The 115,343-nt window shown below is 71.3% G+C and carries 98 protein-coding genes and 2 pseudogenes (2 of these 100 cut by a window edge); 52 read left to right on the top strand and 48 right to left on the bottom strand.

Annotated features, from left to right (window positions below; translation table 11 throughout):
* From MTQ01_RS06530 to MTQ01_RS06520, 3 genes are all read right to left on the bottom strand, one after another.
* On the bottom strand, window positions 1-1,689 hold the 5' portion of the coding sequence (locus MTQ01_RS06530; RefSeq protein WP_247487346.1) for a non-ribosomal peptide synthetase. It extends 16,752 nt beyond the left edge of the window; 1,689 of the gene's 18,441 nt are visible here — the first part of the coding sequence; its start codon is at window positions 1,687-1,689; the stop codon falls past the left edge of the window.
* A gap of 478 nt (window positions 1,690-2,167) precedes the next feature.
* On the bottom strand, window positions 2,168-3,130 hold the full coding sequence (locus tag MTQ01_RS06525; RefSeq protein WP_247487344.1) for a beta-ketoacyl synthase N-terminal-like domain-containing protein: 963 nt from the start codon (window positions 3,128-3,130) through the stop codon (window positions 2,168-2,170).
* Window positions 3,127-4,272 (bottom strand): beta-ketoacyl synthase N-terminal-like domain-containing protein, encoded by a 1,146-nt coding sequence (locus MTQ01_RS06520; RefSeq protein ID WP_247487342.1) that lies wholly within the window; start codon window positions 4,270-4,272, stop codon window positions 3,127-3,129. Before MTQ01_RS06520 ends, MTQ01_RS06525 begins: the two co-directional genes overlap by 4 nt.
* Window positions 4,273-4,572: 300 nt before the next feature.
* Between MTQ01_RS06520 and MTQ01_RS06515 the strand changes: the two genes are divergently transcribed.
* Window positions 4,573-5,178: a hypothetical protein gene (locus MTQ01_RS06515; RefSeq protein WP_247487340.1), complete on the top strand. Its 606-nt coding sequence runs from the start codon at window positions 4,573-4,575 to the stop codon at window positions 5,176-5,178.
* Between the two features lie 42 nt (window positions 5,179-5,220).
* Here the strand turns inward: MTQ01_RS06515 and MTQ01_RS06510 are convergent, their stop codons facing one another.
* The 3 genes from MTQ01_RS06510 to MTQ01_RS06500 all read right to left on the bottom strand — a co-directional run bounded on the left by MTQ01_RS06510 (window position 5,221) and on the right by MTQ01_RS06500 (window position 8,059).
* Window positions 5,221-5,583, bottom strand: a complete 363-nt coding sequence (locus tag MTQ01_RS06510) for a VOC family protein (RefSeq protein ID WP_247487338.1) — start codon at window positions 5,581-5,583, stop codon at window positions 5,221-5,223.
* 485 nt (window positions 5,584-6,068) lie between these two features.
* A complete protein-coding gene (locus tag MTQ01_RS06505; RefSeq protein WP_247487336.1) occupies window positions 6,069-7,346 on the bottom strand; it encodes an Ig-like domain-containing protein in 1,278 nt (425 codons plus the stop codon).
* 272 nt (window positions 7,347-7,618) lie between these two features.
* Window positions 7,619-8,059, bottom strand: coding sequence for a hypothetical protein (locus MTQ01_RS06500; RefSeq protein ID WP_247487334.1), 441 nt, complete (start codon window positions 8,057-8,059; stop codon window positions 7,619-7,621).
* Window positions 8,060-8,173: 114 nt separating this feature from the next.
* On the opposite strand from MTQ01_RS06500, the gene MTQ01_RS06495 reads away from it, so the two are divergent.
* The gene (locus MTQ01_RS06495; RefSeq protein ID WP_247487333.1) at window positions 8,174-8,536 is read left to right on the top strand and encodes a hypothetical protein; all 363 of its coding nucleotides are present in this window, start codon (window positions 8,174-8,176) and stop codon (window positions 8,534-8,536) included.
* A gap of 127 nt (window positions 8,537-8,663) precedes the next feature.
* On the opposite strand, the gene hutH is transcribed toward MTQ01_RS06495, so the two are convergent.
* The 4 genes from hutH to MTQ01_RS06475 form a co-directional block, all read right to left on the bottom strand.
* Window positions 8,664-10,235, bottom strand: coding sequence for a histidine ammonia-lyase (gene hutH / locus MTQ01_RS06490; protein ID WP_247487330.1), 1,572 nt, complete (start codon window positions 10,233-10,235; stop codon window positions 8,664-8,666).
* A gap of 357 nt (window positions 10,236-10,592) precedes the next feature.
* Window positions 10,593-10,784 carry a DUF397 domain-containing protein gene (locus tag MTQ01_RS06485; RefSeq protein WP_247487328.1) on the bottom strand — a complete coding sequence of 64 codons (192 nt, stop codon included), beginning with the start codon at window positions 10,782-10,784 and terminating at the stop codon, window positions 10,593-10,595.
* Between the two features lie 107 nt (window positions 10,785-10,891).
* Entirely contained in the window at window positions 10,892-11,083 is a 192-nt protein-coding gene (locus MTQ01_RS06480; protein WP_247487325.1) for a DUF397 domain-containing protein, read from the bottom strand.
* A complete protein-coding gene (locus MTQ01_RS06475; RefSeq protein ID WP_247487323.1) occupies window positions 11,080-11,958 on the bottom strand; it encodes a helix-turn-helix transcriptional regulator in 879 nt (292 codons plus the stop codon). Before MTQ01_RS06475 ends, MTQ01_RS06480 begins: the two co-directional genes overlap by 4 nt.
* A 171-nt stretch (window positions 11,959-12,129) precedes the next feature.
* Here MTQ01_RS06475 and MTQ01_RS06470 point away from each other — a divergent pair, with 171 nt between their 5' ends.
* Window positions 12,130-12,573 (top strand): ATP-binding protein, encoded by a 444-nt coding sequence (locus MTQ01_RS06470; protein WP_247487320.1) that lies wholly within the window; start codon window positions 12,130-12,132, stop codon window positions 12,571-12,573.
* 162 nt (window positions 12,574-12,735) lie between these two features.
* Window positions 12,736-13,368: a hypothetical protein gene (locus MTQ01_RS06465; protein WP_247487318.1), complete on the top strand. Its 633-nt coding sequence runs from the start codon at window positions 12,736-12,738 to the stop codon at window positions 13,366-13,368.
* A gap of 188 nt (window positions 13,369-13,556) precedes the next feature.
* Here MTQ01_RS06465 and MTQ01_RS06460 read toward each other — a convergent pair whose 3' ends face one another.
* The 4 genes from MTQ01_RS06460 to MTQ01_RS06445 form a co-directional block, all read right to left on the bottom strand.
* A complete protein-coding gene (locus MTQ01_RS06460) occupies window positions 13,557-14,675 on the bottom strand; it encodes a diguanylate cyclase domain-containing protein (RefSeq protein WP_247487316.1) in 1,119 nt (372 codons plus the stop codon).
* A gap of 277 nt (window positions 14,676-14,952) precedes the next feature.
* On the bottom strand, window positions 14,953-15,759 hold the full coding sequence (locus MTQ01_RS06455) for an enoyl-CoA hydratase/isomerase family protein (RefSeq protein ID WP_247487314.1): 807 nt from the start codon (window positions 15,757-15,759) through the stop codon (window positions 14,953-14,955).
* Window positions 15,760-15,974: 215 nt separating this feature from the next.
* Window positions 15,975-17,309, bottom strand: a complete 1,335-nt coding sequence (locus MTQ01_RS06450) for an adenylate/guanylate cyclase domain-containing protein (RefSeq protein WP_374207615.1) — start codon at window positions 17,307-17,309, stop codon at window positions 15,975-15,977.
* Between the two features lie 180 nt (window positions 17,310-17,489).
* Window positions 17,490-18,446, bottom strand: coding sequence for a biotin--[acetyl-CoA-carboxylase] ligase (locus MTQ01_RS06445; RefSeq protein ID WP_247487312.1), 957 nt, complete (start codon window positions 18,444-18,446; stop codon window positions 17,490-17,492).
* 110 nt (window positions 18,447-18,556) lie between these two features.
* On the opposite strand from MTQ01_RS06445, the gene MTQ01_RS06440 reads away from it, so the two are divergent.
* The 4 genes from MTQ01_RS06440 to MTQ01_RS06430 all read left to right on the top strand — a co-directional run bounded on the left by MTQ01_RS06440 (window position 18,557) and on the right by MTQ01_RS06430 (window position 21,725).
* Window positions 18,557-20,152 carry an acyl-CoA carboxylase subunit beta gene (locus MTQ01_RS06440; RefSeq protein WP_247487310.1) on the top strand — a complete coding sequence of 532 codons (1,596 nt, stop codon included), beginning with the start codon at window positions 18,557-18,559 and terminating at the stop codon, window positions 20,150-20,152.
* A 255-nt stretch (window positions 20,153-20,407) separates the two neighbouring features.
* Window positions 20,408-20,611, top strand: a complete 204-nt coding sequence (locus MTQ01_RS06435; protein ID WP_247487308.1) for an acyl-CoA carboxylase subunit epsilon — start codon at window positions 20,408-20,410, stop codon at window positions 20,609-20,611.
* 203 nt (window positions 20,612-20,814) lie between these two features.
* Window positions 20,815-20,946 (top strand): morphogenic membrane protein MmpB, encoded by a 132-nt coding sequence (mmpB, locus tag MTQ01_RS24915; protein WP_268980881.1) that lies wholly within the window; start codon window positions 20,815-20,817, stop codon window positions 20,944-20,946.
* Between the two features lie 170 nt (window positions 20,947-21,116).
* The gene (locus MTQ01_RS06430; RefSeq protein WP_247487306.1) at window positions 21,117-21,725 is read left to right on the top strand and encodes a nucleoside triphosphate pyrophosphatase; all 609 of its coding nucleotides are present in this window, start codon (window positions 21,117-21,119) and stop codon (window positions 21,723-21,725) included.
* 142 nt (window positions 21,726-21,867) lie between these two features.
* Here MTQ01_RS06430 and MTQ01_RS06425 read toward each other — a convergent pair whose 3' ends face one another.
* Window positions 21,868-22,404: a hypothetical protein gene (locus MTQ01_RS06425; RefSeq protein ID WP_247487304.1), complete on the bottom strand. Its 537-nt coding sequence runs from the start codon at window positions 22,402-22,404 to the stop codon at window positions 21,868-21,870.
* Window positions 22,405-22,937: 533 nt separating this feature from the next.
* Between MTQ01_RS06425 and MTQ01_RS06420 the strand changes: the two genes are divergently transcribed.
* Entirely contained in the window at window positions 22,938-24,716 is a 1,779-nt protein-coding gene (locus MTQ01_RS06420) for a biotin carboxylase N-terminal domain-containing protein (protein ID WP_247487303.1), read from the top strand.
* A gap of 376 nt (window positions 24,717-25,092) precedes the next feature.
* Here MTQ01_RS06420 and MTQ01_RS06415 read toward each other — a convergent pair whose 3' ends face one another.
* Both MTQ01_RS06415 and MTQ01_RS06410 read right to left on the bottom strand, forming a co-directional pair.
* Window positions 25,093-26,013, bottom strand: coding sequence for a DeoR/GlpR family DNA-binding transcription regulator (locus tag MTQ01_RS06415; protein ID WP_247487301.1), 921 nt, complete (start codon window positions 26,011-26,013; stop codon window positions 25,093-25,095).
* A 206-nt stretch (window positions 26,014-26,219) separates the two neighbouring features.
* Window positions 26,220-27,650, bottom strand: a complete 1,431-nt coding sequence (locus MTQ01_RS06410) for an NAD(P)H-quinone dehydrogenase (protein WP_247487790.1) — start codon at window positions 27,648-27,650, stop codon at window positions 26,220-26,222.
* 174 nt (window positions 27,651-27,824) lie between these two features.
* Between MTQ01_RS06410 and MTQ01_RS06405 the strand changes: the two genes are divergently transcribed.
* The 3 genes from MTQ01_RS06405 (at window position 27,825) to MTQ01_RS06395 (ending at window position 31,333) form a co-directional block, all read left to right on the top strand.
* Window positions 27,825-28,262, top strand: coding sequence for a gamma-glutamylcyclotransferase (locus tag MTQ01_RS06405; protein WP_211039112.1), 438 nt, complete (start codon window positions 27,825-27,827; stop codon window positions 28,260-28,262).
* A gap of 292 nt (window positions 28,263-28,554) precedes the next feature.
* Window positions 28,555-29,367, top strand: a complete 813-nt coding sequence (locus MTQ01_RS06400) for a purine-nucleoside phosphorylase (protein ID WP_247487299.1) — start codon at window positions 28,555-28,557, stop codon at window positions 29,365-29,367.
* Between the two features lie 247 nt (window positions 29,368-29,614).
* A complete protein-coding gene (locus MTQ01_RS06395) occupies window positions 29,615-31,333 on the top strand; it encodes a phospho-sugar mutase (RefSeq protein ID WP_247487297.1) in 1,719 nt (572 codons plus the stop codon).
* A gap of 90 nt (window positions 31,334-31,423) precedes the next feature.
* Here the strand turns inward: MTQ01_RS06395 and MTQ01_RS06390 are convergent, their stop codons facing one another.
* A complete protein-coding gene (locus MTQ01_RS06390; protein ID WP_247487295.1) occupies window positions 31,424-32,044 on the bottom strand; it encodes a PH domain-containing protein in 621 nt (206 codons plus the stop codon).
* 124 nt (window positions 32,045-32,168) lie between these two features.
* Between MTQ01_RS06390 and MTQ01_RS06385 the strand changes: the two genes are divergently transcribed.
* From MTQ01_RS06385 to MTQ01_RS06365, 5 genes are all read left to right on the top strand, one after another.
* On the top strand, window positions 32,169-33,569 hold the full coding sequence (locus MTQ01_RS06385) for a histidine kinase (RefSeq protein WP_247487294.1): 1,401 nt from the start codon (window positions 32,169-32,171) through the stop codon (window positions 33,567-33,569).
* An 80-nt stretch (window positions 33,570-33,649) separates the two neighbouring features.
* Window positions 33,650-34,633, top strand: coding sequence for a deoxyribose-phosphate aldolase (gene deoC, locus MTQ01_RS06380; RefSeq protein WP_247487788.1), 984 nt, complete (start codon window positions 33,650-33,652; stop codon window positions 34,631-34,633).
* 8 nt (window positions 34,634-34,641) lie between these two features.
* Window positions 34,642-36,072 carry an aldehyde dehydrogenase family protein gene (locus MTQ01_RS06375; protein WP_247487292.1) on the top strand — a complete coding sequence of 477 codons (1,431 nt, stop codon included), beginning with the start codon at window positions 34,642-34,644 and terminating at the stop codon, window positions 36,070-36,072.
* On the top strand, window positions 36,065-37,144 hold the full coding sequence (locus tag MTQ01_RS06370; RefSeq protein ID WP_247487289.1) for an aldehyde dehydrogenase family protein: 1,080 nt from the start codon (window positions 36,065-36,067) through the stop codon (window positions 37,142-37,144). Before MTQ01_RS06375 ends, MTQ01_RS06370 begins: the two co-directional genes overlap by 8 nt.
* 368 nt (window positions 37,145-37,512) lie before the next feature.
* Window positions 37,513-39,846 (top strand): ATP-binding protein, encoded by a 2,334-nt coding sequence (locus MTQ01_RS06365; protein WP_247487287.1) that lies wholly within the window; start codon window positions 37,513-37,515, stop codon window positions 39,844-39,846.
* Here the strand turns inward: MTQ01_RS06365 and MTQ01_RS06360 are convergent.
* The 3 genes from MTQ01_RS06360 to MTQ01_RS06350 form a co-directional block, all read right to left on the bottom strand.
* Complete coding sequence (locus MTQ01_RS06360) at window positions 39,804-40,277, bottom strand: response regulator (protein ID WP_247487285.1); 474 nt, start codon at window positions 40,275-40,277, stop codon at window positions 39,804-39,806. The two genes, MTQ01_RS06365 and MTQ01_RS06360, sit on opposite strands and share 43 nt — an antisense overlap.
* A 64-nt stretch (window positions 40,278-40,341) precedes the next feature.
* Window positions 40,342-42,120, bottom strand: coding sequence for a GAF domain-containing SpoIIE family protein phosphatase (locus tag MTQ01_RS25150; protein ID WP_247487283.1), 1,779 nt, complete (start codon window positions 42,118-42,120; stop codon window positions 40,342-40,344).
* A 168-nt stretch (window positions 42,121-42,288) separates the two neighbouring features.
* Window positions 42,289-42,648 carry a hypothetical protein gene (locus tag MTQ01_RS06350; protein WP_247487281.1) on the bottom strand — a complete coding sequence of 120 codons (360 nt, stop codon included), beginning with the start codon at window positions 42,646-42,648 and terminating at the stop codon, window positions 42,289-42,291.
* Window positions 42,649-42,786: 138 nt separating this feature from the next.
* Between MTQ01_RS06350 and MTQ01_RS06345 the strand changes: the two genes are divergently transcribed.
* Window positions 42,787-43,392 carry an ATP-binding protein gene (locus MTQ01_RS06345; protein WP_247487278.1) on the top strand — a complete coding sequence of 202 codons (606 nt, stop codon included), beginning with the start codon at window positions 42,787-42,789 and terminating at the stop codon, window positions 43,390-43,392.
* 276 nt (window positions 43,393-43,668) lie between these two features.
* Here the strand turns inward: MTQ01_RS06345 and MTQ01_RS06340 are convergent, their stop codons facing one another.
* Window positions 43,669-44,529, bottom strand: a complete 861-nt coding sequence (locus MTQ01_RS06340; RefSeq protein ID WP_247487277.1) for a SigE family RNA polymerase sigma factor — start codon at window positions 44,527-44,529, stop codon at window positions 43,669-43,671.
* A 202-nt stretch (window positions 44,530-44,731) separates the two neighbouring features.
* On the opposite strand from MTQ01_RS06340, the gene MTQ01_RS06335 reads away from it, so the two are divergent.
* From MTQ01_RS06335 to MTQ01_RS06315, 5 genes are all read left to right on the top strand, one after another.
* On the top strand, window positions 44,732-45,409 hold the full coding sequence (locus MTQ01_RS06335) for a response regulator transcription factor (protein ID WP_247487275.1): 678 nt from the start codon (window positions 44,732-44,734) through the stop codon (window positions 45,407-45,409).
* Window positions 45,410-45,419: 10 nt separating this feature from the next.
* The gene (locus MTQ01_RS06330) at window positions 45,420-47,000 is read left to right on the top strand and encodes a HAMP domain-containing sensor histidine kinase (protein WP_247487273.1); all 1,581 of its coding nucleotides are present in this window, start codon (window positions 45,420-45,422) and stop codon (window positions 46,998-47,000) included.
* Entirely contained in the window at window positions 46,997-47,704 is a 708-nt protein-coding gene (locus MTQ01_RS06325) for a hypothetical protein (RefSeq protein ID WP_247487272.1), read from the top strand. The genes MTQ01_RS06330 and MTQ01_RS06325 overlap by 4 nt, the downstream gene beginning before the upstream one ends.
* A gap of 107 nt (window positions 47,705-47,811) precedes the next feature.
* Window positions 47,812-48,426: a VanZ family protein gene (locus MTQ01_RS06320; RefSeq protein ID WP_247487270.1), complete on the top strand. Its 615-nt coding sequence runs from the start codon at window positions 47,812-47,814 to the stop codon at window positions 48,424-48,426.
* Window positions 48,427-48,495: 69 nt separating this feature from the next.
* Window positions 48,496-48,699 carry a PspC domain-containing protein gene (locus MTQ01_RS06315; RefSeq protein WP_247487269.1) on the top strand — a complete coding sequence of 68 codons (204 nt, stop codon included), beginning with the start codon at window positions 48,496-48,498 and terminating at the stop codon, window positions 48,697-48,699.
* Between the two features lie 90 nt (window positions 48,700-48,789).
* On the opposite strand, the gene MTQ01_RS06310 is transcribed toward MTQ01_RS06315, so the two are convergent.
* Together MTQ01_RS06310 and MTQ01_RS06305 are read right to left on the bottom strand one after the other, a co-directional pair.
* A complete protein-coding gene (locus MTQ01_RS06310) occupies window positions 48,790-49,140 on the bottom strand; it encodes an ATP-binding protein (RefSeq protein ID WP_247487267.1) in 351 nt (116 codons plus the stop codon).
* Window positions 49,141-49,296: 156 nt separating this feature from the next.
* Window positions 49,297-50,466 carry an adenosine deaminase gene (locus tag MTQ01_RS06305; RefSeq protein ID WP_247487265.1) on the bottom strand — a complete coding sequence of 390 codons (1,170 nt, stop codon included), beginning with the start codon at window positions 50,464-50,466 and terminating at the stop codon, window positions 49,297-49,299.
* A 251-nt stretch (window positions 50,467-50,717) separates the two neighbouring features.
* Between MTQ01_RS06305 and MTQ01_RS06300 the strand changes: the two genes are divergently transcribed.
* Window positions 50,718-51,458, top strand: a complete 741-nt coding sequence (locus tag MTQ01_RS06300) for an alpha/beta hydrolase (protein WP_247487263.1) — start codon at window positions 50,718-50,720, stop codon at window positions 51,456-51,458.
* An 84-nt stretch (window positions 51,459-51,542) separates the two neighbouring features.
* On the opposite strand, the gene MTQ01_RS06295 is transcribed toward MTQ01_RS06300, so the two are convergent.
* The gene (locus tag MTQ01_RS06295) at window positions 51,543-52,427 is read right to left on the bottom strand and encodes a LysR family transcriptional regulator (RefSeq protein WP_374207641.1); all 885 of its coding nucleotides are present in this window, start codon (window positions 52,425-52,427) and stop codon (window positions 51,543-51,545) included.
* 204 nt (window positions 52,428-52,631) lie between these two features.
* On the opposite strand from MTQ01_RS06295, the gene MTQ01_RS06290 reads away from it, so the two are divergent.
* Complete coding sequence (locus MTQ01_RS06290; RefSeq protein ID WP_247487259.1) at window positions 52,632-53,942, top strand: MFS transporter; 1,311 nt, start codon at window positions 52,632-52,634, stop codon at window positions 53,940-53,942.
* Window positions 53,943-54,065: 123 nt separating this feature from the next.
* A complete protein-coding gene (locus tag MTQ01_RS06285; RefSeq protein ID WP_247487257.1) occupies window positions 54,066-54,491 on the top strand; it encodes a VOC family protein in 426 nt (141 codons plus the stop codon).
* Window positions 54,492-54,564: 73 nt separating this feature from the next.
* On the opposite strand, the gene MTQ01_RS06280 is transcribed toward MTQ01_RS06285, so the two are convergent.
* The 12 genes from MTQ01_RS06280 to MTQ01_RS06225 form a co-directional block, all read right to left on the bottom strand.
* Window positions 54,565-56,067: a SulP family inorganic anion transporter gene (locus tag MTQ01_RS06280; RefSeq protein WP_247487255.1), complete on the bottom strand. Its 1,503-nt coding sequence runs from the start codon at window positions 56,065-56,067 to the stop codon at window positions 54,565-54,567.
* A gap of 261 nt (window positions 56,068-56,328) precedes the next feature.
* The gene (locus MTQ01_RS06275; protein WP_247487253.1) at window positions 56,329-57,618 is read right to left on the bottom strand and encodes a thymidine phosphorylase; all 1,290 of its coding nucleotides are present in this window, start codon (window positions 57,616-57,618) and stop codon (window positions 56,329-56,331) included.
* A gap of 136 nt (window positions 57,619-57,754) precedes the next feature.
* The gene (locus tag MTQ01_RS06270) at window positions 57,755-58,168 is read right to left on the bottom strand and encodes a cytidine deaminase (RefSeq protein WP_308294363.1); all 414 of its coding nucleotides are present in this window, start codon (window positions 58,166-58,168) and stop codon (window positions 57,755-57,757) included.
* Window positions 58,165-59,460: an ABC transporter permease gene (locus MTQ01_RS06265; protein ID WP_247487250.1), complete on the bottom strand. Its 1,296-nt coding sequence runs from the start codon at window positions 59,458-59,460 to the stop codon at window positions 58,165-58,167. Before MTQ01_RS06265 ends, MTQ01_RS06270 begins: the two co-directional genes overlap by 4 nt.
* Window positions 59,457-60,578 (bottom strand): ABC transporter permease, encoded by a 1,122-nt coding sequence (locus tag MTQ01_RS06260; RefSeq protein WP_247487248.1) that lies wholly within the window; start codon window positions 60,576-60,578, stop codon window positions 59,457-59,459. The genes MTQ01_RS06265 and MTQ01_RS06260 overlap by 4 nt, the downstream gene beginning before the upstream one ends.
* Window positions 60,575-62,251 (bottom strand): ABC transporter ATP-binding protein, encoded by a 1,677-nt coding sequence (locus MTQ01_RS06255; RefSeq protein WP_247487786.1) that lies wholly within the window; start codon window positions 62,249-62,251, stop codon window positions 60,575-60,577. The genes MTQ01_RS06260 and MTQ01_RS06255 overlap by 4 nt, the downstream gene beginning before the upstream one ends.
* A gap of 203 nt (window positions 62,252-62,454) precedes the next feature.
* Window positions 62,455-63,486 (bottom strand): BMP family protein, encoded by a 1,032-nt coding sequence (locus MTQ01_RS06250; protein WP_247487246.1) that lies wholly within the window; start codon window positions 63,484-63,486, stop codon window positions 62,455-62,457.
* Between the two features lie 415 nt (window positions 63,487-63,901).
* Complete coding sequence (locus MTQ01_RS06245) at window positions 63,902-65,152, bottom strand: amidohydrolase (protein ID WP_247487244.1); 1,251 nt, start codon at window positions 65,150-65,152, stop codon at window positions 63,902-63,904.
* Between the two features lie 151 nt (window positions 65,153-65,303).
* Window positions 65,304-66,425 carry a hypothetical protein gene (locus MTQ01_RS06240; protein ID WP_247487242.1) on the bottom strand — a complete coding sequence of 374 codons (1,122 nt, stop codon included), beginning with the start codon at window positions 66,423-66,425 and terminating at the stop codon, window positions 65,304-65,306.
* Window position 66,426: 1 nt separating this feature from the next.
* Window positions 66,427-67,365 carry an N-acetylneuraminate synthase family protein gene (locus MTQ01_RS06235; RefSeq protein ID WP_247487240.1) on the bottom strand — a complete coding sequence of 313 codons (939 nt, stop codon included), beginning with the start codon at window positions 67,363-67,365 and terminating at the stop codon, window positions 66,427-66,429.
* A 77-nt stretch (window positions 67,366-67,442) separates the two neighbouring features.
* Window positions 67,443-68,777, bottom strand: coding sequence for an acylneuraminate cytidylyltransferase (locus MTQ01_RS06230; protein WP_247487784.1), 1,335 nt, complete (start codon window positions 68,775-68,777; stop codon window positions 67,443-67,445).
* A 149-nt stretch (window positions 68,778-68,926) separates the two neighbouring features.
* Window positions 68,927-70,291, bottom strand: a complete 1,365-nt coding sequence (locus tag MTQ01_RS06225) for a DUF6716 putative glycosyltransferase (RefSeq protein ID WP_374207614.1) — start codon at window positions 70,289-70,291, stop codon at window positions 68,927-68,929.
* 710 nt (window positions 70,292-71,001) lie between these two features.
* On the opposite strand from MTQ01_RS06225, the gene MTQ01_RS24905 reads away from it, so the two are divergent.
* Both MTQ01_RS24905 and MTQ01_RS06205 read left to right on the top strand, forming a co-directional pair.
* Complete coding sequence (locus tag MTQ01_RS24905) at window positions 71,002-77,793, top strand: RHS repeat-associated core domain-containing protein (RefSeq protein WP_282613364.1); 6,792 nt, start codon at window positions 71,002-71,004, stop codon at window positions 77,791-77,793.
* Window positions 77,790-78,155 carry a hypothetical protein gene (locus MTQ01_RS06205; protein WP_247487236.1) on the top strand — a complete coding sequence of 122 codons (366 nt, stop codon included), beginning with the start codon at window positions 77,790-77,792 and terminating at the stop codon, window positions 78,153-78,155. Before MTQ01_RS24905 ends, MTQ01_RS06205 begins: the two co-directional genes overlap by 4 nt.
* Window positions 78,156-78,839: 684 nt before the next feature.
* Here the strand turns inward: MTQ01_RS06205 and MTQ01_RS06200 are convergent.
* A pseudogene (locus MTQ01_RS06200) lies at window positions 78,840-79,025 on the bottom strand (transposase family protein); the annotation flags it as partial.
* Window positions 79,026-79,226: 201 nt separating this feature from the next.
* Window positions 79,227-79,421 (bottom strand): hypothetical protein, encoded by a 195-nt coding sequence (locus MTQ01_RS06195; RefSeq protein ID WP_247487234.1) that lies wholly within the window; start codon window positions 79,419-79,421, stop codon window positions 79,227-79,229.
* A gap of 228 nt (window positions 79,422-79,649) precedes the next feature.
* Here MTQ01_RS06195 and MTQ01_RS25255 point away from each other — a divergent pair.
* From MTQ01_RS25255 to MTQ01_RS06165, 6 genes and pseudogenes are all read left to right on the top strand, one after another.
* Window positions 79,650-80,294 (top strand): annotated as a pseudogene (locus MTQ01_RS25255) (RHS repeat-associated core domain-containing protein); the annotation flags it as partial.
* Between the two features lie 1,436 nt (window positions 80,295-81,730).
* Window positions 81,731-82,234, top strand: coding sequence for a hypothetical protein (locus MTQ01_RS06185; RefSeq protein ID WP_247487232.1), 504 nt, complete (start codon window positions 81,731-81,733; stop codon window positions 82,232-82,234).
* Between the two features lie 174 nt (window positions 82,235-82,408).
* Window positions 82,409-83,428 (top strand): hypothetical protein, encoded by a 1,020-nt coding sequence (locus MTQ01_RS06180; protein WP_247487230.1) that lies wholly within the window; start codon window positions 82,409-82,411, stop codon window positions 83,426-83,428.
* 332 nt (window positions 83,429-83,760) lie between these two features.
* Entirely contained in the window at window positions 83,761-83,925 is a 165-nt protein-coding gene (locus MTQ01_RS06175) for a hypothetical protein (RefSeq protein WP_247487228.1), read from the top strand.
* A 265-nt stretch (window positions 83,926-84,190) separates the two neighbouring features.
* Window positions 84,191-84,502 (top strand): hypothetical protein, encoded by a 312-nt coding sequence (locus MTQ01_RS06170; protein WP_247487226.1) that lies wholly within the window; start codon window positions 84,191-84,193, stop codon window positions 84,500-84,502.
* A 411-nt stretch (window positions 84,503-84,913) separates the two neighbouring features.
* A complete protein-coding gene (locus MTQ01_RS06165) occupies window positions 84,914-85,636 on the top strand; it encodes a histone-like nucleoid-structuring protein Lsr2 (protein WP_247487224.1) in 723 nt (240 codons plus the stop codon).
* 33 nt (window positions 85,637-85,669) lie between these two features.
* Here the strand turns inward: MTQ01_RS06165 and MTQ01_RS06160 are convergent, their stop codons facing one another.
* Window positions 85,670-85,948 (bottom strand): hypothetical protein, encoded by a 279-nt coding sequence (locus MTQ01_RS06160; protein WP_247487222.1) that lies wholly within the window; start codon window positions 85,946-85,948, stop codon window positions 85,670-85,672.
* Window positions 85,949-86,289: 341 nt separating this feature from the next.
* On the opposite strand from MTQ01_RS06160, the gene MTQ01_RS06155 reads away from it, so the two are divergent.
* Both MTQ01_RS06155 and MTQ01_RS06150 read left to right on the top strand, forming a co-directional pair.
* Complete coding sequence (locus MTQ01_RS06155; protein ID WP_247487220.1) at window positions 86,290-87,126, top strand: helix-turn-helix transcriptional regulator; 837 nt, start codon at window positions 86,290-86,292, stop codon at window positions 87,124-87,126.
* A complete protein-coding gene (locus MTQ01_RS06150; RefSeq protein WP_247487219.1) occupies window positions 87,123-87,341 on the top strand; it encodes a DUF397 domain-containing protein in 219 nt (72 codons plus the stop codon). The genes MTQ01_RS06155 and MTQ01_RS06150 overlap by 4 nt, the downstream gene beginning before the upstream one ends.
* 88 nt (window positions 87,342-87,429) lie before the next feature.
* Here MTQ01_RS06150 and MTQ01_RS06145 read toward each other — a convergent pair whose 3' ends face one another.
* Together MTQ01_RS06145 and MTQ01_RS06140 are read right to left on the bottom strand one after the other, a co-directional pair.
* A complete protein-coding gene (locus MTQ01_RS06145) occupies window positions 87,430-88,827 on the bottom strand; it encodes a gluconate:H+ symporter (protein ID WP_247487218.1) in 1,398 nt (465 codons plus the stop codon).
* Between the two features lie 296 nt (window positions 88,828-89,123).
* The gene (locus MTQ01_RS06140) at window positions 89,124-89,612 is read right to left on the bottom strand and encodes a gluconokinase (protein WP_247487779.1); all 489 of its coding nucleotides are present in this window, start codon (window positions 89,610-89,612) and stop codon (window positions 89,124-89,126) included.
* Window positions 89,613-90,001: 389 nt separating this feature from the next.
* Here MTQ01_RS06140 and MTQ01_RS06135 point away from each other — a divergent pair, with 389 nt between their 5' ends.
* Window positions 90,002-90,721 carry a FadR/GntR family transcriptional regulator gene (locus MTQ01_RS06135; protein WP_247487777.1) on the top strand — a complete coding sequence of 240 codons (720 nt, stop codon included), beginning with the start codon at window positions 90,002-90,004 and terminating at the stop codon, window positions 90,719-90,721.
* Between the two features lie 82 nt (window positions 90,722-90,803).
* On the opposite strand, the gene MTQ01_RS06130 is transcribed toward MTQ01_RS06135, so the two are convergent.
* Entirely contained in the window at window positions 90,804-91,733 is a 930-nt protein-coding gene (locus tag MTQ01_RS06130; protein WP_247487217.1) for a phosphotransferase family protein, read from the bottom strand.
* A gap of 120 nt (window positions 91,734-91,853) precedes the next feature.
* Between MTQ01_RS06130 and MTQ01_RS25250 the strand changes: the two genes are divergently transcribed.
* Both MTQ01_RS25250 and MTQ01_RS06120 read left to right on the top strand, forming a co-directional pair.
* Window positions 91,854-92,741, top strand: a complete 888-nt coding sequence (locus MTQ01_RS25250) for an ArsR/SmtB family transcription factor (RefSeq protein WP_374207613.1) — start codon at window positions 91,854-91,856, stop codon at window positions 92,739-92,741.
* On the top strand, window positions 92,738-94,144 hold the full coding sequence (locus MTQ01_RS06120; protein ID WP_247487216.1) for an MFS transporter: 1,407 nt from the start codon (window positions 92,738-92,740) through the stop codon (window positions 94,142-94,144). Before MTQ01_RS25250 ends, MTQ01_RS06120 begins: the two co-directional genes overlap by 4 nt.
* Before the next feature lie 200 nt (window positions 94,145-94,344).
* Here the strand turns inward: MTQ01_RS06120 and MTQ01_RS06115 are convergent, their stop codons facing one another.
* The gene (locus tag MTQ01_RS06115) at window positions 94,345-95,706 is read right to left on the bottom strand and encodes an amidase (protein ID WP_247487776.1); all 1,362 of its coding nucleotides are present in this window, start codon (window positions 95,704-95,706) and stop codon (window positions 94,345-94,347) included.
* Window positions 95,707-96,302: 596 nt separating this feature from the next.
* Here MTQ01_RS06115 and MTQ01_RS06110 point away from each other — a divergent pair.
* Window positions 96,303-97,232 carry a L,D-transpeptidase family protein gene (locus MTQ01_RS06110; RefSeq protein ID WP_247487215.1) on the top strand — a complete coding sequence of 310 codons (930 nt, stop codon included), beginning with the start codon at window positions 96,303-96,305 and terminating at the stop codon, window positions 97,230-97,232.
* Between the two features lie 696 nt (window positions 97,233-97,928).
* Here MTQ01_RS06110 and MTQ01_RS06105 read toward each other — a convergent pair.
* The 3 genes from MTQ01_RS06105 to MTQ01_RS06095 all read right to left on the bottom strand — a co-directional run bounded on the left by MTQ01_RS06105 (window position 97,929) and on the right by MTQ01_RS06095 (window position 101,872).
* Window positions 97,929-99,149, bottom strand: coding sequence for a hypothetical protein (locus tag MTQ01_RS06105; RefSeq protein WP_247487214.1), 1,221 nt, complete (start codon window positions 99,147-99,149; stop codon window positions 97,929-97,931).
* 23 nt (window positions 99,150-99,172) lie between these two features.
* Window positions 99,173-99,820, bottom strand: a complete 648-nt coding sequence (locus MTQ01_RS06100; protein ID WP_247487213.1) for an RNA polymerase sigma factor — start codon at window positions 99,818-99,820, stop codon at window positions 99,173-99,175.
* Between the two features lie 417 nt (window positions 99,821-100,237).
* Window positions 100,238-101,872: a family 20 glycosylhydrolase gene (locus tag MTQ01_RS06095; RefSeq protein ID WP_247487212.1), complete on the bottom strand. Its 1,635-nt coding sequence runs from the start codon at window positions 101,870-101,872 to the stop codon at window positions 100,238-100,240.
* Window positions 101,873-102,184: 312 nt separating this feature from the next.
* Here MTQ01_RS06095 and MTQ01_RS06090 point away from each other — a divergent pair, with 312 nt between their 5' ends.
* The 10 genes from MTQ01_RS06090 to MTQ01_RS06045 all read left to right on the top strand — a co-directional run bounded on the left by MTQ01_RS06090 (window position 102,185) and on the right by MTQ01_RS06045 (window position 111,151).
* Complete coding sequence (locus tag MTQ01_RS06090) at window positions 102,185-102,727, top strand: 2-oxo-4-hydroxy-4-carboxy-5-ureidoimidazoline decarboxylase (protein WP_247487211.1); 543 nt, start codon at window positions 102,185-102,187, stop codon at window positions 102,725-102,727.
* Window positions 102,728-102,862: 135 nt separating this feature from the next.
* A complete protein-coding gene (gene sdhC / locus MTQ01_RS06085) occupies window positions 102,863-103,243 on the top strand; it encodes a succinate dehydrogenase, cytochrome b556 subunit (RefSeq protein WP_211042007.1) in 381 nt (126 codons plus the stop codon).
* A 6-nt stretch (window positions 103,244-103,249) separates the two neighbouring features.
* The gene (locus tag MTQ01_RS06080) at window positions 103,250-103,702 is read left to right on the top strand and encodes a succinate dehydrogenase hydrophobic membrane anchor subunit (protein ID WP_247487210.1); all 453 of its coding nucleotides are present in this window, start codon (window positions 103,250-103,252) and stop codon (window positions 103,700-103,702) included.
* A gap of 20 nt (window positions 103,703-103,722) precedes the next feature.
* Window positions 103,723-105,477 (top strand): succinate dehydrogenase flavoprotein subunit, encoded by a 1,755-nt coding sequence (gene sdhA / locus MTQ01_RS06075; RefSeq protein ID WP_247487209.1) that lies wholly within the window; start codon window positions 103,723-103,725, stop codon window positions 105,475-105,477.
* Window positions 105,477-106,247, top strand: a complete 771-nt coding sequence (locus MTQ01_RS06070) for a succinate dehydrogenase iron-sulfur subunit (RefSeq protein WP_247487208.1) — start codon at window positions 105,477-105,479, stop codon at window positions 106,245-106,247. The genes sdhA and MTQ01_RS06070 overlap by 1 nt, the downstream gene beginning before the upstream one ends.
* A gap of 433 nt (window positions 106,248-106,680) precedes the next feature.
* Window positions 106,681-107,133, top strand: a complete 453-nt coding sequence (locus tag MTQ01_RS06065; protein WP_247487207.1) for a phospholipase — start codon at window positions 106,681-106,683, stop codon at window positions 107,131-107,133.
* A gap of 336 nt (window positions 107,134-107,469) precedes the next feature.
* Entirely contained in the window at window positions 107,470-108,522 is a 1,053-nt protein-coding gene (locus tag MTQ01_RS06060) for a peptidase (protein WP_247487206.1), read from the top strand.
* Between the two features lie 187 nt (window positions 108,523-108,709).
* Entirely contained in the window at window positions 108,710-109,339 is a 630-nt protein-coding gene (locus MTQ01_RS06055) for an MOSC domain-containing protein (protein ID WP_247487205.1), read from the top strand.
* 192 nt (window positions 109,340-109,531) lie between these two features.
* Window positions 109,532-110,335, top strand: a complete 804-nt coding sequence (locus MTQ01_RS06050) for an alpha/beta fold hydrolase (protein ID WP_247487204.1) — start codon at window positions 109,532-109,534, stop codon at window positions 110,333-110,335.
* A 213-nt stretch (window positions 110,336-110,548) separates the two neighbouring features.
* Window positions 110,549-111,151 (top strand): hypothetical protein, encoded by a 603-nt coding sequence (locus MTQ01_RS06045; protein ID WP_247487203.1) that lies wholly within the window; start codon window positions 110,549-110,551, stop codon window positions 111,149-111,151.
* A 111-nt stretch (window positions 111,152-111,262) separates the two neighbouring features.
* Here the strand turns inward: MTQ01_RS06045 and MTQ01_RS06040 are convergent, their stop codons facing one another.
* Window positions 111,263-112,276, bottom strand: a complete 1,014-nt coding sequence (locus tag MTQ01_RS06040; protein WP_247487202.1) for a DMT family transporter — start codon at window positions 112,274-112,276, stop codon at window positions 111,263-111,265.
* Window positions 112,277-112,350: 74 nt separating this feature from the next.
* Between MTQ01_RS06040 and MTQ01_RS06035 the strand changes: the two genes are divergently transcribed.
* Together MTQ01_RS06035 and MTQ01_RS06030 are read left to right on the top strand one after the other, a co-directional pair.
* Entirely contained in the window at window positions 112,351-113,304 is a 954-nt protein-coding gene (locus tag MTQ01_RS06035) for a LysR family transcriptional regulator (RefSeq protein ID WP_247487201.1), read from the top strand.
* Window positions 113,305-113,421: 117 nt separating this feature from the next.
* Window positions 113,422-115,343 carry the 5' portion of a SpoIIE family protein phosphatase/ATP-binding protein gene (locus MTQ01_RS06030; protein ID WP_247487200.1) on the top strand. 829 nt of this gene lie beyond the right edge of the window, so 1,922 of the gene's 2,751 nt are visible here — the first part of the coding sequence; its start codon is at window positions 113,422-113,424; its stop codon lies off the right edge, out of view.

Here is a 115,343-nt window from a genome sequence, read left to right as displayed (position 1 = left end):
CAGCACCGAGGGGCGGCAGTCGCCGAGCATGAACTCGATGCGGTCGGCCGGGAGTTCGGGGTCGATCGGCACATAGGCGGCACCCGCCCGGTGGGTCGCGTACAGCGCGGTGACCAGTTCCGGGGAACGCGGCAGCGCCACCGCCACCCGGTCGCCGCGACCGATGCCGCGCGCCAGCAGCAGATGTGTCCAGCGGGCGACCTGCTTGTTGAACTCGGCGTAGCTCAGGGACTGTTCGCCGAAGACCACGGCCTCGGCGTGCGGACGCACCTGCACCTGACGCTCGAAGAGCGCGGGCAGCGTGGTGTCCGGCACGTCCCGTTCCGTGTCGTTCAACTCCCCGAGCAGCGAACGGAGTTCGTCCGCGGTCGCGGTGTCGATGCCGGCCACCGGCAGGTCCGGGCCGGCCTCCACCAGCACGTCCACGATCGCGTCCAGCCGAGTGCGCAGCAGGGCGAACTCCCGCTCGTCGAAGACGCCGGCGTGCACGTCGTAGACGAGGTCGAGCCCGCCGTCGTCCGGCCTGCGGTCCAGGCCGAGGGAGAGGTCGTCGGTCGGCACGGTGGAGGCGTTGCGGCTGATCCCCGGATGCCCGGCGAAATCCAGTACGGTCCGGCCGAGCGCGAGGTTGATCTGCGGGCCGTAGAGCCGCCGGCTGCCTCCCAGCAGTCCGAGGTCGTGCCGCAGGTCCTCCTGGCGGTAGCGCTGGTGCCGGACGGTCGCGCGCAGTTCGGTGGAGACCGCGCGCACCAGTTCGCCCACCGTCGCCGAGGCACCGGGAGCCAGGCGCAGCGGCAGCACGTTGGAGGTCATTCCGGGGACCTTGTCGCAGACTCCGCCCCTGGCCGCGACCGGCAGTCCGAGCACGACCTGCCGCTCCCCGCGCCTGCGGTCGAGGTAGAGCGCCAGCGCGGCCACCACCAACACCGGCCAGGCGACACCCAGTTCGGCACCGGCGGCACGTACGGCCTCGACCCGTTCGGGCGACCAGGAGACCACCGCGCGGCGCTGCTCGCGCGGCACGTGCGGGGTGTCGGTGCCGAGCGTCACCGGTTCCGGCAGATCCGCGAGCCGCTCGGTCCAGTACGCCCGGTCCTTGCTGTGGCGTTCGCCGGCGCGGTAGTCGGACTCGGCGTCGGCGAGGGTGCGCACCAGCGGGAACTGGGCCCGGGGCACCATCCGGCCGGCGCACAGCGCGCTGTAGACCTCCGCGCAGCGCTGCTGCACCAGGAACTCGCCGACTCCGTCCAGCAGCAGGTGGTGGTACTGCTGGAACCAGACGTACGAGTCGTCCGCCAGCTTCAGCAGGGCGAAGTCGAACGCGGCCGGGCTGCCCACGTCCAGCGGGATCTCCAGCCGTTCGCGCTGCCACTCCTCCGCGGCGTGCAGCGGGTCCTCCGCGTCGGAGAGGTCCACGACGGTGAGCGGCGGCTCCACCGCGCGCTCGTCGACCACCAGCACCGGCTCGTTGTTCGCGCCCGACGCGACCACCCGGCCGCGCAGCACCTCGGCGTCGGTGACGGTTCTGGCGAGCGCCTGACGGAACGCCGCGAGGTCCACCGGTCCGGAGATCAGGGTGCGCTCGGCGACCCGGTAGCGCGGATTGTCCGGGTCGATGAGCTGCGCGAACCACAGGCCGCGCTGCCCGGCGGTCAGCGGTACTTCGATGGTCGCGGTGGCGTCCGGCATCGGGAGTTCTCCAGGATGGTCGGCTGCCGGCGGAGCCCTCGGTGCGGGCACCCGGCGTTCGGTGGGTTCGTGGCCCTCGGCGTCGAGCGGGCGGTGTCCGCCGTCGGCGGGAGTGGAGTCGTCGGTCGGCGGGTGTCGGGGGGCCGGTCGGCCGGTGTCGGTCGGCCGGTTCAGTCGGCGGGTGTCGGTCGGCCGGTGTCGGTCGGCCGGTTCAGTCGGCCGGTGTCGGTCGGCGGGTGTCGGTCGGCGGGTGTCGGTCGGGATCGGGGGCCGGCGGGGTGCCGGACGCGGCTCTCGGGCGCCGGGCGCGGCCTGTTCGGCAGCGACGCGGTGGCCGCCCGTTCGTCGAGCGGTGCGGGCGGGTGGTGCGGGCGGGTGGTGCGGGCAGTGCGCTCTGCGGAGCCGCTCGCGCGGGCCCGGTGCGGCCCCGTACGGGCCCGCACCCCCGCGGAGCCCGAACCGGTCGGCCCGGGCCGGGTCAACCGGCCGGCGTCAGCACCAGTCCTGCCGTGGCGTCGCGGGCGTCGTCACCCGCCGTCGTGTACACGGCGCCGGTCGCGCCCCCGTCGAACGCGCCGACGGCGGCGACGCACTGGAGCACCCCGAGCGCACCCGAGGACGGGCCCCAGGCCGAAGTGAGGTCGTACCGGGGCACGCCCGGCAGCACCCCGTCGGGCGCCGCGGGGCCGGGCACGTGCCACGCCGCGGGCTCCCTCGGCTCCAGTTCCGCGAGCGCCGCGAGGCAGTCGGCGATCCCGGCTCCGCGCGCGTGGCCGCCGATACGGGCGCGCACCCGGGCCCCGCGCGCGGCAGCCGCGGAGGCGTCCTCGACGACCAGCGCCACCGCGCCGTCCAGCGGAGCCGCACCGTCGGCGAGCGTCCGGGTCGGCTCGGTGTCCGGTTCGACGCCGATGATCAGCGCGCGCCGCAGTCTGCCGGTGCGCAGCATCGTCGCGGCCCAACGCACCGTGTCCGCACCGGAGGTGGAACCGTTGCAGATCATCAGGTTGGGCCCGCGCAGTCCGTGCCGGATGGCGACGGAGGAGGCGACGACGTTGCAGGAGACCCGGGGCAGGTCCATCGGGCTCAGATCGTCGGTGGTGCCGCTGCGCAGGGTGTCGACGACGCGCACCACGGTGTCCAGGTTGCCGGTGTTGGAGCTGGCGAGCACCCCGACGCTCTCCGCCGGGACGGTGAGCGTGCCATCGGCGAGAAGCCCGCTGTCGGTGAGGGCGAACTCGGTGGCGCAGTAGGCGAGTTGAGTGGCCCGGTCCTTGTAGCGCAGTCCGCGGTAGCCGCCGATGCCGCGCAGCAGTTGCACGGTGTCGACGGGGCCGGCGTCCTTCGGCCGTCCCTGGGGCACCGCCTCGGGCCGGTCGGCCCCGGGGAGTACGACACCGGCGCCGGTGATCACGACCGACCGGTACGCGTGACTTCTCATCGGTTTGCCGCCTCCAGTACCGCCACGGTGTTCATTCCCCCGAAGCCCAGCGCGTTCACCTGGGCCACGGCGACCTCACGACGTGCCGCACCACCGGTGACGATCCGGAAGCCGGCCGCCTCCTCCACCGGTTCGTCCAGCCCCACCACCGGTGGCACCACCGCGTCCCGCATCGACAGCACGGCGCTGACCACTCCCATCACGCCCGAGGCGCCCCCGGTGTGACCGGTCATCGACTTGATCGCGGTCATCAGCGGCACTCCGGCGTCGATGCCGAACACCGACCGGGTGGCGAGCGCCTCGGTCTCGTCGTTGAGCAGGGTCGCGGTGCCGTGCAGCATCACCAGATCGATGTCCGAGGGCACCACCCCGGCCGCACTGTGGGCCCGTCTCATCACCTCCGCGAACCCGTCCGGACTCGGCGCGGTGTCGTGCTGCGCGTCGCAGCCCACCTCCACCGACCGCAGTCGGCACAGCGGCGCACGGTCGACGCGGTCGTCGCGGGTGAGCACCACAGCGGCGGCGCCCTCGCCCATCATCACCCCGGCCCGGTTGCGGTCGAAGGGCTGCATGCGCTCCGGCGCGACGGGGTGGACCCGCTCCATGACGCCGGACATGCTCTCCGTCAGCACGTCCACCCCCGCGACCACGACCGAGTCGGCCTGGTCGGTGGCGAGCAGATCGGCGGCGAGGGCGAGCGCGTAGACGGAGGCCGCGCAGGCGTTGGCGACGGTGTGGGTGTCGGTGGCGCCGAAGCGTTCCCGCATGGCGATGCCGAAGTGCAGGTCGTCCGCGGTGAGTTCACCGAGACCGTGCCGGTCGCGCCAGTGCAGCTCCGCGGTGCGCGACTCGCGCAGTCCGCTGCCGATGAGGATCGGCACCTCGCTCAGGTCGCTCCCGAGCCCCGCCTGCGTCGCGGCCTGTTCGACCACGTCGGCGACGAAGGCGCCGGCCCGGCCCGGCACGTCCTCGCCGTTGGGATGGTCGTGGATCTGGTACGCGTACTGCCCCCGGTACGGCTTGGGGCTGATGCCGGACAGCTCGCGCAGTCCGCTGCGTCCCGCGCACAACCCGGCGAACATCTCGTCCGCGTCCGCCCCCACCGCGGAAGTCGCACCGATCCCGGACACTGCCCAATTCATGAAGCCCCCCGTCAGCCTTCAGCACTGGCCACTGCTGAGTTCGCCATGCTCGTCGCCGAAAGGAGGGCGGTCCAACGGTTGTTGCAGAAAGATGCACGGCTTGTGACAGATGTCTGTCCGCGTCCACAGCCGGGTGGACACATGGCGTGCGGGACCCACCTGAGCTGGGGAGATCCCGTCCCGTCGCCCGCCGGGCGCAAGCTCGCGGTCCCGTACCGCACCGGCCGGGGGGCCGACCGGCGCCGGCCCGCCCGACAGCCCGGCAGCGCCCTCGCTCGGGCCGGCTGCCAGCATGGCGCCATGCTCTCTCTCAAAGCGCTGCCGGAGGTGCCGCGCTGGGTGGTGCTGACGGCGCACGCGGTGCCGCTGGTCTGCCTGCCGTCGGCGCTGTGGCGGCTCGCGTTCGCCGCGGGGCTGCCGGTGACCCGGCTTCAACTGACCGACGCCGCACAGGTTCTGTACGTGCTGCTGCTGGCGGTGGTCTCGGAGGGGCTCGCGCTGCTGACCCTGGGCCTGGTGCAGCGGTGGGGCGAGGTCTTCCCGCGCTGGATGCCGCTGCTGGGCGGACGCCGGGTGCCGCCGCTGCCCGCGACGGCCGCGGCACTGCTCGGAGCCGCGGCGCTGGCCGTGCTGCTCGCCCGCGTCTTCCACAGCAATCTCACCGAGGTCGGCCAGGACGGCATCGGCACACCGGCGCAGTTCGCGCTCATGCTGGTCTGCTACATCCCGATGCTGGCCTGGCCACCGCTGCTGGCCGTGGTCGCCGTCGCCTACCACCGGCGCCGGGTAGGCCCCCGCGCCGGAACCGGGCCCCGGCGGACGGACGGTCCGCCGCCCGGCACACCGACCGCGTCGGCCGACTCACCCAGCGGGCCGGCCGACTCCCCCGGCCCGTCCGGGAGTTGAACGTCGCCGGCGCACCGGGCGCCGGCGACGGGCGCTCCCGCCCTACCACTCCGCCAGAGCGAACGGGTGCCCCTCGGGGTCGGCGAAGGTGCGCGTCGAGTCCTCGGACTCGATGTCGAGCGGCTGCCCGCCGAGACTGACGATCTCGCGCTCCGCGGCGTCCACATCGGCGACGGCGAGACGGATCTCGGGGCCGGTGGCGCCGGCCTGCGGCCAGACGGGCGGCACCATCTGCTCGTTGCGCCGGATCAGCAACTGAACGCCCTGCGGCTGGACGACGCGCAGATGGGCGAGGTCGGGCTGCACCTGTATCTCGGCACCGCCGAGCAACGCGGCGTAGAACTGCGCGAGTTGCTCCGGCTCCCTGGAGTCCAGCACCAGCAAGAGTGCCCTGCTGTCGGTCATGGTGTCACTCGCCTCCGGTTCTGCTGCGGTGGCACGGAACCCGGCCCGCCGCCGTCGCGAGAGGTGGCGACCGGGCGCCGCATGTCCTCCCTGCGACCTACCCCTGCCGACCCGCCGTACGCCTGCCGGCGGCGACTGCCGGCCCTCGCCCCCGGGACACCGGGCGCGGACCGAACTCTCCTCCCGCGAAAGCGCGTTGACGGCCGGTCACGCCCACCGCCCGGGCGCGTTCCGCGGGGCCGTACGGGCACACGCACGCGACCGCGGGCGGTACGGGCCGGGCGCACACGCCGTACAGGCCGGGCGGCGCCCACGACGACGAGGCAGCGCACGACGCACCCGAGGCCGTCACGACGACGTCACCCCGCCGACGGCCTTCCGGCCGAACGACGGGGTGACGGATGCGGAGCCGGACGCGCGCCCCGGCGGGGCGTCGCGGAGCGCGGACGGCCGCCTCTCCAGGAGAGGGCCGCGCCTGCGGAGGGTCAGACGGCGGAGCCGGCCTTCCACTTGTCCCAGGACATGTTCCAGCCGTTCAGGCCGTTGTCGGGGGCGATGGTCTTGTCGGCGGAGTTCTTGACGGTGACGACGTCGCCGAGCATGGACTCCTTGTAGAACCAGTAGCCGTCGGCGCCCTTGTCGTTGCCGCCCTTGACGTCCTTGAGGCCGACGCAGCCGTGGCTGGCGTTGCCCGAACCGAAGGGCGCGCCCCAGTAGTTGCCGTGGATGAAGGTGCCGGAGGTGGACAGGCGCATCGCGTGCGGCACGTCCGGGATGTCGTACTCGCCCTCGCCGTCGTCATCGGTGAAGCCGACGGTGGCGCCGTTCATCCGGGTCTTCTTGAACCGCTCGGAGATGACCATCTGGCCGTTCCAGGTGGGGCTCTCGTCGGAACCGGCGGAGATCGGGATCTTCTTGATCGTCTTGCCGTCGCGGACCACGGTCATCTGGTGGCTCTTGGCGTCGACGGTGCTGACCTGCGAGCGGCCGACGGTGAAGCTGAAGCTGCGGTCCTGGACACCGGTGACGTTCTCGGAGCCCTTGACGCCGTCGAGCGCCATCTTGACGTCGACCTTGGAGCCGCTCTTCCAGTACTCCTGCGGGCGGAAGTCCAGACGCCGCTCGTTGAACCAGTGGCCGACGATCTCCTGCCCGCCGGAGCTGCTGACCTGGATCGCGGTCTGCACTTCCTTGCGGTTGGTGATCGGCTTGTCGAAGTTGATGGAGACCGGCATGCCCACGCCGACCGTGGAGCCGTCCTCGGGGGTGAAGTGGCCGATGAAGCTGTTGGCCTGCGAGACGGTGGTGAAGGTGGAGTTGTTGGTGGTCTCCCGGCCCTTGCCGTCCTCGGCGACGGCCTCGATGCGGTACTCGGTGGCGCGCTGGAGCGCACCGGAGGGAGCCCAGCTGGCACCGTCGGCGGATATCTCGCCCTCGACGGCGGTGCCGTCCTTGACGGCGGTCATGGTGACCTTGTCGAGCTTGCCCCCCTTGACGCTGACCTTGGCGTCGCTGTTGATGCCGACGTTGTCCGCGCCGTTCTTCGGGGCGATGGCGATCTCGGCGGCGGAGCTTTCCTTGTCCCCGCCCTGCTTGCCGGCCTCCGTCTCCGAGGAGTCCCCCTTGGAGCCGTTCTTCTTGTCGTCGTCACTGCCGCTGTCGCCGCCTCCGCACGCGGTGAGCACGAGTGCTCCACCCAGCAGTGCGGCGGTCACCGCGAGCGCGTTGCGGTGCTTGCTGGCAGTCTTCACACGCTTCTCCATCACTCCGAGCCCCTGAGTCCCCTGGGTCGCGCTCCCGCTCGAAACGGGCAGGCGACATCACAGTTCTACGTAAGAGAACGCGATGCAGCTGTGGTGCGTTCCACCCCGAATTGCACTGTGGGCCAAAACACTAGCGGCCACCGGCTTCACCGAGCGACCCTCACGACGGAAACCGACAGGCCGGAACAGATTTGAGGCCTGTTCGAGACCGGATGCGACAGAACTGCTTCGCGCACACGGCAGTTCACGATCGACGACATATCAGTTTCGCGCTAGATGTCTTCATTGTCTGATTTGCCCTTATGTCCCTCGGAGGCATTTCGCGCTTCAGTCGGACCCCCGTCCGAGCCACCCCCGAAGTCCTCGTCGAACCGGTCGGCGAAGCCGTCCGCGTCCTCGAACCAGGCGCTGCCGGCGAGGTCGCGAGCGGCCGACCCGTCCAGCATCTCGCTGCTCCAGGACGCCTGCGCCAGCTCGACGCCCGGGGCGCCGTCGACCAGCCTGATCGGATCGACGAGCTGTGCGACCGCCTCCGCAGCGCCTTCGAGCCCGTCACCGACCGCACCGAGGGTCGCGCCGCGCTGCTCACCGGGGAGCACGTCCTCCTGCTCCACGTGCTCGGCTGCCGCACCCATCAGGGCGTCGACGTCGGACACTTCGAGCACCATTTCCACCTGAAGTCGTACATAGCTGGACACACCTTGGCTCGTCATGCCACGGAGGCTAGGGGGCGGCGGAATCCCGACTTCCGCACGACCCGCCGCGATCGTTAACATCGGCCTGCGCAACGCCGATTCGCCGTCTGACCACTCGAAGGGTTGCCCCTCGTGGCCGCACACCACCGCCCTCTGACGACCGCCGTGATAGCAGGGGGCGTCCTCTGCGCGCTGTGGTTCGTCCCCACGGCGAACGCCTCGTACGACAGGGTCGAAACCGCCCCCCAGTCGACGGTGCGCACCGCACAGCACGCGGAGGCGGACGAGGCGGACGGCTCCTACGTCACCGTCGAGCCGGCCGACGGCGAAGCGGGCGGCGCCGGCACCGCCCCGCAGCCCGAACACGACCCGCGACTGGCCGACACCGGCGGCGTCGACACCACCCCCTACCTGACCGGCGGCCTGGCGTTCCTGGCCGTGGGTGCGGGTCTGGTGGCGCACTCGGTCCGCCACCAGACCCGCACCGCCGCCTGATCCACGGGCCGGTCCGGCCGTGCGCGAAGGCGCCGGTCACCGGCCCACCGCGGGTCACCGGCGGCGACAGCGGCCGGGGCGGAGAGCCGGCGGGGCCCGGTCGCCTCGGCCCAGGTGCCCGGTCGCCTCAGCCCAGGGGCCCGGTCACCGACTCCGCCGCCGCGACGAGACCGCCACCGCGTACGAACGCCTCGGCCGCCGCGAGGTCCGGCGCCAGGAAACGGTCCCCGCCGGCCCCGCCCACGCCCGCGGCGCGAGCGGCGTCCACCACCGCCCGTCCGGCCGGCGAGACCGCATCCGCGCCCCCGCCCGCGCCGGCGGCCTCCGCGCGCAGCTCCAACGCCCTTGCGGCGGCGTACAGTTCGACCGCCACCACCCGGGTCAGGCCGTCCACAGCGGTACGCAGCTTGCGGGCCGCGGACCAGCCCATCGAGACGTGGTCCTCCTGCATCGCGGAGGACGGGATGGAGTCCACCGAGGCCGGCGCGGCGAGGCGCTTGAGCTCGCTGACGAGCGCGGCCTGCGTGTACTGGGCGATCATCAGCCCCGAGTCGACACCCGCGTCCTGCGCGAGGAACGGCGGCAGCCCGTGCGAACGGTTGCGGTCCAGCAGCCGGTCCGTGCGGCGCTCGGCGATGGAGGCCAGGTCCGCGGCGGCGATGGCGAGGAAGTCGAGCACATAGGCGACCGGGGCGCCGTGGAAGTTGCCGTTGGACTCGACGCGGCCGTCCGCCAGCACGACCGGGTTGTCCACGGAGGCGGCCAGCTCGCGTTCGGCGACCTGCCGCGCATGCGCGAGGGTGTCCCGCCCGGCACCCGCGACCTGCGGCGCACACCGCACCGAGTAGGCGTCCTGGACCCGCGGGGCGTCGTCCTGGTGGTGCCCGGTGAGCCCCGAACCCGCAAGCACCTTCAGCATGTTGGCCGCACTGGTCGCCTGCCCCGGATGCGGGCGCACGGCGTGCAGTTCGGGCGCCAGTACGCGCTCGGTGCCGAGCAGCGCCTCCAGACTGAGCGCCGCGGTGATGTCGGCGGCGGTGTGCAGGGCGGCGAGGTCGGCACAGGCCATCACCAGCATGCCGAGCATGCCGTCGGTGCCGTTGAGCAGCGCCAGCCCCTCCTTCTCGCGCAGCTCCACCGGGGCGATGCCGTGCTCGGCGAGCAACTCTCCCGCGGGACGCACCCGGCCGTCCGGGCCCTCGGCGTCGCCCTCGCCGAGGAGGGTCATGGCGCAGTGCGAGAGCGGCGCGAGGTCGCCGGAGCAGCCGAGCGACCCGTACTCGTGCACCACCGGGGTGATCCCGGCGTTCAGCACCTCGGCCATGGTCCGCAGCACCTCGGGACGCACTCCGGTGTGGCCCGAGGCGACGGTCTTCAGCCGCAGGAACATCAGCGCCCGCACCACCTCGCGCTCCACCCGCGGGCCCATGCCGGCGGCGTGCGAGCGCACGATGTTGCGCTGGAGCCGCGCCCGCAGCTCGGGGCTGATGTGCCGGACGGCGAGCGCGCCGAAACCGGTGGAGACGCCGTACACGGGCTCGGGCCGGGCCGCGAGGTCCTCGATGAACCGGCGCGCGGCGCCCACGCGCTCCAGCGCCTGCTCGGACAGCTCGATCCGGGCGCCGCCACGGGCGACGGCGAGTACGTCCTCGGCGGTCACGCCGTCCGATCCGACGACGACGGTGCTCTGCATATCCATATTCAGGCACCCTAGAGAGTGAATCCCGGTCTGTCACGAGGTGGCTCGCAGACGGGCTCGCGGCAACGCACACGGCGGGGACGGCGCAGGCGGGTGGGCAGTGCACCGGACCTCAGAGCCGGCCGACGTCGTACCGACCCGCGACGGTGCCGCGACGGTGCTTGGCTGCGGCCCGGAGTCGATCGCCGACGATCGACGAGCACGGCAGCAGCCGACGAGCACGGGCGCGAACGTGGACACGGTCGCTGGTTTCGACGCCCGAGCAGCCGGGCGAGCGGCCTCGCCGGGTGAGCGCGCGAAGGGGTGGCCGCGTGGGCGGCCACCCCTTGGGAGAACTCGTATATGGCGTCCGGCAGTTCAGCTCGCGGACGCGAACCGGACGAAGTCGTCCCAGCCATCGCGACCGACAGCAAACGACGGACGAGTCAGACCCTTGGAATCCCGCACATGGACAACCAGTTGAGCCACCGCGACCTCCACACAGCTGTCGCCCTGGCTGCCGCTGTAACTGGACTTGAACCAGGCAAGTTCGTTCGTGCCGCTTGTCATAGCTCTCCTCGCAACCGCTCCAGCAGGACCCGGGGCTCCCCAGGCTTCAGGGGCGGCTGTGCAGGCGGCCACCCTGGTAGAGCAACTTGCAGGTGCTGCCCGGCAGTTCAGCTCGTGGACGCGAACCGGATGAACTCGTCCCAGCCATCACGACCGACAGCGAACGCCGGACGAGTCAGATCCTTCGAGTCCCGTACATGGACGGCCAGTTGAGCCATCGCAACCTCTACGCAGCTGTCGCCCTGACTGCCGCTGTAACTGGACTTGAACCAGGCAAGTTCGTTCGTGTCGCTTGTCATAGCTCTCCTCGCAATCGCTCCAGCAGGACCCGGGAGTCCACTGGATTGAGGGCCTGCGAGCGCAGTGTTTCATAACGCTGACAGACGAGGCTGACCTCTTTTCGGTCGGAAATCAGACGGCCGTTCTGCTGCCCTTCGGAGTATCCGAGTCGGCGCCCCTCCGGCGTCTCCAGCACCTGCACCGGCCCGTCCAGGCAGGCGTGCAACCCAGCTGCCAGGGGCACCACTTGGAGTGTCACGTTGCGTGGGGCGCTGCGTTCCAGGACATGGTCGTACAGCTCCCGCATCGCCGCCACGTCGCCGAAGCGCCGCCGGAAGACGTGCTCCTCCACGATGAAGCTGAACGGCACGGTCGGCCGGTCCCGCAATATCGTCTGCCGCTCCATCCGGACGCTGAGCTGCGCCTCCAGATGTTCGTCCGTGTGCAGCGGAATGGTGCCCTCGAACACTGCCCTCGCGTATGCCTCGGACTGCAACAGCCCCGGGACCAGCCGACATTCGTACGTGCACAGGCTCAGTGCCTCCCGCTCCAGCCGGGCCCAGCGGCGGAACCAGGCGGCCAGGCCCGCCTCACCGCGCGTGAGGTGGCGGGCGGCCTTGCGCAGCGCTCCCGTGTTGCCGGTCGCCTCCTCGCCGCGTTCGACGAACGCCTCGTCCGGCATACGGCGTCCCAACTCCACCGATTCCACAGTGTGTTTGGAGTAGCGGACACGGTCGCCGAACTCGGTCCGGCTGAGGCCGGAGTGCTCCCGCAGCGCCTGCACGACCGCCCCGAACGTGCGCAGACTGTCCGACGGCCCCGGTTCTCGTTCCCACTCCCCCGCGTCCGTCCGCACACCGCCGACTCCGGTTGCGTCCCCATCGACACTGACCATTCGCCGCCCCTTTCCCTGCCGTGCCGCGACGAGCGCGCCATGCGCTCCGCACCCACAGCTCACGGTGAACGACTTAGACGCGTACTGTCCACCCAGCGTGCCCGTACGCTGACTCCGCGTACGGGGCGCGGCGCTCGATTCCGTCCGCTCACGGGCGCCAGGCTGACGCCCATGCACCACACCCGCGTACAACTCGACGCCCACACCCGCACGTTCAGCCAGCTGCTGTCCTCCACCCGGCGCGGCGCCCGCCTCGCCCGCCTGATCGGAACAGCCGAACTGCGTTCCTGGGACGTCCCGTTCGAGCTGTACGCCCGCGCGGAGTCGGTGATCGCCGAACTCGCCGCCAACGCCGCCTTCCACGGCCGGGTACCCGGCCGCAGCTTCCGCCTCACCCTCCGCTTCACGCCGCCGGCCGGCCCTCTCCGGATCGAAGTCACCGACGCCCGCGGCGACTTGCAACCCCGACCGCGCCCCACCCCGGCCGACACCGACGAACCGGCCTCGACCGGCCGCGGACTCGCCCTCGTCACCGCCCTCACCGACCACTGGGACACCGTCCCCCACCCACCAGGCGGCAAGACCGTACGGGCCACCCTCACCCTCCTCACCTGACCCCTGGGCGGCACCAGCGTCCGCCCTCTCTCATGCGGAGGGATCAGACCGACGTGGCCGACGCTGCACTCCGCCGTTTCGGGAGGAGCAGGGGAAGCGGCTGTCGAGCGAATCGCGCGCATCAGACTGTCTGTACATCCATGGCACCAAAGGGAGTTGAGCGTGAGCGAGCGGGACTTGGCGCTGACCGAGCGGGTGACGGCGGCGCTGGCGCACGGCGAGACGCTGGTCGCCCGGCACCAGGCCGGGCCGGGCAATCTGAAGCCCGGACCGCGTTTCTGGCAGCGTCCCCGGGTCTTCCCCGGACAGCGCATGCCGGGCGACCGACTGGCCAACCTCGGCCTCGGACTGCTTCGGGTCGTGGGAGCTCCCCTGAACGTCCTCGAAGCGATCATGGAGCGGCTGATGTGGAACGACGAGCCCAGAAAGGGCGCGGTGTCGGGCGGCTGGGAGAGCGAGGCGGGCCGACTGGCTCTCGCGATGCGCCCGCGCTCCCGCACCGGGGTGAGCCTGAACCTGGTCGTGACCAACTCCCACTACCGCCTGGCGTACGTGCAGACCGCGCAGATCGGCAGCCGGGTCGGTTCCGCGACGGAGTGCGGATGGGCGGCCGACCTCAGCCGGATCAGCTGGGTGCGCGACCGCAGCGACATCAGGGGCGGGATGCACGAGATCGGTTTCCCGGACGGCTCCTGGATGACGCTCACCCTCGCCGCACCCGGCTGGAGCGGGTTCGTCAAGGCCCTGCCCGCACCCAAACTGGGTCACCGCGACCCGCTGCCGGCCGGCAGGTAGCCGGGCCCCGACGGACACGGTCACGGCCCCCACGCACCTGACCCGCGTCGTCGACCCGGTACGTCGGTTGAGTCGGGCGCCGGGTGAGACGCCGGCGTACGACCTGCGGTCCGTTCCGGCCGGGGGTCGCACGGGCCTCGCGGGCCCTGTGGGCCGTCCCGGCCGGGGCCGTACGGCCCCGAACGGCGTCAGCGGCGGCGGAAGCGGCGGCGGTCGCCGGAGGGCGGGCGGGGCGCGTCGGCCAGTGCCGCGATCTCCCGGCCGGCCACCACGGGCCCCGCCGCCCGGGCGGCCTTGGCGCGGTACTGCGCCGCGTCGGCCAACCGCAGCAGCCGGCGGCCGGACCGCACCCGCCCGATCGGGTCGCCGGTGGACGCCACCCCGCAGGCGACGCCCTCTCCGATCGTCAACTCGACCGCGCGGGCGCACAGTTCGGCGGCGGCCCGGACCACCTCGTCGGCCGGCGGGCCGACCGCGAGGAGACAGAACTCGTCGCCGCCCAGGCGCGCCGCCAGCGAACCGGGCAGCGCGGCGCCGCAGCGGGAGAGCAGCGAGCCGAAGCGCTCCAGCAGGCGGTCGCCGGCGGCGTGGCCGTACCGGTCGTTGACCCCCTTGAGCCCGTTGACGTCGCAGACGACGAGGCTCACCACCACCGACTCGTCCCGGGGTCCGCCGAGCACTTCCGCCAGCCGCTCGTCGACCGCCCTGCGGTTGCCGAGGCCGGTCAGCGGGTCGGTGAACGCCAGCCTGCGCACCTCGGCGAGCCGCTCGTGCTGGGCGATTCCGGCCGCCGCCACCCCGGCCAGCACTGTCGCGAACTCCGCGTCCGCGTGGGCGAACTCGGCCCCGCCGGCACCCCGCGCGACGTACAACTCGCCCCAGGCGCGCCCGTCCAGCACCAGTGGGGCGACGACGCAGCTGGTACGGCCGCGCCGGTGCAGCGCCGCCGAACGGTCGGAGGCCGCCCCGCCCGCGTGCTCCACCCAGGCGGGCGGCGCACTGACGACGGAGGTGGACGAATCGCACCCGGAACCGGGTTGTGAAGATTCGGTGATCTCGGGGAAGTCGTGGACGGGATAGGACTCGTCGACCGGGAACGGGACCTCGCCGGGCGCGAGATCACCGTCGTTGACCAACACCCGGAGCCGACCGCCGGCCCGGTCCCAGCGCGAGACGGCGGCGAAGTCCCCGCCCAGCGCACGACGCGCACCCGCGGCAGCCCGTGCGGCTGCCGCGGGAAGCGTGGGGGCGACGGCCATGGCCTGAGCGAGGGCCACGACGGCGTCGAGGTGCAACTCGTCCGACATCCTGTCCAGAATATGGCGATTTGCGCCTTCGTGCTCCGAGAGGTACGCGACGCGGCGCCGGGGTACGCCGTACGCCGACACCGGCCCCCACGGCCCCGGGCCCCGCGCGGGGCCCGGGCTCCGCACCCGCACACGCACCTCTACCCGGACGCGCACCTCCGCAGGCACTCGCCGCCACGCACCTCCGCCGGACACGCGCGACCGCAGGCCACCCGCCACCGCCAGACACGCGCCGCCACGCGCACGGGGTGCGGCGCGGGACGGCGCGACGGCGGGGTCACCTGCCGGGCCAGTCCGGCTTCCGCTTCTCGTTGAACGCCGCGACGCCCTCCGCCCGGTCGCCGGAGAAGGCAACCGAGCGCCAGGCGGCGTCCTCGACCTCCAGGCCGGTCCGCAGGTCCATGCCCCAGCCGAGCCGGAGGGCACGCTTGGCCGCACGCAGCCCGACCGGCGAGTTCGAGGCGATCCGCCGTCCGAGCGCGAGGGCGGCCGAGCGGTCCTGCCCCTCGTCGACCAACTCGTCGACCAGGCCGAGCCGTTGCGCCTCCGCCGCCTCAACCCGGCGGGCGGTGAAGACGAGTTCGGCGGCGCGCGCGGCGCCGACGCGACGCGGCAGCAGCTGCGTACCGCCGCCGCCGGGGATGACGCCGACCGAGACCTCCGGGAGCCCGACCACCGCGGTGGCGTCGGCGACGATCACATCGCAGGACAGCGCCAGCTCGAACCCGCCGCCGAGCGCGTACCCGTGCACCGCGGCAACGGTGGGCACGGGCAGCTCCAGCACACCGGTGTACGCGGCGCGCGCCACCGGGCGCTGCTGCCCCAACTCGGCGTCGCTGAAGGAGTTGCGCTCCTTGAGGTCGGCGCCGACGCAGAAGGCGCGCTCGCTGCTGGAGGTCACCACGACGGCCCGTACGTTCTCGTCCGCGCCCAGCTCGGCGCAGGCGTCGGCGATCGAGCGGGCCATCCCGGTGGACACGGCGTTCATCGCGCGGGGACGGTCGAGCACCAGCTCCGCCACATGTGTGCGCTCGCCCTGCTCCTCGTCGTACCTGACCTCGACGTACTCACCAAAGCGCGTCATCGCACCCTCCCAGTTAACGGTCGCTCACACCCTAGCCTTCGGCGACTCGCGGGGGTACGGAGCACACGTCCGACTCCGCCCGGGGGCCGGACCCGCTCCGACGAACTCACAGATTCCGTACGGGACTTGACCAGCTCTCCGAAAACGAAGAGCTGGTTCGGGACAGACAGGGAGGCGGACGGGGGTCGTCGGAGCCCGCCGAAGAGACGACCGGGTTACGGGCGTCGGGAGAGCAGCCAGGGCTCGACGACGCCCAGGCCGCGGACGGGACGCTGGTAGAGCGGGCGCATCGCGAAGCGGTACGCCTTGGACTCCTCCTCGCCGACCCACTGCGACTCGACCTCGGACTCCGGTGCCTCACCGGTCTCGGTGAGCTTCTCCCGCACCACACCGTCCACCAGAACGGTGTCCTTGGGCGCCATGGAGGTCAGCCGGCTGGCGAGGTTGACGGTCGTGCCGAAGACGTCGCCCATCCGCGTCGTGACGGTGCCGAAGGCGAGTCCGACGCGCAGCTCGGGCATGGTCTCGTCGCCCGCCAGGGTCTCGATCATCCGCAGCCCGATCTCCGCGGCGGTGCCGGCGTCGTCCGCCACGTAGAGGACCTCGTCGCCCAGGGTCTTGATGAGCCGGCCGCCGTTGGCCGCGACCAGATCGGCCGCCGTGGTCTCGAACGCCTCGACCAGCTCGCCCAGTTCCTCCTCCTCCAGGCGGCGGGTGAGCCGGGTGAAGCCGACCAGGTCCGCGAAGCCCACGGCCAGCCTCCGGTCGACCATCTCCTCGTCGTCGGCGGCCTGGACCACACGTCCGGTGGCGGCGGCGAGCTGGCGGCGCCAGACGTAGACGAGGAACTCCTCCAGCTCCGGCAGGAGCAACTCGACCAGCGGGTAGGTGACTTCCATCCGGCTCATGCCCGGTTCCGGCTGGACGGTGAGCCCGGCGAGGAAGGAGTCGACCTGCCACTCGGCGAGCCGTGCGGTGGTCTGGCCGGTGGAGCGCGCGACCTGGATGGCCATCGCCTCGTTCAGCAGGCCCGCCTCGACGAGGCCGGCGAGGCGGCGCAGCGCGAGGACATCGGCCTCGGTGAGCGCGCGGGCCTGGCCGATGTCGGGGAAGCCCATCGCCCGCCAGAAGCGGGACGCCAGCTCCATCGGCACCCCGGCGGCCCTGGCGGCCTGGAAGGCGGTGTACTTGCGCTCGGCGTCGAGGATGAGCTCCTCGATCTTCAGGGCGTTGGGGTTGTCGCCGGGCATCAGCTCCCGGTCCGGAGCCTCGGCGGAGGCGGCCGGGCCGGGCCCGGCGACGGTGGAACCCGCGGGCTCGGAGCCGCGGTCCGGGGCCGCTTCGGCGGAGGAGGCCCCGCGCGGCTCTGCCTGCGGGTCGTCGCGACGGTCCGTGCGGGGGTGGGGAGCGTCGTCCGGGGTCGGTCCGGTGGCGCCGGGTGCCGACACCCGTCGAGCGCCGGAGGCGCCGTCTCCCGATTCGCCCCCTCGTCCGCCGCCCGATTCCGGGTCCGCGGCGTGCGGGGAGTTCTCCGGTTCGTTCGCGGTCACTGCCCGCCCCTTACCAGGTCCGTGCGCACTGCCCTTCCGTTCTCACTCCCACCGCGCCCGTCGCGCCGCGTACGGCCCCACGATACGGCAGCTGTGCCAAACCTCACCTGGCACGGTGCTGGACGCGTCGGCCGTTCCCCGGGCCCGGCCGCACGGCTGCGCTCCGGGGAACGGCGCCGGTCAGCCGCCCGGACGCAGATGGACGATGTCGCCCGCGTCGAGCGATTCCAGCACCCCGTCGCCGAGGTTGAGCACCAGACGACCGTCACCGTCGACGGCCACCGCCTCACCGACCAGATGGTTGCCGCCCGGCAGCTCCGCGCGGACCTGGCGGCCCAGGGTGGCGCAGCCCGCGGAGTACGTCTCCAGCAGACCGCAGGCCGCGGCGTCGCCCTCGGCGTCCCGCCACTTGCCGTACCACTCCTCGACCGAACGCAGCACCGCGCGCAGCAGCGGGTCGCGGTCGGTGTTCAGCGCGCCCGCGAGCCGGAGCGAACCGGCCTGCGGCACGGGGAGTTCGTCCGCGCGCAGGGTGACGTTGAGCCCGATGCCGAGGACGACGGCGCCGGTGTGCCGGTCGCCGATGCGCTCGGCGAGGATGCCGCCGATCTTGCGCTCCTCGCCGTCGACCGCGGCCAGCAGATCGTTCGGCCACTTCAGCGCGGTGTCCACGCCTGCGGTGCGCGCCAGCGCGGTGGCGGTGGCGACACCCGCCAGCAGCGGCATCCACCCGAGCCGGTGCGGTTCGATCTCGGGGCCCGGCCGCAGCACGACCGAGACGAAGATCCCGCTGCGGGCGGGCGCGTTCCAGCCCCGGTCGAGCCGGCCGCGTCCGGCGACCTGGCGCTCGGCGACCAGGACGGTGCCCTCCGCCACCCGCTCGTGCGCGAGGCGGCGTACGAGATCGGAGTTGGTGGAGCCGGTCTCCTCGACGATCTCCAGATCGCTCCACAGCCCTCCCGTTCGCGGGCCCTCACCGGCGGCGCCCGCGCGGGTGCCGCCGGAGAGCAGCGCACGGCGCAGGGCGGCGGCGTTCAGCGGGGGACGGTCGAGGTCCGTCCAGGGGCCCGGCGCGGTCGCTTCGGTCGGTTTGGCGGGCCCGGGACGCGGCCCATTCCCCGACGAGTTCGGCTTCATGCCTCAAGCCTAGGGTCCGCGGGTGTGGCCAACGCCGCATCAGCGAGACCTGCACACCGCCGTTACTGTTACGGGCCGGTAGTTCTCAAGGACGAGTAGGAGCCGCTCCCGTGTCCGAGCAGGAAACAACGCCCGACATCCACACGACGGCCGGCAAGATCGCCGACTTCCGGCGTCGTTCGGAGGAGGCCGTCCACGCGGGCTCGCAGCGCGCGGTGGAGAAGCAGCACGCCAAGGGCAAGCTGACGGCCCGCGAGCGGGTGGAACTCCTGCTGGACGAGGGCTCGTTCACCGAGCTGGACGAGTTCGCCCGGCACCGCTCGACCAACTTCGGCCTGGAGCAGAACCGCCCGTACGGGGACGGGGTCGTCACCGGCTACGGCACGGTGGACGGCCGCCCGGTGGCGGTCTACTCCCAGGACTTCACCATTTTCGGCGGTTCGCTCGGCGAGGTCTACGGCGAGAAGATCGTCAAGGTGATGGACTTCGCGCTGCGCACCGGCTGTCCGATCATCGGCATCAACGACGGCGGCGGCGCACGCATCCAGGAGGGCGTCGCGGCGCTCGGCCTCTTCGCGGAGATCTTCCGGCGAAACGTTCACGCCTCTGGCGTCGTCCCGCAGATCTCGCTGGTCGTCGGTCCCTGCGCGGGTGGCGCGGTCTACTCGCCCGCGATCACCGACTTCACGGTGATGGTCGACCAGACCTCGCACATGTTCATCACCGGCCCGGACGTCATCAAGACCGTCACCGGTGAGGACGTTGGCTTCGAGGAGCTCGGCGGCGCGCGCACGCACAACACCACCTCCGGTGTGGCGCACCACATGGCGGGCGACGAGAAGGACGCGATCGAGTACGTCAAGACCCTGCTGTCCTACCTGCCGTCCAACAACCTCTCCGAGCCGCCCGCCTTCCCCGACGAGGCGGACCTGGATACCTCCGAGCGCGATCTGGAGCTGGACGTCCTCATCCCGGACTCCGCGAACCAGCCGTACGACATGCACTCCGTCATCGAACACGTCCTGGACGACGGGGAGTTCCTGGAGACGCAGGCTCTCTTCGCGCCCAACATCGTCACCGGCTTCGGGCGGGTCGAGGGCCGGTCGGTGGGCGTCGTCGCCAACCAGCCGATGCAGTTCGCCGGCTGCCTGGACATCGACGCCAGCGAGAAGGCGGCGCGGTTCGTACGGACCTGCGACGCCTTCAACGTGCCGGTGCTGACCTTCGTGGACGTGCCCGGCTTCCTGCCCGGCACGGAGCAGGAGTTCCAGGGCATCATCCGGCGCGGCGCCAAGCTGATCTTCGCCTACGCCGAGGCGACCGTGCCGCTGATCACCGTCATCACCCGCAAGGCGTTCGGCGGCGCTTACGACGTGATGGGCTCCAAGCACCTGGGCGCGGACCTCAACTTCGCCTGGCCGACGGCCCAGATCGCGGTCATGGGCGCCCAGGGCGCGGTCAACATCCTGCACCGCCGCCGGCTCGCCGCCGTCGAGGACGAGACCGAGCGCGAGCAGCTGCGGGCCCAGCTGACCCAGGAGTACGAGGAGTACCTCCTCAACCCGTACGTCGCCGCCGAGCGCGGTTACGTCGATGCCGTGGTGATGCCCTCCGAAACCAGGCGGCACATCACCCGCGGACTGCGCTCGCTCAGCAACAAGCGGGAGCAGCTGCCGCCCAAGAAGCACGGCAACATCCCGCTGTAGCGGGCGCAGCCGGGCGGGCGGCGGGCGCGGGCGCGGCGGTCGGCGGGCAGTGGCCGGGCGGCGGGCGCGGCGCGGCGGGGGCGGGCAGCAAACGGGCGGGCGCGCGGGCGTACCCGGGCGTCCGGCGGGTAGGTCTCGTACACCCGGGAGCCCTGGCGCCCCCGGGAAGCGGTGTCGCAGCTCGCAGGCGGCGCCGCGCGGCCGGTACCGGACACGCAGAACCGAGGACGACGAGCCGAACGCAGGGAGACCGCGATGATCAAGGTCGTACGGGGCAACCCGACACCCGAGGAGCTGGCCGCCGCGCTGGCAGTGGTCCAGGCGCGCGCCGCAGCAGCGGCGGCGGTCGAGGAGGGTGCGGACGACCCCTCCGAGTGGTCGGATCCGGCGCGGCTGGTCCCGCGGCGCGTACCCGAGCCCGGGCCGCGCGCCTGGCGCACCACGTACTGGCCCGCGTAACCGCCACCGGCGAACCGGGCCGTCCCGCGGACGTCACGGCCCGGTTCGCCGCTCGCAGCACCGGATTTCGCTGCGTGCACCGGGCAACCACGTCGTCCGTCCCGTTACGGGCGGTTGAGCCGCCCCTGCCGGGCGGGATCCGGGCCCGCGCCTGAGTACGCGTACTCAGGCGCGGCGGCTCGCCGAGGGGCACGCTGGTGCACATGCTCTGGTCCGACCCCCCACCCGAGGGCCCCTCGAAGCGACTGCTCGCCGTGCAGCAGCGTCTCCACCGGGCGGCCTGGCTGCTCGCCGCGGTGATCTTCACCGTGATGCTGGTGCTCGGCGTCCGCTGACCGCTCGCTCCCGCACGCCCGCACAGCCCACGCAGCCCACGCAGCCCGCACAGCCCACGCAGTCCACGCAGCCCGGCACCTCACCGTCGCGGCGTCACCGCCCCGCGGGGTTGCCGGGGCGGCACCGGGCCGTGGGTCGGGGCGCGTACGGCCGGTTCTACGATGGCGGCATGAGCGCTGCCGCCCGACGTCTCGTCCTGGCCTCCAAGTCCCCCGCCCGCCTCGGCCTGTTGCGGCAGGCCGGCTTCGCGCCCGAGGTCATCGTCAGCGGGGTCGACGAGGACGCGCTGGACGCACCCACCCCGGGCGAGCTCGCACTGGTGCTCGCCGAGGCGAAGGCCGAGGCGGTGGCCGCACGCGAGGCCGCGGCCGGAGCGCTGGTGGTCGGCTGCGATTCGGTGCTGGAGCTGGACGGTCGCGCGCTGGGCAAGCCGGACGACGCCGAGGACGCCGTCGCACGCTGGAAGTCCATGCGCGGTCGCAGCGGGGTGCTCCGGACCGGTCACTGCGTGATCGACACCGCGGACGGCCGCCGCGCCGCGGCCACCGCGTCCACGACGGTGCGCTTCGGTGAACCGAGCGACGCGGAGATCGCGGCGTACGTGGCGACGGGCGAACCGCTGCACGTGGCGGGGGCCTTCACCCTCGACGGCCGTTCCGCCCCCTTCGTGGACGGGATCGACGGGGACCACGGCAACGTCATCGGGCTCTCGCTGCCGCTGCTGCGACGGCTCCTGACCGAGCTGGACCTCTCGGTCACCGATCTCTGGGCCCACTGAGCCGCACGGCTCCCCCGCAGGGCGCCGCCCGCCGCGCCGTACGCTCCGGCCCGGCCCGGCCCCGTTCACCGCGGCGCAAGGCCCGTACCTCGGCCGGGAGTTCGACTCGGCGAGTCAACGACTCCCGACTCCCGGCTGCGATTCAGGCGACCGGGCTCGGCCCCGCCGGGCGCGACGGCACACCGGAACCGGAGACCTCCGGGCCGGACGCCTCCGGGCCGGAGGACACCGACCCGGACGAGTCCGGGTCGGTCGGGCCCGAAGCGGAGGCGGGCGCTCGGGGCCCGGGCGGGGAGTGCTCCAGCAGCGTCCAGACCAGCAGACCGAGCACCGTCGCCGGCACCAGGAACGTTCCCCAGCCGACGAGGGCGACGGCGAGGACCGCGAGGACACCGTGAGTGACCGCGCAGGCGATCAGTGCGATCCGCACGGCAGAGCCGAGGGGGCGGTCCCGCAACCCGGCGCGCAGCACCAGCAGCGCGCAGAGGGCCAGACCGAGGCCGAGCAGCGCCCCCGCACCACGGGTCACGAGCGCGAGCGTTCCCGGGCCGATCCCGTCCAGGGACATCTCCTGCCGCTGGAGGAAGACGGCCAACACCCAGAGCAGGGTGGCGAGTACGACGCCCTCCACCAGCAGGGCGACTGCTGTCACGATCGCTGTCGCGCGCCTCTGACTCATCCGGAACCTGCCCAACTTCCGTACTGTTACCGCGAGTACGCCCGCTGCGACCGGCACGCTACTAGCGGGTAGTGCGGGCGGCAAGACCACAAGCCGCACCTTCCGGCCGGCAGAGCATCCCCCGGACCGCGCCCGGCGCCGGCGGTACCGCGCGCCGCACCCCACCGCGCCCGACCGTCGGCCGACCTCTCGCCCGAACCTCGCCAAGCCCTCTCCCCGACCCGCGCCGAACCCCCACCAAACCCCTCGTCCACACCCTCGGCCGAATCGCGCGACCGCAAAGAACCGGCTTCCTCTTCGTGGGAATTCCACAAAAAGCACCGCTCTTCGCCAACGCCAATCTGCCGGAAGTCCCACCCGGCCTCGACAGCGGGCGGCGAACACTGAAGGGCGGCGTACCTTGGTACACAAGGGATTTGAGTCCCGCTCTGGCCCGTTGCCACCGCTCGTGTGGGCAAGCTCACGCCCTGGGGTGGCTCTGCGCGCGGTGTTGCCAGTACCTAAACTCAGCTTGTTTCACGGAGGGAGCCATCGTGCGCAAGGTGCTCATCGCCAACCGAGGCGAAATTGCTGTCCGCGTAGCCCGTGCCTGCCGGGACGCCGGGATCGCGAGCGTAGCCGTCTACGCGGAGCCGGACCGGGACGCACTGCACGTGCGCGCGGCCGACGAGGCATTCGCCCTGGGCGGTGACACCCCCGCGGCCAGCTACCTGGACATCTCCAAGGTGCTCAAGGCGGCGAAGGACTCCGGCGCCGACGCCATCCACCCCGGCTACGGCTTCCTCTCCGAGAACGCCGACTTCGCCCAGGCCGTGCTCGACGCCGGCCTCACCTGGATCGGCCCGCCCCCGCAGGCGATCCGCGACCTCGGCGACAAGGTCGCAGCGCGGCACATCGCCCAGCGGGCCGGCGCGCCTCTGGTCGCCGGCACCAAGGACCCGGTCGCCGGTGCGGACGAGGTCGTGGCCTTCGCCGAGGAGCACGGCCTGCCGATCGCCATCAAGGCCGCCTTCGGCGGCGGTGGCCGCGGTCTGAAGGTCGCCCGCGAACTCACCGAGGTCGCCGAGCTGTACGACTCCGCGGTGCGCGAGGCGGTGTCGGCCTTCGGGCGCGGCGAGTGCTTCGTCGAGCGCTACCTCGACCGGCCGCGCCACGTGGAGACCCAGTGCCTGGCGGACACCCACGGCAACGTCGTGGTCGTCTCCACCCGTGACTGCTCCCTCCAGCGCCGCCACCAGAAGCTGGTCGAGGAGGCCCCCGCGCCGTTCCTGACCGAGGAGCAGAACGCCGAGCTGTACCGGGCGTCCAAGGCCATCCTGCGCGAGGCCGGCTACGTCGGCGCCGGCACCTGCGAGTTCCTCGTCGGCCAGGACGGGACGATCTCCTTCCTGGAGGTCAACACCCGTCTCCAGGTGGAGCACCCGGTCACCGAGGAGGTCACCGGCATCGACCTGGTGCGCGAGATGTTCCGCATCGCCGACGGCGAGGAGCTCGGCTACGACGACCCGCCGCTGCGCGGTCACTCCTTCGAGTTCCGGATCAACGGCGAGGACCCGGGCCGCAACTTCCTGCCCGCCCCCGGCACCGTCACGACCTTCGCCCCGCCCTCCGGCCCGGGCGTGCGCCTGGACGCGGGCGTGGAGTCGGGCAGCGTCATCGGCCCGGCCTGGGACTCCCTGCTCGCCAAGCTCGTCGTCACCGGCGCCACCCGCCGCCAGGCGCTCCAGCGCGCTGCCCGTGCGCTGGCCGAGTTCCAGGTCGAGGGCATGGCGACCGCCATCCCCTTCCACCGCAAGGTCGTGGCCGACGCCGCCTTCGCCCCCGAACTGACCGGCAGCGAGAAGGCGTTCACCGTCCACACCCGGTGGATCGAGACCGAGTTCGTCAACGACATTCCGCCGTTCGCCGCCCCGGGCGGCGAGGACGAGGACGGCGAGTTCAGCCGCGAGACCGTGGTGGTGGAGGTCGGCGGCAAGCGGCTGGAGGTCTCGCTCCCGTCCTCGCTCGGCATGCCCCTCGCCCGCGCCGCGGTCGCAGGCGGCGCCAAGCCCGCACGCCGCAAGGCCGGCAAGAAGTCCGGCGGTTCGGCCGCCTCCGGCGACGCGCTCGCCTCACCCATGCAGGGCACCATCGTCAAGGTGGCGGTCGAGGAGGGCCAGCAGGTCGAGGAGGGCGAGCTGATCGTCGTCCTGGAGGCCATGAAGATGGAGCAGCCGCTGAACGCGCACCGCGCCGGCACCGTCAAGGGGCTCGCGGCGGAGGTCGGCGGTTCCCTCTCCTCCGGCACGGTCATCTGCGAGATCAAGGACTGACGCTTCCGTAAGCCGTCCGCCGTACGGAAGTTGCCCAGGCGCAGCCGTACGGCGAGCCGGTGTCGGGCGACCGCCGTACGGCGATCCGCGTATCTCGGGCACACCAGGCGTCCCGCCGTAGGGCAATCGACCTACGGCGGGGCGCCTGCGCTGTTGCGGGCGCCGTCCCGAGTACGGCAGTTGCCGGAGCACACCCGTCCCGCGGCTCCGGGCCCGGCTCCGGCCCAACTCCCGCCCACGCCGTGCGAACCGCGCTTCCCGCCCACCGACCGGCTCACGACGTACGGCTCGCGACGAACGGCTCACGACGTACGGCGGCGCGGGCGAATCGCCCGCGCCGCACCGGCAGTTGTGTCTCCGCGGTCCGCGCTCGCGGTCAGCGTCTGCGGTGGCCCAGATCCGCGACCTGGGCCGCGGCCCCCGCCACCCGGAGCGCCGAACCGCCGCCGCCCCCCAGGGGGTTGCGGCGCTGCTCCGGCAGCGCCTCCCGGCGCGCGCTGCCGCCCTCCGGGGCCGAGGGGCCGGCGATGGCGATCTGCACGCCCTGGTCCGCCAGTGCCTGGAGCTCCGCGCCGGCGCGGTCCTCGCCGCTCTGCGGGTCGTCCGTGACCAGATGGGTGATGAGATCGGTCGGCACCGTCTGGAACATCGTGTCCGTGCCCAGCTTCGAGTGGTCGGCCAGTACGACCACCTCCGCCGCCGCCTGGACCAGCGCACGATCGACGCTGGCGGAGAGCATGTTGGAGGTGGACAGACCGCGCTCGGCCGTCAGTCCGCTGCCGGAGAGGAAGGCGCGCGAGACCCGCAGCCCCTGGAGCGACTGCTCGGCGCCGCTGCCCACGAGTGCGTAGTTGGAGCCGCGCAGCGTGCCCCCGGTCATCACCACCTCGACGCGGTTGGCGTGCGCCAGTGCCTGCGCGACGAGCAGGGAGTTGGTGACCACGGTCAGGCCGGGCACCCGGGCGAGTCTGCGGGCGAGCTCCTGGGTGGTCGTACCCGCGCCCACCACCACGGCCTCGCCCTCGCGCACGAGACCGGCCGCCACCTCGGCGATGGCGGTCTTCTCCGCGGTCGCGAGATGCGATTTGTGCGGGAAACCGGACTCCCTGGTGAACCCACCGGGCAGGACCGCACCGCCGTGACGGCGGTCCAGCAGCCCTTCCGCCTCCAGCGCGCGGACATCCCGGCGCACGGTGACTTCTGAGGTCTGGACGACTCGGGCAAGCTCACGGAGCGACACGGCCCCGTTCGCCCGCACCATTTCGAGGATCAATTGACGACGTTCTGCTGCGAACACAGAACAGACCGTAACGCGAACGACCGTCTGCTTTCAGCGGATTGCCGCGATTTACCGAAGTTGTTCGCCTCTGCTTCGACTGCGTGGTATACGCCCGGTCCGGCGTTGTACAACTACCCACCGCCGCTGCCCGTTCACCGTCGAAAAACGCCCCGACCCGGGCCCGGAACGGGCGGGTCGGGGCGCCTGACGGGCGCTGAACGGGCTCAGCCCTGGGCGGCCTTGGTGGTGTGCAGCTGCCGGGCGACCTCACCGATCGAACCCGAGAGCGAGGGGTACACGGTGAAGGTGTTGGCCATCTGCTCGACCGTCAGATTGTTGTCCACCGCGATCGCCAGCGAGTGGATCAGCTCGCTCGCACGCGGCGAGACGACCACACCGCCGACCACGATGCCGGTGCCGGGACGGCAGAAGAGCTTCACGAACCCGTCCCGCACGCCCTGCATCTTCGCCCGCGGATTGCGCAGCAGCGGCAGCTTGACCGCACGCGCCACGATCAGCCCGGAGTCGATGTCGGCCTGGCTGTAGCCGACGGTGGCGATCTCGGGGTCGGTGAAGATGTTCGCCGAGACCGTGCGCAGGTTCAGCGGCGCGACCGTCTCGCCGAGGATGTGGTACATCGCGATGCGGCCCTGCATCGCGGCCACCGAGGCGAGCGCGAAGATGCCGGTGCAGTCGCCGGCCGCGTAGACCCCGGGCGCGCTGGTGCGCGAGACCTTGTCCGTCCAGATGTGCCCGGAGTCCTTCAGCCGGACCCCGGCCTCCTCCAGGCCGATCCCCTCGGTGTTGGGGATCGCTCCGACCGCCATGAGGCAGTGCGTGCCGGTGATCACCCGGCCGTCGGAGAGCGTGACCTCGACCCGGTCGCCGACCCGCTTGGCGGAGGCGGCGCGCGAGCGGCTCATCACGTTCATCCCGCGGCGGCGGAAGACGTCCTCCAGCACGGCCGCGGCGTCTGGGTCCTCGCCCGGCAGCACCCGGTCGCGCGAGGAGACCAGCGTGACCCGCGAACCCAGCGCCTGGTACGCCCCCGCGAACTCGGCGCCGGTGACGCCCGAGCCGACGACGATCAGCTCCTCCGGAAGCGTGTCGAGGTCGTAGACCTGGGTCCAGTTGAGGATGCGCTCCCCGTCGGGCTGGGCGTCCGGGATCTCCCGGGGGTGGCCACCGGTGGCGATCAGCACGGCGTCGGCGGTCAGCCGCTGCTCGGTGCCGTCGGCGGCGGTGACGACGACCTCGCGGGAGCCGTCCGGCGCCTGAGTGGGCTCCAGCCGCCCGTGGCCGCGCAGGATGCGGGCGCCGGCCCGGGTGACGGAGGCGGTGATGTCGTGCGACTGGGCGAGTGCCAGCCGCTTGACCCGTCGGTTGACCTTGCCGAGATCGACCCCGATCCCGCTCTCCTGTGCGGCGTCACCGACAGTGATCCCCAACTCCTGGTGCGAGGACTCGAAGTTGGTCATCACCTCCGCGGTGGCGATGAGGGTCTTGGACGGCACGCAGTCGGTCAGCACCGACGCCCCGCCCAGACCGTCGCAGTCGACGACGGTCACCTCCGCCCCGAGCTGCGCCGCCACCAGTGCAGCCTCGTATCCGCCAGGTCCGCCGCCGATAATCACGATCCGAGTCACATACTCCAGTGTCTCGTACGGCGGCGGCGGCCGGGCCCCCGCCCCCCGACGACGCGCCGCGTCACGGAGCGTGTTCGTCGACCCGCGCTCAAGGGCGGCGAGGACCCGACCCGAGGAGGGGCGGTGCCATTTCGAACCCTCGCAGCCCACCCGCCGGGGCCGCGCTCCCGTACTCTCTAAGCCATGTCGCTCTACGCCGCATACGCCGGGAACCTCGATCCCCGGCTGATGTCCCGCCGGGCTCCGCACTCCCCACTGCGGGGTACGGGCTGGATCACCGGTTGGCGCCTGACCTTCGGCGGCGAACACATGGGCTGGGAAGGCGCGCTCGCCACTCTGGTCGAGGCGCCCCGGTCCGAGGTCTTCGTCGCCCTCTACGACATCGCCCCGCTCGACGAGGACGCGATGGACCGCTGGGAGGGCGTCGGCCTCGACATCTACCGGCGGATGCGGATCAAGGTGCACACGCTCGACGGCGACCTGCCGGCCTGGGTGTACGTGCTCAACGGCTACGAGGGCGGGCTGCCCTCGCCGCGCTACCTCGGCGAGCTGGCGGACGCGGCGGAGTCCGCCGGAGCACCGCACGACTATGTGACGGAGCTGCGCAAGCGCCCCTGCTGAACCGCCGGCCTCCCGCGCACACCGAACCGGCCCCGGCGGTGCAGCCCGTACGGGCACCGACCGCGCCCGTCCCGACGCCCGTACGCGCACCGGACGCAAGCCGACACCCGTACGACCGCCGGCCGCCCACCGGCACCCGCGGTCCGGAGCCCGGACACCCCCTGCGCCCACTGCGCCCAGGGCGGAGCCCCGCGCCGCGGATCGTACGAACGCCGAGCCCCCGACCTGTGTTTTCACCCCCAGTCGCACACGGCTTCTACGCGCGTAGCCGCTTTCGCGTTACCCTCGTCGGGTGAACGCATCCGACATCTCCACCGACCCGACCGGGGCAGCCGACGCGGCTGCCGCCCGGCTGCGCGAGCTGACCGGCGCGCAGACCCACGACGTCGCCCTGGTCATGGGCTCCGGCTGGGTGCCGGCCGCCGAGGCGCTGGGCGCGCCCGAGCTGGAGTTCCCGATCACGGAGCTGCCCGGTTTCCCGCCGCCCGCCGTCGCCGGCCACTCGGGCAAGGTGCGCTCGTACAAGGTGGGCGAGAAGCGCGCGCTGGTCTTCCTCGGCCGCACCCACTACTACGAGGGCCGCGGCGTCGCCGCCGTCGCCCACGGAGTGCGCACCGCGGTGGCCGCCGGCTGCAAGACGATCGTGCTCACCAACGGCTGCGGCGGGCTGCGCGCCGGGATGCGTCCCGGTCAGCCGGTGCTGATCAGCGACCATCTGAACCTCACCGCCGCCTCCCCCATCGTCGGCGCGAACTTCGTCGACCTCACCGACCTCTACTCGCCGCGGCTGCGCGCGCTGTGCCAGGAGATCGACCCCACCCTGGAGGAGGGCGTCTACGCCCAGCTGCCCGGCCCGCACTACGAGACGCCCGCCGAGGTCCAGATGACCCGCGTGCTCGGCGGCGACCTGGTCGGGATGTCGACCGTGCTGGAGGCCATCGCGGCCCGCGAGGCCGGTGCCGAGGTGCTGGGCATCTCGCTGGTCACCAACCTCGCCGCCGGAATGACCGGAGAGCCGCTCAACCACGAGGAGGTGCTCCAGGCAGGCCGCGACTCCGCCAGCCGCATGGGCAGCCTGCTCGCCCAGGTGCTCGGCCGGATCTGATCCGCGTCCGGACCCCGCAGGTCCCGCCGTGCTCCGGACCGGGCGGGTCCCGTCCCCGTCGGCCCCGTGCCGGTTCGGGTCCCGCCGGTTCGGGTCCCGCCGGTTCGGGAACGGGTGGACGTGGAACCCGGTGACGGTCGGACCGCCCCAGGCGTCGCGTCGCCACCGACCGACCGGCCCGCGGGCGTCCGCACCACGAACGGGCCGGCTCCCGTGCCGGCCACCACCACCCCGAGAGGCAACGAACGTGACCGTGCAGGACGACGAGCTCTTCGCGCAGGCGCGCGCCTGGCTGGCCGAAGACCCGGACCCGGACACCAGGGCGGAGCTCGCCGCCCTGCTGGAGGCTGCCGAGGCGACCGACGGCACGGCGGTGCAGCCGCAGGCCAGGCTCGCCGAACGCTTCGCCGGGACACTGCAGTTCGGCACCGCCGGGCTGCGCGGCGAGCTGGGCGCCGGCCCGATGCGGATGAACCGCTCGGTCGTCGTCCGGGCCGCCGCGGGCCTGGCCCGGTACCTGGTCGCCGAGGGCGCGACCACCGCGCCCGCCGAGAGCCCCGGACTCGTCGTCATCGGTTACGACGCCCGCCACAAGAGCGCCGACTTCGCCCGGGACACCGCTGCGGTGATGGTCGGCGCGGGCCTGCGGGCCGCTCTGCTGCCCAGGCCGCTGCCCACCCCGGTGCTGGCGTTCGCGATCCGCCACCTCGGCGCGGTCGCCGGCGTCATGGTCACCGCGAGCCACAACCCGCCGCGCGACAACGGCTACAAGGTCTATCTCGGCGACGGCGCCCAGATCGTGCCGCCCGCCGACGCCGGCATCGCCGCACGCATCGCCTCCGTCGGCAGTCTCGCGGAGGTTCCGCTGGCCGAGGGCGGCGGTGAGGTGCTCGGCGAGGAGCTGGTGGAGGCGTACCTGGCCCGTGCGCTCACCGTGGTGGACCCCGGCTCGCCGCGCGAGCTGCGGATCGTCCACACCGCACTGCACGGTGTCGGCGGCGAGCTGGTCGGCGACGCCTTCGTGCGCGCCGGCTTCCCCGAGCCCGTACCCGTCGCCGAACAGGCCGCACCCGACCCGGACTTCCCCACTGTCGCCTTCCCCAACCCGGAGGAGCCCGGCGCGATGGACCTGGCGTACGCCACGGCGCGCGCCGCAGCGGACTCCGGCGGCCCGGTGGACCTCGTACTCGCCAACGACCCCGACGCGGACCGCTGCGCGGTTGCCGTCCCGGACGCCGAGGCGCCGGACGGCTGGCGGATGCTGCACGGCGACGAGGTGGGCGCGCTGCTCGCCGAGCACCTGGTGCGCAAGGGCGTCAGCGGCACCTTCGCCGAATCGATCGTCTCCTCGACGCTGCTCGGCAAGCTCGCCGCCGCCGCCGGGCTGCCGCACGCCGAGACGCTGACCGGCTTCAAGTGGATCTCGCGCGCCCCCGGCCTGCGCTACGGCTACGAGGAGGCGCTCGGCTACTGCGTCGACCCCGAGGGCGTCCGCGACAAGGACGGGATCACCGCCGCGCTGCTGGTCGCCGAACTCGCCGCCGAGCTGCGGCAGAAGGGCAGCACCCTCACCGATCTGCTGGACGAGCTCGCGGTCCGCCACGGCCTGCACGCGACCGACCAGCTCTCGGTGCGCGTCAGCGACCTCTCGCTGATCGCTGCGGGTATGCGGCGGCTGCGCACGGACCCGCCGCGCGCCCTGGCCGGGCTGACCGTCACCGCGGCCGACGATCTGAGCACGGGCAGCGCCGGCCTGCCGCCGACCGACGGACTGCGCTACCAGCTCTCGGGCACGAGCGCGGCACGCGTGATCGTCCGGCCCAGCGGCACCGAGCCGAAGCTCAAGTGCTATCTGGAGGTCGTGGTTCCGGTCGCGGAGCTCGCGGAGCTGCCCGAGGCGCGGGCGAAGGCCGACCAGGTGCTGGCACGGCTGAAGACGGACATCGCCTCGGCCGCGGACATCTAGCGCCCGCGACCGCCCCGCAGCGGCGCACAGCAGCGAGGGGCCGGCCCGACGGGAGTCGGACCGGCCCCTCGCTGCGCGGCGGGGAGGCGGTCAGCCGAGCGCCAGGACGAGCAGCAGCCCGACGGCGCCGACGGCGGCGGGCACGAGGATCTCGTACGCCCAGCGCACGGTGAGCGTGCCGGTGCGCTCGGCGTGCTTGTCGGCCAGCTCCCGCAGCTCGTCCATGGTGGCGTCGGAAGTCGCCCGCAGGGGGCCCGAGTTCTCCGGGTCGTCGCCGCGCAGCGCCGCCATCGCGCCGCGCGGCTTCTTGCCGGCCTCGACCCTGGCGGTGTTGCGCTGGGCCCTCTTGCGGGCCCGCAGCGAGACGGGCACGGACCAGAGCTGGTACGTGTTCCCCTCGGCGACGACCTCGCTGGAGTACCCGGAGCGCAGCGACTCCACCGATCCCCACGGCACGGTGATGGTGCGGAACGGATTGCGCACCCGCAGCCGCTCGTCGCCCGCGAACACCGCGGGGCGCAGCGTGAAGGCGACGATCAGCGGAGCCAGAGCCAGCATCGCGGTCAGCGCGGTCAGCGGTGCACGGCCCTCACCGCGCAGCACCGCGTCGCCGCCGAGCCAGGCCAGGAGCGCCAACATCAGCACCCCTCCCAGCAGCGCGGCTCCCGAGCGGTAGCAGCGGTCCGCGTAGGTCGTCTCCGGAGTGGTCATGGTCCCGATTGTGCCGCACCCCCGGGAGGGCGCGAATCTCAGTCCCGCATCATTCGCACCGCCCCCACCCGGCCCGCTTGTCCCCGCTCCGGCTCCTGCACCATGCTGCTTCCACGCTGCTGACGTGGAGGTACGAGTGGTGCGGTGGTGGCCCGACGGCCGGACCGGACGTTCCGGCGCGGGGAGGCCGGGCCCGTTCGTCCGCCTCGCACCGCGGTCGGCACGGTCCGCTCCGGCCCGCACCCGGCGGTTGTCCTCCGCCGCCGAGACCGCCGTCGTGGTGGTGCCCTCGGCGCTGGAGCTGCTGACGATCCTGAGCTTCGCGAGCGCCTGGGAGCTGGTCTGGCACGTACTGACGGTGGCCGCGCTGCTGTTTCGGCGGCGCTGGCCGCTGGCGGTGTTCGTGCTCACGCTGCCGGTGGCCTTCGACGGCTATCTGCTGATCGCGCCGCTCGCCGCGCTCTACCAGGTGGCCCGGCAGGTACGGCGACGGCGGACGCTCGTCTGCTGCGTACTGCTGCTCTTCGTGGCCGGGCTCGGTCCCTGGCTGCCCACCGAGGAGGAGCCGTTCAACTTCGAGGACGCCCTCTTCGGACTGCTCTCGGCCGCCATGCTCAGCGCCGGCCCGGCCGCCACGGGGCGGCTGGTGCGCACCCGCGCGCAGCTCTCGGACCGCCTGGCGGAGCTGGCCCGCACCCAGGAGCGCGAGCGCGAACTGCTCTCCGAACGCGCAGTCGTCGAGGAACGCGCGCGGCTCGCCCGCGAGATGCACGATCTGGTCTCGCACCGGGTCAGCATGATCTCGCTGCAGGCGGGCGCCCTCCAGGTGACCTCCACCGAGCCGGGCAGCCAGGAGATCGGCCGGACCATCCACGGGCTGAGCGTGAGCACACTGGAGGAGCTGCGGCATCTGGTCGGCGTGCTGCGGGCACCGCGCGGCCGGCAGGGGCTGGCCGAGCTGCCGTCGCTGGTGGAGACCAGTGGGCTGGACGCCCTGTTCGACGACGGTTCGACGGCGCCCGGCGACTGGCCGCCCACGGTCGGCGAAGCCGCGTACCGCACCGTCCAGGAGGCGCTGACCAATGTGCGCAAGTACGCGCCGCAGGCCGCGGTGACGGTGACCCTTTCCACCGGAGCGGCAGGACCGTCGGCGCCGGCCGGGTCGGCGGGGTGCTCCGGTGCCGGTGGACGGGCGCTGGTCGTGGAGATACGCAACTCCCCCGTGGCGCCCGACGGCACACCGTCGCTCCCCGCGGGCGGCAACGGGCTGACCGGTCTGCGCGAGCGCGCCGAACTGCTCGGCGGCACCCTCACCGCCGGCCCGCACGAGGACGGCGGCTTCGTCGTGCGCGCCGTACTGCCGGCCGGTGACTCCGCCGAGGACCCGACCGGCGACCGGACCCCGGAGACCGGCGGGGCTCGGGCAGTCGGCGACACCCCGACGGCAGGCGGGGCCCCGGAGACCGGCGGGGCCGCGGCTTCCCCCTCCGGTTCCGAGCCGGCCGCCCGCGGCTGGGGCGGCTGAGACGCGGGTCATCCCCCGGATCGGATTCGATCCGGGGGATGACAGGTCGCTACGCGCGTAGATATGCTCGTCTGGTGAGCATGCCTCCCGTGACAACCACAGCCACCGCCGGGACCGCCGCGCTGGCCGACGCCACCGCGTCCGACGCCGCACTGCGCCGCTACCTCCACGGCCTGCCCGGTGTCGACGCGGTCGGTCTGGAAGCCCGCGCCGCCACTCTCGGCACCCGTTCCATCAAGACGACGTCCAAGGCGTACGCGATCGATCTGGCGATCTCGATGATCGACCTGACGACGCTGGAGGGCGCCGACACCGCAGGCAAGGTCAGATCGCTGTGCGCCAAGGGCGCCCACCCCGATCCGACCGACCGGCAGACACCGGCGGTCGCCGCGATCTGCGTCTACCCGGACATGGCCGGGATCGCCGCCGAGGCGCTGCGCGGCACCGGGATCAAGGTCGCCTCGGTGGCGACCGCCTTCCCCGCCGGCCGCGCGGCGCTGCCGGTCAAGCTCGCCGACACCCGCGACGCGGTGGCCGCCGGCGCCGACGAGGTCGACATGGTCATCGACCGCGGCGCCTTCCTCTCCGGCCGCTATCTCCAGGTCTTCGAGGAGATCAGGGCCGTCAAGGAGGCGTGCGCCCGCGAGAAGGGCGAGGACGCCCGTCTCAAGGTGATCTTCGAGACCGGCGAGCTGTCCACGTACGACAACATCCGCCGCGTTTCCTGGCTGGCGATGATGGCCGGCGCGGACTTCATCAAGACCTCGACCGGCAAGGTCGCGGTCAACGCGACCCCGGCGAACACGCTGCTGCTGATGGAGGCCGTGCGCGACTACCGCGCCGCGACCGGTGTCCAGATCGGCGTCAAGCCCGCCGGCGGCATCCGGACCTCCAAGGACGCCATCAAGTACCTGGTGATGGTGAACGAGACGCTGGGCGAGGACTGGCTGAGCGGCCGGTGGTTCCGCTTCGGCGCCTCCAGCCTGCTCAACGATCTGCTGATGCAGCGCCAGAAGCTGCGCACCGGGCGCTACTCCGGTCCCGACTACGTGACGGTGGACTGACGACACACATGGCTTTCGACTACGCACCCGCACCTGAGTCCCGGTCGGTCGTCGACATCGCGCCGTCCTACGGGCTGTTCATCGACGGCGAGTTCCGCGAGGCCGCCGACGGCAAGGTCTTCAAGACCGTCTCCCCCGCCAACGAGGAGGTGCTCAGCGAGGTCGCGGACGCCGGTGAGGCGGACGTCGACGCCGCCGTGCGCGCCGCCCGCAGGGCCTTCGTCTCCTGGTCGGCGCTGCCCGGCGCCGAGCGCGGCAAGTACCTCTTCCGGATCGCGCGCATCCTCCAGGAGCGCTCGCGCGAGCTGGCCGTGCTGGAGACGCTGGACAACGGCAAGCCGATCCGCGAGACCCGCGACGCCGATCTCCCCCTGGTCGCCGCGCACTTCTTCTACCACGCGGGCTGGGCCGACAAGCTCTCGCACGCCGGTTACGGCCCCGAGCCGAAGCCGCTGGGCGTGGCCGGGCAGATCATCCCGTGGAACTTCCCGCTGCTGATGCTCGCCTGGAAGATCGCCCCGGCGCTGGCCACCGGCAACACCGTGGTGCTCAAGCCCGCCGAGACGACGCCGCTCTCCGCGCTCTTCTTCGCCGACGTCTGCCGCCAGGCCGGGTTGCCGCGCGGCGTGGTGAACATCCTGACCGGGCACGGCGCCGCCGGCGCGGCCCTGGTCGCCCACCCGGACGTGGACAAGGTCGCCTTCACCGGTTCCACCGCGGTCGGCAAGCAGATCGCCCGCACCGTCGCCGGAACCGACAAGAAGCTCACCCTCGAACTGGGCGGCAAGGGCGCCAACATCGTCTTCGACGACGCCCCCGTCGACCAGGCCGTCGAGGGCATCGTCAACGGCATCTTCTTCAACCAGGGCCAGGTCTGCTGCGCGGGCTCCCGGCTGCTGGTCCAGGAGTCGATCCAGGACGAGCTGCTGGACTCGCTCAAGCGCAGGCTCGGCACGCTGCGGATCGGCGACCCCCTGGACAAGAACACCGACATCGGCGCGATCAACTCCGCCGAGCAGCTGGCCCGCATCACCGCGCTCGCCGAGACCGGTGAGGCGGAGGGCGCCACCCGCTGGTCGCCGGAGTGCGAACTCCCGGGCTCCGGCTACTGGTTCGCACCCACCCTCTTCACCGGGGTCAGCCAGGCGCACACGGTCGCGCGGGACGAGATCTTCGGCCCGGTGCTCTCGGTGCTCACCTTCCGCACCCCCGACGAGGCGGTCGCCAAGGCGAACAACACCCCGTACGGGCTGTCCGCCGGCATCTGGACGGAGAAGGGCTCGCGCATCCTGGCGATGGCGAACCGGCTCCGGGCCGGTGTCGTCTGGGCCAACACGTTCAACAAGTTCGACCCGACCTCGCCGTTCGGCGGCTACAAGGAGTCGGGCTTCGGCCGCGAGGGCGGCAGGCACGGTCTGGAGGCCTACCTCGATGTCTGAGTCGGCAGCGAAGAAGAAGTCAGCCGGGAAGAGCGGACCGGGCGGCGCCGGAAAGCCGGGCAGGTCCGCGAAGGCGGCGGCCGGGAAGTCAGGGCCTGCCAAGTCGGCCACGGCGGCCAAGTCGGCGGACGCGGCCGGGGCTTCGGGACCGGCCGCCGGGAAGCAGTCCTCGCAGGGCGGCTCGGGCGGCGCACCGCGACTGGGCGTGCTGAAGACGTACAAGCTCTTCGTCGGCGGCAAGTTCCCGCGGTCGGAGAGCGGACGGGTGTACGAGGTGACGGACTCCAAGGGTGGTTGGCTCGCCAACGCGCCGCTCTCCTCCCGCAAGGACGCGCGCGACGCGGTCTCCGCCGCCCGCAAGGCGTTCGGCGGCTGGTCGGGGGCGACCGCGTACAACCGCGGTCAGGTGCTCTACCGGGTCGCGGAGATGCTGGAGGGCCGGCGGGAGCAGTTCGCCGCCGAGGTCGCCGACGCCGAGGGGATCGCGCCGGCCGCGGCCGCCGCCCGGGTGGACGCGGCGATCGACCGCTGGGTCTGGTACGCGGGCTGGTCCGACAAGGTCGCGCAGATCGCCGGCGGCGCGAACCCGGTCGCCGGCCCGTACTTCAACCTCTCGACACCCGAACCCACCGGCGTCGTCGCGGTGTTGGCCCCGCAGGAGTCCTCGCTGCTCGGCCTGGTCTCGGTGGTCGCCCCGGCGATCGTCACCGGCAACACGGTCGTGGTCGTCACCTCCGAGCGCTCGCCGCTGCCCGCGCTCTCGCTCGCCGAGGTGCTCGCCACCTCCGACGTGCCGGGCGGCGTGGTCAACGTGCTGTCCGGCCGGGCGGCCGAGCTGGGCCCGCCGCTCGCCTCGCACCAGGACGTCAACGCGATCGATCTCGCCGGCGCGGAGGGGGAGTTGGCGGTGGAGCTGGAGATCGCCGCGGCCGACAACCTCAAGCGTGTACGCCGTCCCGCCCCGGTCGACTGGACCGCGGACCCGGGCACCGAGCGGATGCTGGGATTCCTGGAGACCAAGACGGTCTGGCACCCCACCGGCGCACTCGGCGCCGCCGGCTCGTCGTACTGACCGGCACGGAACCGAGCCGCCACGACCGAGCACCCGGAGCACGCCCCAGGCGCCGCTCCGGGTGCTCGCCACCTCGGCGGCCGCACGCGGCCCGCGGCCGAGGGTACGGGCCGCCCGTCCGGCTCCTCGGGCCCGCCCGGGCGGCCGGTCGCCCACCGGGACTCCGGCAGGGTGTCGCCCGTCGGCCATGACCCGTACGCTGGCCCGGTGATCGGCGTCCGCCCGACCGGAGACGTCTCGTCGAGACGGGTTTCCGGGGGCGGCGAACAGCACCGTCGGCCGCGAACGTCCACACCACCGTGGGACGTACGAGCCCGCCACGTCGGGCAGCACCCCCGGCGAACCCGGGTGAGAGGCCCGGCACCACCATGGCGAACGACTGGCTCTCGGACCGCGCGCATGCCGCCGAGGCAGAGGTCTCCGGCGGCTTCGACCTGACACAGTGCGTGCGCGAACCCATCCATCTGCTCGGCGGGGTCCAGTCGCACGGCACGCTGATCGCGGTGGAGCTGGCCACCGGGCTGGTGCGGATCGCGGCGCAGAACACCGGCAAGGTGCTCGGGCTGGAGCCGGACGCGCTGATCGGCGCTCCGGTGACCCGGGTGCTCCCGGAGCGCGACTACCTGGAGACGGTGGAGGCCGCGGCCGGCGAGGACGAGGTGCCGATCGCCTTTCCCGTGCTGGTGGACAGCGGTCCGACCGGGCGGACGCTGGATGTCTCGGCGCACCGCAGCGGCTCGATGCTGGTGCTGGAGTTCGAGCCGCGGGAGAACGACCCGTTCGCCTTCTCCAGCTTCTACAAGGGAGTTCGGCGGGCTCAGGCCAGGCTGCGTTCGGCCACCACCGCGGAGGACTGCTGTCAGATCGCGGTGCGCGAGGTGCGCGCGCTGACCGGCTTCGACCGCGTCGTCGCCTACCGGTTCGACGAGGAGGACGGTCCGGGCGAGGTGGTCGCCGAGGACGTCGTCGACGGCTGGGACGCGTGGCTGGGGCTGTGGTTCCCCGCCACCGACATCCCGCCGCAGGCGCGCCGGCTCTACCGGGAGAACTGGATCCGGGTCATCTGCGACGTGGACGACCCCACGGTGGGTCTGGTGCCGTCCAGGCGTCCCGACACGGGTGAGCCGCTGGACCTCTCGCAGGCGGCGCTGCGCACCGTCTCCGGGTTCCACCTCGAGTATCTGCGCAACATCGGGGTCCGGTCCTCCATGTCCGTGTCGGTCCTGCAGGAGGGCAGCCTCTGGGGCCTCATCGCCTGCCACGGCGCCGAGCCGATCCGGTTGACCCCCGAAGTGCGGTCCGCCTGCGAGATGTTCGGGGCCGCCTTCTCGCTCCAGCTGGCCGCGATCGAGGAGCGGGAGCGTGCCGACGCGCTCGCCGAGTCGGCACGCCGCGCGGCCGTGGTGGCCGGGCTGCTGGAGAACGGGCTGGAGGACCGCCTGAGCACCCACGGCCACGCGGTGGCCAGGCTGCTGGACGCCGACGGGGTCGTCCTCAGCCGCAACGGCCGGGTCGTCCGCGGCGGTGACGCCTTCCCGGACGAGTTGGTCGAGACTCTGGGCCGCAAGGCCGCCGAGCTGGCGCCGGGTGCGGTGTGGGCGACGGACCGGCTGGCCGAACTGCCCGAGGAGGAGCTGGCGCCCGCTCCCGGTCGGACGGGCGACGGGCCGGCCGGTGTGCTGATGGTGCCGCTCAGCAGGACGGGCGACTTCCTCGCCTGGTCGCGCGGGGAGCGTCCGGCGCCCCGGCAGTGGGCCGCCGACCCGTCGTCACCGGTGCGCATGGGTCCGCACGGCGAGCGGCTGACCCCGCGCGGTTCGGGCGAGGTGTTCCGGGCCATGATGCGCGGACGCAGCCTGCCCTGGACGGCCCAGGACCGTTCGGCGGCTCTCGAACTGTGGCGGCTGCTGACCGAGTTGGTGCTGCGGCACGCCAACGCCATGGACGCGCTCAACGACGAGCTGCGGCAGACCAACCGGGACCTCGACACCTTTGTGCATGCCGCGGCCCACGACCTCAAGGAACCGCTGCGCGGCATCTCCAACGCCGCGACGTTCGCCATCGAGGACGCCACCGACCTGGACGAGCGCACGCTCAGCCGACTGCGCACGACGCAGCGCCTGGCCGTCCGGATGGACGAACTGCTCAACTCGCTGCTGCACTACGCCCGGTTGGGCCGGGCCGGCCTGCGGGTGAGCGAGGTCGGTCTGGACGCGGTGCTGGACACCGCGCTGGAAGTGGCGGGCCAACGGCTGGACGAGCAGCGGGTACGCGTGGTCCGCGGGCCGCTGCCGAAGGTCTGGGCCGACCCCGACCGGCTCTACGAGATACTGGTCAACCTGCTGGTCAACGCCGCCAAGTACGCCCGCGACGGGGTGGCCCGCCAGGTCGAGGTGACCACCGAGCTGCATCCGGTGGAGGGCGCCGAGGGTGTCTGCGGCGGTGCCGAGGAGCTGGCGGTCGTGGTGCGGGACAACGGCATCGGCATCGAACCGGACCGCCAGCACGAGGTGTTCGAGCTGTTTCGGCGGCTGCACGACGCACCGGCGGCCGACGAGTCCGGCGGCGCCGGTGTGGGTCTCGCGGTGGTCAAGCGGATCGTCAACCGCCACGGCGGTCGCATCTGGCTGGAGAGCACCCCGGGCGTGGGAACGGCCTTCTACTTCACGCTCGGTGAGGGCTCCGTCCCGCCGTCCGCCTGACCGGCGGCCCGGGAGTCCTGCCAGTAGTCGACAGCGCCCTTGAGCACCGTGCGGAACAGGGTGAAGTTGACCGGCTTGTAGACGTAGCTGTCGGCCCCCGCCGCGTAGCAGGCGTCCACTTCGGCAGGCGAGGTCGAGGAGGTGAAGACGACCACCGTCACGTCCGCGAACTCCGTGCGCGCCCGCAGCGCGGCAAGCACCGCGTGCCCGCTCATCCCGGGCATGTTGAGGTCCAGCAGAACCAGCCCGGGCAGCACCTCCCGCTCCAGCAGGAGATCGACGACGCCTTCCCCTCGGGTGGTGAACTCCGGCCGGAGATCGGGGTGCGTGTGGCGCAGAGCCCGTTCGATGGCCTCCGCGTCCTCGGGGCTGTCCTCGACCACCAGTACACGGCCGAGGTCGACCTCGCGGCCCGCGGGCCCGGGGCTCATCGGAGTCCTCTCGGGGCTCTGCTGCGCTGCTTCACTTCGTGTCTCCCGGAATCGGCGGTGAGCTTCACTTCACCAGTGTGACCAGTACGGCGGTGTCGTCGTCACCGGTGGCACGGAACTTGGACATCCGGGCCACCAGCTCCGCGGCGCGATCGGGCGCGGGCTGGTTGCACTCGCCGAGCACCTCGGGCAGCCACTCCTCGAACATCACGCCGTCCTCGGACCTCGCCTCGGTGAGTCCGTCGGTGAACAGCACCACACAGTCCCCGGAGGTGAGCGTCAACTCCACCGTGCCCGGCTCGATGCGCGGCTCGACCCCGAGGAGGAGCCCGGAGACCGCGGCCTCCTCGGTGCGCCCGTCGGCCCGTCTCACCAGCGGTGGCGGATGGCCGGCGGCGGCGACTCTCGCCAGCTGCGTCCCGTCGGGCCCGGCGCAGAAGACCGCGACGGCCGCGGTGATGAACCGGGTCGTGGACTGGCCCATGAGCACCGTGTTCAGACGTTGTAGCGCCTCGGCGGGCGCGGTGCCGTCCTCCAGGAGCGTACGCAGGGTGTGGCGGGCCAGGCCGGTCAGCGCGGCGGCCTCGGCGCCGCGGCCGCACACATCGCCGATCATCACGGCGAGGCAGCCGTCGCGGTCGACCACCGCGTCGTAGAAGTCTCCGCCGACCTCCAGCGAGGAGTCGGCCACCTCGTACACGGCGCCGAGCTCCGCCGCGGGCCACTCCGGCAGCGAGTCGGGCAGCAGGTGGCGCTGCAACTGCTGGACGTGGTGACGCCGTTGCTCGTACGCCATGGTGGTGTCGATCGCCAGGGCCGCACGCCGGGCGAGGTCGTCCAGCAGCCGTCGGCTGGCGACCGCCTCGCCCTCGCGGTGGTAGACGAACGTCAGGGTCCCCAGCGATTTGCCGCGCGCCCGCAGCGGGTTGACGCTGACGGCCCGCACCGCGCGTCCCTCGTCCGCCCGGTGCGGGCCGAAGGGGGCGCCTTCCAGGTCCTCGGCGAGCAGCACCACACCGCTTCCGCGGTCCGCGGCCTCCTGGCACCGGTCGGCCAACCAGGCGTCGTGCCGGGCCAGTTCGGCGAGCCAGGGCTGTTCGGCGGCGGCAACGTGCACCGAGGCGGCCGGCTCCAGCAGACCGCGCTCGTTGAACAGGTGCACAGCGCACCCCTCGGCCACCGCGGGCACCGCGAGCCGGGAGACCCGGGCCAGGGTCTCCCGCACGTCCAGGCTCGTGTCCATCTGCAACGAGGCCTCGGCCAGCAGCGCGTCCTCCATCTGGCGACGCTCGTGCGCCCGCAGTCCGAGAATGCGCCGGTTGCTGGCCAGCAGGACCTCCGACAGCTGGGTCAACCGGTTCAGCAGCTCGGGCGTCGTGTCCGATGCGTCGCCGAGGCCCACGGACAGCGCGGCCCAGTCGTCACCGCCGAGCGCGAAACGCGACTCCCACGCGTACCGCGCACCGGCACGCAGCAGTGTCTCGCGTTCGGGCGAGAAGCCGTCGGCGGACTCGTCGGACAGGTCGTGGGCATGGAGAGCGGGCCCGTGCAGGCCCTCCGGCCCGCCCGGGTCCGGCGCCGGCCGCCCCGGGTCGGTCCGGGTGCAGGAGCTGTCGGTGTGCAGCACCGGATCGTGCCGCTCCGTCCTGCGCAGATAGCTCAACCGCCCGCCCTGCCAACGGGTTCCGGTGACCGCGACGACTCCCGGTTGCTCCAGGACCAGACCGTAGAGGTGGGCCGACATGTCCTGGACGTCCTCGACCTCCTGGGCAGCGAGCCAGAGTCTGTGGAGCTCCGCGGGCCAGTCGGCGCGCGCGCCCTGACTCTCACTCGCACTATTCACGGGGCTCCTACGGTTCGGCGCCCCCTGCCCCTGCGCTCAGCGGCAGCCCTGAGCGTTGTGACAGTCCGTCCACGGCAGCACTCAGCGTACGCGTACGCGCAAGGGGTTGAGGAGGGCGGCGGACCGACGCGGTGCGCGGCCCGCGGCCGAGCGCCGTACGGGCCCGGGTCAGCCGGCCGGGGCGATCAGACCGGTGACGGGGGCGGCGAGGTCGGAGAGCGAGGCGCCCTCGGAGAGCGGCCCGGTGACGTCCTTGGTGCTGATCGGGCGGAAGTCCGCGATCTGGGTGCCGACGCCGTTGTCGAGCGGATCGACTCCGGTCTTGGCCATCGGGTTCAACTGGAGGTCGGCCACCGGGCCGACGACGTGGCCGACGGTGGCGAGCGGGTCGGCCGGGTCCACGGTGACGATGTCCGCCTGGGCGGAACCCGCCGCGGCCAGCGCCGCCGCGCCCGCGGCCGAGAGGGTGAGGCCGGCGCTGAGCAAGCGCCTCCTCCTGGGTCGTGCGTGCCGTGCGCGCGAGGCCATCGAAGCACCTGCTACTTCCGTGGTCGGGTGTGGTCCGGGTAACCGGTCGACATCGCAGCGTAGTTGAGATGTGGCATTCTTCATTCGCCGTCTCCCCGGGGGTCACTCGGACGAAGGAATGCGCGACAATCGACTCCCGTGACCGATTCCGCTCGCGTGATCCTGCTGACCGGCCCCTCGGGTTCCGGAAAGTCCTCGCTCGCCGCCCGCACCGGACTGCCCGTACTGCGGCTCGACGACTTCTACAAGAACGCAGGCGACCCCAGCCTGCCCGCCTTCCCCGACGGCGCCACCGACTGGGACTCGCCCCAGTCCTGGGACGCCGACGCCGCGATGCGCGCCGTGCGGGAGCTGTGCACCCACGGCGCCACGACCGCCCCGGTGTACGACATCTCCGTCAGCGCGCAGAAGGGCACCGCCGAACTGCACCTGGACGGTTCGCCGTTGTTCGTCGCCGAAGGAATCTTCGCCGCGCAGATAGCCGCGCGGTGCGCCGAGGACCGGCTGCTCGCCGACGCGCTGTGCCTGCGCGGACGACCCTCGACCACCTTCCGCCGCCGGCTCGTCCGGGACGTGCGCGAAGGACGCAAATCGCTGCCCGTACTGCTGCGGCGCGGCTGGCGGCTGATGCGCGCGGAGCCCGGGATCGTACGGGACCTCGCGGCGCTGGGCGCCCGGCCGTGCGGCAAGCGCGAGGCGCTGGCGGCGATCGCCGCGGCGGAGGACGTGCGCAGCACGGTCTGAGCGGACGCGCGATCTGTGCCGCGCGGTCGCGGGGCGGGCGGGCCCGGGCGGGCCCGGGCGCGGCAGGCTCAAGTGCGGCGAGCCTCAAGTGCGGCGGGCTCGGCCGGGGCGGGAGACGAAAGAGAGGCGTGGGCGCCGCCGGACCCCCATCCGACAGCACCCACGCCTCGTTTCCCCCGTGCCCCTCTTTCCGTTCCCCCGTTCCCCTCGGGTTGCCCCGCTTTATGCTCCCCCGTGTTCCCCTTTTCCCCTTTCCCCCGCGCTCCGGCGGTCCGGTCAGGCGACCAGTTCGCCGAAGCACTCCTCCTGGTCCCGGCCCAGGGCCAGAACCTGGTCGTCGCGCAGCCGGCGCAGTGAACGCCAGATGCCGCTCTTCACGGTGCCGACACTGATGTCCAGGATGTCGGCGATCTCCGGGTCGGTGCGACCCTCGTAGTAGCGCAACACCAGCATGGTGCGCTGGAGTTCGGGCAGCCGGGCCAGCGCCTGCCACAGGACGGTGCGCAGTTCGGTGCCGCGCATCGCGTCGCTCTGGCCGGTGACGGCCGGCTCCGGAAGTTCCTCGGTCGGGTACTCGTTGAGCTTGCGACGACGCCAGGCGCTGATGTGCAGATTCGTCATGGTGCGCCGCAGGTAGCCGCCGACCGCGGCCTTGTCGCTGATCCGGTCCCAGGCCCGGTAGGTGGAGAACAGTGCGCTCTGCAGCAGGTCCTCCGCCTCGAAGCGGTCCCCGGTCAGGTGGTAGGCGGTGGCGTACAGGGAGGCGCGGCGCTCACTGACGTAGGCGACGAACTCCGCCTCCGAAACGCCGGTGTGCCGCTCCCCCGTGCCCTCCCTGGACACGCCTTCGCCCTGGCGCTCCCCCCGGAGCGCCGTTCCCCCGTGTTCCCCCGTGTTCCCCTGTGCTCCCGGGTTTCCCTGTTCCCCAACTCCCCCTGGGAGACCCGGGTTTCCCCCCGGCAGCGACGCGATGTGACTCGGCCGCTGCCGCCCAGTGCCGCGGGCACACCCCCGTACGCCCTTGGCACTGGACTTCTCGGTGCTGCGGGTGGAAGGAACCGCGACGGTGGGAACCGAAACGGTGTACCGACGCGTGTGAGCAACTGCGCCGACCTTGCTTCCGTGCAGTGTGTTCATCTCGCGCCTCCTTCGTGAGCAGCCCGTCGCTTGCTGTGTGACAGACACACTGCCGGGCCAGTTTCATGAGCGGGTCCCCTGACTGTCACAGCGGTGTCACAGGAACCGGAACGCCCGCGTCGCTCCCCCACCGGCGCCCGTGGAAGGTGGGTTGCACCCGGCCGGTCGAACTTGCGGGGGGTCATGGGCCAGAATGGCGCGTGTGGCTTTCCTGTTGCTGATCGAGGACGACGACGCAGTCCGCACCGCCCTGGAGATGGGTCTGACCCGTCAGGGCCATCGAGTGGTGGCCGCGGCCTCCGGCGAGGACGGTCTGAAACTGCTGCGCGAGCAGCGTCCGGACCTGATCGTGCTGGACGTGATGCTGCCGGGCATCGACGGTTTCGAGGTGTGCCGCCGCATCCGGCGCACCGACCAGTTGCCGATCATCCTGCTGACCGCGCGCAGCGACGACATCGACGTGGTGGTGGGCCTGGAGTCGGGCGCCGACGACTACGTCGTCAAGCCCGTCCAGGGCCGGGTGCTGGACGCGCGCATCCGTGCGGTGATGCGCAGGGGCGAGCGGGAGGCCAACGACTCGGCCACCTTCGGCAATCTGGTCATCGACCGTTCGGCCATGACCGTCACCAAGAACGGCGAGGACCTCCAACTCACGCCCACCGAGCTGAGGTTGCTGCTGGAGCTCAGCCGCAGGCCCGGACAGGCCCTGTCGCGGCAGCAGTTGCTGCGGCTGGTGTGGGAGCACGACTACCTCGGCGACTCCCGGCTGGTGGACGCCTGTGTGCAGCGGCTGCGCGCGAAGGTCGAGGACGTGCCGTCCTCCCCGACGCTGATCCGCACCGTGCGCGGTGTCGGCTACCGGTTGGACTCGCCCTCGTGAAGGTGAACGCATGAGGCGGTGGCTCGGCCGTACGCGGGACTGGCTCACCGGGCTGCTGCCGAGCCTGCGGCTGCGACTCGTCGTGGTGTTCGCCATGGTCGCGCTGAGCGCGGCGGTCGCCGCCTCGGGGATCGCGTACTGGCTGACCCGGGACGCGGTGGTCAACCGTGCGCAGAACGCGGCGCTCAAGGACTTCCACAAAACACTCGGCGACCACGCGGGCGCCCTCCCGCCGCACCCGAAGTGCGAGCAGCTCAAGGAGGCCGCAGACGCGATAGCCGGCTCGACCCAGAACTACGAGGTCGTCCTGGTCGACCGCGACCGCGACGGACGGCCGTGCGCGGTCGCCTCCTCCGAGGAGTTCGAGCTCGGGGACGTGCCGAAGAAGCTGCGCAGCGCGGTGGTCGAGGAGCATCCGTCGGACGGCGGCCCGGACGCCGCCCACCACCAGTACTGGCAGCGGGTCAGCCTGGACGGCACCCCGTACCTGATCAGCGGCGCCACCGTGATCGGCGAGGGCCCCGCCGGGTACATGCGCAAATCGCTCACCCAGGAACAGGACGATCTGACGTCGCTGGCCTGGTCGTTGGCGATCGCCACGGGTCTCGCCCTGATAGGGAGCGTGCTGCTCGCGCAGGCCGCGGCGTCCACGGTGCTGCGTCCGGTCCAGCGGCTGGGCGACGCCGCGCGCAGACTGGGCGAGGGCAAGCTGGACACCCGGTTGAAGGTCTCGGGCTCCGACGAACTGGCCGAGCTCTCGCACACGTTCAACGCGACCGCCGCCGCTCTGGAGGAGCGGGTCGCCGACCTGAGTGCGCGGGAGCAGTCCAGCCGCCGCTTCGTCGCCGACATGTCGCACGAGCTGCGCACGCCGCTGACCGCCATCTCCGCGGTGACCGAGGTCCTGGAGGACGAGGAGGACAACCTCGACCCGATGATCGCGCCCGCCGTCCAGCTGGTCGTCAGCGAGACCCGACGGCTCAACGACCTGGTGGAGAACCTCATGGAGGTGACCCGGTTCGACGCGGGCACCGCCAGGCTCGTGCTGGACACCGTGGACGTCGCGGACCAGGTCACCGCCTGCATCGACGCCCGCGCCTGGCTGGACGCGGTCGAACTCGACGCCGACCGCGGGCTGATGATCCGGCTGGACCCGCGCCGGCTGGACGTCATCCTGGCCAACCTCATCGGCAACGCGCTCAAGCACGGCGGCTCGCCGGTCCGGGTCTCGGTCCACATGTGCTCGGCGCCGCGCACCGGGCTGCCGGCCGTCGACGAGGCACGGGCGGGCAACCTCGTGGACACCGAGGGAGAGGTGCTGGTCATCGAGGTCTCGGACCGCGGACCCGGTATTCCCGAGGACGTGTTGCCGCACGTCTTCGACCGCTTCTACAAGGCCAGCGCCTCGCGTCCGCGTTCGGAGGGCAGCGGTCTCGGGCTCTCCATCGCGCTGGAGAACGCCCACATCCACGGCGGCGAGATCACCGCGCGCAACAACCCCGAGGGCGGTGCCGTCTTCACGCTGCGACTGCCCCCGGACGCGAGTGTGCTGGTCGCGCCCGAGGAGCGCGAGGAGGAGGACGTCCAGTGAGCACACGGGAGTCGCGGGCGGACGCAGGCACCCCGGCGTCGACGGGCGAGCGCACGGCGTGCGGGCGTACGGCGGGCAGGCGTACGGCGGGCAGGCGTACGGCGGTCGGGGTGTTCGCGCTGGTGGCGGCGTCGATGCTCGCCGGCTGCGGGATCCGCGGCACCGCGGTGCCGGTCAAGGCCGAGCCCGCCCCCACCCGGGTGGCCTGCGCGCAGGAGGGGGGCAACGCCGTGCAGCCCTCGCCGGAGGGCGGTACGTCCGTCGAGCACCGGATCGCGCTGGTGTGCAGCGGCCGGGTGGTGGACGTGCGCCGGAAGCTCGCGCAGGAGGAGGACCGTCCGACCGCGGGCGCACGGTACGCGCTCGCCCGCGGGCTGCTGGCCGAGCTGCGGAAGCCGCCGAGCGAGGAGGAGCGCGAGGCGGGCTTCACCACCGATGTGCCGGAGGACCTCGAACTCGGCGCGCCCAGGCCGGGCGACGACGGCGCCGCACTGCGGCTGAACCGGCACCCGAACGAGCTGCCCTCCTTCACTCTCGCCCAGGTCGTCTGCACCTTCGCGGACACTACGCTCGGTGACGCCAACCGGCAGGTGCTGCTCGGCGGTCCGGACAACGAACCGAACAAGCCGCTCAAGCTCTACGAGTGCGGTACGGCGCTCCGTACCACCGTGGAGACGGCGGAGACCGCGGGCGTGCCCTTCTGAGAAGCGGGCCGGCGGGAGCGGGCCCGCCCGTACCGGCCGGGGAAAGCGAACACGAACAGTCAGATTCCGCCGGGAACCGCACGTGCGGACCCGGCGTCCTGACTTCTGTGCACCACCAACGTCCCAGCGGCAGGAGCGCCTTCCGGCTCCGCGCAGCGGGTTTCCTCCTTCTCGCCGGTCATCTGGCCCTGGTCGCCTGGCTGACTCTGCGTCCCCTGTCGGTGCCGTGGGTGCCGGCGGCCAACATCCAGCCCTTCGCCACCATCGCCACCGACCTCCGCGAGGGGCCGGTGCACGCGCTGCGCACGATGGGCGGTGACCTCGCGCTGCTCGCGCCCCTGGGCGTGCTGCTGCCGCTCGCCTCCGGTTCGCTCGGCTCCCGCACCGGTTCGTTCTTCCGTGCCGTGGTGGCGACTGGCGGGCTGGCCTTCGCCCTTGAGGCGGTGCGCAGTTCGGTGCCCGGCCAGGTGCCCAACATCGACGCGGTGCTGCTGCACGTGCTGGGTGCCGCGCTGGCGCATCTGCTCTGCTACCCGCTGGTGCGCTCCGCCTTCCGGCGCGCGGACTCGACAGCCGGCAGCCGGTCCCGGCAGGCCGCCCCCGCACCCGGCCCGGCACCGGCACCGGCACCGACACCGGGCGGACCCCTGAGGACTTCCAGGGTCCGTATCGCCCCGAGGGTCGATGTCACCAGGAGCGGCACTCCCTACGTTGGTGGTTAGACGCGGCCGAGGGACGCGTCGGCGGTGCGGCGAGGCCCGCGCCGCAGCCGCAGACCGAAGGAGCGCACCGTGTCCGCACTTGTCCGACCCACCGAAGGCCGCATGATCGCGGGCGTCTGCGCGGGACTGGCCGTGCGGTTCGGGATCTCCACGTCCACGATGCGGCTGATCTTCGTGCTGTCCTGTCTGCTGCCGGGGCCGCAGTTCCTGCTCTATCTCGCGCTGTGGGTCCTGCTGCCGAGCGAGAAGGCGGCCGTCCGCAACGCGTGGTGACCGGCCGCCGGGCCGCGCACGGACATGCGTCGACCCGCCCGCGAGCCTTTCGGCCGCGGGCGGGTCGACGGATGTCCGTGGCCGGACTCCTCAGAGGAGCCCGAGGTCCTGGACCGGCAGCGTGTCGGTGGGCAGGCCGCCGCCGACGAGGTCGGTGTCCACCGCGTCACCGGAGACGCCGCCCTTGGCCAGATCGCCGGCGACCGGCAGCTTCTCGGCCACCGGCAGACCGCCGAGCAGCTGACCCGCGGTGCCGAGCTGGCCCTGCTGGTCCTGGCCCTGGAGCTCGGCGACCTTCTCCGCCGTGCTCTGGGCGAAGTCGGCGGCCGGGTGGCTCGCGGGCATCTCCTGGGGCGCGGCCGATGCCGCTCCGGCGCTGCCGACGGCCATGGCGGCGCCCACTGCGGCGACACCGAGTGTCTTGATCGTTCCCTGCTTCATCTCAGCTGTGTCCTCATGGGGGTGACGGTGCGGCCCCCGAACGTAGCCAGCTGTGACCGCCGCCCGCAAACACCGAAACGCCCCTAACGTCCGGAAAGATTCCGGGAGTACGGGCGACCGGCCCCGTACGGCGGCAGGGGTCGATCCCGTACGGGCTCAGCCCTGGTAGCGCGAGGAGTCGCTGGTCACGGCGCGGTCGGCGGACGCCTCACGGAAGAGCCACTGCGAACGCAGCTCCGCGTAGCCGGGCTTGACGACATCGTTGATCATCGACAGACGTTCATCGAAAGGGATGAACGCGGACTTCATCGCGTTGACGGTGAACCACTGCATGTCGTCGAGCGTGTACTCGAAGGTCCGCACCAGGTGCTCGAACTCGTCGGTCATGCTGGTCCCGCTCATCAGCCGGTTGTCGGTGTTGACCGTCGCCCGGAAGCGGAGCTTGCGCAGCAGCCCGATCGGGTGCTCGGCGTACGAAGCGGCGGCGCCCGTCTGGAGGTTGGAGGACGGGCACAGCTCCAGCGGCACCCGCTTGTCGCGCACGTACGCGGCGAGCCTGCCGAGCTCGACGGTGCCGTCCTCGGCGACCTTGATGTCGTCGATGATGCGCACACCGTGGCCGAGCCGGTCCGCGCCGCACCACTGCAATGCCTGCCAGATGGACGGCAGTCCGAACGCCTCACCGGCGTGGATGGTGAAGTGGTTGTTCTCGCGCTTGAGGTACTCGAAGGCGTCCAGGTGGCGGGTGGGAGGGAACCCGGCCTCGGCGCCCGCGATGTCGAAGCCGACGACGCCGTTGTCCCGGTACCTGTTGGCGAGTTCGGCGATCTCCAGCGCTCGCGCGGCGTGCCGCATCGCGGTGAGCAGCGCGCCCACCCGGATGCGGTGACCGGCCTCGCGGGCGCGGCGCTCACCCTCCCGGAAGCCCTCGTTGACCGCTTCGACGACCTCGTCGAGTGTCAGCCCCTGCTCCAGGTGCTGCTCGGGTGCGTAGCGCACCTCGGCGTAGACGACGCCGTCCGCGGCGAGGTCCTCCGCGCACTCGGCGGCGACCCGGACGAGGGCGTCCCTGGTCTGCATCACCGCACAGGTGTGCCGGAAGGTCTCCAGGTAGCGCTCCAGCGAACCGGAGTCGGCCGCCTCCCTGAACCAGACGCCCAGCGCCTCGGGTTCGGTCTCCGGGAGGTCGTCGTACCCGGTCTCCCGGGCGATGTCGACGACGGTGGCGGGCCGCAGACCGCCGTCGAGGTGGTCGTGCAGCAGGACCTTGGGGGCGCGCTGGATCTGGGCTCGGGTGGGAAGCGTGGTGTGGGTCTCGCTCGTCATCTCAACACTGTAGACCTACGCGCGTAGATGGGCGAGGGCCGTGCACCCGACGCCCCGGGAGGCCGCCGGGCGGGCCGGGCGCGGCGCCGGGCTCGGGCCGGGCGGACCGGACCGGCGGTGCTGCCGGACGGACCGCTTCCGAGTTGCGCGGGGGCGGCGACGTGACCGCGTGCGGGCGGCACCGGCTTTCGATATCGAAAGGTGACTGAGGCGTACGTTCCGTATACCCGCGTTTCTGCCATCGTTCTCCCATGGCTCAGCAAGCACTTCCCGCACGGGAAGCCCGACTGGGACGGCCGATCGGCGCGACGGGACCCGTGCACGGAGTGGTCCTCGTGCTGCCCGGCGGGGAGGCGAGGTCCCACCGGCGCACCTCCCCGCTGGCCACCGCCCGGGCGCAGAACCTCGCCCGCAGGCTCGCCCGCACCGAGGAGTCCGAGGCCCTGGTGTGCCACACGGTCCACTACCGCTACCGCGGCTGGAACGGCGAGGCGGCGCACCCGGTGGCCGACGCCACCTGGGCCGCGGACGAGGTGCGGCGGCGGTACGGCGATGTGCCGATCTGCCTGGCCGGGTACGACCTCGGCGCGCGCACCGCGCTGCGCGCCGGCGGCCACGAGGCGGTCAACTCCGTGCTGGCGCTGGGTCCGTGGCTTCCGGAGACCGGCGAGGACCCGGTGCGGCAGCTGACCGGACGCCAGGTGCTGCTGGCCCACGGGACCGACGACAGACACACCGACCCCGAGCTCTCCTTCCGCCTCGCGGAGCGGCTGAAGAAGATCAACACGGATGTCTGCCGGTTCGAAGTCCACACCGACCGGCACGAGTTGCGCTATCGCAGGGACGAAGTGCAGGCGCTGGCAAGGGACTTCGTGTACGGCACACTGGCCGGCGGCGACTTCTGCCGACCGCTGGCGGACGCGTTCGCCGCGCCGCCGCCGCTGGGGCTGCGGATGCCGCTGGCCTCCGGTTTCGGCAAGTCCCTTACGTAGCGGGGCAGTTGCGCGAACGGCCGCCCGGGCCGAGCGGGAGCCGTCGAGCCCGGATCGCTCAACCCGCGGTGCGCACGGGCCTCTTCAGGCGAGCAGGTGGCCGCGCCGGCCGAGCAGGAACTCCTTGAACGCCGCCACCGGCGGGGTGTCCCGGTGTCCGTCCAGCCAGGCGACCCCGATCTCGCGCACCGCGCGCGGCGAGGAGACCGCCAACTCCCGCACTCCCGGGCGCAGTACGGTCGGCGGCGGCAGCAGCGAGACACCGAGCCCGGCGGCGACCAGGCCGCGCAGCGTCTCGGCCTCCTCGCCCTCGAAGGCGATCCGCGGGGTGAACCCCGCCCGGGCGCAGAGAGTTTCGAAGATCCTGCGCATCCCGTAGCCGGGTTCCAGGGTGACGAAGGGCTCCTCGGCCGCCTCCTCCAGACGAACTCGTCGGCGCCCGGCGAGCCGGTGGTCCTCGGGCACGACGAGCCGCAGCCGCTGTTCGTCCAGCGTCCGGGTGACCAGATCGGGGGCGTCGGGGATCGGCGAGGTGAGGCAGAGGTCCAGGTCGCCCGCCCGCAGCCGCTCCAGCATCGCCTCGCCGTAGTTCTGCACCAGCGCGAAGCGCACTCCCGGGTGGTCCGCGCGGAACGCGCGGATGAGGGCGGGCACGGTCTCGGAGCCGAGGGTGTGCAGAAAGCCGAAAGCCACCTTCCCGGTCGCCGGGTCGGCGTCCGAGCGCACCGACTCGGCGGCCTGCTCGACGGAGGTCAGCGCACGCTCCACCGAGCCGAGGAATCTGCGCCCGGCCGGGGTGAGCGAGACCGTACGGCCGCGGCGGGCGAACAGCTCGACGCCGAGGTCGGCCTCCAGCCGGACCATCGCGCGGCTGAGCGTGGACTGCGGCACCGCCAACTCGCCCGCGGCCCGCGTCACATGCTCGTGTCTCGCGACCGCCGCGAACTGCGCGAGCCGCGGAGTGAGCACCGAGGCCCAGGACTCGGCGTCCAGTTCGGCCGGGCGCGCGGGCGCCGGCGCGGCGGTCTCCTGGGTGAGCGGGGTGGACATGGCGTGATTCTCACTGCGCTGCGACGGCATTCATCGTCCCCGACCTCGGTTCATGCACTGGTGGATCGATACTCGCATTTCTGTGCATTGGACGCATGAGTGGGCCCGCACTAGCTTCGGGACATGCCTCCCGCCGATACCGGGGCGCCCGCCACCACGGGCGCCGCACCCCGGACCGCCGCCGCACCCCGGACCGCCGCCGCCGCGACCGACACGCCGGCCGGGACCGCGGTCGGGACCGCGCCGAGCGCCCGACGGATCAACCTGGCGCTCTTCGTGCTGGGCCTGGCCACCTTCGCCCTGCTCTACGCGACGCAGGCACTGCTGCCCGCGCTCTCCGCGGACTTCGGCGTGACGCCGGCCCGCGCCGCCTGGACCGTCTCCGGTGCCACGCTCGCCCTGGCGGTCTCGGTGCTGCCGCTGAGCATCCTCTCGGAGCGGTTCGGCCGACGGCGGGTCATGACCGTGTCGGTGCTCGTCGCGGTGGCGGTCGGCCTGCTGCTGCCGCTCACCCCGAACATGGACACCCTGATCGTGCTGCGCGTGCTCCAGGGGGCGGCCATCGCCGGCGTCCCGGCCTCGGCGATGGCCTACCTCGCCGAGGAGTCCAGACCGCGCGCGCTGGTGGGTGCGGTCGGCCTGTTCGTCGCGGGCAACAGCATCGGCGGGATGTCCGGCCGGGTGCTGACGGGTTGGGCCGCGGACCTGTGGGGCTGGCGGACGGCGCTGCTGACCGTCGCGCTGATGGCCCTGGCCTGCGCCCTGCTCTACCGGCTGCTGCTGCCCGCACCGCGCAACTTCAGCCCCGCACCGCTGCGTCCGCGCGTACTGCTGGCGACGGTGCGCGGACATCTGGCCACGCCGCTGCTGCGCCGGCTCTACGTGCTCGGCATGGTGTTCATGTCGGTCTTCGGCGCGGTCTACACCGTGGTCGGCTACCGGCTGATCGACGACTTCGGGCTCTCCCAGACGCTGGTGGGCGCGGTGTTCGTGATCTATCTGGTGGGCACGGTCTCCTCGGCGGGCGCGGGACGGATCGTCGCGCGGCTCGGCCGACGAGGTGCGCTCCACCTGGCGATCGGTACGACCCTGCTCGGTCTCCTGCTGACCCTGAACGCCTCGCTCGGCGCGGTCGTCGCCGGCCTCGTCCTCGTCACGGCCGGCTTCTTCGCCGGCCATGCGACGGCTTCCGGTTCGGTCAGCGGCACGGCGACCAGCGGACGCGCGCAGGCGTCGGCGCTGTACCAGGTGGCCTGCTACGTCGGGTCCTCGGCCGGCAGCACACTCGCCGCTCTCGCGTACCACCTGGTCGGCTGGGGCGGGGCGGTCGCGCTCTGCTCCGCCGCACTCTGCGTCGCGGCGGGCGTGACGCTGCTCGGCTCCCGGGCCGCCGTGCGGGAGACCACCTCCGTGCGGGAGACCGCCACCGGCTGACCCGCCCCTGCCGCGGCGCCGGGACCACGGCGACGACGGGCCGCCCGACTCCCGGCCGGCGCAGGCCCGTTGAGTCCGTACGGTCCGCGCGCCGCGCTCCCGTCCGGTCCTACGCTGGGTGCCATGACGCCCGAGAGCCCCTCCACCGTGTGGCCGGTGCTCCACTACGACGACACCCGCGCGGCGCTGCGCTTCCTGGTCGACGTGCTCGGCTTCGAGGAGGTGGTCGCCGCGCCGGACGAACACGGCGGCCTCGCCCACGTCGAACTGCGCCGCCCCGGCGGCGGCACGCTGGTGTTCGGTTCGACGCGGCACAAGGAGAGCGTGCACGGCGGAATGCGAGCCGGTACGGGAGCGGTCTACGTGGTCGCGGCCGACCCGGACGAGGTGGAACGGGTGCACCGCGGTGTCGTCGAGGCGGGCGGGCAGGTCCTCGAACCGCCGCACCGGACCGTTTTCGGGTCGGGTGCGGCGGCGTACGTGTGCACGGCCGGCGACCCGGAGGGCAACCTCTGGACCTTCGGCACCCACCGCGGCCCGGCCGGGTAGCGCCCCGTGTCCGGCTCCCGTCCCCGGCGCGCCGGGGTGCGTGCCCCGGGCGCGCGGCCCGGGGGCGGCGGGGTCAGTGGCCCGCGGGTTCGCCGGTGAGTCTGCGGTGGAGCTCGGCGCTGGGGCTGTTGAGACCGGTGATCTCGACGGTCTTGCCGCGCTGGGCGTACTTGGTCTCGATCGCGTCCAGGGTCGCCACCGTGGACGCGTCCCAGATGTGGGCGGCCGACAGGTCGACGACGACCCGCTCCGGGTCGCCCGCGTAGTCGAACCGGCCGACGAGGTCGTTGGACGAGGCGAAGAACAGCTCCCCGGTGACCCGGTAGACGACCGTCCCGCCCTCGGGGTCGGTGACCGAGGTGACGTGGGTCAGCCGGGCGACGCGCCTGGCGAAGATGACCATGGCGGTCAGGGTGCCCGTGACGACCCCGACGGCGAGGTTGTGGGTGGCGACCACGACCACCACGGTGACGAACATGACGGTGATCTCTCCCGCGGGCATCCGCCGCAGCGTCTTCGGGGCCACCGAGTGCCAGTCGAAGGCGGCGACGGCGACCATCACCATGACGGCCACCAGGGCGGCCATCGGGATGTCGGCGACCAGCGGGCCGAAGCCGATGCACAGCACCATCAGGAAGACGCCGGCCAGGAAGGTGGAGACCCTGGTGCGGGCCTGCGAGACCTTCACATTGATCATGGTCTGGCCGATCACCGCGCAGCCGCCCATCCCGCCGAAGAAGCCGGTGACGATGTTGGCGATGCCCTGGCCGACCGATTCGCGGGTCTTGGAGGAGTGCGTGTCGGTGAGGTCGTCGACGAGCTTGGCGGTCATCAGCGACTCCATCAGCCCGACCAGCGCCATGGCGAAGGCGTAGGGGGCGATGACGACGAGTGTGTCGACGGTCAGCGGCACGTCCGGCAGCCCCGGCACCGGAAGGGCGGACGGCAGCTCGCCCTTGTCCCCCACCGTGGGTACGGCGATCCCGGCGGCGACGGTGACCACGGTGAGGACGACGACGGTCACCAGCGGCGCCGGCACGGTCCTGGTGATCCGTGGGAAGAGCACCAGCAGCACCAGCCCGGCGAGGAAGAGCGGGTAGACCGGCCACGGGACGTCGTGGAGCTCGGGCAGTTGCGAGAGGAAGACCAGGATGGCCAGGGCGTTGACGAAACCGGTCATCACCGAGCGGGGCAGGAACCGCATCAGCCTGGCCACCCCGATCGCACCGAGCGCGATCTGCATCACGCCCGCGAGCATGACCGTCGCGATCAGATGGCCGAGGCCGTACTCGTGGTTGACCGGCGCGATGACGAGGGCGACGGCGCCGGTCGCGGCGGAGACCATCGCACGGCGGCCGCCGACCACGGCGATGGTGACCGCCATCGTGAAGGAGGCGAAGAGCCCGACCGCCGGATCGACCCCAGCGATGATCGAGAACGCGATCGCCTCCGGGATCAGCGCCAGCGCGACGACGAGAGCGGCCAGGATCTCGGTGCGCCAGACCTTCGGGTCCTTCAGCCAGTCGGGACGCAGTCCGCGCAGGCGCGCGGCCGCGGTGGTTGCGGAAGTGGGCACGGGGATCACCGGGTTGGGCACCTGTCGTACTCGGGCACGTCCGGCGGGATGCCGGGCGCACGGAAGGCGGCGGGGCCGGACCGCGGCGCACCCGAGCGGGTCGGCACGGCGCGGAACGGCGAACGGGACGGAGCCTCCAGTCTCCGACAGTGCCGACGGCGGCCCGACCACGCACTGCTGCCCCGCCGCGGCGAGCGGCGGGGCAGCACGGGACAGCACCGGGCAGCTGGGCGGCACCGCCGGAGCGGTGCGCCGCCGGCGTCAGCTGACGCGGTTGAGGACGATCGGGGTCGGCCGGTGGGCGGCCGCCTCGTCGCTGCCGGGAGCGGCGATGTCGTACGCGCCCTCCAGGGAGGCGAGCGCGTAGTCGAACGCCTCGGGGGTGTCGGTGTGCAGGGTCAGCAGCGGCTGCCCCGCGACCACGTCCTGACCCGGCTTGGCGTGCAACTCCACGCCGGCGCCCGCCTGTACGGCGTCCTCCTTGCGTGCGCGGCCCGCGCCGAGCCGCCAGGCGGCGACGCCGACGTCGTACGCGTCGAGGCGGGTGAGGCGGCCGGTGGCGGGTGCCGTGAGGACGTGCTGCTCGCGGGCGACGGGCAGCTCGGCGTCCGGGTCGCCGCCCTGGGCCGCGATCATCCGCCGCCAGTGGTCCATCGCGCTGCCGTCGGCCAGCGCCTTGGCCGGATCGGCGTCCGGCAGACCGGCGGCGTCCAGCATCTCGCGGGCGAGCGCCAGGGTCAGCTCGACGACGTCCTCGGGACCGCCGCCGGCGAGGACCTCGACGGACTCGCGGACCTCCAGCGCGTTGCCCGCGGTGAGACCGAGCGGGGTGGACATGTCGGTGAGCAGTGCGACGGTGCGCACGCCGTGGTCGGTGCCGAGCCCGACCATGGTGCTCGCCAACTCCCGTGCGTCGTCGAGGGACTTCATGAAGGCGCCGGAGCCGACCTTGACGTCCAGGACCAGCGAACCGGTGCCCTCGGCGATCTTCTTGGACATGATCGAGCTGGCGATCAGCGGGATCGCCTCGACGGTCCCGGTGACGTCGCGCAGCGCGTACAGCTTCTTGTCGGCGGGTGCCAGCCCGTCGCCCGCCGCGCAGATGACCGCGCCGACGTCGCCGAGCACGTCCAGCATCTGCGCGTTGGACAGCTGTGCGCGCCAGCCCGGGATCGACTCCAGCTTGTCCAGCGTGCCGCCGGTGTGGCCGAGGCCGCGGCCGGAGAGCTGCGGCACGGCGGCGCCGCAGGCGGCCACCAGCGGGGCGAGCGGCAGGGTGATCTTGTCGCCGACGCCGCCGGTGGAGTGCTTGTCGGCGGTGGGGCGGTCCAGGACGGAGAAGTCCATCCGCTCGCCGCTGGCGATCATCGCGGCGGTCCAGCGGGCGATCTCGCCCCGGTCCATGCCGTTGAGCAGGATCGCCATGGCGAGGGCGGACATCTGCTCGTCCGCGACCAGGCCCCTGGTGTAGGCGTCGATGACCCAGTCGATCTGCTCGGGGCCGAGTGCGTGGCCGTCCCGCTTGGCGCGGATGACGGAGATGACGTCCATGGTGCTCCTTGCGAATAGTCCGCGCCCGGTGGTGAGCGGGCGCGGACTGTGGTGTTCCGTCGGGGAGTCGACCGGCTCACGGGCCCGCCGGGACGCACCCGTACGGGCGACGTGCGGGCGGCAGGCCCGCGGGCGGTCAGCGGCCGAGGTCGGCGGGGCCGAAGGCGTCCGGCAGCAGCTCGGCGAGCGTGCGCACACCCGAGGCCGTGTCCATCCACAGCTCGGGACCGCCGTGCTCCCACAGCAGCTGGCGGCAGCGACCGCACGGCATCAGCACCTCGCCGTCCTCGCCGCAGCAGGTGAAGTGGGTCAACCGCCCGCCGCCGCCCGCGACGAGCACGGAGATCAGTCCGCACTCGGCGCAGAGGGCGACACCGTAGGCGGCGTTCTCCACGTTGCAGCCGCTGACGGTGCGTCCGTCGTCGACGCGGGCCGCCGCGCCGACCGGGAAGCCGGAGTACGGGGCGTACGCCCGGGACATCGCGCCGCGGGCCACCTCCCGCAGGGCCTCCCAGTCGACGGCGGAGGCGGGCGGTTGCGGGCGGCTCACTTGCCCTCGCCCTTCCGGTACGGCACACCGATCGTCTTGGGCACCCTCAACCGCTGGGCGAAGAGGGTCAGGACGAGCAGCGTGGTCAGGTACGGGCTGGCCTCGACCAGTTCCTTGGGCAGCGTGTCGGTGCCCAGGTACCAGATCAGCAGACCGATCGCGATACCGGCGTTGAGTGCGGCGATCGCACGGCGGCCCTGCCACAGCTTCCAGATCGCGAGCGCGGCCATCAGGAAAACCGCGACCAGCAGTACGGCGTGCAGGGTGCTGCCGCCGCCGCGCAGCTGGAGCGCGTCCATGAAGCCGAAGAGTCCGGCGCCCATGGCCACACCGCCCGGCCGCCAGTTGCCGAAGATCATCGACGCGAGGCCGATGTAGCCGCGTCCGCCGGTCTGGCCGTCCTGGTAGAAGTGGACGCCGATCGCCAGGAAGGCGCCGCCGAGACCGGCGAGCGCGCCGGACATGACGACCGCGTAGTACTTGTAGGCGTAGACGTTCACACCGAGCGACTCGGCCGAGACCGGGCTCTCGCCGCTGGCCCGCAGCCGCAGACCGAAGGCGCTGCGCCACAGCACGAAGTACGAGCCGACGAAGAGCAGCACGGTCAGCACCGTCAGCCAGGACATGTTGGTCACCAGCGCGCGGAGTATGCCCGCGGTGTCGGAGACCAGGAACCACTCCTTGGACGCGAGCGTCCCGAGCCAGTCGGAGAGTCCGGGGACGGTGATCGTCGGCATGTCGTCGATCCGCGGCGACTGCTTGTCGTTGCCGCCCGCCTGCGCGGCCTCGCTGCCCTCCGCGCCGAACCACAGCTTGCTGAGGAACTGGACCGTGCCCAGCGCGAGGATGTTGATGGCGACACCGGAGACGATGTGGTCGACGCCGAAGCCGACGGTGGCGACGGCGTGCAGCAGACCGCCCAGCGCGCCGCCGAGGATGCCGGCGGCGACCGCGGCCCACGGCCCGTACTGCCAGCCGATCCAGCCGGCGCAGAAGGCGCCGAGCATCATCATGCCCTCGAGGCCGATGTTGATGACGCCCGCGCGTTCCGCCCACAGGCCGCCCAGACCGGCGAGGCCGATCGGCACCGCCCAGCCGAGGGCCGCGATGTACATGCCGGTGCCGGTGACGTTGATGTCGCCGGAGATGACCCGGACCGTGGAGAGGACGATCAGCGCGCCGGAGAGGATCAGCAGGACGACCGGGAACGAGATCCGGGAACGTCCGCCGCCCCCCTTGCTGCTCAGCGCCCCGCTGATCTTTCCGGTGAGTGCGGAGATGTTGGTGCTCATGCGGACGCCCCCGCCTCGTTGCTCGACTTGGCCCTGGCCTCGGCGGCGAGTTCCTCGCCCACCTTGCGCTGCTGGAGCTTCAGCCCGTAGCGGCGCACGACCTCGTAGGCGATGACGACGCAGAAGACGATCACGCCCTGCATCACGCCGATGATCTCCTGCGAGTAGCCCTCGAACTCCAGCTGCGTACCGGTGCGCTCCAGGAAGCCCCAGAGCAGCGCGGCGAGCGCCATGCCGACGGGGTGGTTGCGACCGAGCAGGGCGATGGCGATACCGGTGAACCCGATCCCCTCGGGGAAGTCGGTGCCGTAGTTGTGGGACTCACCGAGCAGCGTCGGCATTCCGACGAGTCCGGCGAAGAGCCCCGACAGCACCATGGAACTGACCACCATGCGCTTGACGTTGACGCCGCTGGCCTCGGCGGCGGAGTGCGAACCGCCCACCGCGCGCAGGTCGAAGCCGAAGCGGGAGCGGTTGAGCACCAGCCAGTAGACGACGCCGACCAGGACCGCGACGATCACGAAGCCGCCGATCGGCTCCTGGCCGGTGGAGATCTCGAAGAAGTGCCCGGACTCCGGGATGTTCTCGGTGTGCGTCAGGTTGCCCTCGACGACACCCAGCCGGTTCTCCTGGATCAGATAGCCGATCAGGGAGGCGGCGATGAAGTTCAGCATGATCGTGCTGACGACCTCGCTGACGCCCCGGGTCGCCTTCAGCAGCCCGGCGATGCCGGACCAGATCGCGCCCACGAACATCGCGGTGAGGATCATCAGCGGGATCTGGATGAAGCTCGGGAAGGCGACCGCGCCACCGAGGGCGGCGGCGCAGAAGGCGGCCAGTCGGTACTGGCCGTCGACACCGATGTTGAACAGCTTCATCCGGAAGCCGACCGCGACCGCGACCGCGGCCAGGAAGTACGGAACGGCCTTGTTGATGATCCAGATCTGGCTGTCGCTCTTGAAGCCGAACTCGATCATCACCGAGTAGGCGCGGAACGGGTCCCCGCCGGTGGCGGCGAGGATCACGCTGGTGATGGCCAGCGCGGCGAGGATGGCGAGCAGCGGCGCGCCCAGCTGCAGCAGCAGCTTCTCGCGGTTGACCCTGCGGACGGCGTTCATCGGTTCTCACCGTCCTCCGGTGCTGCGTCGCCCCGGGTGTGCCCGTCGCGCTCGTCGTGCTCGTCGTGCTCGTCGCGCTCGTCGTGCCGCACGCTCTCCGGGTTCTCCGGGTGGTGCTCCAGGTGGCCGCTGGCGGCGCCGGTCATGGCGGAGCCCAACTCCTCCGGGGTGATGGTGGCCGGGTCCGCGTCCGCGACCAGACGGCCGCGGTACATGACCCGCAGGGTGTCGGAGAGCCCGATGAGCTCGTCCAGGTCGGCGGAGATCAGCAGGACGGCCAGGCCCTCGCGGCGCGCCTCGCGGATCTGGTCCCAGATCTGCGCCTGCGCGCCGACGTCCACGCCCCGGGTGGGGTGCGCGGCGATCAGCAGCTTGGGCCGGTGGCTCATCTCGCGGCCGACGATCAGCTTCTGCTGGTTGCCGCCGGAGAGCGAGGCCGCGGTGACCTCGATACCGGGCGTACGGACGTCGTACTCGCGCACGATGCGCTCGGTGTCCTGCCGGGCGCCCTTGAGGTTCAGCAGGAAGCGTCCGCTGTTGGGCTTCTCGGTGACGTGGCCGAGCATCCGGTTCTCCCACAGCGGGGACTCCAGCAGCAGCGCGTGCCGGTGCCGGTCCTCGGGGATGTAGCCGATGCCGCTCTCGCGCCGCGTACGGGTGGGTGCGTGGCTGATGTCGTCGGTGTCCAGGACGATCTCGCCGCCGTCGGGGTCACGGATGCCCATGATCGCCTCGACCAGCTCGGCCTGTCCGTTGCCCTCCACACCGGCGACGCCCAGCACCTCGCCCTTGTGGATGGTGAAGCCGATGCCGTCCAGAACCGTCCGCCGGACCCCGTCGGAGTCGACGGCGGAGAGGTGGAGGTCCTCGACCCGCAGCATCGCGGTGTCGGTGACCGTCGACTCGCGCGTCTCGGGCGTGGGCAGCTCGCTGCCGACCATCAGCTCGGCGAGCTGCTTGGGAGAGGTCTCGGAGGGGTGCACGGAAGCCACCGTCGTACCCCGCCGGATGACGGTGATGTCGTCGGCGACGCTCAGCACCTCGCCGAGCTTGTGCGAGATGAAGATGACGGTCAGGCCCTCGGCCTTGAGCTCGCGCAGGTTGTCGAAGAGCGCGTCGACCTCCTGCGGGACCAGCACCGCCGTCGGCTCGTCCAGGATCAGGGTGCGGGCGCCGCGGTAGAGGACCTTCAGGATCTCCACACGCTGGCGGTCGGCGACCCCCAGCTCCTCGACGAGCACGTCGGGACGGACGTTGAGGTGGTAGGCCTCCGAGATCTCCAGGATCTTGCGGCGGGCCCCGCCGCCAATGCCGTGCAGCTTCTCCGCGCCCAGTACGACGTTCTCCAGCACGGTGAGGTTGTCGGCGAGCATGAAGTGCTGGTGCACCATGCCGATTCCCCGGGAGATGGCGTCGGCGGGGCTGCTCAGGCTCACCTGCTCGCCGTCCAGGGTGATGGTGCCTTCGTCCGGCTTCTGCATGCCGTAGAGGATCTTCATCAGCGTGGACTTGCCGGCGCCGTTCTCACCGACGAGCGCGTGCACGGTGCCGCGTCTGACGGTGATGTCGATGTCGTGGTTGGCCACCACGCCGGGGAATCTCTTGGTGATCCCGTGGAGTTCGACCGCATGGGTGCCGGCGTCTGTCGGTGGACTGGTGGTGGGCGGTGTGATGGCGCACTCTCCTCGGCTAAGGAGCGGGGTGGTGGCGGGGGGTGGCTGTGCTGGACGGGGTGCGACGGTATCGCGTCGATCACCGCTGTCGCGTCGATCACTGTGCTACGCGCGTAGCGTCACGGGGAAGGGGCGGGGCCCGGAAGAGTGCTGTCCGCGTCTTCCGGGCCCTGCCCTGGCCTTCCGCGCCGGTGCTCGCGGGCTCAGCGGCTGGGGCGCTCGCTGACCTTGACCTTGCCGTCGGCGATGTCCTTGGCGACCTTGTCGAGGTCCTTCTGGATGTCCTTCAGGAAGCCGCCGGACTCGGAGAGGGAGACGCCGTCCTCCTTGAGGGTGTAGCGCTGCTCACCGGTGATCGGCTTCTCGTCCTGGACGCTCTTGACCAGGTCGAACACGGCGACGTCCACGTTCTTGACGACCGAGGTCAGGATCGAGTCCTTGTACTTGGCCAGACCGGGCTGCTGGTACTGGTCGGAGTCGACTCCGATGGCCCAGGTGCCCTTCTTGGCGCCGACGGCCTCGATGGAGCCCGCGCCGGACTGGCCGGCGGCGGTGTAGATGACGTCGACGTCGTCGTCGAGCCAGCCCTGGGCCTTCTCCTTGGCCGCGGCCGGGTCGTTGAAGCCCTTGTCGTTGTTCGGGTAGAGGTACTCCGACCGAACCTTGATCTTGGAGTTCGTGTCCTTGACGCCCTGGACGAAGCCGGCCTCGAACTTCTGGATCAGCGCGTTGTCCACGCCGCCGATGAAGCCGACGCTGTCGGTCTTGGTCTTCATGGCCGCGGCGACACCGGCGAGGTAGGAGCCCTCGTGCTCGGAGAAGAGCATGCTGTCGACGTTCTTGCCCTCGGCCACGGAGTCGACCACGCCGAAGGTGGTGTCCGGGAACTTCTTGGCGACCTTGGCGATCGACTTGCCGTAGCTGAAGCCGACACCGATCACGGGGTTGTAGCCCGCGTTCGCCAGCGAGGTGAGGCGCTGCTCGCGGTCGGCCTCGGTCTCGTTGTTCTTGGCGGTCATCATCTTGGCGTCGACGCCGAGTTCTTCCTTCGCCTTGTCCACACCGCGGGCGGCGGACTCGTTGAAGGAGTGGTCGTCTCGGCCGCCGACGTCGAAGGCGAGACCGACGCCCTTGTCGCTGCCACTCTCGGTGGAGCTCTCACCGCACGCCGCGGTGGTCAGGACGAGTGCCGCGGTGGCGGTGACCGCGGCGGCAAGCTTGGTTACCGGACGCAAGGGGAGGTCTCCTTCGACTCTTCAGGGCGCCTCTTACCCGGCGCTGAAACCCGGGCTCAGAGTAACGCGCGTAGATGGCTGGTAAAGGGCGCGGATCGCTCCGTTATCGATTCGGTGTTAACCCTGCGTTTCAACCCGCCTCGCTGGGTGGTCGCACCAGGTCGCGGGTCCGACACCGGCGCCGAACACCGACACCGCGGGCCCGGTCGCCGGCGGCGAGAACCGGGCGGTTGCTCGGGTGGGCGCCGGCTGGCGCACGGGTGAGCGACGGCGGTCCCGGGCCCGGCCCGTGTTCGTCGACGGGCGGGCCGTACGCACCGGCGGGCCGGCTACGCGCGCGGGGCGCGGGCCCGTACGCGCGCCGATCGGCGGAGTGCGTACGGGCCCGCGGAGGTGTGCGCACGGGCCGCTCGGCTCAGTCGCGGCGGGCGTCCAGGAGGGCGGCGGCGGTGAAGAGTTCGACGCCGACCGCGATGGCGTTCTCGTCCACGTCGAAGTCGCCCTGGTGGATGTCGCGGGAGACGCGGTCGCCCGGGCGGCGCACTCCGAGACGGGCCATCGCGCCGGGGACCCGCTCCAGGTACCAGGAGAAGTCCTCGCCGCCCAGGCTCTGTTCGGTGGACTCGACCGCGCCCGCGCCCATCCGTGCCGTCATCGCGTCCCGCAACAGCCCGGTGCTGGAGGGCTCGTTGACGACCGGCGGGACTCCGCGGATGTAGTTGATCTCGGGCTTGGCCTGGTAGAGCGAGGCGATCTCGTCGATCGCGCCGTGCACCAGATCGGGCGCGACCCGCCAGCCCGGCAGGTCCAGGCAGCGGACGGTGCCGGAGAGTTCGGCGCGCTGCGGGATGACGTTGCAGGCGTGGCCCGCGTCGATCCGTCCCCAGGTCAGCGCGAGTCCGGAACGGGTGTCCACCCTGCGGGCGAGCAGTGCGGGCACCTCGGTGGCCACCTTGGCCGCGGCCGTCACCAGGTCGGTGGTCAGATGCGGACGGGCGGTGTGGCCGCCGGCGCCCTCCAGCGCGATCTCCAGCCGGTCGCAGGCGGAGGTGATGGGGCCGGCGCGCAGCCCGATCTTCCCGGCGTCGACCTTGGGGTCGCAGTGCACGGCGATGATCCGGCCGACGCCGTCCAGCGCCCCGGAGTCGATGGCGTCGGTGGCGCCGCCCGGCAGCACCTCCTCGGCGGGCTGGAACAACAGCCTGACGGAGTGCGGGAGTTGGCCGATCCGCGCAAGCTCGGCGAGGACCAGCCCGGCGCCCAGGACGACGGTGGTGTGCACGTCGTGGCCGCAGGAGTGCGCCCGGTCGGGCACCGTCGAGCGGTAGGGCACGGTCTTGGTGTCGGGAATGGGCAGCGCGTCGATGTCCGCGCGCAGCGCGAGCATGGGGCGTACGCCGTCCCACGCGTCGGCGGATCTGGGGTGGATGTCGCAGATCAGACCCGTTCCGCAGTCGAGAGTGCGCGGACGGAGGCCGGCCTGCTCCAGCCGGGCCTTGATGGCGGCGGTGGTACGGAACTCCTGATGGCCCAGCTCCGGGTGCATGTGCAGGTCCCGTCGGAACGCGACGAGTTCGGCCCGCAGCGCCGTCGGCAGGGTGCCGGGCAGCGGCGGCGTCTCGTCGATGGTCCGAGTGCTGGACTGGGACGACAGCAATTGGCTCACCCAAGTCAGGGTATGCCCTATCGGGACGTGATCAAGAAGACCGACAGATTTTCTTTGGTGTCTAGTGCATACGTCCGTGGCCGGTTGGGTATATCCCATGACTTGTTCGAGCGGCGTCTCATATCGCGGACGGTCCCGTCCGCACTGTGTGTCACGGTGCGGCTGCGGCGGGTCCCGATCCGAGGCGCTGCGCGTCCCGCGCGGTCCCGGTGACAGCGGCCAGGAAGCCGCTCGCCCTCGGGGACGCCTTCTCCGTCAGCCAGCTCCGGTCCACCTCGCAGACGGCGACCCGGACCCCGGTGCCGACCAGAGCCAGCGGCAGGGTGTGCACCACCGTAGACGGAAAGCTGAGGATCGTCCGGCCGATGGGTCCGCGCCGGGCGACCAGCTCCAGCGGCAGGTCCGGGCGGACGATCTCCACCCCGGCCTCCACGGCGATCTCGTGCAGCTTGGCCGGGCTCTCCCTGCGGTGCGCGAAGTACCGGGTGGCTCCGTGGGTGCGCGTCAGTGAGACCACCGCTTCCAGATAGCGGGCAGGATCGACGACCCCGGTCTCCACCAGCGAGGTGCCGACCAGGTCGGTCCCCTGGGTCAGACGCGGCGGGCCGAACCTCTCGCGCGTCCAGGCGAAGTCGTTGGCCGTGACCCGCACCCGGTCCGGGGACTCGACGGGCATCGCGCTGAACACCTCCACCTCGCGCCCCTCGCGCGGCGTCAGCCGACGGCGCGCGGAAGCGGAAACCGGCGCGAAGAGCAGCCCGCGCAACCCGCCGGCGCCCTTGCGGTGCCAGCGCACAAAGCGTTCCCCGCGGGCGAGTTGGCCGACGAACTCCATGGTGGCCGTACCGTCGTCCACCACCGTCAGCTCCGCCCGCGCACGGGAGAGGCCGAGCAGCAGCTGCACATAGCGGGAGAACGGATCGCCGATCACCAGCCGACGGGCCCGCCGCAGCGGACCCGCCAGCGAGGCGATCGTCTTGAACGGCGCGAGGAGCCCGTCCCTGGCCTGGGCCCACTCCACCTCGTGGCCCTCGTCGCGGGCGAGCTGCGCCATCCGGCGCAGCTGCCCACGAGTCATCGGGTCGTGCGGTGCCAGCACCACCACCGTCAGCCCGCTGGCCGGCACCTCCAGCGGAGCCAACTCGCCCTCGGAGGAGGGGAGTTCGGGGCGGGGGTTCTCGCGGTGTGCCCACTCCAGCACGTTCAGGAGCTGCACCGGGCTCTCCACGAACGCCAGCGTGTCCCCGTCCTGCGGGGCCGTGGGCGGCGACATCTCAGACCGTCGCGGGCTCACGGTCGGCCTCCGCGGCCTCGGCCACGACGCCCTTGACGCGACGCAGCTTCTTCATCGGACCGATCTCGCTGTCGTAGACCTGCTTGACGCCGTCACCGAGGGACTCCTCGATGGTGCGGATGTCGCGCACCAGGCGCTGGAGGCCGCCGGGCTCCACCGAGGCGGCCTGGTCCGAGCCCCACATGGCGCGGTCCAGGGTGATGTGGCGCTCGACGAAGGTGGCGCCCAGCGCGACGGCGGCCAGCGTGGTCTGGAGACCGGTCTCGTGACCGCTGTAGCCGATCGGCACGTTGGGGAACTCGGCCTGCAGGGTGTGGATCATCCGCAGGTTGAGCTCCTCGGCCTTCGCCGGGTAGGTCGAAGTGGCGTGGCAGAGCAGGATGTTGGCGCTGCCGAGCACCTCGACCGCGTGCCGGATCTGGCTCGGGGTGGACATGCCGGTGGAGAGGATGATCGTGCGGCCGGTGGCGCGCAGCGCACGCAGCAGCTCGTCGTCGGTCAGCGAGGCCGAGGCGACCTTATGGGCCGGCACGTCGAACTTCTCCAGGAAGGCGACCGACTCGACGTCCCACGGGGAGGCGAACCAGTCGATGCCGCGCTTCTTGCAGTACTCGTCGATGGCGCGGTAGCCGTCCTCGTCGAACTCCACGCGGTGGCGGTAGTCGATGTAGGTCATCCGGCCCCAGGGGGTGTCGCGCTCGATCTCCCACTGGTCGCGCGGGGTGCACACCTCGGGGGTGCGCTTCTGGAACTTGACCGCGTCGCAACCCGCGTCGGCGGCGGCGTCGATGAGCGCGAAGGCGTTCTCCAGGTCGCCGTTGTGGTTGATGCCGATCTCACCGGTGACGTAGACCGGCTGGCCCGGGCCCGCGGTCTTCGAGCCCAGTGTGCGGAGACGGTTTCCGGCGGTTTCAGTCATGGCAGGCGTTCCTTCTCTTCTTTCGGGGGTACATCTGTGGGTCTTTGCGGATGGGTTCTGTGGTGTGTGTGCGGCGGTCAGGGGTTGCCGCCGGTGGTTCCGGACCCGGTTGTTCCGGTGGTGGCGGGGCCGGTGGTTGCGGTGGTGGCGGGGCCGGTGGGGACGGTCAGGGAGGGGCCGAGCAGCCAGGCGGCGATCTCCCGGATCGCCCCGAACCCGCCCTCGGCGGTGGTCACCGTGCGGGCCGCGTCGCGTACGACGTCGTGGGCGCCGGCGACCGCGACCGGCCAGCCGACCAGTCCGAAGCAGGGCAGGTCGTTGACGTCGTTGCCGACGTACATGACCCGCTCGGGCGCGACGCCCTCCTCCTCGCACCACTGCTTGAGCGCGAGGTCCTTGCGGTCGATGCCGTGCAGCACGGGCAGTCGGAGCTTGCGCGCCCGCGCGGCCACCACCGGGTTCTGCTCGGTGGAGAGGATCAGCAGCTTCAGACCGGAGCGCCGCAGCGCCGCGATGCCCAGCCCGTCGCCCCGGTGGACGGAGACGAACTCCCGCCCGTCGGAGTCGATCAGGACCCGGTCGTCGGTCTGGGTGCCGTCGAAGTCCAGGACCACCGCGTCCAGGTCGGCGAAGGTCGGGCGCGACGAACCGGGCGCGTCCAGCAGCGGCGCGAGCGCACGGGCCCGGGCGAGGTCGTGCGGATCGTCGACCTCCAGCGTGCGGGCCGGATCGGTGCGCACCAGATCGGTGCGGCCGAAGAAGCGGTGCCCGGCGGCGCGGAAGCCGGCGGCGGACATCGCATACGCCGCGCCCGTCTCCAGCAGGTCCTGCGGCCGGTCCTGGCGGCGCGGGCGGAACGCCTTGTCGTGGTTGACGCCGTACGAGCCCCGCGACGCGGTGGCGGCAGCCGTGGCGTCGGTGGCGGTCGCGGCGGCGGTGTCAGTGGCCGCGGGGTGTGCGTCGGAGTGGCCGTCGCGCCAGACGAAGCCGTGGAAGGGGGCGACGGTCAGCGCGCTGTCGGCGCCGTCCTCCGCGACCGCCCCCGCGACCCCGCCGATGTCCTCGCCGGTCAGGAACGGGCTGGTGCACTGGACGAGCAGCACCACGTCCACCTCGGTCTCGTACCGCGCCTCGTAGACGTCCATCGCGTGCAGCACCGCCGCCTCGCTGGTCGCGGTGTCACCGGCGATCTCGCTCGGCCGCTGCACCACCTCCGCACCGGCGGCGCGGGCGACGTCCGCGATGTACTCGTCGTCCGTGGAGACGACCACCGCGGTCACATGGCGCGCGGCCAGCGACTCCCGCACGGCGCGGGCCACCAGCGGTACGCCGGCGACCGGTGCCAGGTTCTTGGCGGGCACGCCCTTGGAGCCGCCCCTGGCGGGGATGACGGCGAGGACGGTGGGAGGCACGAGGGCTCCTTGCTGCTCGGTGTGCGGGTGCTGGTGCGTGTCCGGGTGCTGGTGCGTGTCCGGTGCGGGGCCGGTGGGGCCGCCGGCCTGTTCGGGAGCGGCCTGTTCGGGCGCGGGCGGTTGGGGCGCGGTGGCGTCGGGCGCGGTGGTCACAGGTCCCCCATCCGTCGGATGGCCGGCGCCACGCGCTGTACGCCGTGCCGGTACGCGCCGCGGGCCGCTCGCCGCAGGGCGCCGCGCACCACCCGGCGCACTCCGGAGGCGCCGGGTGCCTCGACGGCGTTCTCGGTCGGCGCCCCGTCGGGGCCCAGGCCGTGGCGGGCGAGGATGCCGGGCAGATAGCCGGGCGCGGTGGCGGCGGTGTAGTACGGCTCGACGGGCGGCAGCGTGGGACGGCCGAGCAGCGCGGAGATCCGCTTGCGGGCCGGGTCGAAGGCCGCCTCGTACGGGCCGTCGGAGACGACGCCGTTGCGTGCCGTCCAGTGCGGGGAGGCGGTCGGCAGATGACCGGCGTCCAGCGCGTCCCACGAAGTGAGGCAGCCGGAGCCGAGGAAGTGGTGGTTGCCGTGCACCTCGCGCACGCCGAGGTCGGCCAGCACGGCGGTGGGGATGCCGCGGTGCAGGGACTCCAACGCGGCGGTGGAGGAGACCGTGACCAGCAGGTCCGTACGGTCCAGCACCTCGCCCATGTGCCCGTACACCAGGCGGCAGTTGGGCGGCAGCCCGCCGGGGATGCGTTCCGCGAGCCGCTGGTACGGAAGTTCCTCGATGTGCGTGGTCTGCTCGCCGGGCTTGCTGCGCAGCTTGATGAGCACCTCGCGGTCGGGGTGCTTCCGGGCGTGGTCGGCGGCGCGGTTCAGCAGGTACAGCCGGCCCGCGCGGTCCACCGGCACCGAGGGCTGAACGGCGAAGGTGACGGTGAACGGGCGGTCGCCGCTCCTCTCGTACGGGGCGCCGCCGAGAAACGGCAGGGCGCTTTCCACCACGGATTCCGTCGAACGCCCGACGCCCGCGTAAACATCACGGAAACGCTCCGCGTCGACCCGTGAATTCGCCAGCACGACATCGGCGCCATTCCGCAGCAGCAGACCGTCGGCGAGTTTCTCGTAAACCACGCCGACATAACCGGTGACCAGCACCGGGCGCTTCGCCGTCGTACCGTTCTCGCGCAGCTCCGCCGAACCCCAGCGGTGGGCGAGCCCGTGCAGCATCGCCTGTACCGTGCCACCGACGCAGGAGAGCACCAGCAGGTCGTAGTCCCCGGCGCGGGCGAGGAACTCCGGCACCGTCACCTCGTCCAACGCCGCCGCCGACACCCCGACCTCGCGCAGCTGCCGGGGCGTGGGAGTGGCCCGCCCACGCAGCAGCAGCCCGTCCACGTCCCGCGCCGGATCGGCGTCGGGCAGCAGGCGCTGGGCGGTCAGACCGCCCCATTTCCAGCGGGTGTCGGAATCGGCGAGCACGGCGATTCGCGGGGCGCGTTCGCCGTTCTCGGTTTCGGTAGCTGTGGGCACGTCTCCGACGCTAGAAAGGGAATCCGCTCTTCGGCCCAACGCCGTGGCAACGGCGGGTTAACAACGCGCCGACGAACAACCAACCGAGCCGGGGAGAAAACGCGTTAACCCGATTTCCCGTCGCTGTTCACCTGGAATACAAGTGACGTTGCGCCGCAGTGGGGCGAGCCCTGTGGTGACCGGCCGGTACGCGCCGCGAAGACCCTCCGCGGGCGGCTTGGCGCACGCGGTCGAGGGCCCGTGCACACCCGCGCGCGGGTCGTACGGTGACGGACCGGTGGGCGGAAGATGTCGCTGAGGGGGCGCGCGCCGCGCCGGTGAGACGTGAGGCGCGGCGGTCCGGGGCGTACGGCGTGACGCGGCGCGGGGCTGCGTCCCGGCGGTGAGGGCGTCCGACACGGCGGGGCGCGTGGGCGCGTCGAGGGCGTACGGCACGGCGGGGCCCGTCGAGGGCGTGCGCCACCGGTCGCGGCCGCCTCCACGAGAGCGCCGCACCGTACGGCTGCAACCGCGGCGACCCTCCCCCGCGTCGTCCCTCCGAAGGCGAACCGACCGAAACACCCCGCGTACACGGCCGATTGCGCAGCCCGACACCGGCAACGAAGAGCAACTGCCGGGCGGCGCCCACCTCTTGTGGCCGGCCAGGGGGGCGTGGCTAGGCTCGGTTCGAGCTGCCGTGCCGTTGCAATGGGGGGAAACCGGCCGTGGGGATGATGCTGCCTGCCGAGGTCGAAAAGGGCCTGGGGATGCTGGGGTTCAACTGGCCGGAGGCCGATGAGTCCAAGCTGATGGAGTCGGCGCAGGCGTGGATCCAGTTCGCGATGGATCTCGAGGCGTTGCAGGTGGCGGGGAGCAAGGCGGCGGGGAACGTCACCTCGGAGAACTTCGGTACCTCGATCGAGGGTTTCAACGAGTCGTGGCGGGAGTTTTCGGGGACGGGCAGCGGTTATCTGGATGATGCCCGTACGGCGGCGACGGTGTTGGCGACGACGTTGCAGGTCGCGGCCGGGATCGTGATCGGGTTGAAGATCGCGGTGATCATTCAGGTCATCGTGTTCCTGGTGCAGTTGGCCGCTGCGGCAGCTGCGGCGGCGCCGACGTTCGGGCTGTCGGCGCTGGCCAGTGGTGGTTTCTACGCGGCGGCGCGCACGATTTTGACGCAAGTCCTGAAGTGGGCGGCGAAAGCGCTGCTGGACACGATCGTCGACGCGCTCAAACAGACAGCGATGAAGGCGATCCAGGCCATGGTCCAGGACCTGGCCCGGCAGTTCACCAACCAGCACTTCGGCGCCCAGGACGGCATCGACTTCGGCAGCGCCGCCGACAAGGGCGTGGAGGCCGGCAAGGAAGAAGCCAAGAGCCAGTACGAGAACGCCGGCTCCAACTACCTCGACAACCTCGGCTCCCAGGCCGGAGGCGCGGCCCGCAAGGGCGTCGAGAACAGCGGCAACAGCGACTCCGCCGGCGACGGCACCACCTCCGGCACGGACGGCGCCGACGGGACCACCACCTCCGGCGACGGCTCCGACGGTTCGAGCTCCACGGGCGGCGACGGCAGCACCGGATCGGACGGTTCGACGTCCACCGGCGGAGACGGGAGCACCAGTCCGTCGGGCAGCGGTACGCCCTCGGGGTCCGGCACACCCAGTGGTTCGGGTGCACCCAGCGGTTCGGGTACGCCCTCGGGGTCCGGTGCGCCCGCAGGGTCCGGTGCGCCCAGCTCCGGTACCGGCGACGGCAGTTCCAGTTCCACGTCTCCCGGCGGCGACGGCTCGGACGGCTCCGGCACACCCAGCGGCTCGGACGGCACACGCTCGGACGGCGGCGACGGCTCGGACGGCGGCAGCCACTACCCGCGCCCCACCGACACCAGCGACCAGTCCTACTCCGACAACCCCTTCGACGCTCCACGAGGCCAGGACTCCGACAACAGCACCACACCACCGCCGAGTTCGGACTCCACCCCCGACGGCGACTCGTCGACCCCCGCACGCGACGGCGACACCTCCACCCCGGACAGCCCACCCGCGCCGGACTCGACACCCGCGCCCGACGCCCCGTCCCCGGACACACCCGCGCCCGACGCACCCACGCCGTCTCCCGACGCGCCAAGGCCCACACCGGACACACCCGCGCCGGACAGCCCGGCCCAGGACGGCGACTCCCGCCCCGCGCCCGACACCACCCCCACACCCGACGCACCCCGTCCCGCACCGGACGCGGACGCGCCCCACCCATCGCCCACACCCGACGCCGACGCACCTCGCCCCACACCCGACGTCGACGCGCCCCGCCCATCGCCCACCCCGGACGCCGACGCGCCCCGTCCCACGCCCACATCCGACGTCGACTCGCCACGCCCGTCGCCCACGCCCGACGCCGACACGCCCCGCCCCACCCCGACGCCCGACGGGCCACGACCCGACACCTCCAGCACCCCCAACTCCCCTTCCTCCACACAGGATTCGGGACCCGCCACACCCCCGAGCCGGCCCGGCTCCGACACCGGCGACTCCGCCCCCGCCCCCTCCTCCACACCCCAGTCCACGAGCCCCGGCCCCGCCCCCAGCAGCGCCGACTCCCCCGCCCAGTCGCCCAGTCCCAGTTCTCCGACCGGTCACACCGGCGACGGCAACAGCGACAGCCAGCCCGGCGGGGCCCGCCCCACCGGCCCTTCCGCCGCTCCCCCGCCGAGCAGCACCACCGCACCACCGCCCACCGCCCAGCCCCAACAGCACGCGCCCGCACCGCAATCCCCCGCACCCGACGCCAACCAGCAGTCCGTCGACCTCCAGGGCTCCCAGGCCCCCGACGGCACCGCAGCACCCACCCAGCAGCCGCAGGGACAGCAGCCGCCGGCCGGTCAACAGCCGCCCCCTCAGCAGTCCCCCCAGCCCAGCGGGCCGCCGCCCACCGCGCCCCCGACCGCGCCGCCGCCCGGCGCCGTACCCCCGCCCACCACCGCGCCCCCGGCGTCCGCACCCCCGCAGACCACCACCCCGCCCGCGGCGAGCCAGCCTCCCGCCGGTCAGCAACAACCAACCCAGCAGCCCGCCCAGAACCAGCCCACCCAACCCACACGTCCCACCACTCCCCCGCCCACCACCGTGCCCCCGGCGAGCGCCCCGCCCGCCACCACGACCCCCGGCCCGGCCCCCGCCAACAGCAACACTCCACCTCCCACGGACAGCTCCACTCCGCCCAACAGCAACAACCCGGGCGCCGACAGCAACACCCCACTCAACAAGCCGAGTTCAGACGACACGACCACCACGCCCCCTTCCGACGCGCCCCACCCCAACACGGACACCACCCCAGGCCGCGACTCAACTCCAGACGCACACACGGCTCCTGATCGCGACTCAACTCCCGCTCAGGACAGGCCCACCACCGACGACTCCTCACGCCCCCACGACGACACCACCGCCAAACCCGACAGCGACGACACCAACAAGCCCCGCCCCGACGACTCCCACCCACGACCGGACGACACCACCAAACCCGACGGCGACGGTCCCGACCGCCCCCAGGACGACACCACCAGGCCCGACGGCGACGACACCAAGCCCCGCCCCGATCAGGACGCCGACGCCCCGGCCCCCGACCGGCCCCACGACGACTCCGACACCGACAAGCCCCAGAACAACGACAACAACGACACCCGGCCCGACACCGAAAGGCCGACCGACCCGACCGACGGGACTGACCGGACCGACCCGACCGACCGGACGAAGCCCGACACCGACGACACCCGCCCCACCGACCGGGACGACCACCAGGACCCCGACACCCGCCCCGAACAGGACGACACCGCCCCGGACAACGACGATCCGAAGCCCGACCACGACGACACCACACCCCCGGACAACGACGATCCGGACAACACCTCCGACCGCGACGCGGACCCCGACGGCGATCCCGACACCACCGACGGCGACCCAGACGGCGACACCGCTCCCGACGACGGAACCGCCCCACCTCCCGTCAACCCCGAACCTCTCGCGGATGCGACGGCCGATCCGCAGGAGGCCTCGCAGCACGAGCGGGCCACCGAGTGCCCGACGGACCCGGTCAACGCCGCCACCGGCCAGATGCTCATGGAGGAGACCGACCTCTCCCTCCCTGGCGTCCTCCCGCTGGTCATCCGTCGCAAGCACAAGACCGGTTACCGCTACGGCCAGTTCTACGGCCCGAGTTGGTCCTCCACCTTCGACGAACGCCTCGAACTCGACGCCCACGGCGGCGCCCAGTGGTCCCGCCACGACTCAGCCGTCTTCTGCTACCCCACCCTCCCCACCACCCCCGACGACAACGTCAACCCCCTCGAAGGCGACCTCTCCCACCTCGCCCTCACCACCGCGGAAGACGGCACACCCACCTACCGCATCACCGACCCCCGCACCGGCATCACCCGCCACTTCCCCCTCAACAACCACAACCCCCACCGCCTCTGGCTCACCCACCTCTCCGACCGCAACCACAACACGATCACCTTCCACCGCACCCCCGACGGTTCACCCACCGCCGTCACCCACACCGGCGGCTACCACGTCGACGTCGCCACCACCGCAGGCCGCATCTCCGCCCTCGCCGTACGCGACACCACCACCGGCGACGTCACCCCGGTCAAGTCGTACGCCTACGACACCACCGGCAACCTCACCCACATCACCAACTCCAGCGGCCTCCCCCTCGTCTACACCTACGACGACCAGAACCGCATCACCTCCTGGACCGACCGCAACAACGACACCTACCGCTACCTGTACGACCACGAGGGCCGCGTCTTCGAAACCGTCGGCCCCGACGGCGCCATGTCCAGCCGCTTCGAGTACGACATGGCCACCGGCGTCACCCTCTACACCGACGCCTGCGGCGCCACCACCACCTACCAGCACAACGAACTCCACCAGGTCATCGCGGAAACCGACCCACTCGGCAACACCACCCACTCCACCTGGACCCGCGACGACCGCCTCCTCACCCGCACCAACCCCCTCGGCCACACCACCCGTCTCGAGTGGGACGACCACCGCAACCTCACCGCCGTCCACCACCCCGACGGCTCGACTTCCCGCACCACGTACAACGATCTCCACCTCCCCACCGCCTCCACCACACCCGACGGCACCACGACCCACCTCGCGTACGACGACTGCGGCAACCTCACCACCGTCACCGGCCCTGACGGTGCTGTCACGGCCCTGACCTACGACCCCACCGGCGCCGTCACCACCGTCACCGACCCCGCCGGCGCGGTACAGCACTCCCGCAACAACCCCACCGGTCTCCCCACCCAACTCACCGACCCACTCGGCGCCTCCACACACCTCACGCGCGACGCATTCGGCCGCCCTCTCACCGCCACCGACCCCCTCGGCCACACCACCCACCTCAGCTGGACCCTCGAAGGCAAACTCGCCGCCCGCACCGCCCCCGACGGCACCACCGAGTCCTGGACCTACGACGGCGAAGGCAACCGCCTCACCCACACCGACCCAAACGGCGGCATCACCACCTTCGAATACACCCGCTTCGACCAGCTCGCCGCCCGCACCGAACCCGACGGCGCGCGCTACGACTTCACCTACGACCCCGAACTCCGCCTCACCGGCGTCCGCAACCCCCAAGGCCTGACCTGGGACTACCGCTACGACCCCGCCGGACGTCTCATCGCCGAGTCCGACTTCGACAACCGCACCAACACCTACGCCCACAACCCCCTGGGCCAACTCACCACCCGCACCACGCCACTCGGCGACCAGATCACCTTCACCTACGACACCCTCGGCCGTCCCACCGCCAAGAACGCCGCAGGCGAAACCACCGCCTACACCTACGACACCGCAGGCCACCTCACGCAGGCCACCTCACCCCACTCCACCCTCACGCGCGACTACGACACCCTCGGCCGCGTCCTCACCGAAACCGTCGACAACCGCACCACCCACTTCACCTACGACATCCTCGGCCGCCGCCTCTCCCGCACCACCCCCACCGGCGCTACCACCACCTACACCCACGACGCCGCCGGCAACCGCACCACCCTCACCACCGACGGCCACCAACTCACTTTCACCCACGACGAGTTGGGCCGAGAAACCACCCGCACCCTCGGCGCTACATCTGCCGGCACCGATCCCGTCACTCTCACCCACACCTGGGACCCCCTCGGCCGACTCACCGAACAATCCCTCAACGCAGGACAGTCACCTCTCCGCCACCGCGCCCACACCTATCGCGCCGACGGCTACCTCACCACCACCACCAACCATCTCACCGGCGAAACCACGACCTACGAACTCGACGCCATCGGCCGCCCGTTGACGGTCACCGCCGACAACTGGTCGGAGGCGTACGCCTACGACACCGCAGGCAACCAGACCCACGCAGACTGGCCCGACCGCACCCCCAACCGCGCCGCCCGCGGCAACCGCACCTACGTCGGCACCCGCATCCAATCCGCCGGACGCATCCGCTACACCCACGACGCCGCCGGCCGCACCACCGTCCGCCGCAAAACCCGCCTCTCCCACGCACCCCACATCTGGCGCTACACCTACAACGCCGAAGACCAACTCACCACCTGCACCACCCCCGACGGCACCCTGTGGACCTACACCTACGACCCCCTCGGTCGCCGCACCGCCAAACACCAATGGTCCCAAGACCGTTCAGCCGCCGTCGCCACCACCCACTTCACCTGGGACGGCACCCGCCTCGCCGAACAGACCGACACCACCACCGGCATCACCCTCACCTGGGACCACCAAGGCCACCGCCCCCTCACACAACTCGAACGCAAACCCCGCACCCAAGGCGAGTACGACTCCCGCTTCTTCGCCATCATCACCGACCTCGTCGGCACCCCCACCGAACTCGTCGACGAAACCGGCCACATCGCCGCCTACGCACGCACCACCCTCTGGGGCACCACCACCTGGAACCGCGACGCAACCGCCCACACACCCCTCCGCTTCCCCGGCCAATACGCCGACCCCGAAACTGGACTCCACTACAACCACCACCGCCACTACGACCCCGACACCGCCCGCTACACCACCCCCGACCCCCTCGGCCTCACCCCCGCCCCCAACCCACTCACCTACCCCCACAACCCCCACACCCACACCGACCCACTCGGCCTCGCACCCTGCGATGTAGATGCGCTAATCGACCGCATTGACGAGAATACCTATTTCCACTACACGGACGAAGCGGGCTACAACGCGATAACGGAAGGAGATCGAGCACGTTTTGCCGCCAACAACCAGGGGAAACTATTCTTCACTCAAGATATACTCAGCCCAGCCGAGGTTGAAATGTCGATCTTCCTGAGTAACCCACACTACCAAGGGAAGGGCGACTACTTGATAGCAGTTCAAATTCCCGAAGGTGCTAGCCTGAGACCAGGAGAACAACCGAACGAGTTCATCCATGCTGGAGGCCTGAAGGTTCCAGCATCAGGTATTCTATTCCACGGAAGAAATCCATTCAAATGACTTCCCCCAATTTCACCGCACTTGAGGCAGAGGCCCTACTAAGAGCGGCCGTCATATTCAAATTCGACGGAGGAGAATCAGCAGAAGTATTCTCCGGAAGCCCACACTTCGCTAACTCCCTGACAATCCTGCTGGAAAGTATTACTTCTCACTACGCGGTAGAGGGAAAATCCAGCAAGTCGAAGGCCTGGCGAGAAACATACCGACTTTCAGGGAACAGCGAAAGATTGGAATGGGTAGCTCACCAGGCCCCTACACACCCGAAGTGGGAATCGCTGACCGACGACGAGAAGCGATCATGGATAGACACCCTAGCCGCACCCTACTGGCTCGAGGACGAGGACTACGCGAGGATCTGTTGACAACTTCTCACTCAAACCGCTGCACGCAGATGGGCATCACTGAGAGAGACTTTCAGATCCATGGACCAGACCGTGAAACGTACGAGGAGTCTGAGCACGCACTACTAGGAATAATTGAAGGAGCGGAAATAAGCATTAATGGAGGACCATGGTTTCGACCAAGTAGCGGCAGGTAAACTTGAATGCAAGCAATGGCCACGGACTCGCACTGCGGGCGAGGTGCGGAGCACACATGAACCGGCAGTACCTGGCCCAGCTACTTTCAGAGGGTGACGAAGCGTGGACCTTCTCCCGCGAGGCCCTGCTCGCGGGAGCTCACTACGAAGTCTGGCCTGGAAATACACCCACGCAGCGGCTAATTTCCATCTATCAGCGGAGGGAACGCAGAAACCGAATCTCCAGTCAACCCTCCATCAGGTTTCACGGAGCCGTTGACGCACTCCGTCAGTACGAATACTCCGAGCTTGCCCTGGGATTCATCGACGATCGTGGACGCGGTGGTTCCTATTTCCAACTCTTCATGAGCCCTGAACGCACATCGATTATTGCAGTACTGGGGATAAAGGTAAGTGGGAATGCAGAGATGACTTGAAGGGCTGGTCGCGGGCAACATGATCTTGGAGCTTTTCTCATGTGGTGGGCCTGCGAGTCCGAGGCAGGCGAGGAAGTGATCTTTCCCCAACCTCAGTTTGAGCTGGTCAAGTGCAGGGTGAGGACTGTCTGGACGAGGCTGGTGATGCGTGTGGTGGAGCATCGGAGCTTGCGCAGAAGTCGCCAGGTCTACAGGGTGGCCATGACCTGCTCGACGAGAGCGCGGATTCTCGCGTGCGAGCGGTTGACGGCCTGTTGACCTGCGGACAACGTTTCCCATAATGCGGTCTCCTGCTACCTCTCTGTCTCTGCTCCCTCGTCCGCGAGGTCGCGGGCGGTTTCCCAGGCCGTGTGCAGGGAACGTCCTCGGGCATGGGCTTGAGGTGGAGCGGCAGGTGGGGCACTCCTTCGTGTGGTGCAGCCAGGCGGTGAGGTGGGTGAGGGCGAAGTTGAGGCGGGTGCGTTGGGCGGGAGTGAGGGTCACAACTCCTCCTGCGAGGTGGGGAGTTGGGGGTCGTGGGGTGTGCAGGTGGGGCAGGCGTGGAGGGTGCGGCCGGGGCCGGTGGCGGTGTGGATGTCGGCGAGTTCGACGGCGTTGGGGTCGCCGCAGCGGTCGCGGTGGGTGCAGAAGGGGGTAGGTGGGTACGAAGTCGCGTTGCTGCGTGGAGTGGTCAATCGAGTGGCCCTCCATACGTGCTCGGTGAGAGTGGCCAAGGTGCCCAGGAGTAAGCCTGCGGTGACGAAGCTGATACCGGCGAGTGCATAGGGCATCAGGCGGTCGCGGCCAGGCACAGGCCGCGAATCGGTATCGGGCCCGGGAGTCGAAGTCGTCGAGGGCCAACTCCAGTTCGCTCTGTCGTGTGACTGCTTGGCGTGATCGACGGGCAAGCGAGGGTGCAGGCGTCGCCGCCGAGCCTCGTCGACGAAACGGGCCATATCGCCTGGCACACCCGCACCACCCTCTGGGGCACCACCACCTGGAACCGCGACGCCACCGCCCACACCCCACTCCGCTTCCCCGGCCAATACGCCGACCCCGAAACCGGACTCCACTACAACCACCACCGCCACTACGACCCCGACACCGCCCGCTACACCACCCCCGACCCCCTCGGACTCACACCCGCCCCCAACCCACTCACCTACCCCCACAACCCCCACACCCACACCGACCCCCTCGGACTCGCACCCTGCCGGGGCACGTTGTATCGCAGTGACACTCGTGACCACGAGGAGATCTTTAGGATCGGGTTCGAGCCGCGTGGGGAAAACATGGATCTACCGGAACACGCCTCCGGGTGGTCGACTGACTCCGGGTACGTGGCAACAACCAAGTACGAAGATATCGCCATAGGTCGCCGCGGTAACGTTTATCATGTCGATGGCGTCGATGGAATCGATGTGAACGAATCCTGGCCACAGAACCCATTCTCCGCCGAAGAGGAAATTGCAATTCCTGGCACTATCCACCCAAGCCGGATAATTGGCGTAAGACTGCGCGACGGCACATGGATAGATAACCCCAACTACAAACCCTTGGATGAATAGTGGAGAAAGCTCGACTGACCGCCACGGATCAAAATGGCAATGATGAGATTATCGATATACACATTGTCGATTCAGGCCAGCCAAGAATTCAAGCAGTCAGAGGGGATGGAAGCGAAAGCACCTACCGGGGAGTTGATCTATTCGAATGCCTCAAAGAAATGCGACAATCTCTTGAGAGAGATGGTCTGCTGTTGTGCTGCCAAGGGGCACGTCCAATGATTTTTCCATCCGGAATGGGACGACAGATGTCTAACGGCCGACTAGCCTATCCATTGCGCCGCGACCCGCCTCTCACCGACTCAGACCTAGTAGATATTTTCGCCCCCGCGCACTATTCAGAAGTAGGAACAGTCGAGGATCAGCGCAGGGCAGTGATGGAGTTCTTTCGATCGACCAAGTAGCGAATGCGCCTAAGGTGAATACTCTCAACCGTACCGGCCGATGTCGCGACGGCTTTTATGGGCAAAATATATTCACTGCGACTGCACATCACGACCGACCGCAAAAGACACTGAGCACTTCTTCCATCTGACATATTTCGCCTCTCGAGACTTACTTGATGAATCAAGTAAGCACGCATGCCTGCGCAACGGGACGACGTACTCACGCACCTGCAATCTCGCCGATAGTGAGGAACCTACACACCGATCACCGTGAAGTTCGAACACGCAGATAACGCTATGACTTTGCGCAACGCTGGCTCTCACCGAACCGCTCTCTAAGGCGCCACGTATAGCAGACGTTTCTCCGTGGTGATGCGGCGTGAGGCGCCACGCTACCTCGCAAGAAAGTCAAACTCGACCGCCAAGCCATGGAACTGGACTGGACTGGACTGGACTGGACTGGACTGGACTGGACTGGACGATCAAACCCGATGGCACATACCGGCTCGCACTATAAAATTCCGGGGTGGTGAATGCTGGCGAATTCCAGCTGAAATTGAAGGCAGATCAACATGCTGCAAGCGCCAACACTGGAACAGTTCATGGAAGATCTGGGAGTTGAACCCACAGTTCTTCCGGACGGAGATTCAATCGAGCTTGATCTGCGCCACGTGACAGGCGAGGACATCCGCCTAAGGTATAGCCAATCCGGGTCGTCCGTCAGCATCTCCTGGAACAAGCACGGTCAGAGGATTTTGGGCATCTTTCGAGAGGGGGCGAGTAGGATTCTCTTGAGCAACGCTCGAGGAACATCGAATATCATCATCGAGTTCTCGCGTGCCGAAATGCACGGTAACATCACTATGGGTGTATACCCGACCGTTTCCATTACCGACGCACTGCTTTACAGCTAGACCATCGTCGCAGGACTGCAAAACGTTCGACTCCGCCATTCGGCGTACCACGGCGCCGAGATCGAACGAGGCATCTATAGCTGGATCAACGAGCGGAACAAGGGCTTTGCTCGGTGGACTCGACGGAAACATTCACAGGATGAAGGAAGAACACGCGAGGGCTGTCGACTCGGTGCGAGAGGCGATTGCTTCGCTCGGCTCCCTCTCGGTCGACCCCACGTCGGCCGAGAATATCGAGCAGCAGTACGCGGAAGAGGGATTCGAGATGACGGAGTGGCTTCGCTCATTCCTCGACTCGTATGAAGGCTTGACCATCCGTTACCCGTTCATGAACAGAGTCTGCTCGCTGTCCACGACGGTAGAAGCCTGCCTGGAGGCACCGCACGCGACTCCCAGAAGCATGCGTATCTACAGCAAGCGAATCGGCATTCCGGTCCTGCCGGTCGGCGCCGCCTTCGAGACGGAGGACAGTCTGCTCCTTGCGCGCAACGGCGATTTCTTGTTCGCCTCCGATGCCGGAATCCAGTGGTTCGCGCATGGTTTCGAGAGTTCGGCACGTGCCCTGGTGACAGGCGATTGGGACAGGACATTCCACTCGACCACATCTGCAACCGGGGAGACGCTGGCTCACCTTCTGAGGTGAGACCACTTGGCGGTTCGGCGAGCCGACGACACGACAACGGATCGACCTGACCGACCGGCGGCCCGGGTACGCCATCCACTCATACAGGACCACGAACATCCTTCACCGCAGCTGGCTCAAGAGTCTGGGCACGAGTCCGACCGCGCAGAACAAGTGCGCAGGAAAGGATCCGAGATGAGGGAAATTTCGGCGCGCATGCTCGCAGAGGAGCGACTGGAGTGCTTCAGAGATGCGCTGGATCGGCCAGATGGATTCCAGGTTCGTGAGGGCGCGAATTGGCTTGTCCGGCGCAACGGTGCAACCGTTTCTTGCTTTCGCATCAGCTCCGACAAGGCTCGAATTACAGCAGCAGAACGCTCGTGGCATTCACCTCAGCTCGACGTTCAAGGGTATGCATCCCCTGCCGCAGGCGGACTCCTTTTCAGTGCCGCAGGGAGTGTGACTTACGTCAATTCCGACGGTTCGATTCGATGGCAGTTTGATCACGCCCCCTGGGACGACTCCGCAATTGCCAAGGGCGCGTGTGCACTCACGCCCTCCGGCTCTCACGTACTTGCAACCCTTCGTGGACCGGACGACGAGGAGGGCCGTTACGCAGGCGACGTTTGCGCAGTGCTGGATTCAGAATCGGGCGATCTCGTAGGCCAAGAGATCATTCCAGTGTATTCCGGCATGTACTCGTTCAACCACTCACTGGAACACTCCAATCATGTCTTCCTCAACGCCGCTCATGGCCAGAACGACACCTATTCGCTCATCATCAATGCCCTCAGTGGTGATTTGAATATCACACAGGCGGGACAGGTTGGTGACCCGTTCACCGGTAACTGCCTCGATGGTTCTCATTTCCTAAAGATCGATGTGGGCGGAGATTGGCTCACACTTTGCGAACATCGCAGAGACGGCTCCTGCACGGAGAAAGCCGAAGCGAGGACATCGGATCTGATCGAATACCCGGATCATCAGTTCGTTGGAGAGCCAGGTTTTGTCGACCTGAATACGGTGCTCGCTGCGGTAGCCGAAGAGACCTGGTCGGCTGAGTCCGAGCACCTGCTCCTAGACGCCCAAACCTTGACCCCCTGGGCGAGAGTCTCCTACCCATCCGAAGTTTCCGCTCGCCCCCTTCCGCTGGGGGACGGATCTTGGCTGACAATCGAGAATAATTCCGTCCGGCGGTGGGCCACTGACGACTAACTGAAAGAGCCAGGCAAGGTGCCGAGGACATCAAGCCGTGACATCCGATTCAGAGGGCTTGGCGATACCTGCCCAAGCATCGGTGATGCAGGAGCCTCAACGAAGGACGGACCGGGGAATCAAGAGGCTCGAACGGATCGGGAGGGGGACACGTCTGATGCGCAATGCTCAGATGTGGAAAGCGTGGAGAATCAAAGCAGCAGTACCCGATTCCCTCCTGATCGAGTACGCGCAGGTCCTTTCCAGCAGGGCTGCCCCATGGGGGTAGTTGATGACAACAGGGGCGGGAATCAGTGGAACGGGTAGAGCTGGTGCGGATTATAGAAAGAATCATGAACGTGGAGGGCACTGAGGAGGAGCAGGATGCGCTGATCGAGCTGCTGGAAAGGAATGTTCCGCACACGCGAGTGCTGGGGTTGATCTTCTGTTCCGATCCAGAACTGTCCGCAGAAGAGATGGTGGATGCAGCGCTGAACTACAGGGCGTTCGAGCTGTAGGCACGGCCGAACTGAAGGAAGATTGAGCGCAACGGGGGGCGAATCCGGAGAGGAGCCGCTCGAGAGCCGTCAACGGCCAGCTCAGACACAGCCGTTCGTGTGCATGCGTGACGAGAACAACAGGCCGGCAGTGACGACCTCAGCACGCCTGTCAGCCCTGGACAGCGGAGCCCCGAAGGCCCCACGTCTTGACCGAGGACAAGTCCTGGCCGACATCATCGCCAGGTGGTGTTCACCCGGTCCTTGAGGGGAAAGCGCCCACAACGTGAGTGAATTCATCATGCCCGTGGGGGAAGAGGCGCACGTAACACTCCTCGATATCGCCGAGGAGATGGTGACGATCTTTCACATCTCCCGCGCGGAGGCGGTGGCCCGCATCAATCAGGCGTGGGGAACGCAGTCGTTCGACGAGGAGCCGACTCTGCTCGGCCACGAACTTCCGGAGCACTGGGCGTACGCCATCTACTACGTGGGGGACGTGCCGTACTGGGAAGCAGCAGCGGACAGGTCGCGGTGGCAGGTGAAGGAGCCACCGCCCCGCAACTCCCCTGCGTGGACCATCAGTCCGGACGCGTGATCTCGGGCCCCGCCCCGGGCGACGCCACCGGGCCACCCCGCAGGCACCCTCGCCCCGTCACCCACACCTGGAACCCCCTCGGCTGCGGCACCGACCACCTCCCGGCCACCGGCGAACACGCCATGCACCACCGCATCCACAAGAGTATTGGCCGGCCAGGCCAGTTCAGCGAACGCTGTGAGCAACCAGAGGGGAGTACCCGTGCGGGGTCACCTGGCGGAAACAGACTTGCGGGAGACGGGTGAGTTCAGCGTTCTCTCGAGCCCGGCATGGCCCTGAAACACCGGTCCCCGGCAGCGCGGTTCGGCTCGGTACTCCAGATCATCGACTGAACCCACGGCCAGGGCGGAATCGTCCTGGTGGGTACTGTCCTGAGCAGTCCGTACACGCGCAGCAGGGGTGAGCCGAGCCATGACGCCGCTGGAACATCTGACGAGGCTCTGCCCGCCGCCGTCCGCGTCAGCTGTGCCGGTTGTCGACTGGACGGGTGTTGAGGAGGCTGTCGGTTTCGAGCTTCCCGGGGACTACAAGGAGTTGGCGTCCCGGTACGGCCCCGGAGCGTTCGGCGGCTTCATTCGGATCTACCATCCGGCGGCGCCGACACCGTGGGTCGATCTCACCGGCCCTGTTCCCGCCACCGTCCGGGCACAGCTGCAACGAGACCAGCGGTCGAGCGCGTACCGCCCACCGCACGATGCGCAGCAGCTCTTCCCCGTCGGCGTCACCGACAACGGTGATCAACTCTTCTGGGTCACCGATCCCGAGGACCGGCCCGAGGCGTGGCGGGTGGCCGTCAACGAAGCACGCGGCCCTCGCCGGCACACCCACGACGGCAACCTCACGGACTTCCTCGCCGGCGCCCTGAGCGGCCGACTCGCCATCGCCCTGTTCCCGGGCGGTCTGCTCGACGGCGGAACCCCGTTCGTCCCGTCACCGTCTCCGGACAGCTCACCGTCTCCCGACAGCTCACCGTTCCCGGACAGCGGAGCACAGGCAGCCTCACTCCACGACCCCGAACCTCCCGTGCACACAAGCGATGTGCGCACATGGGCACGGGCGAACGGGTACGAGGTGCCCGACCGAGGACGAGTCCCGGCCGACATCATCACCAAGTGGCGCCAGGCCAACGAGTGACGGGAGCGCTCCGCCCGTCGGCCGCACACCGGTTCAGCGGGGACGTCTGAGGCTGGCCAGGTGTGCGCGGACTGTCTCGCCGAGTTCGGCGACGAGCTGGGCGAGGTTCGAACCGGGGCTCTGCGGGCCGACAGGGCCGGCAGGGCCCACAGAGCCCGAGGGGCTCGTGGCGCTCGCGGAGACCGGTGTGTCACCGGTGGCGTCGGGCATGGGCGGGGTGCAGGTCGGGCGGGGCAGGTGAGTCGTACGCGGTACGGCGGTGGGGGAACCTTCGTTCTCGGCAGCAGTCGGCCCCTCTGGTTGGTCCTTCATGGTTGCGACCTCCAGCTGATCTACGGCGGCCCGGTGACGGGACAGGGGAACGGTGCAGTCGGTGGCGGCATGGTCTCCGAACGCCCTGTACTTCTCGTCTGCCCGGATCGGGCTTTCGCATTCATTCGGCGGCCGGTGAACTCTTTCGTGGCGGATTTCGATGAATCCTCAACTGACCCAAACACCTAAGGCAGTTGGGCGCGTAAAATAAGGTACCCACTACATCCATTCGCTCACCCGGAGAGCTCGGGCGCCCCTAGTATCGGATCCGCTCCGGTGGCGCCGTGGAGGCTCTGAACTGCGCGAACGCCTCCTGAAAACACGGTGTCGAGAGGTGACGGGTGTCGGAAGAGTCAGAGGTCCTCACGCAGTTGAACCCGCTCCAGCGATTCGGTCAGGACGTCAGAAGAGTGAGGCTCGGGCGCAGCCTCACTCAGAAGCAGTTGGCAAAAGCGGCAAGTTATTCCGAGGCATATGTCAGTCGCGTCGAGGCGGGTTTGATGCTGCCGCGCCCGAGCGTTAAGTTCGCCAGAGGGTGTGATCTCGCCTTCGGCACCAACGGCCTCTTCGAGGAGCAGCTCCGCCGGATCGACGAGGGCGACCACCCCTCGTGGTTCGTCCCGTATCTCCACATGGAGAAGAAGGCGACGCACATGTCGCACTTCTCCGCGTCCCTCGTGACCGGCCTGGTGCAGACCGAGCAGTACGCGTGCGCGATCTTTCGGTCCTCCAACCCGCGTGACGAGGACGAGACCGTCAGGGTCAAGGCTGCGGCCCGTGTCCGCCGTCGCGAAGTCTTCGAGCGGGCCAACCCGCCCTCGCTGTGGATCGTGCTCCACGAAGCGAGTCTGCTCACCGTGGTGGGTGACAGAGCGACCATGCGGGGGCAGCTCACCCACCTGCTGGACGTCTCCCGCTCACCGCACATCGACATCCAGATTCTGCCGTTCTCGGCCGGTGTGCCCGCGCAGAACGCGATGCGGCCGTTCGCCCTGCTGGGCATGGCCGACGGCTCGTCCGTTCTGTACTCGGACGGGCCCCAGGGCGGGAGGCTCTACGACTGCGCGGAGACGGTCGCGCTCTACCGTGACTCCTACGACCGGTTGAGGGCCGATGCACTGGGAATCGTTGAATCGCGCGTCAGGTTGATGTCCGCACTGGAGGAGTATCGACAGTGAGCACTTGCCCGGGAACCAACACCATCGAGTGGACCAAGTCCTCGTACAGCGGCGGCGACGGCGGGGAATGCCTGGAGTTCAGCCGTGGTCTTGTCGCCCGCGGGGTCGTGCCCGTACGGGATTCCAAGCAGTGCGCGGGGCCCGTGCTGACGTTTCCGTGCGAGGGGTGGGGCGCCTTCGTCGACGCCGTGCGCGAGGAGTCGACCACGGCCTGAGCCGTACGTACGGGTCGAGGGCCCGCGACGGAGCAACTCCGTTGCGGGCCCTCGGTGTTGGCCGACGAGCGGCGGGGCCGTGCGGGGGCTACAGCACCAGGGACAGCAGCAGGACGAAGACGAGGCCGCAGACGGAGATGATCGTCTCCATCACCGACCAGGTCTTGATGGTCTGGCCGACGGTCATGCCGAAGTACTCCTTGACCATCCAGAAGCCCGCGTCGTTGACGTGGCTGAAGAAGAGCGAGCCGGCGCCGATGACCAGGACGAGCAGGGCGGTGTGGGTGGTGCTCATGTCGGCGGCGAGCGGGGCGACGAGGCCGGCGGCCGAGATGGTCGCGACGGTCGCGGAGCCGGTGGCCAGGCGGATGCCGACGGCGATGAGCCAGGCCAGGAGCAGCGCGGAGATGTTCCAGCTCTCGGCGAACTCCAGGATCATCTCGCCGACGCCGACGTCGATCAGGGTCTGCTTGAAGCCGCCGCCGGCGCCGACGATCAGCAGGATGCCGGCGATCGGCAGCAGCGACTTCTCGACGGTGGTGGCCAGGCGGTCCTTGGTGAAGCCGGCCGCGCGGCCGAGGGTGAAGAGGCCGACGATCACGGCCGCGAGCAGCGCCATGAGCGGTGAGCCGACGACGTCCATGACGCGCTGAACGGTGTTGTCGGGGTTGTCGATGACGACGTCGGTGAGCGCCTTGCCGAGCATGAGCACGACGGGCAGCAGCACCGTGGCCACCGTGGCGGCGAAGCTCGGACGGTGCTTGAGCTCCTCGGACGGCCGCTCGGGCACCAGTCCCTCGGGCGGGCTGACGTCGACCCAGCGGGCGGCGTACTTGGCGAAGACCGGGCCGGCGATCACCACGGTCGGCAGCGCGATGAGCACGCCGAGCGCGAGCGTGATTCCGAGGTCGGCGTCGACGGCGTCGATGGCGGCGAGCGGTCCGGGGTGCGGCGGTACGAGCCCGTGCATCACGGAGAGGCCGGCGAGCGCGGGGATGCCGATGCGCATCAGCGAGTGGCCGCCGCGTCGGGCGACGAGCAGGACGACGGGGATCAGCAGTACGACGCCGACCTCGAAGAAGAGCGGCAGTCCGATGACGCCCGCGATGAGCGCCATCGCCCAGGGCATCCGTTTGCCGTCCGCCCTGGCGAGGATGGTGTCGACGATCTGGTCGGCGCCGCCGGAGTCGGCGAGGAGTTTGCCGAGGATCGCGCCGAGTGCGATGAGCACGCCGACGCCGGCGACGGTGGAGCCCAGTCCGCTGGAGAAGCCCTCGATGGCCTTGTCCAGCGGGGCGCCGGCGAGCGCGCCGAGCACCAGGGAGCCGATGGTCAGTGCGAGGAAGGCGTGCAGCTTGCCTCGCGTGATGAGCAGGACGATGACGGCGATACCGGCCAGGACGGCGAGGCCCAACTGGGCGTTGCCCGCCGAGGTGATGATCTCGGGAGAGTCGGCCGCAAGTATCTCAACACTGAGATGGCGCACGGGAGTTCCTCACACGGGGATGGGGGCTGGGAGCGGGGTTGTACGGGTCGGCCGTACCCGGTTGCGGAGGTACGGGGCTCGCGGGCGGGTGGTGCGGGGCTCGGGGTCGTGAGTGGCGCGACGCGCTCCGGGGGTGGAGGAACGCGTACGGGCGCCGGGGGTGTACGGAGCCGGTGCGCGTGCGCGAGCCCCGGGGTACGGAGCCGGTGCGCGTACGTGAGCCGGGTGCGCGTGTGCGAGCCGGGTGCGTACGGGCACGAGGTGCGTACGGTCCCGCGTACGGGTGTCGGCCGGGGTCAGCCGGCGCGCGGGTGCGGGCCGAGAGCGGCGAGGGCGAGTGCGGTGACGCTGTCGGGGCCGGGGTTCACCGGTACGGCGGCGCCTCTCTCGTCCTCCTGGAGCGGTTCGAGGGTGGCGAGTTGCGAGTCGAGCAGGTTCAGCGGCATGAAGTGCCCCTGACGGTTGGCGAGTCGGTCGGCGATGAGCGCGCGGTCGCCGGTGAGGTGGAGGAAGAAGAGTTCCGGGGCGGCGGCGCGGAGCCGGTCGCGGTAGCTGCGCTTGAGCGCCGAGCAGCTGACGACGCCGCCGCGTCCGGCGCGGCTGCGCGCCCAGGCGCCGATGGCGTCGAGCCACGGCCACCGGTCGGCGTCCTCCAGCGGTACGCCCTGGCTCATCTTGTCGATGTTGGCCGGGGAGTGGAAGTCGTCGGCCTCGGCGTACGGGACGTGGAGGCGTTCGGCGAGCAGTTCGCCGACGGTGGTCTTACCGGTGCCGGAGACACCCATGACGACCACCACCGGCGGCCCGTGCGTGCCGGGGTCGGCGTGCGGGGGCGGGCCGGTGCCGTCCCCGTCCTCGGGTGGCTCGGCTGCTGACGCGCGCATCGGTACCTCGCTGTCCTCTGCTGTCCTGCTGTACTGCCGGTGTCCTGCTGTCCTGCCGGCCGCTTGTCCGTCCTGCCGCCGTACCACCGGCTGCGGGCGGTCCGCGCGACCTCGATGCCGCGCACACTCAACCCGATACGTCACACGTATTCAATATCTCGACTCGAAATCGTCATACTTATTTTGGGCTCCCTCTCACCCCGTAGGCTGACGAGGTGACCACCAAGGACGCCGAGGAGACCACCGGCCACGCCCTAGAAAGCCGCTCCGACCAGGGCCGCGAGCCGCAGCTGCCGCCGGAGCGGGGCGGGGCGCGGCAGGGGCTGCACGCCCGGCTGCTGGCGCAGCTCGGTCCCGCGATCACCGCCGGGGAGTACCCCACCGGTTCGGTGCTGCGGGCGGACGAGTTGGCCGAGCGGTACGAGGTCTCGCGCACGGTCGTCCGCGAGGCCGTGCGCGTTCTGGAGTCGATGCGGCTGGTGGAGTCGCGGCGGCGGGTGGGGGCGACCGTGCGGCCCATCGAGGAGTGGAACGTCTACGACCCGCAGGTGATCACCTGGCGGCTGGCGGGTTCGGACCGGGCGAGGCAGCTGCGTTCGCTGACGGTGCTGCGGTCCGCGGTGGAGCCGGTCGCGGCGCGGCTGGCCGCCGAGCTGGCCACAGCGGAGCAGTGCGCCGAGCTGACCGAGCACGCGCTCGGCATGGTCGCGACCTCGCGCGGCCAGCAGTTGGACGCGTATCTGGTGCACGACGTGGCGTTCCACCGGGTGATACTGCGCGCCTCGGGGAACGAGATGTTCGCCCAGCTCGGCGATGTGGTCGCGGCGGTGCTGACCGGACGCACCCAGCACCAGGTGATGTTCGTGGACCCCGATCCGGCAGCGGTGACCCTGCACGTACAGGTCGCCGAGGCGGTGCGGGCGCGGGACGCGGCGCGGGCGGAGGAGCTGACGCGGGAGATCGCGGTCGGCGCGCTCGCGGAGCTGGACATTCTGACGCCGGAGGAGTGAGGGCGCGGTTCGCAGGCGTCCTCGAAACAGCCCTGCCCGGCCCCGGTTCACCGCGGGGCCCTGGCACCCGCCGCGTCAACTCTCAGACGCCGAACCAGACTTCGGCCAGCTCCTCGAAGCTCCTCGCCCCGCCCGGCGGCAACTCCCGCATGAACCAGGGCAGATGGCACTGGGCATGGAGCAGCGTGTACGCCATCAGCACTTTCGGCAGCTCGGCGAGCTCGCCGTCCGGCCAGCCGTACGCGGTCAACAGGCGCCGGAGCAGCGCGGGTCGGCCGCGGGTGAGGAAGATCCCGACGGCGACGAGGTCGTACTCCGGCGCACCGCGCATCGCCGGCTCGAAGTCCAGGAGGCCGGTCGCCGTCCAGCCTTCAGCGGTCTCCTCCACGCGCACATGTGCCGGCATGAACTCCGTGTGCAGCAGGGCGGGTTGAGCGGGTTCGGGGAGAACCACCGAGTCGAGGAAGTCCGGGATGCGGCTCAGCCACTCCTCGTCCACACCCAGCGCGCGCTGCCGGTCCACGCACGCGGACTGCTGCTGCTTGAGGAACAACTGCCAGTCCTCCGGGCCCAGTTCGGCCGGTGGAGGTACGCGGTGGAGGTCGGCGAGGGTGCGGCCGAGCTGGTCGAGGAGGTCGAGCCGACCCTGTTCGGGGACGTGCGGCCAGGCGTCCTCCAGGCTCTCGCCGTAGAGCCGTTCCATGAGGAGGTAGCCCCAGCCCTGGGAGTACCCGGTGTCGAGGACTCCGGGGGTGAGCAGCGGGAGTCTGCCGTGCAGCGCGCGCAACGCGGCGCTCTCCACGGCGAGTTCGTCGGCGTGAACCTGGGGATAGAGCTTCAGCACCAGATGCCGGCCGAGGGCGTAGACCGGGAGCGAGCCCTGCGGAAAGCGGGCGATCCGCTCGGTGGGCAGACCCAGGTGTTCGCAGAGGTGGGCGACTGCCGTGTACAGCTCCTCCGCTCCGACAGCCTCGTACTGTTCCACGGTCGCGGCCGTCGGCAGGTCGGTCATCCGGGCAGCGAACCAGGGTGGCGGAAGGTGCCGCAACGGGTTTTCCGGCGGCGAGGCAGCACCGAACAGACCGCAAAGAACTCTTTGCAAAGAAACCTTTGCGGTCTTAGGCTGCCTCCCGTGACAGAAACCTCCGCACGTGCCGAGCACACCGCGCCCGCGGACCCCGGACGGGCCGGGCCCGCTGCGCGTTCCTCCTTCCACCCCGACGCCAAGGCGATGCGCGCGCTCGCGCACCCCGTACGGATGCGGCTCACCGGCCTGCTGCGCCGGTACGGGCCCTCCACCGCCACACGTCTCGCCGAGCGGCTGTCGATCAACTCGGGCGCGGCCAGCTACCACCTGCGCCAACTCGCCGCGCACGGCTACGTCGAGGAGGACACCGAGCGCGGCAACGCGCGCGAACGCTGGTGGCGCGCGCTGCACGAGGAGACCCATCTGGACACCTCGGACCTGGTCGAGCAGGACCCCGCCGCCGTCAACGCGGTGCTCCACTCCGTGGTCGCCGGGCACACCCTCCACCTTCAGCAGATGCTGAACAACTACGAGACGCTGCCACGGGAGTGGCGCAAGGCGTCCGACATGAGCGACTGGGCGCTGCGGCTCACCCCCGAGGAAGCGGTACGGCTGCGCGCGGAGCTGCACGAGGTCGTCGCGCGCTACCGGCAGCCTCCGCCCGGCAGGGAGTCGGGCGGGACCCAGGACGACGGGACGCAGGACGGCGAGACGTCGCACGGCGAGGGGTCGCACGGCGAGGGACCGTCCGGAGCGGGAGCGACACCGGTCGCGGCGACGGGCGCCGAGCATGTGTCCGTCGCCATCCAGATCCTCCCCGAGCCGGAACAGCCGGAGCGTCCCGAACAGCCCGAGCGTCCCGAACAGCCCGAGCAGCCCCGCGCGGAGCACGCCGAACGCCCCGCCGGCTCCGTACGCACCGAGACCGCCGCGAGCGCCGCACCCGACGAGAGCTCCGTGCGGGGCACTCGCCCGGAGAGCGGGGCGTCATGACGGCGGGCACGGAGGAACGCCGAAGTCTCCGTCCGCTGGCGGGAGTTCTGGCGGCGATGTCGGTGGCGATCACCGGTACGCGGATCTCCACGATCGCGCTGCCCTGGTTCGTTCTGGTCACCACCGGCAGTGCGACGCAGACCGGCCTGGTGGCGTTCTGCGAGATGGCGCCGTACGTGCTGGTCAAGATGTTCTCCGGCCCGCTCGTCGACCGCGTCGGGCCGCGGCTGATCTCCTGGACGACGGACCTGGTCAGCGCGTTGGCGGTCGCGTTGGTCCCGCTGCTGCACGCGTTCGATCTGCTGCCGTTCTGGGGCCTGTTGGCGCTGGTCGCGGTGATCGGTTCGGCGCGCGGCCCGGGCGATCTGGCCAAGGAGATCATGATCCCCGAGGCCGCCGACCGCAGCCGGGTGCCGCTGGAGCGGGCCACCGGCTTGTCCGGGACGACCGAACGGCTGGCCTCCACCATCGGCCCCGCCGCGGGTGGCGCGCTGGTCGCACTGCTCGGGCCGATGACCGGCCTCGCGGTCAACGCGGGCTGTTTCGCCCTGGGTTCGCTGCTGATCTGGTTGCTGCTGCCGCGCGGGATGGGCCAACCGATCCGGCCGGAGTCGACCGGGGAGGAGCCGGAGCCCGGCTACTGGCAACGGTTCAGGGAGGGCTTCGCCTTCCTGCGCGGGGAGCGGCTGCTGCTGGCGATCATCCTGGTCGTCGGCGTCACCAACCTGCTGGACGCGGCGTTCGCCACCGTGCTGCTCCCGGTGTGGGCCAAGGAGTCGGACAACGGGGCGGCCGTCCTGGGCCTGCTGGTCAGCACGATGGGCGGTGCCGCGGTGCTCGGCAGTCTCATCGCCGCAGCGATCGCCCACCGGATGCGTCGAAGGCCCGTCTTCTTCCTCGGCTTCCTGCTCGTGGGCGCACCGCGCTTCCTGGTTCTCGCCATGGACGTGCCGCTGGTGACGATGCTCGCCGTGTTCGCGATCGCGGGCTTCGGCTCCGGTTTCCTCAACCCCATCCTCGGCGCCATCGCCTTCGAGCGCGTACCGCGTCGACTGCTGGGCCGGGTCAACGCGTTGGGCGACTCGGTCGCCTGGGCCGGCATCCCGTTCGGCGGGCTGCTGGCGGGCGCGGCCATCAGCACGATCGGCCTCTCCCCCGCACTCGTCGTCGCGGGCACGCTCTACTTCCTGACCACCAACCTCGGCGGGCTGCGGCCCGAATGGCGCGAGATGGACAGGCTGCGGGGCAAGGGCCGGGCGCCCGACCCGCCGCCGGGTCTCGTGCCGGACCCGAACCCGGGCCCGGCACCGGGGCCCGTACCCGTCCAGGAACACAGCCGCGCGCCGAGCGCCGGCCGCGACGACCGCGAGCCCGGCACCCGGGAGTTCGGCGGCCGGGAGTGAACCGCTCGGGGCGTGCGCGCCGGAGGTGAACGCAACGGCCCGGGCGGGCGGCGGGGCCGGGCGCCATGCGGTACGGCCCCGTCACCCGCCCCGCCCCCGCGGCACCCGGACGGGGCGCCCGGACGCGGCACCGGGACGGGACGGGCGACGGGGCGCCCGGACGCGGCACTTCGCCGCGGCGTCGGCTAGAGCGCCTCGGGCTACCCGTCGCCGCCCGGCCAGCTCTCGAACCACCGGCGGTCCGCCTCCAGTTGGGCGGCGAGCGAGACGAGCAGCGGCTCGGAGTCGGCCGGTCCCAGCAGCTGCGCGCCGAGCGGGAGCCCCTCGGGCGTACGCCCCGCGGGCACGTTCACGCCGGGCCAGCCGAGCACGTTCCAGGGCCAGGCGTACGGGCAGTACGCGATCATCCGCCGGTCGGTCTGCCAGCCGCCTAGGCCGGTGAGCGCGCCGATGCGGGGCGGCGGGGTCGCGGTCGTCGGCGTGAGGACGACGTCGTACCGGCGGAAGATCCGCCCCACGCGGCGTCGCAGCGGCGCCTCCGCCGCGCGGGCCAGCCGCAGCACCGGACCGCCGAGCAGTCCGCCGGTGCGGACGGCGCCGCGGGTGCGCGGGTCGAGCAGCGCGGGGTCGGGAGCTCTGCCCGCCCAGTCGCGGACACCGGCGGTCGCGCGCGGTACGAAGGTGACTCCGATCGGCCCGTACGCGGGTTCCGCCTCCTCGACCTCGTGGCCGAGGGCGGCCAGCCGCTCGGCGAGCGCGTTCAGTGCCGAGCGCACAACGGGCTCCAGCCGCTTGGGAGTTGCGGTGAACGCCGTGCGGGTGGAGAGCGCGATGCGCAGCCGGCCGGGGTCCCGGTGGGCGGCGGGCAGGATCTCGACGGGCGTCGGCCGGTGCAGATCGCCGGGGGCGCTTCCGGCGGCGGCGTCGAGCAGCAGGGCCGCGTCGGCGACCGTACGGGCGAGCGGGCCGTGGCAGGTGATGCCGTTGAACGCCTCGGGGTCGGGCCAGGTGGAGATGCGCCCCCGCTGTGGCTTGATCCCCACCAACTGCGTCCAGGCGGCCGGGATGCGCACCGATCCGGCGCCGTCGGAGCCGAGCGCCGCCGGCACCAGGCCCGCGGCGACCGCAGCCGCCGAACCGCCGGAGGATCCGCCGGGGGTGTGGTCCAGGTTCCAGGGGTTGCGGGTGTCGCCGAACGCCGGGCCCTCGGTGACCGGCCACTGGCCCAGCTCGGGGCTGTTGGTCTTGCCGACGATCACCGCGCCCGCCGCACGCAGCCGCCGTACGGACTCGGCGTCCTCGCGCTTGGCCGGAAACGGCCCTTCGCAGCCGAAGGCGGTGGGCTCACCCGCGAGATCGGTGTCGTCCTTGACCGCCACCGGAACGCCGAGCAGCGGCAGCCGCTCGCCCGCCGCCAGACGGCGATCGGCCTCGTCGGCCTCGGCGAGCGCCCGCTCCGCGGTGACGAGCCGGAACGCGTTCAACTCGCCGCTGGTGGCGGCGATCGCGTCCAGGCTGCGGGTGACCAGCTCCCGCGACCCCGCCTCGCCGGCGGCCAGCATCCGGGCCTGCTCGACCAGTCCCGGCAGCGGTCGCGCCCGGTGCGCCGAGCGCCCGCCCCCGGGGCCGCGCACCCGGCCGCCGTCCGGTCCGCGCGACGCGTCCCGCCGGTCGCCGCCGGCTTGCCCGCGCCCCGCGCCGTGCCCCGCGCCGTGTACTGCGCCGCGTTCAGCGCCGTGCTCTGCGCCGTGCCCTGCGCCGTGTGCCGCGTCCGGTGCGGACGAAGAGTCCCGCGTCATCACCCACCGCCTCTCCCCGCCCCGTCCGGAGCTTCTTACTGACTAGTAGGTCAACGAGCCCACCGTACGAGTCCGGGGGCCCGGCGTCATCCGGGTGTGCGTCACAGGCGAGGCCCGTCGCCGGGACACGGTTCGACGGTCCGGGCTGCCGCCGAAAGTCGCCGACCGGGACGCGCGACGCACAACTCGGGTGCGCGTGAATGGAGTTGGGGCACACCCTCGGCCGTCCGACGGCGGTTCCGCGCCAGAAGGCGGTCACGACTGCGTATCGCCGCCGGAATTCGGGGAACTGTTCCTCTCGGGGCGCCGTCTGCCACACAACAGGCACGAACAGGTGAATCACCAGGGGGTTTCGGGCAATGAGGGCTGATACCAGGGCACTTCGCGCACTGTGCGGCGCGGTCGCCGTCGCCGCGCTCTCCCTGACCGTCGGGTGCGACGAGATACACATCGAGACCGACGCCAACGGGCAGAGCACCAGCGGCGCTTCGGCCGGCTCCTCGGGCGGCGGCGCGACCGGCGGCAACTCCGGCGGCGCCGACAACACCGACAGCGGCGGCGCGGACGGCAAGGACGCCGGCACCGACGACCGGAAGCCCGCCGGCGACCCGAAACCCAAGCCGGAGCCGAAGCCGGACGACCCCAACGCGGGCCTGCCCACACCGCTGTTGAAGGACGGCAGCGAGGGCAAGCAGGTGCGCGAGGCACAGGCCCGCCTCCAGCAGCTCGCCCTCTTCGAGCGCAACCCCTCCGGCTACTACGGCACCATGACCACCGCCTCCGTCAAGGCGCTCCAGAAGAAGGCGGGCCTGGCGCAGAGCGGTACGACCGACGCCGGGACCTGGGCGGCGCTGCGCAAGCAGACCAAGGCCCCCAGCGCCGCGCAGCTCAACCCCCAGACCAGCTATCCGCTCGCCGACCCGGACAAGCGCTGCACCTCCGGCCGGGTGCTGTGCATCAGCAAGGAGAGCCGCACCCTGGCCTGGATGGTCGACGGCGAGGTGCGGGCCGCGATGGACGTGCGCTTCGGCTCGCAGTACACGCCGACCAGGGAAGGCACCTTCAAGGTCGACTTCAAGAGCCGCGACCACCATTCGACCCTCTACGACACCCCGATGCCGTACGCGATGTTCTTCAGCGGCGGCCAAGCGGTGCACTACTCCGACGACTTCGCCGCTGCCGGCTACTCCGGCGCGTCCCACGGCTGCGTGAACGTGCGGGAGAAGAAGAAGATCGCCCAGGTCTTCTCCCAGGTGAAGGCCGGCGACAAGGTCATCGTCTACAGCTGACCCCGTACCGCCCCTCCCGCCCCCTGCCCGTGCGTCCGGCGCGCGGCGGGGCGGCCCGTAAGAACATCGGCCGGGCGGCCCGTACGGACATCGTTCCGGACAGAGCGGGCAAACGGAGCGGGCAAGGGGCGCAGGGATCTCAACCGGCCGCCCCTCGGGCGGAGTTGGACCACGAACCGCGCACGAAGAGGTCGGGCCCGCCCGGCTCGGCGCGACGGAGCTGCCGGATCGGTGGCGCGACGAAGCCCGTACGGGCTCGGGGCGGGGCTGCGCGGAGAGCCGGCAGAGCGCGTCAACCGGCGCTGAACTGCGGCGATGTGCGGGCGAAGCGCGGCGGAGAGCGCACGGATCGAGCCGCGTGGAAGAGGTGGAGAGAAGGGGCGCGGGCGGAATCGGGGGAACATATCCCGCCCGCGCCATCGCGCGGACCCGTAGGTACGGGGGGAACCTCGGGTGGCGCGCTCGCCGATGACCAGTCGGCTCACTCCATACTGCGCCATGAACCCGGAAAGTGTCACACTCTCGCGATTACCGACTCTCGCGATTTCCGCTCGCACGACGAACGGGCCGCGGTGCTTCGCGACTCGTGGCCGGTACGGCCGACGGCGCGCGGTTCCCCGTACGGGCCCGGCTCATCGGGACGGTCGACGGGGTGAAGACTTGCCGACACCTGTTCACACAGGTGCCGTACGCACGTCAGGCGTCGCCACCACCGTCCTCCGCCGGGTCCGTGCCCGGGTCGGTGCCCGCGCTCGACGCCCCGTCTCCGTTTCCGCCCGTACCGCTGCCGCCGCCCGAACCGCCGGTCGTGCCGCCGCTGCTCGTACCGCCTCCGGTGCCTCCACCGGTGGTGCCTCCGGTCGCGCCGCCACCTCCCGAGCCGCCCGCGTCGCCACCCGGGCCGCCCGCGCCTCCTGCGCCGCCGCCCGAGCCGTCGCCGGGCTCGCCCGGTGTCGTCGGAGTGCCGGGCCCGTCCGGCTGCTCGGGAATGCCGATGCCGCCGTTGCCGCTGTCACCGCCCTCGGTGCCACCGCCGCCACCGCCGACGTCGCCGTACTCCTCGCAGTAGCTCTCGACCTGCTCCGGGCCGCCGGCGACCTGCTCCAGCTCCCAGCGCTTGCGGTGCTCGATCCTGTCGCCCTCGTACGCCTTGCAGAGCGCGACGACCACCGTGGGGTCGGGGGCACCGGGCTTGGTACTGGGCGGTGTGGGCGGCCAGTTGTCGGGCTCGGGCGACTGACTGCCGCCGTCCGGATCGGGCCGGTGCGGCCAGGTGCTCGGGCTGTCCTCGGCGGGCGGGCCGCTCTGCGAGGGGGTGCCGCCGCCCTGGTGGTCGCCGTTGCCGCGAAGGGCGCCGGCGATGTCCCGGTGGCTGCCGCCGACCCGCTCGCCGTCGCCGCGCTCCGAGGGCGAACCCCAGCCGGGCAGCCGCTCGTTGGGACGGTCGGAGCTGCCGCCGCTGGAGTTGTCGAGATAGGGGCTCTCGCTCTCCAGCGGTTCGACCGCGGGGGGTCTGCCGCCGGAGGCGCCGGGGTCCTCGCCGCCGCCGCCGAAGGGGGCGGGCAGTACGCCGTTGCTGGCGGCCACCGCGACGCCGCCGAGCGCGAAGCCCGCGATGGTCATCGCGAAGCCGACGTGCAGCGGCGTACCCGAGACCCGGGTCATGTACCTGCCACGTCTGGAGCGCGCACCCGCCCGTCCGCCCCGACAGTCGCGAGCCCGCGCGGTACGCGCGGTGCGGAACGCGGCGAGCGCCTCGGCCTCACCGGGCAGCTCTCCCGAGCGCTCGGCGGAACGATGGCTCTCGGCCAGCCCGTCCAGCACGCCGGCCAGCTCCTGGGCAGTCGGAGAAGGGCAGGAGGAAGCGCCGTCGGCAGCGGAGCCGCGCAGCAAATTCTCCGCGGCCTCGTCGTCCAACCAACCGAATCGATCCTCAGCCCTCACGTACCCCTCAGCGTCCGCGCGGGCCTTGGCGTCACACCGAGGGCCTGGTTCCAGCGCTGATCTGGAATTGTTCCGTCCATCGCCGCGGGCTCCCCGTCGCCCTCCAACAGCTCGGCCAGCCTGCGCAGTCCGCGGTGGGCGGCGGTGCGCACCGCACCGGGCCGCTTGCCGAGAACCTCGGCCGCGCTCTTGGCGTCGAGCCCCACCACCACGCGCAGCACCACGGCCTCGGCCTGGTCCCTGGGCAACCGGGAGATGAGCTCCATCGTGCGGCCGGTGCCCAGCGCCTCCAGTGCCTCGTCGGCGGTGTCGGCGCCGTCGGGCATCGTGGTCAGTTCGCTCTCGTCACCGCCGCTGACCGGTCGCCGACCGCGGGCCCGGAGGTGGTCCAGCGCGCGGTTGCGGGCGATCCGCGCCGCCCAGCCGCGGAACCGGTCGGCGTCGCCGGAGAAACGGTGGAGGTCGCGGGCGATCTGGAACCACGCCTCGGAGGCCACGTCCTCCGCGTCGGCGTCCTGGACCAGCGTCCTGACATACCCGAGCAGCCGCGGGTGCACAGCGCGATATACGCCCCGGAAGGCGGCTTCGTCGCCCTCCTGCGCCGCGCGTACGGCGGCGGTCAGTTCCGCGTCGTCCCCCTGCACGGTTCCTGCCCTGGGTGTGAGGTCCTGTCGGTCCCCGGGCTCCGCTGCCCGGCGCCTAGTTCAAGCTTCGACAATCTATCGATGCGTCCAGCACGGTACGGCCTGTGAGGCCCCTTCGTCCATGCTCTCCGACCGGGGATGTACTTGCAGATGTACGTGCAGGTGTGCTTACGCTGGCGAGGGTAGCTACCGAGTAACACATTGTGGAGCCCTGGCGCAGTAGGAAGTACGGGCCTGCCTGCGCAGCCCGTACTCGACGACGGCCGGGGTCTCTCCTGTGGGGGGTGGCGACCTCGGCCGTCTTCACGTCCCGCTCCGGGCGCCCCCGCCGTACGCCCCGCGCGCCCTCGCCGCCGCACACCGGCCGTGCCGCCGCCGGCCGCCGGGCACCCCAACCGCAGCCGCCCACCTGGGACTTCAGCCCCGGCCGCGGTCCACCTCGTCGGCGAGCTCACGGAACTCCCGCCAGGACGCCTTCGGTTCGCGCGGATCCCACACCTTCTGCGCCAGCGCCGCCAGCGGCATCCTGATCCCCGCCGCGACCTCCTGCGCCGACTGCGCGTCCGCGAGGTCGCACCAGACCGCCAGCCGCGCGCCCGGCACCCGGGAGGGCGTCGTGCTTCCCGCCGGCTCGGCGCGGGAGCCTCGCAGCACGGCCGGGGTCCACTCGCGGTAAATACGCTCGCCGGTCGGATAGGTGAACTGCTGCGGCTCACCGAGAACGTAGTAGAGGTACTCATCATTGAGGTTGATCAACTTCCAGCCCTCCGCCAGGTACTCCCCCGGTGGCCGGGCGCCGATCTCCTTGCCCGTCCAGTAGGTGACCTCCCGGCGCTTGGAGGGGCGCACCTCCCCGCCGGCGTGCATCCCGTCGTTCCACACCTGCGGCGTGTACCCGAGCTTGCGCACCGTCTTCGCCCGGTCGTTGAGCCAGGCCGTCGCCAGATCCCGGACGGTCGCCCTCTCGCCGAACCTGCGCTGCGCGATGCGGTGCAGCCGCGGATGGTTGGCCTCCGGGTCCTCGGCGGTCAGCGGGCGGTACTCGTCGCCGCCCAGATGCCAGTACGCGCCCGGGAAGAGCTCGGCGTACTCCTCCAGCAGCTCGTCGACGAGCCTGCCCGCCGCCGGTTTTCCGATGTCGATCGCGCCCTCCACCAGCTCACCCGAGCCGTTGCGCAGGGCGAGTTCGGGATGCTCGGCCAGGAGCGCGCCGAGGTGGCCGGGCGAGTCGATCTCCGGCACGACCGTGATGTGCAGCGACCGCGCCAGCCGCACCAGTTCCCGCACCTGGTTCTTGGTGAGGTGCTGCTCCGAGACGCTCCCGGGACTGGTCTCGCTCTCGATGCGGAAGCCCTGGTCGTCGGAGAAGTGCAGCTGGAGCTGGTTGAGTTTGAGATCGCCCATCTCGCGCAGGCGGTCGGCGAGCCAGTCCGCGGAGAAGTGCTTGCGAGCGGTGTCGACCATCAGGCCGCGCTGGGGGCGGTCCGGCCGGTCCCGCACCGTGCCCTCGGGCATCGCATCGCGCTCGCGCAGCGACTGGACCAGAGTGCGGGTGCCGTAGAAGACGCCGGCGTCGGCGCTGCCGGATATCCGCACTCGACCGTCGGCGGTGGTGAGCTCGTACGCCTCCCGGCCGCCGGCCACGTCGGAGTCGAGGGCGAGTTCCACATCGCCCGCACCCGCCCCCGAGTCCGCGTAGTCGACGCGCAGCTCGCGGGCGAGCCTGCGCGCCTCGTCCTCGACCGCACTGCCGGACTCCGCGACGACCCGGGTGTCCGGGCCGGGCTTCCATCCCGGGCCCCGGGCGGCCTCCCAGTCGCGCACGGCCGGGATCACCCGCGGCCGTGCGCCCGGCGGATGGGTGGCGGCGTCCCGCGGGCCGTCGGCGGACTCCCCACCGGTCTCTTCCCCGGTCGATCCGCCCTCGCCGCTGCCGCTCCGATCACCCTCGCCGCCGGTGCAGCCGAGCTGGGTGGCGGTGACGGCCGCCGCACTCGCGACGGTGACGGCTATCACGCCCAGAGCTGCCCTCTTGCCCCTCGTGGAACCCATAGAGTCACGCTAAGCCCGGTATGACGGCTCGGCCCGGTGTGGGGTGATAGGTCTTCGCCCGCACCGACCGCGCGTCCGCCCGGGCGGCCCGCCGGACCAGCGGGCCGCGCGCACCGGTCCCGGCGCCACCACGGGCCGCGTCAACCCGGGAATCGTCTGCGACCCGTACGAGTGAACAGCCCGGCGCTGCGGGCCAATTCGGACCCTCGCGCCGCTACCGTGACCGGCGCTCCCCGACCCAGGGCGTCCCCTCGCCCCGGTTCGCACACCGGTCCCCTGTCCCACGCACCCGTCCCACGCCAGTAGGAGTCCATGCTCCCGTCCCAGCGAGGCACCCCGCCCAGGCCCCTCGACCGGCTCAACCGCGCCACCGAGCAGGCGGCCCGCACCGAGCTGCTGCGCTGCTGCGGCAGCAGGCGCTGGGCGTCGCGCCTGGCCGCCCACCGGCCGTACCCGGACACCCAGTCGCTGCTCGCCGCGGCCGACGAGGCGAGCTACGACCTGTCCGCCGAGGACATCGGCGAGGCGCTGGCCGGCGAGGCGGCCAACGGAGGCCCCGAGCACCTGCTCGCCCCGACCGACCGGCCCGGCGTCCTCGCGGCGCACACCGCGCTGCGCGCCGCGCTGGCGAAGTACGAGAGCGAGTTCGGCCACGCCTTCGTGATCTGCCTGGACGAACTCCCGCCCGCCGAGCGGCTGGACGGGATGCTCGCCGCGCTCGGCCGCAGGCTCTACGCCACGCAGGACGAGGAGCGCGCCGCCACCGCCGACGAGCTGCGGCGCCTCGCCCGCGGCCGGCTGCTGCGGCTGGTCGTACGGGATGTCACTGTCGGTAGTCCTTCCGTGCCTGATTGATCACATCGGCGCCCCCGACGTCAAGTAGCCGACAACCCGTCGCTACCATGGCGACCGGCCGGTGGACCGTACCCGGCCGGGCCCGACCGACACTGAAGCCGGCAGGCCCCGATCCCCGTTTCCGGAGGGTTTTCCGTGCCGGCTGGAACGCTGTACCGCGGCCGGGAAGGCATGTGGTCCTGGGTGGCTCATCGAGTCACCGGCGTCCTCATTTTCTTCTTCCTGCTCGTGCATGTTCTCGACACCGCCCTCGTCCGGGTCTCGCCCGAGGCCTACGACGAGACGATCGCGGTGTACAAGACGCCACTTGTTGGCTTGATGGAGTACGGCCTCGTTGCCGCCGTTCTCTTCCACGCGCTCAACGGCCTGCGGGTCGTGGCGGTGGACTTCTGGTCGAAGGGCGCCAAGTACCAGAAGCAGATGCTCTACACCGTGCTGGGCGTCTGGGCCGTGCTGATGGCGGGCGCTTTCTGGCCCATCCTCTCGCACGGCTTCTACGAAGTGTTCGGGAGCTGATGACTGATGTCCGTTGACTCGACCGCTCCGACGGAGCCCTCGGTGGACAACCCCGCGCCGCTCATCGAGCCCCCGCGCGCCCGTACCGCCAAGACGCCCAAGGCGACGCGCACCAACTTCGAGCTGTACGGCTGGCTGTTCATGCGGCTGTCCGGCATCGTGCTGGTGGTTCTCGTCATCGGCCACCTGCTGATCCAGCTGGTGCTCGACGGCGGTGTGACGAAGGTCAGCTTCGCGTTCGTGGCGGGCCGTTGGGCCTCGCCGTTCTGGATGACGTGGGACCTGGTCATGCTGTGGCTGGCGATGCTGCACGGCGCGAACGGCCTGCGCACGATCATCAACGACTACGCGGAGCGGGACAACACCCGTTTCTGGCTGAAGATGCTGCTGTACACCGCGACGGTGTTCACCGTCCTGCTGGGGACGCTGGTGATCTTCACCTTCGACCCGAACATCTGAGGGCTGAGGTACCTGAGCTCATGAAGATCCACAAGTACGACACCGTCATCGTCGGGGCCGGCGGAGCGGGTATGCGCGCGGCCATCGAGTCGACGAAGCGCAGCCGTACCGCCGTGCTCACCAAGCTGTACCCGACGCGTTCGCACACCGGTGCGGCCCAGGGCGGCATGGCCGCCGCGCTGGCCAACGTCGAGGACGACAACTGGGAGTGGCACACCTTCGACACGGTCAAGGGCGGTGACTACCTGGTCGACCAGGACGCCGCCGAGATCCTGGCGAAGGAGGCCATCGACGCCGTCCTGGACCTGGAGAAGATGGGTCTGCCGTTCAACCGGACGCCGGACGGCACCATCGACCAGCGCCGGTTCGGCGGCCACAGCCGCAACCACGGCGAGGCCCCGGTGCGCCGGTCCTGCTACGCCGCGGACCGCACCGGCCACATGATCCTCCAGACGCTGTACCAGAACTGCGTCAAGGAGGGCGTGGAGTTCTACAACGAGTTCTACGTCCTGGACGTGCTGCTCAACGAGGTCGACGGGGTCCGGAAGACCGCGGGCGTCGTGGCGTACGACCTGGCCAGCGGCGAGATCCACATCTTCCAGGCCAAGTCGGTCATCTTCGCCTCCGGCGGCAACGGCAAGTTCTTCAAGGTCTCCTCCAACGCGCACACGCTGACCGGCGACGGCCAGGCCGCCGCCTGGCGCCGCGGACTGCCGCTGGAGGACATGGAGTTCTTCCAGTTCCACCCGACCGGCATCTGGCGGATGGGCATCCTGCTGACCGAGGGCGCCCGCGGTGAGGGCGGCATCCTTCGGAACAAGGACGGCGAGCGCTTCATGGAGAAGTACGCGCCCGTCATGAAGGACCTCGCCTCGCGCGACGTGGTCTCCCGTTCGATCTACACCGAGATCCGCGAGGGGCGCGGCTGCGGCCCGGAGGGCGACCACGTCTTCCTGGACCTGACGCACCTGCCGCCCGAGCAGCTGGACGCCAAGCTGCCGGACATCACCGAGTTCGCGCGCACCTACCTCGGCATCGAGCCGTACACCGACCCGGTGCCGATCCAGCCGACGGCGCACTACGCGATGGGCGGCATGCCGACCAACGTGCAGGGCGAGGTGCTGCTCGACAACACCACCGTCGTCCCGGGCCTGTACGCGGCCGGCGAGGTCGCCTGCGTCTCGGTGCACGGCGCCAACCGCCTGGGCACCAACTCCCTGCTGGACATCAACGTGTTCGGCCGGCGTGCGGGCATCGCCGCAGCGGAGTACGCCTCCACCGCCGACTTCGTCGACCTGCCGGAGAACCCGGAGTCCCTGGTGGTCTCCCAGGTCGAGCGGCTGCGCGAGTCCGAGGGCACCGAGCGGGTCACCGAGATCCGCAAGGCGCTGCAGGAGACCATGGACAAGAACGTCATGGTCTTCCGCACCGAGCAGACCCTCAAGGAGGCGGTCGACGAGATCGCCTCGCTGCGCAAGCGCTACAAGAACGTGAGCATCCAGGACAAGGGCAAGCGGTTCAACACCGATCTGCTGGAGGCCATCGAGCTGGGCAACCTGCTCGACCTGGCCGAGGTGACGGCGACCTCCGCACTGGCCCGCAAGGAGTCCCGCGGCGGCCACTACCGCGAGGACTACCCGGACCGCGACGACGTCAACTTCATGCGCCACACCATGGCGTACCGCGAGGTGGACGAGGACGGCGAGGAGTCGATCCGGCTCGACTACAAGCCGGTCGTCGTGACCCGCTACCAGCCGATGGAGCGTAAGTACTGATGAGCACTCCCACCCTGGAGAAGAAGAGCGACGGACCCGCCCGGTCCGAGGACGCCACCCCGTACATCACCGTCACCTTCCGCCTCCGGCGCTTCAACCCGGAGGAGCTGGAGGAGGCGTACTGGGAAGATTTCACCATCGAGATCGATCCCAAGGAGCGGGTGCTGGACGCCCTGCACAAGATCAAGTGGGAAGAGGACGGAACGCTGACGTTCCGTCGCTCCTGCGCCCACGGCATCTGCGGCTCGGACGCGATGCGGATCAACGGCCGCAACCGGCTGGCGTGCAAGACGCTGATCAAGGACATCAATCCGGAGAAGCCGATCACCGTGGAGGCCATCAAGGGCCTCACCGTCCTCAAGGACCTCGTGGTCGACATGGAGCCGTTCTTCCAGGCGTACCGCGACGTCATGCCGTTCCTGGTCACCAACGGCAACGAGCCGACCCGTGAGCGACTGCAGAGCGCCGAGGACCGCGAGCGGTTCGACGACACCACCAAGTGCATCCTGTGCGCCGCGTGCACCAGCTCCTGCCCGGTGTTCTGGAACGACGGGCAGTACTTCGGCCCGGCGGCCATCGTCAACGCCCACCGCTTCATCTTCGACTCGCGCGACGAGGCCGGGGAGCAGCGGCTGGAGATCCTCAACGACCGTGACGGCGTGTGGCGTTGCCGCACCACGTTCAACTGCACGGACGCATGCCCCCGCGGCATCGAGGTCACCAAGGCGATCCAGGAGGTGAAGCGGGCGCTCATCACGCGCCGCTTCTGAGCCTCCCGCGCCCGAACACACCGACGGCCCCCCGCAGCTCCGGCGCGGGGGGCCGTCGGTGTGTTCGGGCGCGGCCGAGGCGGTTCGGGGGGCGGGCGCGCGGTGTGCCGGTGGTCGGTGTGCCGGTGGTCGGTGCGCGACGGGGCGGTGGTCGGTGTGCGCTGGTCGGTGTGCGCTGGTCGGTGTGCGGCGCAACGGGCTTGGGCCGTGCGGGTGTTGGGCGTGCGGGTGTTGGGGGCGAGGCGGAGGAAGTCCCTCGGGGCGCAGGGGTACGGCGGATGACAGTTGTCACCGGAGGCGTGCCAAGCCGTTGGCATGTCCATAGCATCAACGTCGGCACGGAGGGCAACTAACTCTTGGGCGGCGCCAGTTGCCCTGCCGCATGCCGCTCGTTGACAGGCAGCGAGCGGAGACTTGTCCGGAGGTCGGGAACATGCGTCGTACGGTGATGACAGGAATGGCCGCCACAGGAATCGCGCTGGCCACGGTGCTGGGAACGGCGACCGCGGCCAACGCCGTGCCCGCCGACAAGGCCCAGGTGATGTCCAGCTTCACGCAGACCAGCGCGTCGAGCTACAACGCCTGGTCGGCCGCGGACGGCAACCGGGGCGCCTGGTCGGCCTACAAGTTCAACTGGACGACGGACCTGTGCAGCTGGTCCCCGGACAACCCGCTGGGCTTCCCCTTCAACAGGTCCTGCGCCCGGCACGACTTCGGCTACCGCAACTACAAGGAGATCGGCGCCTTCCCGGCCAACAAGGCGCGCATCGACAACGCCTTCCACGAGGACCTCAAGCGGGTGTGCAACAGCTACAGCGGCGCCACCAAGACCGCGTGCACCAGCCTGGCCTGGACGTACTACCAGGCGGTCAAGAACCTCGGCTGAGGCCGAGCGGGCGGCCCGGCGACGGGCGGCACGCACGAGGGCACCACAGGGGCGCGGCAGCCGTACGGTTGCCGCGCCCTTCGGCGTACGCACCCCGGGTCGCGCGTCCGCGAACCGTGCGCCCGCGAACCGTGCGAGGCGGGCCGCGCGTCCGCGAGCCGCGCGAGGACGGGTCGTGCGGTGCGGCGGCGCCGGGCGAGAGGCCGTCTGGACCCTTCGGGGAGGCGGGCGTATCGTCCTCCGGGTTCAACGTGTGACGTGTCCCTGTCGAGTCGTGCGGGCGTGCCGGCGAACTGCGCCGTGCGCCCAACGCGCCGCTGCGCAGAAGGAGTTCGCGTGAGACGTTCCCCCCGTTCGGTACTCGGTGCCGTGCTCGCCGCAACCGCCCTGCTCGCCACCGGAGCCCTCGCCGGTACGGCCGGCGCCGCGCCGGCGAGCGGACCGGAGCCCATCGGCCACTCGGCCGCCACCACCACCGCCCAGCAGGAACAGGTCAGGTCGCACTGGACGGCCGACCGGATGCGTGCGGCCGTGCCCATCGAGGAGTTGGCGCCCGAGGCGCTCCGTGCGGCGGCCGAACGCTCCGCCGAGAACGCCGCGCGCACCGGCGGCACCTCCGAGGCACCGCAGGGCGAGCCGCGGAAGGTGGCGCCCACCTCCCCGACCGCCGGGCCGACCGCCGTGACGAAGCGCGAGGTCGGCGCCGCCGAGTTCCCGCAGACCGGAGCGCCCTGGGTCGGGGAGAAGATCGAGAGCACCGCGGGTCGCGTCTTCTTCACCTACGACGGCCGTTCGGCCTCCTGCTCCGGGAACGCGGTGACCAGCGGCAACGCCAGCACCGTCCTGACCGCGGGACACTGCGTCAAGCTGGACGGCGCCTGGCACGAGGACTGGGTGTTCGTCCCCGGCTACACCGACGGCAGCGCCCCCTTCGGCGAGTGGCCGGCCCTCAGCACCCACTCCACCCCGCAGTGGGAGGCGAGCGAGGACATGAACTACGACGTCGGCGCCGCCAAGGTCGCGGAGACCGGCGGAGAGCTGCTGACCGAGGTCGTCGGCAGCCAGGGCCTGGCCTTCAACACCGGCTACGACCTCGACGCGTACGCCTTCGGCTACCCGGCCGCGGACCCGTACGACGGCGAGACCTTCATCTACTGCAGCGGCACCACCTTCAAGGACCCGCTGCTGACCACCGCGCACGGGCTGGGCTGCGACATGACCGGCGGCTCCAGCGGCGGGCCCTGGCTGGTCGACTTCGACGAGGAGACCGGGACCGGCCTCCAGGCGTCGGTGAACAGCTTCGGCTACGTCTTCCTGCCGGGGAACATGTTCGGCCCGCACTTCGGCGCCGAGGCCGAGGCGCTGTACGAGAGCGTCCAGTCGAGCTGAGGCTCCGCGGCGAGGCGGGTCGGGTGTGCCGGAACGGGCGCCCGGCCCGCCCCCGTTCCGGCGCCGGTACTGTGCCGACAGCGGAGCGGCGCCGGACACGACGGGCACAGCCGCAGGCCGCAGGGCGGAGGCAGTCGCCGGAGACCCGGACGGACGCGACCGGCCGAGGACGAGGAAGGGGACGCGGATGACGGTCACCAGCAGGGGCGACGCACCGGACGCCGGCACGCCCACGGAGCCCGGGGGCGCGTCGGAGGCCCGGGCGGCCGACGGCACGACAGGGCGCATCGCCGCTCTCGCACGGGACGCGGAGCACAACTTCGGCAAGCCCCTCCGGGACCGCGTACGGCTGCTGACCGGCCTCGGCGTGGAGGGCGACGCGCATCTCGGCGAGACCGTCCAGCACCGATCGCGGGTGGCCAAGGACCCGACCCAGCCGAATCTGCGCCAAGTGCACCTGATCCACGCGGAGTTGTTCGAGGAGGTCGCGGCGGACGGCTTCAGCGTCGGGCCCGGGGCGCTCGGCGAGAACGTCACCACCGAGGGGGTCGATCTGCTCGCCCTGCCGGTCGGCACCCTGCTGCGGCTGGGCGACGAGGCCGTGGTCGAACTGACCGGGCTGCGCAATCCGTGCCTCCAGATCGACGGGTTCAGCAAGGGGCTGATGAAGCGTCTGGTCCACCGGGACGCCGACGGAGAGGTCGTCCGGCTCGCGGGCGTCATGAGCGTGGTGGTCGCGGGCGGCGAGATCCGCGTCGGCGATCCGGTGCGGGTCGAGCTGCCGGCCGGCCCGCACCGACCGCTGGAGCGCGTCTGAGCCCTCGCTGGACGCCCGCTCCGGGGCCGCCGCTCGTTCCGGGGCCCGTTCCGCCGGCTCGGTCGCCGGGGCGCGGTGGCCCGTTTCGGCCGTGCTTCGCCGCTTGCCGCCGGTCCGTCGCCCCGTCCTGCCGTCCGCACGCCCCGCGCAGGCGTTAGCGTGGACGGACCGGTGACTGGGAGGTACACGGTGGTGGCAACACGTCAGACGGTCCGCGTCGGCCGGACGACGCTCGGGTACGCCGAATGCGGCGACCTGCGCGGACGTCCCGTCCTGCTGCACCACGGCCTCATCGGGAACAGCGCGCTTCCCGACCGCTGGGACGTCTACGGGCGGGGCATGGGCGTACGGCTCATCGCCGTCGAACGCCCCGGATACGGCGCCTCTCCCCCGCTGGAGATGGGCGCCGTGGCCGAGTGGGCGGAGCTCGCCGAGGGGCTGATGGACGCGCTGGGGGTCGAGGAGTTCGACGTGGCCGCCATCTCGGCGGGCGCCCCGTACGGTTACGCGCTCGCGGCGCTGCTGCCCCGGCGGGTGCGACGGCTGTGGGTGCTGAGCGGGCTGCCGTACGTCCACGACGACGCGATCCGCGGCCTGTACCCGCAGGACTCGCTGACGGCCTGGGAGTTCTACCGGCAGGCCCCGCTGCCCGACATCGCGGCCGGGTTCGCCGCGGCGGCGCCGCGCTGGGCGCAGGTCTTCGCCGAACTCCCCCTGATGCTCTCGGCGTTGGAGGAGATCGGAGCACACGACTTCCTCGGGCCGGCGCGCGAGGCCAAGCTCCAGGTGCGACCGTGGGGCTTCGAGCTGTCCCAGGTCCGAGCGCCGGTGCGGCTGTGGCACGCGCCCGCCGACGAGCAGATCCCGTTGGCGGCGGTGGAGGCGACCGCCGCGCTGCTGCCCCGGGCGGAGATCTTCGAGCAGCAGGACCCCTCGCACGTACCGAGTGAGGAGACGGTGTACGAGCTGTTCAGATCGCTGGCCGCGGAGGGCTGAGGCCCGGCGGAGCTGGGTTGGGGCGGGACGCGGGCACCCGCGCGTCCTCGTGCCCGGTGGGAAGTGCGGTCGTGCGACGGCAGTTTGGTGACACGGCCGATCCGTGGGGGAACCGGCCATCCGGAGTTCTCGTCTTGTCATGCGCGCGATCACCCGTGGTTTGGTCGGCGGACTCGCGCGACCGCAGCACAACGATACGAAGGAGGCCGGTTCGTGGCCAGGTTCAGAGGTCCCCAGACGGCCGCCGCGGGCGTCGTCGCGCTCGGCCTGTTCGCCGTCGGTTTCGGCACCGCGCACGGGTTGGGCGACGAGAGCGGCACCTCGGCACGGTCCGACGCCGCCGCGTCCACCTCGCAGGACGCACCCGCCGACGAGGACTGGTACGAGTCGACGCTCGAACTGAGCGACGGCGGCCGGGTCCACGTCCGGCTGGTCGAGGGCACCGGAGTGCAGGAGCGGCACCGGGCGGCCGGCGCCCAGGAGTGGAGCTCCTGGAAGACCCTCTACAAGAGCAAGGAGGACCGCTGCCAGGGCGTCGAACTGGAGGAGGTCAACGGCACGGTCTCGCTGATCGCCGACTTCGGCCTCTACTGCTCGGACGGCGAGCCGCCGCAGGAGTCGGTCGCCGCGGTCGGCACCGGCGACCTGACGAAGTGGGCGGTCGACATGACCGAGGGCTTCGACGGTTGGCAGGACGTGTCGATCAGGGACGACGGCAGCAAGGTCCTCTTCATCAACGACACCGACTCCGGCCTGTACACGCTGGGTTGGGACATCGTCGACGGCTTCGGGAAGATGTCCAACCCGCGCGACTGACCCGTACCGGGCCACACGCCGTACGGCAGCACCCGCGTACGCTCCGCCCGACAGCGCCCGCGTGCACCCCGCCCGCCCGCGCTGGGCCCGGCGGGGCGTGCGGGGGTTCCGTCAGGGCGTGCGGGGGTTCCGTCGGCGGGCCGGGGTATGTCCGGCGAACCACACCGCGGCCACCACCACCGCGCAGCCGGCCAGTTGGAGCGCGGTGGGCGTCTCGCCGAGCAGCAGCATCGCGCAGACCACCGCCATGATCGGCTGAAGCAGCAGCAGCGCCGCCGCGGCGTTCGGGGTGACCCGCGAGGTCCCGCGGCCGATCAGTATCCAGGCGGCCACCTGGCCCAGCAGGGCCAGGGCGATCAGCCAGCCCCAGGAGGCGAGCGGCACGGCGAGCGTCAGGCCGGTGGTGAAGAGTGCGAGCACCCCCGAGGTGGCCGCCGCCGCGAGGGTCGAGAGGAAGACCGGGGTGACCGAGTGCTGCGGCGAAGCCACACCGCACAGCCGGATCAGGTACAGGTACGCCGCGTAGGCCACACCGGCGGACAGGCCCAACAGGGCGCCGCGCAGCGGGTGTCGGGCCTGGTCGCTGTGGTCGAGCAGTCCGGCGGCGAGCGCGAGGCCGGCGAGCATCAGCGGGCTGGCGTACGCGAACCGGCGGGGTATCCGGTGGCCGCCGAGGACCCGGGCGAGCAGCGGAAAGGCGATGACCTGGATGTTGAGCAGTACGGTCGCCACGGCGGCGCCGACGTCCAGGATGCTGACCGTCCACATCACGTAGTCGATGCCGAGGAAGACACCGGCCAGCAGCGCCGGCCCGCGGAGCCGGCGGGGGAACGAAAGGTGCCTGCGGCGCTCGTACAGCGCGAGCGGCAGCAGAACGGCCAGCGCGATGGCGCACCGCAGGAAGGCCGCCGTCCCCGCGCCGACGTCGGCGAGGCTGATGAAGACCGCGGTGAGCGAGAGGCATCCGGCACCGCCGACCACCAGCGCGCCGCCGGTGCGCGATGAGCGTGCGGGCGCCGGGGATTGCTCGCCGGGCCCGGGGGAAGGGAGCGGGGATGTCGCGGGCGACACGGACGGGGTGCTCTTCGGCGGGATCGCCGCGGTGGCCTTCGCTGCGTCAGTCACGGCCTCGACGCTCCCACTTTCCTCTGTGTCGCACTACTTACTCTTTCGACCCGATCGCGGTTAGCGTTGCTTATGTGTTGAATTGGGAGCGGCTACGGGTCTTCGCGGCCGTCGCCCGCGCCGGTTCGGTCCGCGCGGCGGCGGAGGCCCTCCACATCACGGGGCCCGCCGTCTCGCAGCAGCTGCGGCGGCTGGAGAAGGAGGCCGGCTGCCGGCTGGTCGAGCCGTTCGGCCGCGGTATCCGGCTGACGCACGCCGGGCGCCTGCTGGCCGGGTCCGCGCAGGAGATGGTCGAGTCCGCCGAACGCGCCCAGCGGGAACTGGCGACGGCGAACGCGGTGGTCGCCGGACCGCTGCGGATCGGCGCGGTGGCCTCCGCGCTCCGTACGATGCTGCCCGCCGTGCTGCGGAAGCTCAGCGAGCGGCACCCGCGGCTGGAACCCGCGCTGGTGGACGGCGAGGCGGACGACATGCTGCCGCTGCTGAGCACCGGGCGGCTGGACGCCGTCGTACTGGAGAGCTGGGAGCACTGGCCGGTCCGGCTGCCCGCGGGCGTCTCCACGACCCTGCTGCTGCGGGAGTCCGCGCGGGTCGCCGTGCCGTGCGGCCATCCGCTCGCCGACGCGCGGGTGCTGCGCCTCGGGGAACAGCGCGGGCAGCCGTGGGCCAGCTGTCCGCCGGGCAGCGACGCCTACGAGGCGCTGGTGCAGCTGCTGCGCGCGCACGGCGATCCCGAGCCCGCGGTGCGCTACGCGGTCGCCGACTACACCACGATGCTCCGGCTCGTCGGCGCCGGGCTGGCGTTCTCGCTCGTACCGGAGATGGCGGCGCACCCGCTGCCGCCCGGGGTGCGGCTGCTGCCCGTCGAGCCCGGGGTGAGCCGTACGGTCGCGGCGGCCACCCTGGACGGCGCCGCCACCCCGCCGGTGGAGGCCTTCCTCTCCGAGCTGCGCCGCGCCGCCGCTCCCCCGGAGCGGGAGCCGGGCCCGGAGCCGGTGCGGACCGCCGAGGGCGGCCCCGAACCGTAGCGACGCGCCCGGGGGTGCGCGGCGACTCGGGGTGACGGCCCACGCGCACGGGGCGGGCGGAAGCGCGCGCCGATATCGTCGGACGGTAATAGGAGGTGTGGAAGGACGTGGAAGCAGATGGCCGTACGGTTCGGCAGACCGCGCTCGGTTCTGGGGATGCGGTCCGTCGCGGGCCAGGTCTTCCTCCTTCAGGTGGTCATCGTGGTGCTGCTGGTGGCAGCGGCGATGACGGCACTGGTGCTGGAGTCGCGGGACGCCAGCGAGCGCGAGGCGCGTAACCGGTCGGTGGCCGTCGCCCAGACGCTGGCGAACTCGCCGGGCATGCAGGAGGCGCTGGCGAGCGACGACCCCACCGCGCAGTTGCAGCCGCGCGCGGAAGGCGCCAGAGAGGGCTCGGACGTCGACTTCGTGGTGGTGCTGGCCCCGGACGGCACGCGCTACACCCATCCGATCAAGGACCGGATCGGCAAGAAGTTCGTCGGCGATCTGGACCGGGCCCGCGCCGGCGAGACCCACACGGAGAAGATCACCGGCACCATCGGCCCGCTGGTCCAGGCAGTGGTGCCGGTCATGGACGACCGGGGCAGGGTCGTCGGCATGGTCTCGGCCGGTATCACCATCAAGCGCGTGAGCGGGGTGGTGGAGGAACAACTGCCGCTGCTCTTCGGCTCCGCCGTCGCGGTCCTGCTGCTGGCCACCGGCGGGACGGCTCTGGTGACCAACCGGCTGCGGCGCCAGACGCACGGCCTCGGGCCGATCGAGATGACCCGGATGTACGAGCACCACGACGCCGTTCTGCACTCGGTCCGAGAGGGGGTGCTCATCGTCTCCGACGAGGGCAGGCTGCTCCTCGCCAACGACGAGGCACGCCGGCTGCTCGATCTGCCGCCGGACTTCGACGGCACGCCGGTCTCCCGGCTCGGGCTGGAGCCCGGCATCGCGACCCTGCTCGGCTCGGGCCGGGTCGCCAGTGACGAGGTGCTGCCGGTCGGCGGGCGGATGCTCGCGGTCAACCAGCGCAAGACGGAGGCGGCCGACGGGCCCGCCGGAACGGTGACCACCCTGCGCGACAGCACCGAGCTGCGCGCGCTGACCGGCCGGGCGGACATCGCCAGGGAGCGCCTGGAGCTGCTCTTCGACGCCAGCACCGAGATCGGCACCACGCTGGACGTGGGCCGCACCTGCGAGGAGTTCGCCGAGTTCGCCGCGACCCGCTTCGCCGATCTGGTCACCGTGGACCTGATCGAGGCGGTGCTGCGCGGCGAGGAGCCGGCGGGCGCCGCGTACGACCCGCAGATGCGGCGCACCGCGATCCGCGGCTCGCTGGACGAAGGCGGCGACGCGGGCGTCGACGGATGGCAGGGCGTGCACGCCGGCGGCTACCCGCTCGGCTCGCTGATCCGCTTCCTGCCGACGACTCCGATGGGCGCGGGGCTCTCCGAGGGCAAGGCCGTGCTGGAGGCGGATCTGCGCTCCTTCGGCGGCTGGCACGAGCAGTCCCCCGAACGCGCCAGAGAGCTGGTGGAACGCGGCGCCCACTCGATGATCGCGGTACCGCTGCGGGCCCGCGGAGTGATCCTGGGCGTCGCGATGCTGTGGCGGGGCGGTGACAGCGCCCCCTTCGAGCCGGACGACCTGTCCCCGGCCGAGGAGCTGGCGGCCCGGGCGACCGTGGCGATCGACAACGCCCGGCGCTACTCGCGCGAGCACACCATGGCGGTCACGCTCCAGCGCAGTCTGCTGCCGCGGGGCCTGCCCGAGCAGAACGCGCTCGACGCGGCGTACCGCTACCGTCCCGCACAGGCGAGCCAGGGCGGGCTCGGCGGCGTGGGCGGCGACTGGTTCGACATCATTCCGCTGCCCGGCGCCCGGGTGGCGCTGGTCGTCGGCGACGTGGTCGGCCACGGACTGCACGCGGCGGCGACGATGGGGCGGCTGCGCACCGCGGTGCACAACTTCTCCTCCCTCGATCTGCCGCCGGACGAACTCCTGTGGCACCTGGACGAGTTGGTCACCCGTATCGACCTCGCCGAGTCCGA

It is taken from the genome of Streptomyces sp. XM4193 (genome assembly GCF_023072595.1).
GTDB lineage: Bacteria > Actinomycetota > Actinomycetes > Streptomycetales > Streptomycetaceae > Streptomyces.
Note: the sequence above shows the minus strand (reverse complement) of the source record. Positions and strands in the feature narration are given on the sequence as shown.

Coding starts and splice junctions, on each gene's coding strand:
- MTQ01_RS06475 (WP_247487323.1), bottom strand. CDS start 11,958: ATGGTCAGTGTCGATGGGGACGCAACCGGAGTCGGCGGTGTGCGGACG.
- MTQ01_RS06260 (WP_247487248.1), bottom strand. CDS start 60,578: ATGAACGCCGTCCGCAGGGTCAACCGCGAGAAGCTGCTGCTGCAGCTG.
- MTQ01_RS06445 (WP_247487312.1), bottom strand. CDS start 18,446: ATGAAGCCGAACTCGTCGGGGAATGGGCCGCGTCCCGGGCCCGCCAAA.
- MTQ01_RS06070 (WP_247487208.1), top strand. CDS start 105,477: ATGAGCACTCCCACCCTGGAGAAGAAGAGCGACGGACCCGCCCGGTCC.
- sdhA (WP_247487209.1), top strand. CDS start 103,723: ATGAAGATCCACAAGTACGACACCGTCATCGTCGGGGCCGGCGGAGCG.
- MTQ01_RS06480 (WP_247487325.1), bottom strand. CDS start 11,083: ATGACAAGCGACACGAACGAACTTGCCTGGTTCAAGTCCAGTTACAGC.
- MTQ01_RS06350 (WP_247487281.1), bottom strand. CDS start 42,648: ATGGCCTCGCGCGCACGGCACGCACGACCCAGGAGGAGGCGCTTGCTC.
- MTQ01_RS06310 (WP_247487267.1), bottom strand. CDS start 49,140: ATGAAGCAGGGAACGATCAAGACACTCGGTGTCGCCGCAGTGGGCGCC.
- MTQ01_RS06275 (WP_247487253.1), bottom strand. CDS start 57,618: ATGGACGTCATCTCCGTCATCCGCGCCAAGCGGGACGGCCACGCACTC.
- MTQ01_RS06360 (WP_247487285.1), bottom strand. CDS start 40,277: ATGAGCCCCGGGCCCGCGGGCCGCGAGGTCGACCTCGGCCGTGTACTG.
- MTQ01_RS06330 (WP_247487273.1), top strand. CDS start 45,420: ATGAGGCGGTGGCTCGGCCGTACGCGGGACTGGCTCACCGGGCTGCTG.
- deoC (WP_247487788.1), top strand. CDS start 33,650: ATGCCTCCCGTGACAACCACAGCCACCGCCGGGACCGCCGCGCTGGCC.
- MTQ01_RS06185 (WP_247487232.1), top strand. CDS start 81,731: ATGAAGGAAGAACACGCGAGGGCTGTCGACTCGGTGCGAGAGGCGATT.
- MTQ01_RS06055 (WP_247487205.1), top strand. CDS start 108,710: ATGACGGTCACCAGCAGGGGCGACGCACCGGACGCCGGCACGCCCACG.
- MTQ01_RS06485 (WP_247487328.1), bottom strand. CDS start 10,784: ATGACAAGCGGCACGAACGAACTTGCCTGGTTCAAGTCCAGTTACAGC.
- MTQ01_RS06470 (WP_247487320.1), top strand. CDS start 12,130: ATGCACCACACCCGCGTACAACTCGACGCCCACACCCGCACGTTCAGC.
- MTQ01_RS06180 (WP_247487230.1), top strand. CDS start 82,409: ATGAGGGAAATTTCGGCGCGCATGCTCGCAGAGGAGCGACTGGAGTGC.
- MTQ01_RS06305 (WP_247487265.1), bottom strand. CDS start 50,466: ATGACGAGCGAGACCCACACCACGCTTCCCACCCGAGCCCAGATCCAG.
- MTQ01_RS06240 (WP_247487242.1), bottom strand. CDS start 66,425: ATGTCGCCGCCCACGGCCCCGCAGGACGGGGACACGCTGGCGTTCGTG.
- MTQ01_RS06425 (WP_247487304.1), bottom strand. CDS start 22,404: ATGAGTCAGAGGCGCGCGACAGCGATCGTGACAGCAGTCGCCCTGCTG.
- MTQ01_RS06405 (WP_211039112.1), top strand. CDS start 27,825: ATGTCGCTCTACGCCGCATACGCCGGGAACCTCGATCCCCGGCTGATG.
- MTQ01_RS06265 (WP_247487250.1), bottom strand. CDS start 59,460: ATGAGCACCAACATCTCCGCACTCACCGGAAAGATCAGCGGGGCGCTG.
- MTQ01_RS06300 (WP_247487263.1), top strand. CDS start 50,718: ATGGCTCAGCAAGCACTTCCCGCACGGGAAGCCCGACTGGGACGGCCG.
- MTQ01_RS06375 (WP_247487292.1), top strand. CDS start 34,642: ATGGCTTTCGACTACGCACCCGCACCTGAGTCCCGGTCGGTCGTCGAC.
- MTQ01_RS06065 (WP_247487207.1), top strand. CDS start 106,681: ATGCGTCGTACGGTGATGACAGGAATGGCCGCCACAGGAATCGCGCTG.
- MTQ01_RS06095 (WP_247487212.1), bottom strand. CDS start 101,872: ATGGGTTCCACGAGGGGCAAGAGGGCAGCTCTGGGCGTGATAGCCGTC.
- MTQ01_RS06205 (WP_247487236.1), top strand. CDS start 77,790: ATGACTTCCCCCAATTTCACCGCACTTGAGGCAGAGGCCCTACTAAGA.
- MTQ01_RS06455 (WP_247487314.1), bottom strand. CDS start 15,759: ATGACGCGCTTTGGTGAGTACGTCGAGGTCAGGTACGACGAGGAGCAG.
- MTQ01_RS06120 (WP_247487216.1), top strand. CDS start 92,738: ATGACGGCGGGCACGGAGGAACGCCGAAGTCTCCGTCCGCTGGCGGGA.
- MTQ01_RS06500 (WP_247487334.1), bottom strand. CDS start 8,059: ATGACGAGCCAAGGTGTGTCCAGCTATGTACGACTTCAGGTGGAAATG.
- MTQ01_RS06390 (WP_247487295.1), bottom strand. CDS start 32,044: ATGACCACTCCGGAGACGACCTACGCGGACCGCTGCTACCGCTCGGGA.
- MTQ01_RS06520 (WP_247487342.1), bottom strand. CDS start 4,272: ATGAATTGGGCAGTGTCCGGGATCGGTGCGACTTCCGCGGTGGGGGCG.
- MTQ01_RS06525 (WP_247487344.1), bottom strand. CDS start 3,130: ATGAGAAGTCACGCGTACCGGTCGGTCGTGATCACCGGCGCCGGTGTC.
- MTQ01_RS06340 (WP_247487277.1), bottom strand. CDS start 44,529: ATGAACACACTGCACGGAAGCAAGGTCGGCGCAGTTGCTCACACGCGT.
- MTQ01_RS06460 (WP_247487316.1), bottom strand. CDS start 14,675: ATGTCGGACGAGTTGCACCTCGACGCCGTCGTGGCCCTCGCTCAGGCC.
- mmpB (WP_268980881.1), top strand. CDS start 20,815: ATGCTCTGGTCCGACCCCCCACCCGAGGGCCCCTCGAAGCGACTGCTC.
- MTQ01_RS06430 (WP_247487306.1), top strand. CDS start 21,117: ATGAGCGCTGCCGCCCGACGTCTCGTCCTGGCCTCCAAGTCCCCCGCC.
- MTQ01_RS06140 (WP_247487779.1), bottom strand. CDS start 89,612: ATGGGTGTCTCCGGCACCGGTAAGACCACCGTCGGCGAACTGCTCGCC.
- MTQ01_RS06505 (WP_247487336.1), bottom strand. CDS start 7,346: ATGGAGAAGCGTGTGAAGACTGCCAGCAAGCACCGCAACGCGCTCGCG.
- MTQ01_RS06130 (WP_247487217.1), bottom strand. CDS start 91,733: ATGACCGACCTGCCGACGGCCGCGACCGTGGAACAGTACGAGGCTGTC.
- MTQ01_RS06285 (WP_247487257.1), top strand. CDS start 54,066: ATGACGCCCGAGAGCCCCTCCACCGTGTGGCCGGTGCTCCACTACGAC.
- MTQ01_RS06365 (WP_247487287.1), top strand. CDS start 37,513: ATGGCGAACGACTGGCTCTCGGACCGCGCGCATGCCGCCGAGGCAGAG.
- MTQ01_RS06080 (WP_247487210.1), top strand. CDS start 103,250: ATGTCCGTTGACTCGACCGCTCCGACGGAGCCCTCGGTGGACAACCCC.
- hutH (WP_247487330.1), bottom strand. CDS start 10,235: ATGGATATGCAGAGCACCGTCGTCGTCGGATCGGACGGCGTGACCGCC.
- MTQ01_RS06290 (WP_247487259.1), top strand. CDS start 52,632: ATGCCTCCCGCCGATACCGGGGCGCCCGCCACCACGGGCGCCGCACCC.
- MTQ01_RS06370 (WP_247487289.1), top strand. CDS start 36,065: ATGTCTGAGTCGGCAGCGAAGAAGAAGTCAGCCGGGAAGAGCGGACCG.
- MTQ01_RS06510 (WP_247487338.1), bottom strand. CDS start 5,583: ATGACCGACAGCAGGGCACTCTTGCTGGTGCTGGACTCCAGGGAGCCG.
- MTQ01_RS06175 (WP_247487228.1), top strand. CDS start 83,761: ATGAACGTGGAGGGCACTGAGGAGGAGCAGGATGCGCTGATCGAGCTG.
- MTQ01_RS24905 (WP_282613364.1), top strand. CDS start 71,002: ATGATGCTGCCTGCCGAGGTCGAAAAGGGCCTGGGGATGCTGGGGTTC.
- MTQ01_RS06515 (WP_247487340.1), top strand. CDS start 4,573: ATGCTCTCTCTCAAAGCGCTGCCGGAGGTGCCGCGCTGGGTGGTGCTG.
- MTQ01_RS06115 (WP_247487776.1), bottom strand. CDS start 95,706: ATGCTGGCCGCCGGCGAGGCGGGGTCGCGGGAGCTGGTCACCCGCAGC.
- MTQ01_RS06160 (WP_247487222.1), bottom strand. CDS start 85,948: ATGAAGGACCAACCAGAGGGGCCGACTGCTGCCGAGAACGAAGGTTCC.
- MTQ01_RS06165 (WP_247487224.1), top strand. CDS start 84,914: ATGACGCCGCTGGAACATCTGACGAGGCTCTGCCCGCCGCCGTCCGCG.
- MTQ01_RS06110 (WP_247487215.1), top strand. CDS start 96,303: ATGAGGGCTGATACCAGGGCACTTCGCGCACTGTGCGGCGCGGTCGCC.
- MTQ01_RS06235 (WP_247487240.1), bottom strand. CDS start 67,365: ATGACTGAAACCGCCGGAAACCGTCTCCGCACACTGGGCTCGAAGACC.
- MTQ01_RS06090 (WP_247487211.1), top strand. CDS start 102,185: ATGCTCCCGTCCCAGCGAGGCACCCCGCCCAGGCCCCTCGACCGGCTC.
- MTQ01_RS06435 (WP_247487308.1), top strand. CDS start 20,408: ATGATCAAGGTCGTACGGGGCAACCCGACACCCGAGGAGCTGGCCGCC.